The 115,343-nt window shown below is 38.4% G+C and carries 101 protein-coding genes and 5 pseudogenes; 90 read left to right on the top strand and 16 right to left on the bottom strand.

Annotated elements, in window-relative coordinates; all coding sequences use genetic code 11:
* Nucleotides 1-77 precede the first annotated feature (77 nt).
* Entirely contained in the window at nucleotides 78-2,075 is a 1,998-nt protein-coding gene (gene metG / locus RG565_RS06050; RefSeq protein ID WP_247937186.1) for a methionine--tRNA ligase, read from the top strand.
* A gap of 355 nt (nucleotides 2,076-2,430) precedes the next feature.
* Here the strand turns inward: metG and RG565_RS06045 are convergent, their stop codons facing one another.
* Nucleotides 2,431-3,612 carry a DUF2974 domain-containing protein gene (locus RG565_RS06045; RefSeq protein ID WP_247937187.1) on the bottom strand — a complete coding sequence of 394 codons (1,182 nt, stop codon included), beginning with the start codon at nucleotides 3,610-3,612 and terminating at the stop codon, nucleotides 2,431-2,433.
* A gap of 93 nt (nucleotides 3,613-3,705) precedes the next feature.
* On the opposite strand from RG565_RS06045, the gene RG565_RS06040 reads away from it, so the two are divergent.
* The 18 genes and pseudogenes from RG565_RS06040 (at nucleotide 3,706) to RG565_RS05955 (ending at nucleotide 18,894) form a co-directional block, all read left to right on the top strand.
* Complete coding sequence (locus RG565_RS06040) at nucleotides 3,706-4,392, top strand: response regulator transcription factor (protein ID WP_247937188.1); 687 nt, start codon at nucleotides 3,706-3,708, stop codon at nucleotides 4,390-4,392.
* Nucleotides 4,376-5,356: a sensor histidine kinase gene (locus RG565_RS06035; protein WP_247937189.1), complete on the top strand. Its 981-nt coding sequence runs from the start codon at nucleotides 4,376-4,378 to the stop codon at nucleotides 5,354-5,356. The genes RG565_RS06040 and RG565_RS06035 overlap by 17 nt, the downstream gene beginning before the upstream one ends.
* 122 nt (nucleotides 5,357-5,478) lie before the next feature.
* A complete protein-coding gene (locus RG565_RS06030; protein WP_247937190.1) occupies nucleotides 5,479-6,237 on the top strand; it encodes a TraX family protein in 759 nt (252 codons plus the stop codon).
* Nucleotides 6,238-6,366 (top strand): hypothetical protein, encoded by a 129-nt coding sequence (locus tag RG565_RS06025; protein ID WP_268732239.1) that lies wholly within the window; start codon nucleotides 6,238-6,240, stop codon nucleotides 6,364-6,366. It begins immediately after the preceding gene.
* 73 nt (nucleotides 6,367-6,439) lie between these two features.
* A complete protein-coding gene (locus RG565_RS06020) occupies nucleotides 6,440-7,219 on the top strand; it encodes an ABC transporter ATP-binding protein (RefSeq protein ID WP_022525183.1) in 780 nt (259 codons plus the stop codon).
* The gene (locus RG565_RS06015; RefSeq protein WP_247937191.1) at nucleotides 7,200-9,176 is read left to right on the top strand and encodes an FtsX-like permease family protein; all 1,977 of its coding nucleotides are present in this window, start codon (nucleotides 7,200-7,202) and stop codon (nucleotides 9,174-9,176) included. Before RG565_RS06020 ends, RG565_RS06015 begins: the two co-directional genes overlap by 20 nt.
* Before the next feature lie 152 nt (nucleotides 9,177-9,328).
* Nucleotides 9,329-10,195, top strand: coding sequence for an ABC transporter ATP-binding protein (locus tag RG565_RS06010; protein WP_247937192.1), 867 nt, complete (start codon nucleotides 9,329-9,331; stop codon nucleotides 10,193-10,195).
* 1 nt (nucleotide 10,196) lies between these two features.
* Nucleotides 10,197-11,060: an ABC transporter permease gene (locus RG565_RS06005; RefSeq protein ID WP_247937193.1), complete on the top strand. Its 864-nt coding sequence runs from the start codon at nucleotides 10,197-10,199 to the stop codon at nucleotides 11,058-11,060.
* 25 nt (nucleotides 11,061-11,085) lie between these two features.
* Nucleotides 11,086-11,541: a LytTR family DNA-binding domain-containing protein gene (locus RG565_RS06000; RefSeq protein WP_018543621.1), complete on the top strand. Its 456-nt coding sequence runs from the start codon at nucleotides 11,086-11,088 to the stop codon at nucleotides 11,539-11,541.
* Between the two features lie 12 nt (nucleotides 11,542-11,553).
* Nucleotides 11,554-11,958: a DUF3021 domain-containing protein gene (locus tag RG565_RS05995; RefSeq protein WP_247937194.1), complete on the top strand. Its 405-nt coding sequence runs from the start codon at nucleotides 11,554-11,556 to the stop codon at nucleotides 11,956-11,958.
* A 163-nt stretch (nucleotides 11,959-12,121) separates the two neighbouring features.
* Nucleotides 12,122-12,250, top strand: a complete 129-nt coding sequence (locus RG565_RS05990; protein WP_003028293.1) for a hypothetical protein — start codon at nucleotides 12,122-12,124, stop codon at nucleotides 12,248-12,250.
* 139 nt (nucleotides 12,251-12,389) lie between these two features.
* Nucleotides 12,390-13,157, top strand: coding sequence for an ABC transporter ATP-binding protein (locus tag RG565_RS05985; protein WP_247937247.1), 768 nt, complete (start codon nucleotides 12,390-12,392; stop codon nucleotides 13,155-13,157).
* Nucleotides 13,150-15,138, top strand: a complete 1,989-nt coding sequence (locus RG565_RS05980; RefSeq protein ID WP_247937195.1) for an ABC transporter permease — start codon at nucleotides 13,150-13,152, stop codon at nucleotides 15,136-15,138. The genes RG565_RS05985 and RG565_RS05980 overlap by 8 nt, the downstream gene beginning before the upstream one ends.
* Nucleotides 15,139-15,284: 146 nt before the next feature.
* Nucleotides 15,285-16,673, top strand: a complete 1,389-nt coding sequence (locus RG565_RS05975; protein WP_247937196.1) for an APC family permease — start codon at nucleotides 15,285-15,287, stop codon at nucleotides 16,671-16,673.
* A gap of 80 nt (nucleotides 16,674-16,753) precedes the next feature.
* The gene (locus RG565_RS05970; RefSeq protein ID WP_257362733.1) at nucleotides 16,754-17,302 is read left to right on the top strand and encodes a S41 family peptidase; all 549 of its coding nucleotides are present in this window, start codon (nucleotides 16,754-16,756) and stop codon (nucleotides 17,300-17,302) included.
* 59 nt (nucleotides 17,303-17,361) lie between these two features.
* Nucleotides 17,362-17,790: a GNAT family N-acetyltransferase gene (locus tag RG565_RS05965; protein ID WP_247937197.1), complete on the top strand. Its 429-nt coding sequence runs from the start codon at nucleotides 17,362-17,364 to the stop codon at nucleotides 17,788-17,790.
* A gap of 3 nt (nucleotides 17,791-17,793) precedes the next feature.
* Nucleotides 17,794-18,264: a GNAT family N-acetyltransferase gene (locus tag RG565_RS05960; RefSeq protein WP_247937198.1), complete on the top strand. Its 471-nt coding sequence runs from the start codon at nucleotides 17,794-17,796 to the stop codon at nucleotides 18,262-18,264.
* A pseudogene (locus RG565_RS05955) lies at nucleotides 18,261-18,894 on the top strand (RpiB/LacA/LacB family sugar-phosphate isomerase). Before RG565_RS05960 ends, RG565_RS05955 begins: the two are co-directional and overlap by 4 nt.
* 144 nt (nucleotides 18,895-19,038) lie before the next feature.
* Here the strand turns inward: RG565_RS05955 and RG565_RS05950 are convergent.
* Complete coding sequence (locus RG565_RS05950) at nucleotides 19,039-19,242, bottom strand: cold-shock protein (protein ID WP_059220486.1); 204 nt, start codon at nucleotides 19,240-19,242, stop codon at nucleotides 19,039-19,041.
* Between the two features lie 191 nt (nucleotides 19,243-19,433).
* Here RG565_RS05950 and RG565_RS05945 point away from each other — a divergent pair, with 191 nt between their 5' ends.
* The 10 genes and pseudogenes from RG565_RS05945 to RG565_RS05900 all read left to right on the top strand — a co-directional run bounded on the left by RG565_RS05945 (nucleotide 19,434) and on the right by RG565_RS05900 (nucleotide 26,649).
* Entirely contained in the window at nucleotides 19,434-19,670 is a 237-nt protein-coding gene (locus RG565_RS05945) for a DUF2829 domain-containing protein (RefSeq protein WP_059220488.1), read from the top strand.
* Complete coding sequence (locus tag RG565_RS05940) at nucleotides 19,663-20,361, top strand: 3-oxoacyl-ACP reductase (RefSeq protein WP_070671114.1); 699 nt, start codon at nucleotides 19,663-19,665, stop codon at nucleotides 20,359-20,361. The genes RG565_RS05945 and RG565_RS05940 overlap by 8 nt, the downstream gene beginning before the upstream one ends.
* Before the next feature lie 13 nt (nucleotides 20,362-20,374).
* Nucleotides 20,375-21,097: pseudogene (locus RG565_RS05935) on the top strand (GNAT family N-acetyltransferase); the annotation flags it as partial.
* 39 nt (nucleotides 21,098-21,136) lie between these two features.
* Nucleotides 21,137-21,577, top strand: a complete 441-nt coding sequence (locus RG565_RS05930) for an ASCH domain-containing protein (RefSeq protein WP_247937249.1) — start codon at nucleotides 21,137-21,139, stop codon at nucleotides 21,575-21,577.
* Between the two features lie 93 nt (nucleotides 21,578-21,670).
* Nucleotides 21,671-23,050: a bifunctional UDP-N-acetylglucosamine diphosphorylase/glucosamine-1-phosphate N-acetyltransferase GlmU gene (gene glmU / locus RG565_RS05925; protein ID WP_247937199.1), complete on the top strand. Its 1,380-nt coding sequence runs from the start codon at nucleotides 21,671-21,673 to the stop codon at nucleotides 23,048-23,050.
* A gap of 8 nt (nucleotides 23,051-23,058) precedes the next feature.
* Nucleotides 23,059-23,610, top strand: a complete 552-nt coding sequence (locus RG565_RS05920) for an NUDIX hydrolase (RefSeq protein ID WP_247937200.1) — start codon at nucleotides 23,059-23,061, stop codon at nucleotides 23,608-23,610.
* A 10-nt stretch (nucleotides 23,611-23,620) separates the two neighbouring features.
* Nucleotides 23,621-23,929 (top strand): cell wall synthase accessory phosphoprotein MacP, encoded by a 309-nt coding sequence (gene macP / locus RG565_RS05915; RefSeq protein ID WP_049512611.1) that lies wholly within the window; start codon nucleotides 23,621-23,623, stop codon nucleotides 23,927-23,929.
* Nucleotides 23,930-23,980: 51 nt separating this feature from the next.
* Nucleotides 23,981-24,673, top strand: a complete 693-nt coding sequence (locus RG565_RS05910) for a 5'-methylthioadenosine/adenosylhomocysteine nucleosidase (RefSeq protein ID WP_247937201.1) — start codon at nucleotides 23,981-23,983, stop codon at nucleotides 24,671-24,673.
* A gap of 14 nt (nucleotides 24,674-24,687) precedes the next feature.
* Nucleotides 24,688-24,996, top strand: a complete 309-nt coding sequence (locus RG565_RS05905) for a DUF898 family protein (RefSeq protein WP_247937202.1) — start codon at nucleotides 24,688-24,690, stop codon at nucleotides 24,994-24,996.
* A gap of 111 nt (nucleotides 24,997-25,107) precedes the next feature.
* Nucleotides 25,108-26,649, top strand: coding sequence for an ABC-F family ATP-binding cassette domain-containing protein (locus RG565_RS05900; protein WP_247937203.1), 1,542 nt, complete (start codon nucleotides 25,108-25,110; stop codon nucleotides 26,647-26,649).
* 190 nt (nucleotides 26,650-26,839) lie between these two features.
* Here RG565_RS05900 and RG565_RS05895 read toward each other — a convergent pair whose 3' ends face one another.
* Nucleotides 26,840-27,643 carry a peptidylprolyl isomerase gene (locus RG565_RS05895; protein ID WP_247937204.1) on the bottom strand — a complete coding sequence of 268 codons (804 nt, stop codon included), beginning with the start codon at nucleotides 27,641-27,643 and terminating at the stop codon, nucleotides 26,840-26,842.
* 292 nt (nucleotides 27,644-27,935) lie between these two features.
* On the opposite strand from RG565_RS05895, the gene RG565_RS05890 reads away from it, so the two are divergent.
* The 4 genes from RG565_RS05890 to RG565_RS05875 all read left to right on the top strand — a co-directional run bounded on the left by RG565_RS05890 (nucleotide 27,936) and on the right by RG565_RS05875 (nucleotide 33,728).
* Complete coding sequence (locus RG565_RS05890) at nucleotides 27,936-28,328, top strand: DUF2798 domain-containing protein (RefSeq protein ID WP_308937458.1); 393 nt, start codon at nucleotides 27,936-27,938, stop codon at nucleotides 28,326-28,328.
* 107 nt (nucleotides 28,329-28,435) lie between these two features.
* A complete protein-coding gene (locus RG565_RS05885) occupies nucleotides 28,436-28,645 on the top strand; it encodes a PspC domain-containing protein (RefSeq protein WP_247937205.1) in 210 nt (69 codons plus the stop codon).
* A gap of 86 nt (nucleotides 28,646-28,731) precedes the next feature.
* Nucleotides 28,732-31,029, top strand: a complete 2,298-nt coding sequence (locus RG565_RS05880) for a DNA translocase FtsK (RefSeq protein WP_247937206.1) — start codon at nucleotides 28,732-28,734, stop codon at nucleotides 31,027-31,029.
* Between the two features lie 347 nt (nucleotides 31,030-31,376).
* Nucleotides 31,377-33,728 (top strand): HAD-IC family P-type ATPase, encoded by a 2,352-nt coding sequence (locus RG565_RS05875; protein ID WP_247937207.1) that lies wholly within the window; start codon nucleotides 31,377-31,379, stop codon nucleotides 33,726-33,728.
* Between the two features lie 44 nt (nucleotides 33,729-33,772).
* On the opposite strand, the gene RG565_RS05870 is transcribed toward RG565_RS05875, so the two are convergent.
* On the bottom strand, nucleotides 33,773-34,126 hold the full coding sequence (locus RG565_RS05870) for a DUF3397 family protein (protein WP_003028219.1): 354 nt from the start codon (nucleotides 34,124-34,126) through the stop codon (nucleotides 33,773-33,775).
* 161 nt (nucleotides 34,127-34,287) lie between these two features.
* Between RG565_RS05870 and rplK the strand changes: the two genes are divergently transcribed.
* The 15 genes and pseudogenes from rplK (at nucleotide 34,288) to RG565_RS05795 (ending at nucleotide 53,007) form a co-directional block, all read left to right on the top strand.
* Complete coding sequence (gene rplK / locus RG565_RS05865) at nucleotides 34,288-34,713, top strand: 50S ribosomal protein L11 (RefSeq protein WP_003025466.1); 426 nt, start codon at nucleotides 34,288-34,290, stop codon at nucleotides 34,711-34,713.
* 90 nt (nucleotides 34,714-34,803) lie between these two features.
* Nucleotides 34,804-35,493 (top strand): 50S ribosomal protein L1, encoded by a 690-nt coding sequence (rplA, locus tag RG565_RS05860; RefSeq protein WP_003028216.1) that lies wholly within the window; start codon nucleotides 34,804-34,806, stop codon nucleotides 35,491-35,493.
* A 233-nt stretch (nucleotides 35,494-35,726) separates the two neighbouring features.
* Complete coding sequence (acnA, locus tag RG565_RS05855; RefSeq protein ID WP_247937208.1) at nucleotides 35,727-38,396, top strand: aconitate hydratase AcnA; 2,670 nt, start codon at nucleotides 35,727-35,729, stop codon at nucleotides 38,394-38,396.
* Nucleotides 38,393-39,511, top strand: a complete 1,119-nt coding sequence (locus RG565_RS05850) for a citrate synthase (RefSeq protein WP_247937209.1) — start codon at nucleotides 38,393-38,395, stop codon at nucleotides 39,509-39,511. Before acnA ends, RG565_RS05850 begins: the two co-directional genes overlap by 4 nt.
* Nucleotides 39,498-40,700 carry an NADP-dependent isocitrate dehydrogenase gene (gene icd / locus RG565_RS05845; RefSeq protein ID WP_374989848.1) on the top strand — a complete coding sequence of 401 codons (1,203 nt, stop codon included), beginning with the start codon at nucleotides 39,498-39,500 and terminating at the stop codon, nucleotides 40,698-40,700. Before RG565_RS05850 ends, icd begins: the two co-directional genes overlap by 14 nt.
* Nucleotides 40,701-40,923: 223 nt before the next feature.
* Nucleotides 40,924-41,664 (top strand): UMP kinase, encoded by a 741-nt coding sequence (gene pyrH, locus RG565_RS05840; protein WP_003025453.1) that lies wholly within the window; start codon nucleotides 40,924-40,926, stop codon nucleotides 41,662-41,664.
* A 3-nt stretch (nucleotides 41,665-41,667) separates the two neighbouring features.
* Nucleotides 41,668-42,225, top strand: a complete 558-nt coding sequence (gene frr, locus RG565_RS05835; protein WP_003028205.1) for a ribosome recycling factor — start codon at nucleotides 41,668-41,670, stop codon at nucleotides 42,223-42,225.
* Nucleotides 42,226-42,576: 351 nt separating this feature from the next.
* The gene (cvfB, locus tag RG565_RS05830; protein ID WP_247937211.1) at nucleotides 42,577-43,431 is read left to right on the top strand and encodes a S1 RNA-binding domain-containing protein; all 855 of its coding nucleotides are present in this window, start codon (nucleotides 42,577-42,579) and stop codon (nucleotides 43,429-43,431) included.
* Between the two features lie 80 nt (nucleotides 43,432-43,511).
* Nucleotides 43,512-45,089, top strand: coding sequence for a type I restriction-modification system subunit M (locus tag RG565_RS05825; RefSeq protein ID WP_247937212.1), 1,578 nt, complete (start codon nucleotides 43,512-43,514; stop codon nucleotides 45,087-45,089).
* Nucleotides 45,079-45,375: pseudogene (locus RG565_RS05820) on the top strand (cell filamentation protein Fic); the annotation flags it as partial. The gene RG565_RS05825 and the pseudogene RG565_RS05820, both read left to right, overlap by 11 nt.
* Nucleotides 45,376-45,510: 135 nt before the next feature.
* Nucleotides 45,511-46,386, top strand: coding sequence for an Abi family protein (locus RG565_RS05815; RefSeq protein ID WP_247937213.1), 876 nt, complete (start codon nucleotides 45,511-45,513; stop codon nucleotides 46,384-46,386).
* An 11-nt stretch (nucleotides 46,387-46,397) separates the two neighbouring features.
* Complete coding sequence (locus RG565_RS05810) at nucleotides 46,398-48,140, top strand: restriction endonuclease subunit S (RefSeq protein ID WP_308937457.1); 1,743 nt, start codon at nucleotides 46,398-46,400, stop codon at nucleotides 48,138-48,140.
* A gap of 55 nt (nucleotides 48,141-48,195) precedes the next feature.
* Complete coding sequence (locus RG565_RS05805) at nucleotides 48,196-51,240, top strand: type I restriction endonuclease subunit R (RefSeq protein WP_247937216.1); 3,045 nt, start codon at nucleotides 48,196-48,198, stop codon at nucleotides 51,238-51,240.
* A gap of 53 nt (nucleotides 51,241-51,293) precedes the next feature.
* The gene (gene holA, locus RG565_RS05800) at nucleotides 51,294-52,331 is read left to right on the top strand and encodes a DNA polymerase III subunit delta (protein ID WP_247937217.1); all 1,038 of its coding nucleotides are present in this window, start codon (nucleotides 51,294-51,296) and stop codon (nucleotides 52,329-52,331) included.
* Between the two features lie 70 nt (nucleotides 52,332-52,401).
* Nucleotides 52,402-53,007, top strand: a complete 606-nt coding sequence (locus RG565_RS05795; RefSeq protein WP_204982828.1) for a superoxide dismutase — start codon at nucleotides 52,402-52,404, stop codon at nucleotides 53,005-53,007.
* Nucleotides 53,008-53,280: 273 nt separating this feature from the next.
* Here the strand turns inward: RG565_RS05795 and RG565_RS05790 are convergent, their stop codons facing one another.
* Both RG565_RS05790 and RG565_RS05785 read right to left on the bottom strand, forming a co-directional pair.
* A complete protein-coding gene (locus tag RG565_RS05790; protein ID WP_247937218.1) occupies nucleotides 53,281-54,642 on the bottom strand; it encodes a bacteriocin secretion accessory protein in 1,362 nt (453 codons plus the stop codon).
* A gap of 10 nt (nucleotides 54,643-54,652) precedes the next feature.
* Entirely contained in the window at nucleotides 54,653-56,803 is a 2,151-nt protein-coding gene (locus RG565_RS05785; protein WP_374989847.1) for a peptide cleavage/export ABC transporter, read from the bottom strand.
* A gap of 247 nt (nucleotides 56,804-57,050) precedes the next feature.
* On the opposite strand from RG565_RS05785, the gene RG565_RS05780 reads away from it, so the two are divergent.
* The 10 genes from RG565_RS05780 to RG565_RS05735 all read left to right on the top strand — a co-directional run bounded on the left by RG565_RS05780 (nucleotide 57,051) and on the right by RG565_RS05735 (nucleotide 67,159).
* Nucleotides 57,051-57,335, top strand: coding sequence for a bacteriocin immunity protein (locus tag RG565_RS05780; protein WP_247937219.1), 285 nt, complete (start codon nucleotides 57,051-57,053; stop codon nucleotides 57,333-57,335).
* 181 nt (nucleotides 57,336-57,516) lie between these two features.
* The gene (locus tag RG565_RS05775) at nucleotides 57,517-57,768 is read left to right on the top strand and encodes a hypothetical protein (RefSeq protein ID WP_022525199.1); all 252 of its coding nucleotides are present in this window, start codon (nucleotides 57,517-57,519) and stop codon (nucleotides 57,766-57,768) included.
* A 51-nt stretch (nucleotides 57,769-57,819) separates the two neighbouring features.
* The gene (locus RG565_RS05770; protein WP_247937220.1) at nucleotides 57,820-58,149 is read left to right on the top strand and encodes a hypothetical protein; all 330 of its coding nucleotides are present in this window, start codon (nucleotides 57,820-57,822) and stop codon (nucleotides 58,147-58,149) included.
* 214 nt (nucleotides 58,150-58,363) lie between these two features.
* Nucleotides 58,364-59,422 (top strand): serine hydrolase, encoded by a 1,059-nt coding sequence (locus RG565_RS05765; protein ID WP_247937221.1) that lies wholly within the window; start codon nucleotides 58,364-58,366, stop codon nucleotides 59,420-59,422.
* Nucleotides 59,423-59,558: 136 nt separating this feature from the next.
* A complete protein-coding gene (locus RG565_RS05760) occupies nucleotides 59,559-60,245 on the top strand; it encodes a Crp/Fnr family transcriptional regulator (RefSeq protein WP_003040250.1) in 687 nt (228 codons plus the stop codon).
* A gap of 308 nt (nucleotides 60,246-60,553) precedes the next feature.
* Complete coding sequence (gene arcA / locus RG565_RS05755) at nucleotides 60,554-61,783, top strand: arginine deiminase (RefSeq protein ID WP_247937222.1); 1,230 nt, start codon at nucleotides 60,554-60,556, stop codon at nucleotides 61,781-61,783.
* Nucleotides 61,784-61,806: 23 nt separating this feature from the next.
* Nucleotides 61,807-62,823, top strand: coding sequence for an ornithine carbamoyltransferase (argF, locus tag RG565_RS05750; RefSeq protein WP_003025410.1), 1,017 nt, complete (start codon nucleotides 61,807-61,809; stop codon nucleotides 62,821-62,823).
* A 289-nt stretch (nucleotides 62,824-63,112) separates the two neighbouring features.
* The gene (gene arcC / locus RG565_RS05745) at nucleotides 63,113-64,060 is read left to right on the top strand and encodes a carbamate kinase (RefSeq protein ID WP_003025409.1); all 948 of its coding nucleotides are present in this window, start codon (nucleotides 63,113-63,115) and stop codon (nucleotides 64,058-64,060) included.
* Nucleotides 64,061-64,297: 237 nt separating this feature from the next.
* Complete coding sequence (locus RG565_RS05740; RefSeq protein ID WP_247937223.1) at nucleotides 64,298-65,800, top strand: YfcC family protein; 1,503 nt, start codon at nucleotides 64,298-64,300, stop codon at nucleotides 65,798-65,800.
* Nucleotides 65,801-65,824: 24 nt separating this feature from the next.
* Nucleotides 65,825-67,159, top strand: coding sequence for a dipeptidase (locus RG565_RS05735; protein ID WP_247937224.1), 1,335 nt, complete (start codon nucleotides 65,825-65,827; stop codon nucleotides 67,157-67,159).
* A 64-nt stretch (nucleotides 67,160-67,223) separates the two neighbouring features.
* On the opposite strand, the gene RG565_RS05730 is transcribed toward RG565_RS05735, so the two are convergent.
* Nucleotides 67,224-67,697, bottom strand: a complete 474-nt coding sequence (locus tag RG565_RS05730) for an arginine repressor (RefSeq protein WP_003031885.1) — start codon at nucleotides 67,695-67,697, stop codon at nucleotides 67,224-67,226.
* A 10-nt stretch (nucleotides 67,698-67,707) separates the two neighbouring features.
* Nucleotides 67,708-68,736 carry a tRNA preQ1(34) S-adenosylmethionine ribosyltransferase-isomerase QueA gene (gene queA / locus RG565_RS05725; protein WP_247937225.1) on the bottom strand — a complete coding sequence of 343 codons (1,029 nt, stop codon included), beginning with the start codon at nucleotides 68,734-68,736 and terminating at the stop codon, nucleotides 67,708-67,710.
* 306 nt (nucleotides 68,737-69,042) lie between these two features.
* Between queA and RG565_RS05720 the strand changes: the two genes are divergently transcribed.
* From RG565_RS05720 to alaS, 17 genes are all read left to right on the top strand, one after another.
* Nucleotides 69,043-69,750, top strand: a complete 708-nt coding sequence (locus RG565_RS05720; RefSeq protein ID WP_003028166.1) for a glucosamine-6-phosphate deaminase — start codon at nucleotides 69,043-69,045, stop codon at nucleotides 69,748-69,750.
* A gap of 115 nt (nucleotides 69,751-69,865) precedes the next feature.
* On the top strand, nucleotides 69,866-71,239 hold the full coding sequence (locus tag RG565_RS05715) for a DUF1958 domain-containing protein (protein WP_247937226.1): 1,374 nt from the start codon (nucleotides 69,866-69,868) through the stop codon (nucleotides 71,237-71,239).
* Nucleotides 71,240-71,317: 78 nt separating this feature from the next.
* A complete protein-coding gene (locus RG565_RS05710) occupies nucleotides 71,318-72,487 on the top strand; it encodes an MFS transporter (RefSeq protein ID WP_247937227.1) in 1,170 nt (389 codons plus the stop codon).
* 828 nt (nucleotides 72,488-73,315) lie between these two features.
* The gene (locus tag RG565_RS05705; RefSeq protein ID WP_195322737.1) at nucleotides 73,316-74,752 is read left to right on the top strand and encodes a 6-phospho-beta-glucosidase; all 1,437 of its coding nucleotides are present in this window, start codon (nucleotides 73,316-73,318) and stop codon (nucleotides 74,750-74,752) included.
* 13 nt (nucleotides 74,753-74,765) lie between these two features.
* The gene (locus tag RG565_RS05700) at nucleotides 74,766-75,005 is read left to right on the top strand and encodes a hypothetical protein (protein WP_003040324.1); all 240 of its coding nucleotides are present in this window, start codon (nucleotides 74,766-74,768) and stop codon (nucleotides 75,003-75,005) included.
* Nucleotides 75,006-75,072: 67 nt separating this feature from the next.
* Nucleotides 75,073-75,312 carry a SemiSWEET transporter gene (locus RG565_RS05695; protein ID WP_070671149.1) on the top strand — a complete coding sequence of 80 codons (240 nt, stop codon included), beginning with the start codon at nucleotides 75,073-75,075 and terminating at the stop codon, nucleotides 75,310-75,312.
* Between the two features lie 117 nt (nucleotides 75,313-75,429).
* Nucleotides 75,430-75,744, top strand: a complete 315-nt coding sequence (locus tag RG565_RS05690; protein WP_195322738.1) for a PTS cellobiose transporter subunit IIB — start codon at nucleotides 75,430-75,432, stop codon at nucleotides 75,742-75,744.
* Nucleotides 75,745-75,800: 56 nt separating this feature from the next.
* Nucleotides 75,801-77,792: a transcription antiterminator gene (locus RG565_RS05685; RefSeq protein ID WP_247937228.1), complete on the top strand. Its 1,992-nt coding sequence runs from the start codon at nucleotides 75,801-75,803 to the stop codon at nucleotides 77,790-77,792.
* Nucleotides 77,793-77,804: 12 nt separating this feature from the next.
* Nucleotides 77,805-78,122, top strand: a complete 318-nt coding sequence (locus RG565_RS05680; RefSeq protein WP_003040460.1) for a PTS cellobiose transporter subunit IIA — start codon at nucleotides 77,805-77,807, stop codon at nucleotides 78,120-78,122.
* 23 nt (nucleotides 78,123-78,145) lie between these two features.
* Nucleotides 78,146-78,652 carry a hypothetical protein gene (locus RG565_RS05675; protein ID WP_003040282.1) on the top strand — a complete coding sequence of 169 codons (507 nt, stop codon included), beginning with the start codon at nucleotides 78,146-78,148 and terminating at the stop codon, nucleotides 78,650-78,652.
* Nucleotides 78,653-78,691: 39 nt separating this feature from the next.
* The gene (celB, locus tag RG565_RS05670) at nucleotides 78,692-80,035 is read left to right on the top strand and encodes a PTS cellobiose transporter subunit IIC (RefSeq protein ID WP_003039958.1); all 1,344 of its coding nucleotides are present in this window, start codon (nucleotides 78,692-78,694) and stop codon (nucleotides 80,033-80,035) included.
* A gap of 88 nt (nucleotides 80,036-80,123) precedes the next feature.
* A complete protein-coding gene (locus RG565_RS05665) occupies nucleotides 80,124-81,155 on the top strand; it encodes a competence protein CoiA (RefSeq protein ID WP_247937229.1) in 1,032 nt (343 codons plus the stop codon).
* On the top strand, nucleotides 81,107-82,909 hold the full coding sequence (pepF, locus tag RG565_RS05660) for an oligoendopeptidase F (RefSeq protein ID WP_247937230.1): 1,803 nt from the start codon (nucleotides 81,107-81,109) through the stop codon (nucleotides 82,907-82,909). Before RG565_RS05665 ends, pepF begins: the two co-directional genes overlap by 49 nt.
* Nucleotide 82,910: 1 nt before the next feature.
* Nucleotides 82,911-83,594, top strand: a complete 684-nt coding sequence (locus RG565_RS05655) for an O-methyltransferase (RefSeq protein WP_247937231.1) — start codon at nucleotides 82,911-82,913, stop codon at nucleotides 83,592-83,594.
* 106 nt (nucleotides 83,595-83,700) lie between these two features.
* A complete protein-coding gene (gene prsA / locus RG565_RS05650; protein ID WP_247937232.1) occupies nucleotides 83,701-84,639 on the top strand; it encodes a peptidylprolyl isomerase PrsA in 939 nt (312 codons plus the stop codon).
* A gap of 137 nt (nucleotides 84,640-84,776) precedes the next feature.
* Nucleotides 84,777-85,346: an LURP-one-related/scramblase family protein gene (locus tag RG565_RS05645; RefSeq protein WP_180363947.1), complete on the top strand. Its 570-nt coding sequence runs from the start codon at nucleotides 84,777-84,779 to the stop codon at nucleotides 85,344-85,346.
* A 54-nt stretch (nucleotides 85,347-85,400) separates the two neighbouring features.
* A complete protein-coding gene (alaS, locus tag RG565_RS05640) occupies nucleotides 85,401-88,019 on the top strand; it encodes an alanine--tRNA ligase (RefSeq protein WP_247937233.1) in 2,619 nt (872 codons plus the stop codon).
* A 209-nt stretch (nucleotides 88,020-88,228) separates the two neighbouring features.
* On the opposite strand, the pseudogene RG565_RS05635 reads toward alaS, so the two are convergent.
* The 5 genes and pseudogenes from RG565_RS05635 to RG565_RS05615 all read right to left on the bottom strand — a co-directional run bounded on the left by RG565_RS05635 (nucleotide 88,229) and on the right by RG565_RS05615 (nucleotide 94,416).
* Nucleotides 88,229-89,767: pseudogene (locus RG565_RS05635) on the bottom strand (ATP-binding cassette domain-containing protein).
* Nucleotides 89,768-89,832: 65 nt separating this feature from the next.
* On the bottom strand, nucleotides 89,833-91,071 hold the full coding sequence (locus RG565_RS05630) for an aminoacyltransferase (protein WP_247937234.1): 1,239 nt from the start codon (nucleotides 91,069-91,071) through the stop codon (nucleotides 89,833-89,835).
* A gap of 12 nt (nucleotides 91,072-91,083) precedes the next feature.
* Nucleotides 91,084-92,298, bottom strand: a complete 1,215-nt coding sequence (locus RG565_RS05625) for an aminoacyltransferase (protein ID WP_247937235.1) — start codon at nucleotides 92,296-92,298, stop codon at nucleotides 91,084-91,086.
* The gene (yidA, locus tag RG565_RS05620; protein ID WP_126406711.1) at nucleotides 92,298-93,107 is read right to left on the bottom strand and encodes a sugar-phosphatase; all 810 of its coding nucleotides are present in this window, start codon (nucleotides 93,105-93,107) and stop codon (nucleotides 92,298-92,300) included. The genes RG565_RS05625 and yidA overlap by 1 nt, the downstream gene beginning before the upstream one ends.
* Entirely contained in the window at nucleotides 93,097-94,416 is a 1,320-nt protein-coding gene (locus RG565_RS05615; protein ID WP_247937236.1) for an HD domain-containing protein, read from the bottom strand. The genes yidA and RG565_RS05615 overlap by 11 nt, the downstream gene beginning before the upstream one ends.
* Before the next feature lie 208 nt (nucleotides 94,417-94,624).
* Here RG565_RS05615 and RG565_RS05610 point away from each other — a divergent pair, with 208 nt between their 5' ends.
* Nucleotides 94,625-95,011: a DUF1934 domain-containing protein gene (locus tag RG565_RS05610; RefSeq protein ID WP_003040361.1), complete on the top strand. Its 387-nt coding sequence runs from the start codon at nucleotides 94,625-94,627 to the stop codon at nucleotides 95,009-95,011.
* 370 nt (nucleotides 95,012-95,381) lie between these two features.
* Nucleotides 95,382-98,075 carry a cation-transporting P-type ATPase gene (locus RG565_RS05605; RefSeq protein ID WP_247937237.1) on the top strand — a complete coding sequence of 898 codons (2,694 nt, stop codon included), beginning with the start codon at nucleotides 95,382-95,384 and terminating at the stop codon, nucleotides 98,073-98,075.
* A gap of 85 nt (nucleotides 98,076-98,160) precedes the next feature.
* On the opposite strand, the gene RG565_RS05600 is transcribed toward RG565_RS05605, so the two are convergent.
* Nucleotides 98,161-98,451: a hypothetical protein gene (locus tag RG565_RS05600; RefSeq protein WP_247937238.1), complete on the bottom strand. Its 291-nt coding sequence runs from the start codon at nucleotides 98,449-98,451 to the stop codon at nucleotides 98,161-98,163.
* A 110-nt stretch (nucleotides 98,452-98,561) separates the two neighbouring features.
* Here RG565_RS05600 and RG565_RS05595 point away from each other — a divergent pair, with 110 nt between their 5' ends.
* Nucleotides 98,562-98,813, top strand: a complete 252-nt coding sequence (locus RG565_RS05595) for a helix-turn-helix domain-containing protein (protein WP_247937239.1) — start codon at nucleotides 98,562-98,564, stop codon at nucleotides 98,811-98,813.
* Nucleotides 98,814-98,964: 151 nt separating this feature from the next.
* The gene (locus RG565_RS05590; protein ID WP_282187058.1) at nucleotides 98,965-99,765 is read left to right on the top strand and encodes a DUF2785 domain-containing protein; all 801 of its coding nucleotides are present in this window, start codon (nucleotides 98,965-98,967) and stop codon (nucleotides 99,763-99,765) included.
* Here the strand turns inward: RG565_RS05590 and RG565_RS05585 are convergent.
* Nucleotides 99,762-100,619: a metallophosphoesterase gene (locus tag RG565_RS05585; protein WP_268732242.1), complete on the bottom strand. Its 858-nt coding sequence runs from the start codon at nucleotides 100,617-100,619 to the stop codon at nucleotides 99,762-99,764. The two genes, RG565_RS05590 and RG565_RS05585, sit on opposite strands and share 4 nt — an antisense overlap.
* A 111-nt stretch (nucleotides 100,620-100,730) precedes the next feature.
* Between RG565_RS05585 and RG565_RS05580 the strand changes: the two are divergent.
* The 4 genes and pseudogenes from RG565_RS05580 to ftsX all read left to right on the top strand — a co-directional run bounded on the left by RG565_RS05580 (nucleotide 100,731) and on the right by ftsX (nucleotide 104,550).
* Nucleotides 100,731-101,534, top strand: a pseudogene (locus RG565_RS05580) (Cof-type HAD-IIB family hydrolase).
* Between the two features lie 204 nt (nucleotides 101,535-101,738).
* Nucleotides 101,739-102,834 (top strand): peptide chain release factor 2 gene (gene prfB, locus RG565_RS05575; protein WP_100069422.1). Its coding sequence is split into 2 segments (ribosomal slippage): nucleotides 101,739-101,810 and nucleotides 101,812-102,834, totalling 1,095 coding nucleotides; the frame shifts between segments, so codons are not numbered across the junction.
* Nucleotides 102,835-102,938: 104 nt separating this feature from the next.
* Complete coding sequence (ftsE, locus tag RG565_RS05570; protein WP_003025346.1) at nucleotides 102,939-103,631, top strand: cell division ATP-binding protein FtsE; 693 nt, start codon at nucleotides 102,939-102,941, stop codon at nucleotides 103,629-103,631.
* The gene (ftsX, locus tag RG565_RS05565; RefSeq protein WP_247937241.1) at nucleotides 103,624-104,550 is read left to right on the top strand and encodes a permease-like cell division protein FtsX; all 927 of its coding nucleotides are present in this window, start codon (nucleotides 103,624-103,626) and stop codon (nucleotides 104,548-104,550) included. The genes ftsE and ftsX overlap by 8 nt, the downstream gene beginning before the upstream one ends.
* A 93-nt stretch (nucleotides 104,551-104,643) precedes the next feature.
* On the opposite strand, the gene RG565_RS05560 is transcribed toward ftsX, so the two are convergent.
* Nucleotides 104,644-105,279 (bottom strand): MBL fold metallo-hydrolase, encoded by a 636-nt coding sequence (locus tag RG565_RS05560; RefSeq protein ID WP_247937242.1) that lies wholly within the window; start codon nucleotides 105,277-105,279, stop codon nucleotides 104,644-104,646.
* A gap of 137 nt (nucleotides 105,280-105,416) precedes the next feature.
* Here RG565_RS05560 and RG565_RS05555 point away from each other — a divergent pair, with 137 nt between their 5' ends.
* The 7 genes from RG565_RS05555 (at nucleotide 105,417) to ezrA (ending at nucleotide 115,285) form a co-directional block, all read left to right on the top strand.
* Entirely contained in the window at nucleotides 105,417-107,879 is a 2,463-nt protein-coding gene (locus RG565_RS05555; RefSeq protein WP_247937243.1) for a bifunctional DnaQ family exonuclease/ATP-dependent helicase, read from the top strand.
* Between the two features lie 121 nt (nucleotides 107,880-108,000).
* Nucleotides 108,001-108,981, top strand: a complete 981-nt coding sequence (locus tag RG565_RS05550) for a YeiH family protein (protein WP_247937244.1) — start codon at nucleotides 108,001-108,003, stop codon at nucleotides 108,979-108,981.
* A gap of 47 nt (nucleotides 108,982-109,028) precedes the next feature.
* Nucleotides 109,029-110,261: an FtsW/RodA/SpoVE family cell cycle protein gene (locus RG565_RS05545; RefSeq protein WP_037582582.1), complete on the top strand. Its 1,233-nt coding sequence runs from the start codon at nucleotides 109,029-109,031 to the stop codon at nucleotides 110,259-110,261.
* Between the two features lie 12 nt (nucleotides 110,262-110,273).
* Entirely contained in the window at nucleotides 110,274-110,822 is a 549-nt protein-coding gene (locus tag RG565_RS05540; protein WP_247937245.1) for a DJ-1 family glyoxalase III, read from the top strand.
* A gap of 128 nt (nucleotides 110,823-110,950) precedes the next feature.
* Nucleotides 110,951-111,514: an HAD-IA family hydrolase gene (locus tag RG565_RS05535; RefSeq protein ID WP_247937246.1), complete on the top strand. Its 564-nt coding sequence runs from the start codon at nucleotides 110,951-110,953 to the stop codon at nucleotides 111,512-111,514.
* Between the two features lie 12 nt (nucleotides 111,515-111,526).
* Nucleotides 111,527-113,473 (top strand): DNA topoisomerase (ATP-hydrolyzing) subunit B, encoded by a 1,947-nt coding sequence (gene gyrB, locus RG565_RS05530; RefSeq protein ID WP_126466630.1) that lies wholly within the window; start codon nucleotides 111,527-111,529, stop codon nucleotides 113,471-113,473.
* Between the two features lie 87 nt (nucleotides 113,474-113,560).
* Complete coding sequence (ezrA, locus tag RG565_RS05525) at nucleotides 113,561-115,285, top strand: septation ring formation regulator EzrA (protein WP_070671176.1); 1,725 nt, start codon at nucleotides 113,561-113,563, stop codon at nucleotides 115,283-115,285.
* Nucleotides 115,286-115,343: the final 58 nt, after the last annotated feature.

The following is a 115,343-nucleotide window of genomic DNA, read 5'->3' as shown; positions in this document are numbered from 1 at the left end:
TATTTAAAAAACTATGTAATATGTTATAATAAAGTGTTATCAAATATGAGGTTTCATTTGCCTTGAAAGGAAAAGCTATGACTGAAAAGAATTTTTATATTACAACGCCAATTTACTATCCAAGCGGTAAGCTCCATATTGGGAGTGCTTATACGACCATTGCTTGCGATGTCCTTGCTCGTTACAAACGTCTCATGGGTTATGATGTTTTTTATTTGACAGGGCTTGATGAGCACGGTCAAAAGATTCAGCAGAAAGCGGAAGAAGCGGGTGTTACTCCTCAGAAATATGTGGACAGGATGGCAAAAGGAGTTAAGGAACTCTGGCAACTGCTGGACATTTCTTATGATAAATTCATCCGCACAACAGATGATTATCATGAAAAAGTAGTAGCAGCTGTTTTTGAACGTCTTCTGGCGCAAGATGATATTTATCTAGGTGAGTATTCTGGTTGGTATTCTGTTTCGGATGAGGAATTCTTTACAGAAAGTCAGTTAGAAGAGGTCTTCCGTGATGAAGACGGTAAAGTTATCGGTGGGATTGCACCATCAGGTCACGAAGTGGAATGGGTTTCAGAAGAATCCTATTTCCTCCGTCTCAACAAATATGCTGATCGATTGGTAGCCTTCTTTAAAGCCCATCCTAACTTTATCCAACCAGATGGTCGGATGAATGAAATCATCAAAAACTTTATCGAGCCAGGCTTGGAAGATTTGGCAGTATCACGGACTTCTTTCACTTGGGGAGTGCCTGTACCGTCCAATCCAAAACACGTGGTGTATGTCTGGATTGATGCTCTGCTCAATTATGCGACAGCTCTGGGCTATGGTCAAGATGCAGATGCCAACTTTGAAAAATTCTGGAATAATGGAACAGTCTTCCACATGGTTGGAAAGGACATCTTGCGTTTCCACTCTATCTACTGGCCAATCATGCTCATGATGCTGGATATGAAATTGCCAGATCGCTTGATTGCCCATGGTTGGTTTGTCATGAAGGACGGTAAGATGTCTAAATCTAAGGGCAATGTCGTCTACCCAGAAATGCTGGTGGAACGCTTTGGGCTGGATCCGCTTCGTTATTACCTCATGCGTAGCCTTCCAGTTGGTTCTGACGGCACTTTCACGCCAGAAGACTACGTGGGTCGTATCAATTTTGAGCTGGCAAATGACCTTGGAAATCTCCTCAACCGTACGGTTGCTATGATTAACAAGTATTTTGACGGTCAAGTGCCGATTTATAAAGAGAATGTGACAGAATTTGATGCGGACTTTGCAGCAGTAGTAGCAGAAAATATCGCAATCTACCACAAACAGATGGATGCCGTGGACTATCCACGAGCCTTGGAAGCAGTGTGGAATATCATTTCTCGTACCAATAAATACATTGATGAGACAGCTCCGTGGGTATTGGCTAAGGATGAAGCTAAACGTGATGACTTAGCAGCGGTTATGGCGCATTTGGCAGCTAGCCTGCGCGTGGTGGCTCACCTCATTCAGCCATTTATGATGACCACATCAAATGCCATCATGGAACAGCTTGGTTTAGGGGCAGATTTTGACCTAGAAAATCTAAATTTAGCAGGACTTCCGACAGGTGTCAAAGTAGTTGCCAAAGGCACGCCAATCTTCCCACGTCTAGATATGGAAGAAGAAATTGCTTATATCAAGGAGCAAATGGAAGCTAATAAGCCAGCCATTGAAAAGGAATGGGAGCCAGAAGAAGTAGAACTCAAACTCAACCGCAAGGAAATCAAGTTTGACGATTTTGACAAAGTAGAACTCCGTGTCGCAGAGGTTAAAGAAGTTTCTAAAGTTGAAGGTTCTGATAAATTGCTTCAATTCCACTTGGATGCGGGAGACGGCGAAGATCGTCAAATTCTGTCTGGGATTGCTAAATACTATCCAAACGAGCAAGAATTGGTTGGCAAGAAAGTCCAAATCGTAGCGAACCTCAAACCACGCAAGATGATGGGACGTATCAGCCAAGGCATGATCCTCTCAGCAGAATATGGTAATCAACTAACTCTGCTCACAGTAGATCAAAATGTACCAAATGGTAGCTTGATTGGGTGAGCCCACAGGAAGATTAGAATTAAAAATGAGCCTGGGACAATAATGTCTCAGCCTCGCTTTGTTTATCGTTCCGGTCAATGGAATAAAAGAAATTGGTAGTCTATTACCTACATCAACGGCTTATCTAAGAATTGTTTCCCCACGTCTGAGGGTCGGATAATTTTCCTAAAAAGTAGTTCACTTCGTCTGAGGCTCGGATAGCCTGCCTGAAAAGAAGTTTGCTCCGTCTGAGGGTCGGACAACCTTCACGAAAATAGATTTACTTCATCCGAGGGTCGGACGACCTATTTGAGTAGTAGTTAAAAAAAGGGAGTGAGACAGGACTCCCTTTTGTAGTATAAAACATGATGATGCACTATTCATCTTTATTTAAAAATGAAAATCTCTCTGTCAGGCTCGCCCAATTTCCCCGCATATCGGTCATAAAAGTGGCTGGATTGGGTGTTTTGAAATCGTCAATCCAAGCTTGGTAACGGATAGAAATGAGAAGTCGTGTTAAGCGGTTCAGCATTTCTTTTTCTTGCTCGGTAAGGGCGTGGGCATTTTGGACGATAGTTAGCACTTTCTTGATACTGTTGGGTTGGAAAAATTCATCAATGGACGTAATTTGAGCGTCTAAAATGAGACCGAAAAAGATATCAAAGAAATCTTTGAGCTCGTCATCGGGAACAGTTTCCACCCATTCTTTTAGAGTTTTATCTGTCTGAATGCTGTCTGGGTTGAGCGTGTCAAGTAAGACAAAGTGCTCATTTTCAATTTGCCAAGAGAAAGTGTCATGCTGGGCAATTCCACCAATGGCTACGCTTTTAACGATGTGAGCTTGTTTAGGCGTTTCCAACATCATCCCGACGATAGAGCCTTGAGGAATGTAGCGTTTGATTTTTGAAGCAATGCTTTGATAACCCTCTGTTTCAATAATCGTATGGTTTAATCCTGGAGCATCAAAACTGTAGATTTGCTTGATTCTATCTTGTAAAGAAGGCTCTACTTGGCTGCTAGCATAAGTCGCTAGATTACCACCTTTGGAATGTCCTGTCAAGATAAAGGTGGCTGTTGGAAATGCCTGCATGACCTTTTGAACGTAGCGCACAGCAGTTTGCTGCGCAGGGACATGCTCCATATAAGTCATGTGAAAATCTTCTTTCCAACCGATAATGGAATCATCCGTTCCGCGAAAAGCAATAACGAAGGTATCCAAATCAATCTTATAAGTCATAGCAGCAAATTGTTTTTGCACATCTAAGTCAATATCATTCACATAACCTAAGAGTTTGATGTTCTTATAGCGTTTGACACTTGCTGCCTGCTGCAAGAGTGCCAAGCGGTGTTTGGTATTCATCATGGAGTTTTCTTGGGGCATATATTGTGGCACATCAGTTAAACGGCTGGCTTTTTGCAGGTCAAGACCGTCCGTGACGATTGTGTCATAGTTTAGATACGTAATCTCGGTCAAAAGCAGAATATCCAGCTCTGTAAAGGGCTGATTGTAGATACTGTCGTATTGTACATCTTCTAAATAGTTAAAAATATTTCCCATAAAGGCTCTCTTTTCTGAAAATCTATTGTTAGTATAGCATATTTTCCCAAGTCTTTGTTATAATAGAGAAAGAAAGCGGAAATGAGGGATAGAATGCACAAGATATTATTAGTAGAAGACGATGCCGTCATTCGCCAACAAGTCAAAAAAATGCTGGAGCAATGGGGATTTGAAGTGGTTGCAGTAGAGGATTTCATGCAGGTTTTGACGATTTTTGCCAAGGAAGAACCACATCTAGTGCTAATGGATATTGGTCTCCCACTTTTTAATGGTTATCATTGGTGCCAAGAAATTCGCAAGATTTCTAAAGTGCCTATTATGTTTTTGTCATCAAGAGACCAAGCAATGGATATTGTCATGGCTATCAATATGGGGGGAGATGACTTTGTCACCAAGCCTTTTGACAACAATGTTCTTCTTGCTAAAGTGCAAGGGCTGTTGCGGCGGTCTTATGAGTTTGGAACGGATCAAAGCTTACTGGAATATCATGGAGTTATTCTCAATCTCAAGTCCATGGATATGGTTTATGAAGGTGAAGTCATTACCTTGACCAAAAATGAATTTCAGATTTTGCGCGTGCTGTTTGAGCATTCTGGCAGTATTGTCGCGCGTGATGACCTGATGAAAGAGCTCTGGAATAGTGATTTTTTCATTGATGACAATACCTTGTCGGTCAATGTGGCACGGTTGCGGAAAAAATTAGAAGAAGTCGGTCTCAAGAATTTCATTGAAACAAAGAAAGGTATAGGCTACGGATTAACCAATGGATCATCAGAATAAGCGTCTATTTTTCAAATATTACTTCCGCTCGCGCCAGTTTTTATTTTTACTGTTACTTATTTTTTGTACACTATTATTTGCTTTTTGTTACCTTTTTGAAGATGAACGAGCAGTCTTACAGTATGTCCTATTGATTTTATTGCTGATTAGTCTGGCGGGTTTTCTATTGGATATTGTCAAGCAGTACCAAAAATTTCGTCATCTTGTCTTTTATGGGGAAGGTCAGGCACAGACACCGATAGAAGCTCTGCTATTTTCCAAAATTGAAACGTTAAAAAATGATAAAAAAGAGTTGAAATTGCAGGAGCAAATAAAGCGAAATGATTTGCTGGATTACTACACGCTCTGGGTGCACCAGATCAAGACGCCGATTGCTGCGAGCAAACTCTTGGTGGAGGATTTACAAGAGCAGACACTGAAAAATCAGTTAGAGCAAGAACTGTTTAAGATTGATTCTTATACAAACTTAGTCTTGCAATACCTGCGGTTGGAAAGTTTTCATGATGATTTAGTCGTGAAAAGAGAAAATATAGAAGACTTGGTCAAAGATGTTGTCAAAAAGTATGCCATTTTCTTTATTCAGCAAGGTCTTCGTCTAAATTTGCATGATTTGAATCACACCATTATCACAGATAAGAAGTGGTTTGTCGTCATTTTAGAGCAGGTGCTCTCAAACAGTCTCAAATACACTAGCCAAGGTGGTATTGAAATTTTCTTTAAGGAAGATACCTTGTATATGAAAGATACTGGTTTGGGGATTCAAAATTCCGATCTTCTCCGTGTATTCGAGCGTGGCTTTTCCGGCTACAATGGGCGTCTAACGCACCAGTCATCCGGTTTGGGACTCTATTTATCTAAGAAAATTGCGGATGAACTGGGGCATGAGTTGCATTTGCAGTCGGTGGTTGGTGAGGGCACAACCGTTATGATTACTTTTAAAGAAAAGAAATTATTGTTTGAATAAATGCAATCTTACAAAATTGTAAGGTTAGCCTCTAAAAATGAAAGGTTATGTTATGGTAGCAGCCTTTCTTTTTTTGTATCATAAGTTTAGAAAATGAATGATGTTTAACAGAGGAGACAGTCATGAAAACAAAAGGATTGAACGCTTTTCAGCTCAAGCTCTTAATGGCTTTTTTAATGGTCTTTGATCACCTTGAAAAAATACCAGGCTTACTGTCAGGTGAATGGGCGAGCATTTTTCATGCTTTAACACGCTGTGTGGCGGTTTGGTTTGCATTTGCAGCGGTAGAAGGCTTCTTATATACTCGAAGTCGTCTGCTTTATAATATGCGCCTCTTTTTCTGGTCAGCTATCATGTTTGTCGGAAATACGATTCTCAATTTGCTGTTTCAGTCTAAAGGAGTTCAGATATATAATAATATTTTCTTAACCTTGGCTTGCGGTGTACTTGTCCTCAATATCTTTTTTGGCATAAACCAAACGAGCAAGCCAGTTGACATTAAACGCCAGCCCATTCGCTTTATCTTAGGCATTGTTGTTTGCTTGCTTGCTGGTTTTGTGACAGAAGGTGGTATGGTCATTATTCCATTTATGTTGATTACCTATACTTGCAGAGAAAAGAAAAACCTACGCAATCTTCTGTATGGTATTTTAACGGTTGTCCTATTTTGTATGAGCATTCAGATTTATCCGTTATGGAGTGACACGCTGTTAATGATGTTTTATAATTCCGATTGGCTTTTTATCACGGTATTGCCTTTCATTTCACTTTATAATGGTGAGCGCGGTCCTGCGACCAAATGGAGCAAGTATTTCTTTTATATCTTTTATCCAGCACATTTATGGTTGATTACATGTATCGCTTACCTCGTACACAAGTAGATGAAAAATTGGACGATGATGAATTGGCTGCAATGGGAAGATTGGAAAAAGAAAGCTGAGGATAAATATGGTAAAATTTTATTGAAACAAGACAAGCAATTGCTTCAACCAAGTGTTAAAAGATATTGAAAAAGCGCAATTTGGCTATGAAGTGAGTCAATCAGCGCAACAGTTATATTTTGGATTTTAAAAGGAGAAAATGATGACACTATTAGACGTACAACACGTGAAGAAAATTTACAAAACCCGCTTTCAAGGCAACCAAGTAGAAGCACTGAAAGACATTCATTTTACAGTAGATGAAGGCGATTATGTCGCTATCATGGGTGAGTCGGGCTCTGGGAAATCCACTCTGCTCAACATTCTTGCCATGCTGGATAAGCCAACTGAAGGACGCGTCTTTCTCAATGGTACGGACACCGCCACAATCAAAAACAGTCAGGCTTCGAGTTTCCGTCGGGAAAAATTAGGCTTCGTTTTTCAAGATTTCAATCTGTTAGACACGCTCTCGGTCAAGGACAATATTCTATTGCCGCTCGTTCTGTCACGCCGCCCGATCACAGAAATGATGCAAAAGCTAGTCACGACTTGTAATGAACTAGGAATTAACCAATTGCAGGAAAAGTTTCCCTATGAAATTTCAGGCGGTCAAAAGCAACGGGTGGCAGTAGCGCGTGCTATTATCACCAATCCAGAAATTCTGCTAGCAGACGAGCCGACAGGTGCGCTCGACTCTAAGTCTTCGGCGGCGCTTTTAGATGTCTTTGATGACATCAATGATCGTGGACAAACCATTCTCATGGTAACGCACTCTACTTCGGCGGCAAGCCGTGCCAAGCGCGTACTATTTATCAAGGACGGCATTTTGTATAATCAAATCTTTCGAGGAGATAAGACGGAGCGGCAGATGTTCCAAGAAATTTCAGATACCTTAACGGTTATGGCAAGTGAGGTGAGTGGTTATGTTCAAACTAACGAATAAATTAGCAGTCTCAAACCTGATAAAAAATCGCAGTCTGTATTATCCATTTGCTCTAGCAACGATTGTGGCAACAGCGATTTTATATAGTTTTGTATCGCTCGCTTACAGTCCAAATCTGGAAGCCAGCTATGGTGGCTCGGCGGCTCGTATGACCCTGCAATTTGGGATTTGGGTTGTTCAAATTGCAGTTCTTATCCTCATCACCTATGCCAATAGTTTTGTCATGAAGAATCGCTCACGGGAGCTTGGTTTGTACAGTATCTTAGGAATGGAGAAGCGGCACATGCTGCTGATGACTTTCTTTGAAATGTTTTACTTTTTCTTAGTGACTGTCGGACTTGGGATTGGCTTGGGTTTTCTTTTAGACAAATTGCTTTTTGCAGTTTTACTGAAATTTATGGGAATGAAAGTAGTGATTGCCTCAACTTTCCAATGGTCGAATATCTTCACCGTTTTAGCTAGTCTGGGCGTGGCTTTTGCGCTGATTCTCTTTTTAAATTCTACGCGCCTGCTTCGTTACAGCTCGCTTCATTTGATGAGAGAAAAGAAGGCTGGGGAGAAAAAAGGACGATTTCTTGGCTTACAGACACTTGTGGGGTTAGGATTTCTGGCTGCGGCTTATTATATCGCACTCACAGTTGAGAAACCAGTTGCTGCGATTTTGAATTTTTTTATCGCAGTTCTCATGGTCGTTTTAGCAACCTACCTCCTCTTTAACGCTGGAACGATTACGCTTTTGCAATTTTTAAAGAAAAGAAAGCAGTACTATTATAAAACGCAGAATTTTATTTCTGTTTCTAATTTGATTTCTCGTATGCGTAAGAATGCTGCAGGCTTAGCTACGATTTCAATCCTTTCAACTATGCTGCTGGTAACTCTGGTTGGCTCTATTAATATCTATGTGGGTGGGAAAGACTATCTGACAACTTTGTATCCAAAGGATTATAATATCATGGTTACAAGCGCAAAGACGGATAAAAATGCAGCTATTTTACAAGCAGTCAAAGAAGTAGCACGAGGAAAAGGCTTGACAGATGCCAAGTATGAAGATTATAGTTATCAAATCTCTTCTATTTCAAAAATTAATGGCAATCAGCTAACGATTCCTGAAAATACAGCCAGATTAAATGTAGAAGAAGCTCAAAAATCAATGGCTACTTTCCTTGTCATCAGTCGTCAAGAGTACGAAAAAATGACAGGAAAAACCGTTGATTTAGCTGATAATGAAGCACTTCTATATGCAAAAAATCTTCAAATCAATCAAAAGCAAGTTCTTACCATCAATGGAAAATCGTGGAATATCAAAGAGCATTTGAAAACGGATTTTGCACATGGTAAGATTGTCAATACATCTGGTATGGTATCAGAAAAAGGCATGTACATGGTTGTCAATCAACCAAGCCAAGTCGGTCTGAAATCTTTCTATACTTACTACATCGGTATCCAATCTTCCAATAAACAGGTTGATCTCCAAGAAAGTATTTTCAATGCTCTTCAGCAACAAGGTCAGGAAAGTGGCAATATCAGTCTTTCTGAGCGTTACCACATTGAAAAAGAATATCAGGGTGTGATTGGGACTCTTCTATTTATCGGAATTTTCCTTTCTACGATTTTCCTGCTTGGGACAGTTCTTGTGATTTATTACAAACAAATTTCAGAAGGTTATGAAGATCGTGAAGGATTTATCATTTTGCAGAAAGTCGGACTGGATGAGAAGCAAACGAAAGCAACGATTCGCAAACAAATTTTAACAGTTTTCTTCTTACCACTTATCTTTGCCTTTCTTCATATCGCTGTTGCTTTTCATATGTTGCAGCTGATTGTAGCTCTCTTAGGTGCAACAAATGTGCCGTTACTCATTCAAACAACAATAGCCACTTGCGGTGTCTTCCTCTTAGTTTACATCTTAGTGTTTGTGATAACCTCCAGAAGCTACCAAAAGATTGTAGCACGATAAGTATTTTGAACCATTCGTCTTTTGGCGAGTGGTTTTTATCTTGTAAATCTGACTTCTTATCTAGTTAGTAGAACCTCTTATCCAAAAGTGCGAGATTTTTTTAAAAGTGAGGAGTATGATAAGTTCGTAAAATAAATTATTGGAGGAACGTTATGCTACTAGAAACACGCCATCTTAGCAAAGTCTATGATAATAAGCAAGCTGTGAATGATTTGAATCTTCAGATTGAAACAGGAAGTTTTACCGCTATTTTAGGACCAAATGGTGCTGGAAAGTCTACAACGATTCAAATGTTGACAGGGCTTTTGCAACCTACGGCAGGAGAGATACTGTATGATAACCCTATTAAATTAGGTGTTGTTTTCCAAAACAGTGTTTTAGATGATATGCTAACGGTGCAAGAAAATTTAGAAATCAGAGCAGGTCAATATAAGGATATTGATAAAGAAAAAGTTGATAACTTAGTGAATCAATTGGGATTGCAAAATTTCTCAACGCAATTATATGGGACTTTATCAGGTGGACAAAAACGACGAGTGGATATTGCCCGTGCTCTGCTGAATAGCCCAGATATTCTCTTTCTTGATGAACCAACTACGGGTTTAGATATTCAAACTAGGAAAGCCATTTGGGAGCTGATTCACCAGTTGCAAATAAAAGAGAAGATGACGGTTATCTTAACCACTCATTATTTAGATGAAGCAGATGATGCAGATATGATTTATATTGTGGATCACGGTCAAGTGATTGCTAAAGGATCTGCTAATCGGATTAAAGAGCAGTATGCTCAGAATTTTCTCAAGGTATTCGTGACCGATACTGCTGATTTTAAAGAAATTTTGAAGGAAGAGATTCCTTTTGAGGAAGTAAGAGTGAATGAACTGTTGATTCACCCAGAAACGACAGAAAAGGCTTTAGAGATTCTAACGTGTGGTCGCTCTTTTATTCGACAATTTGAATTTCGACCAGGAACAATGGACGATGCTTTTATGGCGTTGACAGGAAGAGAGGTACGTTAAAATGATAATGCTCATTAAAAGAAATTTTTTACTATATTTTCGTAATCGTAGTGGGGTTCTTTTCTCCCTTCTTGGGGCAATGATTTCCTTTATTTTGTACTTGGTCTTTTTGAAAGCAAATATCAAGACCTCTTGGAGTCAAGTCCCTCACACTAATCAGTTATTGGATTCATGGTTGATTGGTGGAACGCTTGCCATTACAGGATTAACCACAACCTTTTCTAGTTTTTCCCAACTAGCGAAAGATAGAGAAAATAACGTAACACGAGACCTAGTTCTGACAGATTTGGGACGCTGGGGCTTGTCTATCAGTTACCTTCTGAGTACTGCCATCATTGGATTTTTGATGCAAATCATTATGTTTGCTGTCATGGAAGGTTACTTTATCTGGGACGATCAGATTATCTTTGATTGGACTTTGCTTCCTCAGGTTCTCCTTATTATGGTGCTCAATGCACTCTTATGCTCGATTTTCAATGGTATTCTTGTGAATCGCTTCAAATCAGTAGATACGCTTGGAAAGCTAGCAACGATTATCGGAGCTGCCTCTGGTTTCTTAGTTGGGACCTATATTCCAATAGGGGTTCTTCCGTCATTTGCTCAAACGATAATGAAATGTACTCCCTCCACATATATTGCTTCTCTCTTTAGACAAGTAATGATGAAAGATAGCTTAGCTACTGCTTTTCATCATAATACAGCAGCGCAAGATTATTTTGAAAAGATGATGGGCATTCAATTAAAGTGGGAATCTATATTGACAATGAAAGAAACATACTATATAGTTGTAGTAGTTTTAGTTGCCTTGCTTGTCATTTGGACAATCCAACAGTTTGCTACCAATCGGTGGACTAAAACTGCTTAAATTGATAGAAAGTTAGAGAAATTTTTTGCAGACTAAATTCAAAATGAATCCAACCATTCCTTCAAATGATCCACTTGTTGTGATTCAAGCGGACGAGTTAGAAGCTGAAGCCAAAGAAATTTTTGAATATTTACATCAGTACAAGTCGTCTTATGTGAATGCTATTCCCATTAAAACAGATGATAAAATTGTTATGGTAAAGACGGATCAGATTATTTTGGCAGACATCAATCAGACAACATTGATGGTGTATTGTGTGGATGGTATCTATGCGACGACCGAAACACTCACACATTTTCAAAGTCGAGTTAATCGTAAAAACTTTATTCAAATTTCAAAACACGCTGTCATCAATATTGACCATTTGTTATCATTATCGGATAGCTTTTCAGGAAATATGACGGCTAGATTGACAAACAAAATTAAGTCAAGTGTCAGTCGAAAATACGTCAGATTGTTGATGGATTATCTCGGTTTGTAGAAAGGAACAAACATGAAAAAAATTGTAGTGTCTATGTTAGAAGGCCTGCGTACGGGTTCTTTAGCGTATTTACTTGTTTTGGCTTTTCGAATTCAAGAATCACCTGTTACGACTTCTAACATTCTCAGTATTTTGATAATGAGTGCTTTGATTGGCTTGTTTTCCTTGCTGTTTGAAATTGAACGTTTTTCTTATTTAGTGCAGTTGACGATTCATTTTTTTCTTACTTTAATGGTGGTTAGTGTCATGATGGTCTATAATGGTTGGGCTTTTAATTTGGCACGGACTGAATTTTGGTTGGATTTTATTGTTATCTACATTTTAATTTGGCTGTTCGTTCGTTTAGACATTTATCTAAAAACAAAGAAAATCAATGAATCACTTGTAAAATTAAGAAGAAACCATACAAAAGAATAGCTTAGGTCTTGTAGTTATATCCAGAGGGCTGGGACACATTTGTCCAAGCCTTTTTTCTTACAAAAATGTAAGATTATATGCATCAAATGAAAGGTTATGTTATGGTAGCTTTGTCAAGAGTTTTGTATTATATAAGTGTAAAGAAAAATAACGGAGAAGCATCATGAAAACAATTTTATTTCACAAAAAATCAATGCCAAAAACTGCAAAAATTTCCAAAGAAGAAATTGAAAAGACAAAAATTGGCTGCGCTTCTAGTCAATACTATTTCTGGTTGCAGTATAGTCATTAAAAGATTGGATAAATTAAAAAATCATGTTCATCAATCTTACAAAAATGTAAGATAAAAGTGAAAAATGAAAGGTTAAAGTATGGAAAGTTGCTTTTCTTTTCAGTATGATAGATGTATAAGAATTTGTTAGGAGAAAATGATGACACTATTAGACGTACAACATGTGAAGAAAATTTACAAAACCCGCTTTCAAGGCAATCAAGTGGAAGCACTGAAAGATATTCATTTTACAGTAGATGAGGGCGATTATGTCGCTATCATGGGGGAATCTGGCTCTGGGAAATCCACTTTGCTCAACATTCTAGCCATGCTGGATAAGCCAACTGAAGGACGTGTTTTTCTCAATGGTACGGACACCGCCACAATCAAAAACAGTCAGGCTTCGAGTTTCCGTCGGGAAAAATTAGGCTTCGTTTTTCAAGATTTCAATCTGTTAGACACGCTCTCGGTCAAGGATAATATTCTATTGCCGCTCGTTCTGTCACGCCGCCCGATCACAGAAATGATGCAAAAGCTGGTTACGACTTGTAATGAACTGGGGATTAACCAATTGCAGGAAAAGTTTCCCTATGAAATTTCAGGTGGTCAAAAACAACGGGTGGCAGTAGCACGTGCAATTATCAGTAATCCAGAAATTCTGTTAGCAGATGAACCAACTGGAGCGTTGGATTCCAAATCGTCTGCGGCGCTTTTAGATGTCTTTGATGACATCAATGATCGGGGTCAAACGATACTTATGGTGACGCACTCGACTTCGGCGGCAAGCCGTGCTAAGCGGGTACTTTTCATTAAGGATGGCATTTTGTATAATCAAATCTTTCGAGGAGATAAGACGGAGCGGCAGATGTTCCAAGAGATTTCTGATACCTTAACGGTCATGGCGAGCGAGGTGAATCAAGGTGCTTAGATTAGCGGGAAAATTAGCGATTTCTAACCTAGTAAAAAATCGCAGATTGTACTATCCATTTGCTTTGGCAACTTGTTTAGTCGTTGCTATTTCATATATTTTTAATTCCTTAACCTTTAATCCTCATTTACAAAAAATGCAGGGGGCAAGTTCTATTTCATTTGTCTTGGCTCTTGGAGTGATTATTGTGACGATTGCTGCAGCGATTATCGTTTTTTATGCTAATAGCTTCGTCATGAAAAACCGTTCGAAAGAGCTAGGCCTTTATGGAATGTTAGGACTTAACAAACGTCATCTTTTTACTATGGTTTTCATTGAACTCTTGATTCTAGGTTTGACGACTGTAGCCATTGGTTTAGGATTCGGTATCATATTTGACAAATTAATTTATGCTTTTTTATTGAAATTGATGGGGTTTAAAGTTGTCTTGGTTTCTACTTTCCAATTGCCTGTTTTGATTTTTGTTGTTGTCATCTATGGCGTTATTTTTGCGGGCTTGGTGCTTGTCAACGGTTTGAGGATTCTACGTTTTAATGCTTTGCAATTGGCCAAGGAAAAGAATAGCGGTGAAAGAAAAGGACGATTTCTTCTGATTCAAACGATTATTGGATCGATTTCTTTAGGCTATGCTTATTACCTAGCTCTGAGTGTCAAAAATCCATTGACAGCAATTGGTATATTTTTTATAGCTGTTCTCTTTGTTATTTTAGGGACTTATCTGCTGTTCAATGCAGGAGTTACGGTATTTTTACGGTTGCTTCAGAAAAATAAACGGTATTATTATCAACCTAATAATATGATTTCTGTGTCCAATTTGATTTTTCGGATGAAGAAAAATGCGGTTGGCTTAGCAACGATTTCGATTTTGTCAACCATGGTCTTAGTCACCTTAGCTGGTGGTATTAACATCTACGCAGGTGCTGATTATCTGAAAACAGTGATGTACCCTCAAGACTATACTATAAAGGGAAGTGAAGTATCAGCTGCCCAATTGGAACAAGCACTGACAGAGTTTGCAAATGAAAATCATCTAAAAGTTACTAAGAAAAGCGCCTATCAATATTATTCGATGGGAATTAAAAAACAAGACGGTAATCAGCTTGATATTTATCCAAAAGGTGAAACACGAGTTTCTCCACAAGCTTACATTCTTCTATTTTCAGTTGCTGATTATCAAAAGATGACTGGCAAAACGTTGGACTTGAAAGACAATGAGACAGCAATCTTTGCAAAAGGAATGTCTATTAAACAAGATCAACCTCTTAAACTGATTGGACAAGAATTGACAGTGAAAGAACTTTTAACAGAGGACTTTGTTCTTGGAAATGTCGTAGATCAGTATAATATCATTGTGCCGCAGTCTCTTTTTATGGTTGTCAATGATCCACAAAAGATAGTAGATGCACAAAAGGAGCACTACACAATTAATACAGAGTTATATGGCAGCTTGAATATCAGGGCTTCTAATAAGAAAAAGGGCGATTTGGATACAGCTTACCAGAAGAAGCTGAAACAGTTCAATACGACGCTCCCCGATAATGCCGGTGTGTATGGTTATACAAGAATCCAAGGTGTGCAGGAAATCATGAGCATGCTCGGCGGAGTTTTCTTTATTGGTATTTTCCTTTCAATTGTCTTTATGCTGGGAACGGTTTTGGTAATCTACTACAAACAGATTTCAGAAGGGTATGAAGACCGAGACCGCTTTGTAATTTTACAAAAGGTAGGACTGGATGAAAAGCAGACCAAGCGAACCATTCGCAAGCAAATTCTGACGGTGTTCTTCTTGCCACTCATCTTTGCCTTTGTTCATCTGGCTTTTGCTTATCATATGCTGAGCCTCATGCTGAAAGTTCTGGGTGTCTTAAATGCTACATTGATGTTGGAAGTTACACTTGGCGTTTGTGCTGTTTTCTTTATCGTTTATGTACTTGTCTTTCTCATCACATCACGCAGTTATCGTAGAATTGTGTCGATGTAAGTTAGTGATAAGTATAGATAATCGCGAAAAGGAGTAGGACTATTCTTGCTCCTTTTTCAATTTATTTAACAAAAAAGAGGGACGTTTGATTCCTTTTTGATTGCTTTTATGGTAGAATAATTCAATCTAATAAATTGGAGTTTAGGATGAATATTTTTCGTAAAAAAGATGTCAGTCGAGATCGGACTGGCATGCGTCGTCATTTACGGTTGTTGGATTTGATTTTGTTAGGAATTGGCGCTATGGTGGGAACGGGGATTTTCACGATTACCGGAACGGCGGCTGCAACTCTAGCTGGTCCAGCTTTGGTGATTTCGATTATTATTTCTGCTCTTTGCGTGAGTATGTCTGCTTTCTTTTATGCAGAATTTGCATCAAGAATTCCTGCAAATGGTGGTGCTTATAGCTATCTCTATGCTGTTCTTGGTGAGTTTCCAGCTTGGATAGCAGGTTGGCTGACCATTATGGAATTTATGACGGCTGTATCTAGTGTTGCCTCTGGTTGGGCTTCCTATTTGAAAGGCTTGCTGAATGGATTTGGTTTGAGTATGCCAAGAGCGCTCAATGGAACCTTCAATCCTCAGGCAGGAACTTATGTAGACTTACTGCCGATTCTTGTTTTGGTATTTGTGACAGGCGTGGTTTTATTAAATTCTAAAGCAGCCCTGCGATTTAATTCCGCTTTGGTTATCTTGAAGTTTTCGGCGCTGGCCCTTTTTATCCTTGTAGGGATTTTCTTTATTAAGCCTGAAAATTGGTCTCATTTTGCTCCGTTTGGCTTTGGTAAACTCTATGGTGGCAATATTGGAATTATGGCTGGCGCCTCTCTGATGTTCTTTGCCTTTTTGGGTTTTGAGTCTATTTCTATGGCAGTGGACGAGATTAAGGAGCCACAAAAAAATGTTCCACGAGGAATTGTGCTATCTTTGTCCATTGTAACGGTACTTTATATATTGGTGACACTGGTTCTGACAGGGATTGTCCACTACAGCAAGCTAGATGTGGCAGATGCTGTCGCGTTTGCGCTTCGCAGTGCGGGGCTTAGCTGGGCAGCTAATTATGTGTCAGTGGTGGCTATTTTGACTTTGATTACTGTCTGCATTTCCATGACTTATGCTCTGTCGCGCATGATTTACAGCATTGCGCGTGACGGTTTGTTGCCAAAGTCTTTTAGAAAATTAACCGCTACCAGTCGTGTACCGAAAAATGCTACGATTTTGGTAGGAATAGCTGCAGCAGTTTGTGCGGGGATTTTTCCGCTAGCCAGTATCGCATCCTTTCTAAATATCTGCACCTTGGCTTATCTGATTTTGTTAGCAGTGGCTATTTTGAAGTTGCGCAAGGATAAAGGACTTCCTCAAGCAGGGGAGTTTAAAACTCCATTTGTACCTCTGACGCCGATCTTATCCATTATTATCTGCCTGTCTTTCATGACCCAATATGGCTCTGACACTTGGTTGGCATTTGGGCTTGCCTTACTAGTCGGAACAATTATCTATTTTATCTATGGCTACCAACATTCGGAAATCAATTGATGAGTTTACCTTACAAAAATGTAAGAAATAATTGTAAATTGTAAGATAGAGCTAAGGCAATTGGCTCTATTTTTCCATTTATGGGAAACGAGAAAGAGGCTAAAGCTTATCGTACAATGCTACATCAGGCATTGACGAAGGAAACTTACAAGAGAGTAATTGTGGATTTTGAGAATAATAGCGGTGGCAATATGTATCCTATGATTGGTGGATTAGCTGCTATTTTGCCTAATGGAACTCTCTTTCAATTTGAATATACAAATGGGCAAAAAATAGGTACTACTTTATCACAAATATTGGCAAGCAAGCAGACAGAAGAAAAGAATAGTTCTAAAACAATTCCTATAGCAATTCTAGTTAATGGTAATACAGCTAGCTCTGGTGAAATGACGACATTAGCTTTCAAAGGCTTACCAAACGTTAAAATTTTTGGCAAGCCAACAGCTGGCTATACAACAGGAAATATGGTTTATTCTCTTTATGACGGGGCAACAATTCAGCTGACAGTCTCTCGGATTATTGACCGAAAGGGTAATCGTTATGAAAATACTCCAATCGAACCAGATATTGCTACAACCACACCATTGAATGATGCTAGAACTTGGTTACTAGAGCAAATATCGAAATAATCTCTAAATAGTGATTACCGCTGTTTTTTGCTATAATAGAAAGAAAAAGAGGTGCGAATATGATACGATCTGCAGAACTTTCAGATGCAGCGGCTATTCAGGAAATCAATGCAATTGCTCTCGGTTATGATTTTGGCTTGATAGAAACTCGTCAGAAACTATCAGAGCTATTGGATAGGTCTGATCATTTTATCTTGGTAGCTGAAAATGCAGCAGGTCAAATTGTCGGCTGTGCCCACGCAGCTAGCTATGATTGCTTATATTTTCCGTCTTTGCTCAATTTGCTGGCTTTGACTGTTGCTCCATATTTTCAAGGGCAGGGATATGGCAAAGCTTTGATGCAGGCTATTCGTGAAGAGGGCGTGGCAGCTGGTTACACAGGTATTCGAATAAACTCTGGTATTTCACGAATGAAGGCTCATGAGTTTTATCGAAAATTGGGTTGTGAGGAAAAAGCTGATCAGAAACGTTTTTATTGGGAATTTTGAGAAATGATATCTACGAAGATTGAACCATTAAGGCAAAGTAATGCAGAAGAAATTGCTAATAATTGGCATTACGAAGGAATCTATGCTTTTTATGATATGCAAGCAGATTCTGAGGATTATGAAGAAATTTTATCTCCTGAAGCGCGTGGTGATCACTATTATCAGGTTCTCAAAAATGATGAATTATATGGCTTTTTTTGCCTTTTTCCAATTGACAAAGACAAGCAGGAACTGGGTTTAGGTATGAAGCCAGAGTATTGTGGCAAAGGTCAAGGCAAAGATTTTTTACAAACGATTTTACGGTTTATCGAGGAAAATCTTTCAGCAAAAATCCTGACTCTCTCAGTTGCAGATTTTAATCAAAGAGCTCAAAGGCTCTATCTCAATTGTGGTTTCAACGTGATTGGACGGCAGCCTCAGGCGAGTAATGGTGATATCTACCTTTTTGTCAAAATGGAAAAGGAGTTGAAATGAGAGTTGCGGTTATCCAAGGAACCACTCGAAGAAATATGAATTCGTTGCTATTTGAATCTGTAAAAAAAGCAGTCCAATCGTCTGACGAAGTGCTGAATTTTGGTATTTTCGAGGAGGAGAACGAGCAGTATTCTTATGTTGAGATAGCGATGATGATTAGTCTCTTAATAGAAAGTGGAGCAGTGTGTTGTAACAGGTTGCTCTTCTGGTCAAGGTATGATGCTTGCCTGTAATAGTTTACCAGGTCTTTTGTGTGGCTATATAGAGACCCCACAAGATGTTTTCCTCTTTGGACGAATCAATGGAGGAAATGTTGCTTCCCTGCCATTAGGGTTGAATTTTGGTTGGCAAGGAGAATTGAACCTGCAATATACATTGGATAAATTATTTGATGGTGAGTTTGGTATGGGCTATCCTGAAAATGAAGCGGAAAGAAAAAGGTTGGAAGCAAGTGCCCTAAAGGATTTGAACCGTTTAACGAAACGCAATTGGGAAGAATTAGTAGAACAACTTCCAACTGATACTTTCACTAAATTGTTGCAAAGAAAGATAGTGATGAATGCTATTATAACGAATGGAACCAATGAAGAGTTCATCCGTTTGCTGAAAGCAAAAATAGGTATAAAGTGAAATGAAAAAGCGGAGGTACTAAGTAGATGTCCCTACACATTTCATTATCTTTGCAATTTTGACTGTTTATGGTAAAAATTGAGCTTGACATTATAACGTCATTTTAAAACAAGACAAGACTGGGATTTCCAGTCTTGTCTTGTTTTATGCTAATGTTGTAATATTGACTGCTTGAAGACCGCGCTGACCTTCTTCAATGTTAAACATTACTTTGTCACCTTCATTCAGTGATTTGAATCCGTCGGATTGAATCGCTGAAAAGTGAGCAAAAACGTCTGGTCCGTTTTCTTGTGAAATAAAGCCGAAACCTTTTTCAGCATTGAACCATTTTACTGTACCTTGTGTCATACATCTTACTTCCTTTCTCTAAAATGTTGCGTAAAAAATAGAAAAAGTAAAGATGAAAAACAAAAATACTCACTCAAAATTCATTTACTCTTGCTAGTCTAACAGAAGAAAGAATAAAAAGCAAGGAAAAGCCAGCGATTGGCAATATATTTTGCTATACTAGTAATATGAAAAGCAGAAAGAGGTATATCATGACATTTGAAGAAATTTTACCGGGTTTGAAAGCCAAAAAGAAATATGTCCGCATAGGCTGGGGCGGTGCTGAGAATTATGTCCAGCTTTTTGACAGTATTGAGCAGAACGGAGTGGCGCTTGAAGTGACTCCGTACTTTCTCATCAACGTGTCAGGCGAGGGAGAAGGCTTTTCCATGTGGAGTCCGACTCCTTGTGATGTCTTAGCAGATGACTGGGTGGAAGTTCATGACTAAGACAGTATTGGTGACGGGAGTCAGTTCAGGGATTGGACGAGCACAGGCACGGCTCTTTTTGGAAAATGGCTGGCACGTCTATGGTGTAGACCAGTCTAAAAAACCAAACCTGACAGGAGATTTTCATTTTCTTCAACAAGATTTAACGCTGGCGCTTCAGTCAGTTTTTGACTGGTGTCCCCAGATAGATGTCCTCTGTAATACAGCTGGAGTGCTGGATGACTACAAGCCCTTACTGGAGCAGACTGCTCAGGAGATCCAAGAAATTTTCGAGATTAACTATGTAACACCAGTAGAGCTAACTCGTTATTATCTGACGCAGATGCTGAAGAAACAATCAGGCATCATCATCAATATGTGCTCAATTGCATCTAGCTTAGCTGGCGGTGGTGGTCATGCTTACACTTCTTCCAAGCATGCTCTGGCAGGATTTACCAAGCAGTTGGCACTGGATTATGCGGAGCAGGGAGTGCAGGTTTTTGGGATTGCACCGGGCGCAGTTAAAACAAGTATGACAGCAACGGACTTTGAGCTGGGAGGCTTAGCCCAATGGGTAGCAGACGAAACTCCCATCAAGCGTTGGATAGAACCAGAAGAAGTTGCCGAGTTGACCCTCTTTCTCGCCTCGGGAAAAGCTCAGTCCATGCAGGGAGAGATTGTCAAGATTGACGGTGGCTGGAGTTTGAAGTGAGGTAGCAAGTAGAATGAAAGCAACGACCATTGAGCCAAGACTGCAGAATTCTTTCCAACATTGGCAAAAGAATATGGTGAGATATGGTTTGAAGGCGAAGCTAGGGCAGTTTTATACAAATGAAGACGAGACCGCCATTTTGTACGAACAGGGAGATTTTCTCTTTTTGGCTGGACGGGCAGATATGGCGTTACTGGCTGATTATAGAGACATCTGTGAGCCAGACTACCGAATTCTCATAACAGAAGAGGTTTCTTGGCAGGCCTGCTTATCCTCTTGTCCAGCCTTATCTACCTTTACCCGCTATGCTTTTAAAGATGAGGCAGATTTTGATGATAAGGTATTGAAAAACATTGTGGAGCAGCTATCGAAGCAGCTCGTTATTGAGGTAATCAATTCAAAAACCTATCAAGAACTAGCTCAGGAAGAATGGTCTCAGGATTTGCAGGGGAATTTTGCAACTTTTAAAGACTTTCAAGAAGCCGGAGTTCTTGGTTTTGTGATCCGAAAGGGTGAGGAAATCGTCGCTGGGGTCTCGACAGCACTTGTTTACCAAAAAGCCATTGAAATCGAGATTGCAACGAAACCGGTTTATCAACAGCAGGGCTTAGCTGCTGTACTTGGGGCGAAGATGATTTTGGAATCCCTGCAGCGTAGCGTTTTTCCGCTCTGGGACGCCCATAATGAAGCCTCAAAGAAAATAGCTGAAAAGCTAGGTTATCAATGCTTAGGAGCTTACCCAGCTTATGAGTTAAAATTACAGATAGGAGAAACCATGACCCCAGAACAATTATGGAATGAATACAAAACAATCAACCCCGCAATCGGCGACAAAATAGACGCCTGGGCATTTGGTGTAGAGCCAGATCAGTTGGCGGATTTAGTTTTGAAAGGAGAGAAGACCGCGACGACTTCTGCCTATGACCTCTATGCAGTGGACGGCGAACCATTGCCTCGGTCAGGGAGTTTTGATGTCGTCCTAGACAGCCAGGATCAAGCTGTTTGTATCATCGAAATCACCAAAGTAACGGTTGTTCCTTTTAAGCAAGTCTCTGCAGAGCACGCTTTTAAAGAAGGAGAGGGTGATAAATCTTTGACTTACTGGCGGCAGGTGCATGAGGAATTCTTCACGGAATGGATGGCTGAAGCCGGCCTCTCCTTCTCAGAGGAGACAGGTGTAGTCTTAGAGGAGTTTCGTAAGGTTTATCCGCTATGAAACAAACATATATATGTGTCATGGAGAGAATCTTAACAAATGACACAAAAAGTGATATAATAAAGTAAATTTACTTTGATAAAAGGAACTATTATGACAAACTATGCAATTATTTTAGCAGCTGGAAAAGGCACTCGCATGAAATCAGATTTACCAAAAGTGCTTCACAAAGTTGCTGGAATTTCAATGTTAGAACATGTATTTAGAAGTGTTGCTGCTATCGCACCTGAAAAGACTGTGACAGTAGTTGGACATAAGGCAGAGCTGGTGGAGCAGGTATTGGCAGGGCAGACAGAGTTTGTTCGTCAAACGGAGCAATTAGGAACCGGTCATGCTGTGATGATGGCAGAGCCTGTGCTGGAAGGTTTGGCAGGGCAAACATTAGTCATTGCAGGAGACACTCCTTTAATCACAGGTGAAAGCTTGAAAAATCTGATTGATTTTCATGTCAACCACAAGAATGTTGCAACGATTTTGACAGCAGAAGCGGAAAATCCATTTGGTTATGGACGGATTGTCCGTAATCAGCATGAAGAAGTGATCAAAATTGTGGAGCAAAAGGATGCTTCGGATTTTGAAAAGCAAATCAAAGAAATCAATACAGGAACGTATGTTTTTGATAACGCTCGTCTTTTTGAAGCCCTGAAAAATATCAATACCAACAATGCGCAAGGAGAATACTACATCACAGATGTAATCGGCATTTTCCGTGAGAATGGCGAAAAAGTCGGCGCTTATACTCTGAAAGACTTTGATGAAAGTCTTGGTGTCAATGACCGCGTGGCATTGGCAACGGCAGAAAGTATTATGCGTCGTCGAATCAATCAAGCTCACATGGTGAATGGCGTTAGTTTTGTAAATCCAGAAACGACTTATATTGATGTAGACGTACAGATTGAACCAGAAGTACAAATTGAAGCCAATGTTACCTTGAAAGGTCAAACGAAAATTGGCGCAGGCAGCATTCTGACAAATGGTACGTATATTGTTGACTCTGTTATTGGTGAACAAACGGTTATTACCAATTCGATGATTGAAGAGTCTACAGTTGCAGACGGTGTAACGGTGGGACCTTACGCTCATGTTCGCCCAGATTCAAGCCTTGCTAAAAATGTACATGTTGGTAATTTCGTTGAAGTGAAAGGTTCTTCTATCGGTGAAAATACCAAAGCTGGGCATCTGACCTATATTGGTAATTCTGAAGTGGGTGCGAATGTTAATTTTGGTGCTGGAACGATTACAGTTAATTATGACGGACAGCACAAATTTAAGACCGTCATTGGGAACAATGTCTTTGTAGGTTCTAATTCAACCATTATTGCGCCGGTAGAACTTGGGGACAATTCTCTTGTAGGTGCAGGCTCAACCATTACCAAGGATGTGCCAGCTGATGCGATTGCTCTTGGTCGTGGTCGTCAGATCAATAAAGAAGAATACGCTAAACGCTTGCCGCATCATCCAGATAATAAGTAGGAATTGCTATGGATTTTGAAGAAAAAACACTAAAACGAACAGAAATTTACCAAGGTCCTATTTTTAAACTTGTAAAAGACGAAGTTCAGTTGCCAGCAGGAAAAGGAACAGCTTACCGTGATTTGATTTTCCATAATGGAGCGGTGGCAGTTATCGCGCTAACACCAGAAGATAAAATGATTTTGGTTAAGCAGTACCGCAAAGCTATTGAAGCAACCTCTTATGAAATTCCAGCTGGAAAGCTAGAGGTTGGTGAAAATGCGGATCCTGAGGCTGCAGCTTTACGCGAATTAGAAGAAGAAACGGGTTATACAGGTGAGTTAGAACTGCTCTATGATTTCTATTCAGCGATTGGCTTTTGCAATGAACGCATCAAACTTTATGGCGCTAGCCATTTGACAAAAGTTGAAAACCCTCGTCCACAAGATGAAGATGAGACATTGGAGCTGTTTGAAGTGACCTTGGAAGAAGCGAAAGCTCTCCTTGCTAGTGGTGATATTTGTGATGCAAAAACCATTATTGCACTCCAATATTGGGAAATGAAAATGAATCGAAGATAGGGGAACGCTCATGGGAAGACCTTTATTAACAGATGAAATGATTGAACGGGCAAATCGCGGTGAAGATATTTCAGGTCCACCTTTGCATGATGAGGAAGAAACCAAAATTTTAAAAACGACTAGAAGTCAGTTTGGTTATTCCTCTCTAAATAGTAGTTTCAATCAAGATACGCTGCAAATTGATGTAGAACCAACGGTGACCAAAAGCCGACGCATTGAAAATGCAAAACGTGGAGTATTCCAAGCGAAATTAAACAAAATTCTATTTTGGATTGTTCTGCTTTTGATTGCTTTGATTGCTGCTATTATTTGGCTATAAAAAGCGATAAGCTCGACTTTCGCTTTTTTTGTGATAGAATGAGAGGAAATAATGAAAATCGGAATTATTGCGGCCATGCCTGAGGAACTAAAAATCTTAGTGGAAAACTTGGAAAATGCTGAAAAGCACTTACGTTTGGGGCATGTGTATCATACGGGAAGTATCGGTTATCATGAAGTTGTGCTGGTGGAAAGCGGGATCGGCAAGGTCATGTCTGCTATGAGCGTAGCTGTTTTGGTCAATGAGTTTAAAGTGACAGCTGTCATCAATACAGGTTCTGCTGGGGCGGTAGCCGAAGGCTTGCAAATCGGCGATGTTGTAGTGGCTGACCGGCTAGTGTACCACGATGTAGATGTAACAGCTTTTGGCTATGAATACGGACAAATGGCGCGCCAGCCACTGTATTTTGAAGCGAGCCGCTATTTGGTTTCTGAGATGAGAAAGATTTTAGAAAAGACACATCAGACAAGTCGCGTTGGCTTGATTGCAACAGGAGACAGTTTTATTGCGGGACAAGACAAGATTCAAGCCATTAAGCAGCATTTTCCAGATGTTTTAGCGGTAGAAATGGAAGGAGCAGCCATTGCGCAAGCAACCCATTCTATCGGTCTGCCTTTTATGGTCATTCGTGCCATGAGTGATACAGCTTCTCATGATGCAAATATCAGCTTTGACGAATTTATCCATGAAGCTGGCAGGCAATCAGCTGAGACCTTGATAGCGTTTTTGAAAGAATTAGTTTAGACAAGGAGAATATAGTGTATAAAGAATCTTATTTCGACGGCGGCCTCTTTTCTTACATTGGTCATGTCATCTTAGCCATTTTGATTACTGTCTTGACGTTGGGTATCTGTGCTCCTTGGGGCATGTGTATCCTGTACAATTGGAAGATTAAGCACACAGTCATTGACGGATACCGTCTCTATTTTGATGGTACTGCGATGCAGCTTTTTGGAAATTGGGTGAAGTGGTGGCTCTTGACGATCATTACTTTTGGCATTTATGGTTTTTGGCTTAATATCAAGCTAACCCAGTGGATTACCAAACACACCCATCATTTGAATTAGATGAAAGCAAGCGAGAATGAAGCAGTCTCGCTTTTCATTTGTTCTACCTTGCCAAAAAATCCCTTTTGATGGTATAATCAAGAAACTGTAATCAATGATAGAGGAGAAAAGATGAGTATCTTAGAAGTAAAAAATCTCAGCCACGGTTTTGGAGACCAGGCTATTTTTGAGGATGTATCGTTCCGCTTGCTTAAGGGCGAGCATATCGGCTTAGTTGGAGCCAACGGCGAAGGGAAATCTACCTTTATGAGCATTGTAACCGGTCAATTGTTGCCAGATGAAGGCAAGGTTGAGTGGTCTAAGTATGTGACAGCTGGCTATTTAGATCAGCATGCTGTATTGAAAGAAGGTCAATCTGTACGTGATGTGTTGCGGACTGCTTTTGATGAACTTTTCAAGACTGAAGCTCGGATCAATGAGATATATCTGGCTATGGCAGAAGATGGAGCGGATGTTGATGTCCTTATGGAAGAAGTGGGTGAATTGCAGGAGCGATTGGAAAGTCGAGACTTTTATACTTTAGATGCTAAGATTGATGAGGTAGCTCGTGCTTTAGGGGTTATGGATTACGGTATGGAAACGGATGTCACCGCTCTTTCTGGAGGTCAACGAACCAAGGTGCTCTTAGCAAAACTTCTCCTTCAAAAACCAGACATCTTGCTCTTAGATGAGCCTACCAACTATTTGGACGCAGAGCATATTGATTGGCTCAAGCGCTATCTGCAAAATTATGAAAATGCTTTCGTGCTCATTTCTCATGATATTCCTTTCTTAAACGATGTAATCAATATCGTCTACCATGTAGAAAATCAAAACTTGACCCGCTATTCTGGTGATTATTATCAATTCCAAGAAGTTTATGAGATGAAGAAATCTCAGCTGGAAGCAGCTTACGAGCGCCAGCAAAAGGAAATTGCTGATTTAAAAGACTTTGTAGCGCGCAACAAAGCTCGGGTGGCTACCCGCAATATGGCTATGTCCCGCCAGAAAAAATTAGACAAAATGGAGCTGATTGAATTGCAGGGTGAGAAGCCTAAGCCTTCCTTTGACTTCAAAATCGCTCGTACACCAGGGCGCTTTATTTTTCAAGCAGAAGAGTTGCAAATTGGTTACGATTGTCCTTTGACAAAGCCCCTTAATCTAACCTTTGAGCGCAATCAGAAAGTTGCCATTATCGGAGCCAACGGAATCGGGAAAACAACTCTTTTGAAGAGTCTCTTGGGGATTATACCACCAATCGCTGGGGAAGTTGAGCGTGGAGACTATCTGGAATTGGGCTATTTTGAGCAAGAGACAGCTGGTGGTAATCGCCAGACTCCTCTGGAAGCTGTTTGGGATGCTTTCCCGTCACTCAATCAAGCGGAAGTTCGCGCTGCTCTGGCTCGCTGCGGTCTGACCTCCAAGCATATTGAAAGCCAGATTCAGGTTCTCTCAGGAGGCGAGCAGGCTAAGGTTCGACTTTGTCTCCTCATGAACCGAGAAAATAATGTCTTAGTACTGGATGAGCCCACGAATCACCTTGATGTGGATGCCAAAGACGAGCTCAAGCGCGCTCTCCAAGCATACAAAGGCAGTATTCTCATGGTCTGCCACGAGCCTGACTTCTACAAAGGATGGGTAGATCAGATTTGGGATTTTAATCAATTAACGTAAGAATAAAGAAAACGAGGTGTAGGACAAAAAATCAGGATTTCGTAAGAAATCGATTTTGTCGTCCCACCACTCCGTAAGGTTGAGTAGGGCTGTAAAAGCTGATAGCATCAGCACATTAGAGACCACTCAATGAGTTTTATTCTAGAAAGTAAACGAGTCTGGAACATTTTTGCCCAGACTCGTTTTGTGATTATTTCTTAAATGTATAGTCCTTGATGACTTCAATTTTCTCAATTTTGATTTCTTTTTTGGGTTTGTCGTTTTCGCCAGTCTCGGTAGCAGCGATTTTATCCACGACCTCCATGCCAGAAATGACTTGCCCAAAGACAGTGTAATTTCCATCTAAACTTGGATTTCCACCTTTTTTATAGGCTTCAATGATTTTTTCAGGATAAGTTGTACTAGAGAGCTGATTAGAACTGTCCTTTGTATTTTGGTTGATGAAAAATTGACTACCGTTGGAATTTGGATTGGAAGAACGAGCCATGGCTAATGCGCCACGGATATTGTAGAGATAAGACGAAATCTCTGTTTTAAAGCCACTTCCAGAGTCGATCTTAGAATTTTTGCCTTTCCAAATGGATTCACCACCAGTACCGTCTCCCTTAGGGTCTCCTGTTTGAATCATAAAGTTCTTAATGACACGGTGGAAAGTCACGCCGTTATAATAACCTTCCTTAGCATGCGTTAAGAAATTTTCAACTGCAAGTGGAGCATGTTTTGGAAAAAGCTTCATAGAAATAGCACCTTCAGTTGTGGTTATTTTCACTTCCGCTTCATCGTCAGCGACCTTGTCAGACAGCTGTGGAAAGTTAGCATTTTTATCGCTCAAAGCAGCTTTTTGCTCCTCTTTTTGTTTTTCCGCTGCTCTTGAGCTGGATTCGGAAGCAAGGCTGGAGTCTACATAGTCATTTCCTCTAATAGCTCTTTGTAAGTTTGTACAGCCTGTCAAAAATAAACCAGCAACCAGTCCTAAGATAAGTAATTTTTTCATAGATTTCCTTTCTGAATGTTGAACTATTCACATTTTACTATAAATAAAAGCCTTTTTCAAACCTTTTGAGAGTTTGTCCATGCTAACTGAAAGGCACTATCGGGCTACTTTTTTGATGTAAAGATAGTTCAATCGTTTAAAGTATGAAAACATTTTCTTATGAAAAGTTTTGTAAATTTGCTTACGAGAAAAAAATTTTTGTGCTAAAATAGCGTTTATCAACAAAGAAATGGAGTTTTTATGCCGAAGAATTTTAAGGAATCATTATTTTTTTACAGCCCTTATGTGCAGCATGATGGTATTTGGAATGAGCATTTGGAACTTGTCCGTTGTAGGATATTTTTCATGGGCTCATCTAGCAATGGGATATGTTCCTGGATTGATTACCACTTTTCTCTTAGACCTTCTTGTGGCAGGACCAGTTGTGAAGGGAGTTGCTTTTAAATTTTTAACAGAACGCCATAAACCTTGGCAGAAGATCCTCGTTGTTTCAGGTGGTATGGTTCTGATTATGGTTTCATTGATGCCTTTTTATGGTATATTTTTTAACAGCGTACCGCTTTCACTAGCCAATTATCTAGAAACTTGGCTAACTAATTTTATTGTAGCTTTTCTTTTGAATTTTCTGATTGTTGGACCAATTTCTCGCTTTATTCTAGGTCAACTGCAACAGCAACTTTTTTAATCTTGCTGCCGAAAATATCTGTCAACCAGATTATGGAACTTCTTTATGATATTTATTTAGTGGTAAAAAATTTATGTTATAATAGATTTATAAAGGAGGGATAGAGAATGGCTAAACGATTGACAAGAGATGTGCGGAATAAGAAAATTGCAGGTGTCTGTGCAGGCGTAGCAAATTATTTTGACATTGATCCTACCATTGTACGACTAATTTGGGGAGTAGCATTTTTTGTGTATGGAATCGGTCTGATCCCTTACTTGATTTTGTGGTTTGTCTTGCCAGAAGATGACGGAGACGATGATGTGATTTGGAAGTAAACAATGTTGTTTCAAAAGTGGAAGTATGGAGCTTCTGCTTTTTTCTTGCATTGGATTAGTGTTCAATTTGTGGTATAATAAAATTTATGGCAAGTAAGAAAAATAGTAAAAAAGGTCGGACAACGAGACGACCTACAAAAGCAGAAATAGAACGGCAAAAGGCTATTCGGAGGATGTTAGTAACTTTCGGAGTTGCTTTTTTGCTTCTTTTTGCAGCATTAAAATGGGGTGCCGTTGGAATCACTCTATATAACCTTATTCGATTGTTAGTAGGAAGTTTAGCCTATATGGCTATTATAGCCAATCTCATTTATCTTTTCTTTTTTAAGTGGGTCAATAAGCATGAAGGCTATAAATCAGGCTTTTTCAGTATTTTTATTGGCTTGCTACTCATATTTCAAGCTTATTTTGTAAATGTTTTAAATTTAAAAGGACAGGTTCTGAGTACAACCTTGTCACGGATTTTAACGGATTTGACAGCTGTCAAAGTCAGTGCTTTTGCTGGTGGTGGTTTATTAGGAGCTGCTCTTTATACTCCTGTAGCCTTTTTATTTTCAAATATTGGCTCCTACTTTATCGGTGTTCTCCTGATATTGCTAGGGGCGCTACTCATCAGTCCATATTCGATTTATGATATTTTTGAAAAATTAAGTGAAACCTATCATGCTTGGAGTGAGAAGCGAGAAGCAAAGCGTCAGCAACGTTTTATCGAAAAAGAAGAAAAAGCTGCGCAAGCAGCGATGAATGCTATTCAGGTAGAGCAAGACGAGCCACAAATTGATTCTGAAACGGGAGAAATTTTAGATGATGAGGTCTTAGCTCATACGCCGATTCAGTTTGAAGAAGCAGAGCCAGAAATTTATGATTATGATGAGAGTTTGTCTGAGAAACAACACAAAGAAGAGCAGCAAGATAACACAGATGAAGATGTTGAAGTTGATTTCACCCCCAAAGAAAGTTTAGATTACAAACTTCCAACAATCAATTTGTTTGCGCCAGACAAGCCTAAAAATCAATCCAAAGAAAAGAAAATTGTTCGCGAAAATATCAAGATTTTAGAAGAAACATTTGCTAGCTTTGGCATTCGTGCTAGCGTTGAACGTGCTGAAATCGGACCATCTGTGACTAAGTACGAGGTCAAGCCAGCTGTCGGAGTGCGGGTCAATCGCATTTCCAATCTGGCTGACGATTTAGCTCTGGCTTTGGCAGCTAAAGATGTGCGGATTGAAGCACCTATTCCGGGAAAATCTCTAGTCGGAATTGAAGTTCCGAATTTCGAGATTGCAACGGTTACTTTCCGTGAGCTTTGGGAGCAGTCTAAGACAGACGACAAGAAATTACTTGAAATTCCTTTAGGAAAAGCTGTCAATGGCTCTGTTCGGACATTTGATTTGGCAAAAATGCCTCATTTGCTAGTGGCAGGTTCGACTGGTTCAGGGAAATCCGTTGCAGTCAACGGTATTATTGCTAGTATTCTCATGAAAGCACGGCCAGATGAAGTCAAGTTCATGATGGTCGATCCTAAAATGGTCGAATTGTCTGTCTATAATGATATTCCCCACTTACTGATCCCTGTTGTGACCAATCCTCGCAAAGCGAGTCGGGCTTTGCAAAAAGTGGTCGATGAAATGGAAAATCGCTATGAGCTCTTTTCTAAGGTTGGTGCGCGCAATATTGCAGGTTACAATGCCAAAGTAGCCGAGTACAATGCTAGTCAACCAGAATATAAACAAGTTCCTCTTCCTTTGATTGTGGTCATTGTGGATGAGTTGGCAGACCTTATGATGGTAGCCAGCAAAGAAGTGGAAGACGCTATTATTCGCTTGGGACAAAAAGCTCGAGCGGCTGGTATTCACATGATTTTAGCCACTCAGCGACCGTCTGTTGATGTTATCTCTGGGCTCATCAAGGCAAATGTTCCTTCGCGGATTGCTTTTGCTGTCTCTAGCGGAACTGATAGCCGAACGATTCTAGATGAAAATGGTGCCGAGAAACTCTTGGGACGTGGGGATATGCTCTTTAAGCCGATTGATGAAAATCATCCTGTCCGTCTGCAAGGATCGTTCATCTCTGATGAAGATGTGGAGCGCATTGTCACTTTTGTTAAGAATCAAGCCGAAGCAGACTATGATGATAATTTTGACCCAGGCGAAGTATCTGAGAATGACATGGATTCAGGTAGTGAGAGTGAACAAGGTGATCCACTCTTTGAAGAAGCCAAGGCTTTGGTCATAGAAACTCAAAAAGCGAGTGCTTCAATGCTCCAACGTCGATTGTCCGTCGGATTTAATCGTGCGACTCGACTGATGGAAGAGCTAGAAGCTGCAGGTGTCATCGGTCCAGCAGAAGGCACCAAGCCAAGAAAAGTTTTATTGAATAACTAAAATAGGTGCTGTTTAAAAAATGTAACATCCTTGGGAGTGGGACAAAAATCGGTAATTTCGAAGAAATTTGATTTTGTCGTCCCACCCCCGCACAGTTGAGTAGGGCTGTAAAGGTTGATTTATCAACCGCATAGAACCCACTCAACCACTGCGACTTGCAAGAAACTCATAAAAATCTGACGAGGTTAAGGACTTTTGTCCCAGCCTCTTTTTCTGTAGCTGTTTTATTTTGAAAGTTTTGTAGAAAAGGTATGGAAAATCTCACATTTTTCAATTCTGTAAGTTTTCTATGACTTAAACCGGACTTTTTTGATAGAATATTAATATGATTTGTGAATGGAGGCTATATGTCAGAACAGATATACACAGGGCTTAGCCAACAAGAGGTTGAAGAACGAATTCAAAAAGGCTTCGTCAATAAAGTAACGGTTAGTACGGAGAAGACAACTTGGCAAATCATTCAATCCAATGTTTTTACTTACTTTAATTTCATCTTTTTTGTTCTTGCTCTATTGTTGATAATTGTACAATCGTGGAACAATCTACTCTTTTTGCCTATTGTTATTATCAATTCTTTGATTGGAATTGTTCAAGAGCTTAGAGCGCGCAAAATATTGAGCAATATGCAGTTGCTTCATCACTATACAGCGATTGTCGTGCGAGACGGTAAAGAAATCCAACTAGAGACAAAAGATTTAGTACAAGATGATATCGTTCTTTTCTCGACAGGAGACCAAATCTATGCAGACGCTAAGATTGTATCAGGTGAATTGAAAGTCAATGAATCACAGTTGACAGGAGAAGCAGATGAAATCGCAAAGCAAATAGATGATACTGTCATGTCAGGCAGTTTTGTCGTATCTGGCAAAGCCTATGCTCGCTTGGAAAAAGTAGGCGATGAATCCTACATCAATCAACTGACATTGAAAGCAAAAGAAGTCTCTGGAAAAGAAGAATCGGAAATGGTACGTTCGGTCAATAATCTGGTTAAAGTGATTGGATTTTTGATTATTCCTTTAGGGCTTCTTCTGTTTTTCCAAAGTTATGTGACCAATCACGAAAGTTTTCAAGTTAGTATTGTCTCCACGGTAGGAGCTATTATTGGGATGATTCCAGAAGGGCTTTATCTTTTGATGACTCTGGCGCTGGCTTTGGGAGCAGCTAGTCTAGCAAGACAGCAGGTTTTATTAAATAGTATGAAAGGGATTGAGTCTCTTTCTCGTGTAGATGTTTTGTGTGTAGATAAGACAGGAACCATTACGGAAAATACGATGAAAGTTGCACAAGTACTCTCTGTTCAGCAAGACAATAATGCCTCACAGGAAGCTCTTAAACAATATTTGGCAGCAAGTCCAGATGAAAATGAAACGATTGTAGCAATTCGAGACTTTTTTGCTTCAGAAGTAGTAGAAAAGGCTTGGACCGTAGTGAAGGCCCTTCCGTTTAGTTCAAAGACCAAGTTTGGTGCTATTTCTTTCAAAGAAGGCAATTTTATTTTAGGTGCTCCAGAGTTTGTATTAAAAGAAAAGTTGAAAGAATATCGCAACTATTTTCAACAATATGCAGAAAGTGGTTCACGAGTTCTTGTTTTTGCTGAATCAAAAAATCATCCATTTACAGGTGATTTGACTCAAACAGTAGACCCCCTACTCTTCATCTTATTAGAAAATCCAATTCGAGAAAATGCAGCTGAAACCTTTTCCTATTTTGCTCTTCAAGGTGTGGAAGTCAAAGTTATCTCAGGAGATAATCCTGTCACAGTTGCTGCAGTGGCTGCCAAAGCAGAGATTCCTCATGCAGAAAATTATGTAGACGCGCAAAACTTGGATACTGATGAAAAAATCACTCAAGCAGTTGAAAAATATACGGTCTTTGGTCGAGTGACCCCTCAACAGAAACAAAAATTAGTCCAAGCACTTCAAGCTAATCAGCACAAAGTCGCCATGACAGGTGACGGTGTAAATGATATTTTAGCAATGAAGACTGCAGATTGCAGCATTGCTATGGAGTCAGGCAACGGTGCTACCAAACAGATTGCACAAGTTGTTTTGCTGGATTCTGACTTTTCGCATATGCCGCATATTGTGACAGAAGGACGTAGGGTTGTCAATAACATTCAGCGTTCCGCTAGTTTATTTCTTGTAAAAAATATCTTTTCCATTTCACTAGCTATTTTGTCCAGTTTGTTTGCTTTTACCTATCCTTTGCAAGCATCACAGGTTTCCTTGATTAGTGCGTTCACTATTGGTATACCTGGATTTATGTTAGCTTTGGAGCCCAACAAGCAGCGCATTCGAGGGCGTTTCATCAGAACGGTTTTACAGAATGCGATACCAGCAGCTTTTGTTGATTTATTGGCCGTTTTGATTGTCATGGCTTGTGGTCGGATTTTTCGATTATCCACGCAAGAAGTTGCGACATCATCTGTTATCTTATTAGCAGTGGTTGGTTTCATTATCATCATCAAGCTTATTCAGCCGCTCAATCGAATGAAAACTATTGTCGTACTCTTTAACATCATCGGCTTAGTGATTTCGGGCTTGTTATTTCACTCTATTTTTTTGTTATCCAAAATCTCACCGATTACCATTATCCTCACAGTCATTCTCTCCTTAATGTTAGAATCACTCATGAGACTGTTCCAATTCATAACAAATAAGTTATTTGCTCTATTTGATAAGTTCTCAACAAAATATTAAATATAAAAATATCGGAAGCAGATGAGTCTGTCCGATATTTTTTATTATTTTGTTAAAAATAAGCCAATCACCATGGCGAGGTAGAGAAAGAAGGTCAAAATAAAACCAGCTCGCCAGAAAAATTTAAAGAACTTAGGATAGTAAAAACTGCGTTTAACTCGAAGAAAGTAGACAGTAATGGCAATTGCTAAGGCAGAAAGGGCTAATGCTAATTCTGGCAAGAAACTGTGGTAGAAAGCTCTATCAGAGATGACATAGAATTCCAACACAAAAAGTGGAAAAGCCAAATCTGCAAAATTCAAGCCAAATCGTTTCAAGCGAAGTAATTTAGTAATAATAATGGTTAAAATAATAGTTAAAAAGATAAATAAAATAGATGCGATTTTTAATAATGTCATACACATATTTTACCACAAAAATCGAGAAAGATAGAGAATTTTTTAGTATTTTTTCTTGCAATTTAGTCGTTTTAGTGTATAATAGAAAGGTATGCAAGAAGCATAATTGTGGGAGGTAAAAATCTTACATTACCGCCAAAACCACAAAGGAGGATTTAAAGATGGCTAAAAAAGTCGAAAAACTTGTAAAATTGCAAATCCCTGCTGGTAAAGCTACTCCAGCTCCACCAGTTGGTCCTGCGCTTGGTCAAGCCGGTATCAACATCATGGGATTCACGAAAGAGTTCAACGCTCGTACAGCTGATCAAGCTGGTATGATTATCCCAGTTGTTATCTCAGTATATGAAGACAAATCATTTACTTTCGTAACAAAGACACCACCAGCTGCTGTTCTTTTGAAAAAAGCTGCAGGTGTTGAAAAAGGATCAGGTACACCAAACAAAACAAAAGTTGCAACAGTTACTCGTGCACAAGTACAAGAAATTGCTGAAACTAAGATGCCAGATTTGAACGCTGCAAACCTTGAGTCTGCAATGCGTATGATCGAAGGTACTGCTCGTTCTATGGGATTCACTGTTGTTGACTAATCAATAACACCCAAACCCGCAAGACTTCATCATTTCGAGAAGGACGTGGGAGATGAAAATCGATTGAACCACTTACAAGGAGAATAGAAAATGGCTAAAAAAAGCAAACAACTTCGTGCTGCTCTTGAAAAAATCGACAGCACAAAAGCATACAGTGTAGAAGAAGCTGTAGCACTTGCAAAAGAAACAAACTTTGCAAAATTTGACGCAACTGTAGAAGTTGCTTATAACTTGAACATTGATGTAAAAAAAGCGGATCAACAAATCCGTGGCGCAATGGTTCTTCCAAACGGAACTGGTAAAACTCAACGTGTGCTTGTTTTTGCACGTGGTGCAAAAGCAGAAGAAGCAAAAGCTGCTGGTGCAGACTTCGTTGGTGAAGATGATCTCGTTGCAAAAATCAACGGTGGCTGGCTTGACTTTGATGTCGTAATTGCTACACCTGATATGATGGCACTTGTCGGACGTCTTGGACGTATCCTTGGGCCACGTAACTTGATGCCAAACCCTAAAACTGGTACTGTAACAATGGATGTTGCAAAAGCAGTTGAAGAGTCTAAAGGTGGTAAAATTACTTACCGTGCAGATCGTGCAGGTAACGTACAAGCTATCATTGGTAAAGTTTCATTTGATGCTGATAAGTTGGTTGAAAACTTCAAAGCATTCCACGATGTGATTGCAAAAGCTAAACCAGCTACAGTAAAAGGAACTTACATGACAAATCTTACTATCACCACTACTCAAGGTGTGGGTATTAAGGTTGATGTTAACTCACTTTAATTTAGAATCTAAAGCTCTATCTTCGGATGGAGTTTTTCTTTTGTACGAAACGAATAGCGATGGAGTGATGAAATTCATCGCTTTTTATATTTGGAATAAAGTTTGCAGGGAAATAATATTTAAAACAAAAATCTTTTATGTTATATTTTATAACATATTTTTCAAAAAACTATTGCATGAATTTTCGTAAAATTGTATAATATAAAATAATTATTCCTAGTGGGAGGTTTCTCATGGTAAGATACAAATCTATATTATATCAAGATAAGCGAGAATATAGCTATATTGATCTCGAAAAAGCGGCATTAGATATGGGTGGAAACTTAGACAATCTTCCTTATTCTATTCGCATATTATTAGAAAGTCTTTTGCGAAAAGAAGATGGTAATGTTGTAAGAAAACATCACATAGAGAATCTGATGCACTATCAAGCTGTTAAACCAAAAGGTGAAGTGCCCTTTAAACCAAGTCGTGTTATTTTACAGGATTTTACGGGAGTACCAGTTGTTGTTGACTTGGCAAGTATGCGCGATGCAGTTGTAACAAATGGGGGAGATCCAGAACTTATCAATCCTGAAATTCCTGTGGATTTAGTCATTGACCATAGTGTGCAAGTTGATTGTTATGGCTGTGAGACTGCTTTGGAAGAAAATATAACAAAAGAATTTTCACGTAATAATGAGCGGTATGAATTTTTGAAATGGGCTGAGCAATCTTTTGATAATTATCGTGCAGTTCCACCAGCAACTGGGATTATTCACCAAGTTAATATTGAATTCCTTAGTGATGTTGTTATTGAAAAAGACGGCATGTTTTATCCAGATTCAATGTTTGGAACAGACAGTCATACAACAATGATCAATGGAATAGGGGTTCTTGGCTGGGGAGTTGGAGGAATTGAAGCAGAGGCTGCTATGTTGGGAGAAGCTTCTTATTTTCCAGTTCCAGAAGTGATTGGTGTACGCTTAGTTGGGGAATTGTCCAAGATTACAACGGCAACTGACTTAGCTTTAAAAGTAACGCAACGATTACGACAAGAAAATGTAGTTGGAAAATTTGTAGAATACTTTGGGGAAGGACTAGCAACACTTAGTTTGGCAGACCGCGCAACAGTTTCAAATATGGCGCCAGAATATGGAGCAACTTGCGGTTACTTTCCTATTGATGAAGAGACCCTTCGTTATATGCGATTAACAAATCGGAAAGAAGAACATATTGCGTTAACGAGGCTCTATGCTCAAAAGAATCATCTATTTTATGATGAAAAAGTGGAGCCAATTTATTCAAAAATTGTTGAGATTGATTTGTCCACCATTGTTCCAAGTATTTCTGGTCCCAAACGGCCACAGGATTTAATTGAATTGACAAATGCTAAGCAAGAATTTCAAGCGAGTCTTATCCGAGAAGCTGGTGTTCGAGGTTTTGGTTTGCCAAGAGAGGAATTGAGGAAGACAGCGACGGTATTGTTTGATGATTATGAAGAAGAGATTAAAACGGGTCATGTCGCTATTGCAGCAATTACTAGTTGTACCAATACCTCCAACCCATATGTCTTAATGGCGGCAGGCTTAGTAGCTAAACATGCTGTGGAAAAAGGATTGCGTGTTTCAAAGACAGTCAAAACATCACTTGCACCAGGCAGTAAGGTTGTTACGGCCTATTTGAAGGAGAGTGGTCTCCAAGTCTATCTGGACAAATTAGGTTTTAATGTTGTTGGATATGGCTGCACCACTTGCATTGGCAATTCTGGAAATTTGTTACCAGAAGTGGCAAAAGCAATTACGGATACGGATTTACTTGCTAGTGCTGTCCTATCAGGTAATCGGAATTTTGAAGGACGAATCAATCCTTTGGTTAAAGCAAATTTTTTAGCTAGTCCGCCACTGGTGGTCGCTTATGCTTTAGCTGGGAATACAAATATTGATTTAACAAGTGAACCGCTTGGATATGATAGGAATGGACTACCTGTTTACTTCATGGATCTTATGCCAAATCATGATTTGGTAGCAGACTATGTACAAAAATACGTTACCAGTAGTTTGTTTAAAAAAGAGTATGAGCATGTTTTTACTGATAGTGAAAAATGGAATCAAATTCCAACAACAAAGTCGAAAATCTATCACTGGAATCAAGCCTCTACTTATATACAAAATCCTCCTTACTTTGATGGCTTGGAAGATGATACAAACATTCAACCGTTGAAAAATCTAGCTGTTTTAGCAAAATTTGGAGATACGATTACGACAGATCATATTTCTCCAGCAGGAAATATTGCTAGAAATAGTCCAGCAGCATCATATCTAGAGGAACATGGTGTAAGCTATCAAGACTTTAATTCTTATGGTAGTCGTCGTGGGAATCATGAAGTAATGATGAGAGGCACCTTTGCCAATATTCGGATAAAAAATGAACTAGCAGCTGGAAAACTTGGTGGTTATACAAAATATAAGGGTGAATTGATACCGATTTATGAAGCTGCTATGTGTTATAAGAAAGAAAAAGTGGATACGATTATTTTGGCAGGTCGCGATTATGGTATGGGTTCTAGTCGTGATTGGGCAGCTAAAGGAGCAAATCTTTTGGGTGTTAAAGTGGTTTTAGCTGAAAGTTTTGAAAGAATTCATCGTTCCAATTTAGTCATGATGGGCATTCTTCCCCTTCAATATTTGGACGGCGAAAATGCTCAAAATCTTGGATTAACTGGAAAAGAAACGTTTGATATTCAATTGCCGAAAGAGCCACAGGTAGGACAAGTCATAACGGTTATTGCAAAAGAAGGCGATCGAATCACACGATTTAAAGCACGTCTTCGTTTTGATGCAGACGCGGATATTCGTTATTATGAAAATGGAGGGATTTTACCAATGGTGGTTAGAAAGAAATTGCAAGAGGTGAAACAATGACACAAAGCAATGGTTTAAAAGATACGATTGCCTGTGAGACTCGTATCAGTCAGATTATAGATGATACTCTTTCTTATGCAGGCTATAATATTTCCGAATTGATGGAGAATAATGCAAGTTTTGAAGAAGTCATTTACCTACTTTGGAATTTGCATTTGCCAACTCAGATTGAATTGAAACATTTTGTGAACGATTTACGTGCCAATTATGCCATTAGTGATGCGGTGGAACAATGTATTCTCATCCAATCGCGCAAGCATCTGCATCCAATGAGTGTATTGCGTTCTACAGTTAGTCTTTTAGGAGTTTATAATATCCATGCCGAAGAGACGTCTCTAGAAGCAACTTATGAACAAAGTATTCAATTGATGGCTAAGATTCCAACGATCATTGCAACATTTACAAGGTTGAGATTGGGACAAACTCCGATTGAACCGAGAAAAGATTTAGGATTTGCGGCGAACTTTTTATATATGCTAAATGGGCAGGAACCAACAGAATTAGAAATTCAAGCTTTCAATCGTGCTCTGGTTCTTCATGCAGATCACGAGCTAAATGCTTCAACTTTTGCAGCGCGGGTATGTGCTTCCACTTTAACCGATATTTATTCTTGTGTGACGGCGGCAATCAGTGCTTTAAAAGGGTCACTTCATGGAGGAGCCAATGAATGCGTCTTTGACATGTTAAAGGAAATTAAAGCAGAGGGCGATACGAATGCATATTTGGATCGAAAATTAGCCTCACATGAAAAAATCATGGGCTTTGGTCATCGTGTTTATAAAACACAGGATCCTCGTGAAAAATATTTGCGAGAAATGGCAGAGGAATTGACAAAGGGGACAGAAAAAGAAATTTGGTACCAGATTTCAGAAGAAATCGAACGTTATATGAAGCACACCAAGCATTTAATACCGAATGTAGATTTTTACTCAGCAACGGTTTATCATGTTTTAGGTATTGACAGTAGTATCTATACATTGATTTTTGCAATGAGTCGGGTATCTGGCTGGATTGCTCACATTCAAGAGCAACGCAAAAATAATAAGTTGATTAGACCTCGCTCTCATTATGTTGGCGCTCAAAATTTACATTATATTCCTATTGGGAGGAGATAAAATGGCAGAAAGAATTCGTCTTGTGAATAAGCAGTTGCTAGTTCCTGATAATCCCGTTGTCCCTTACATCGAAGGTGATGGAATTGGGCATGACATTTGGGAAAATGCACAGCTTGTCTTGGATAAAGCAGTGGAGATAGCTTATAAAAGCAGTAGAAAGATTTTTTGGAAAGAGATATTGGCGGGAGAAAAAGCCTTTCGTTTGACAGGAGAATGGTTGCCAGAAGAGACTTTAACGACAATTCAGCATCATTTAGTTGCGATTAAAGGTCCTCTTACAACTCCTGTTGGTGGTGGCATTCGTTCTTTAAATGTTGCCTTGCGTCAAGAGCTAGATCTCTACGCTTGTGTACGTCCCGTACGGTATTTTGCGGGCGTTCCTAGCCCACTACGACATCCTGAAAAGACGAATATGACAATTTTTCGTGAAAATACCGAAGATATTTATGCAGGAATCGAATGGGAAAGTGAGTCTGATGAGGCTCAAAAAGTGATACAATTTTTGCAAGAGAAAATGGGAATTGATAAAATTCGTTTTCCGAAGACGAGTGCTATTGGCATTAAACCAATTTCACGCCAAGGAAGTGAACGGTTGATTCGTGCAGCGATCCATTATGCTCTATCTGCCAATGTAAAAAACGTAACTCTGGTTCATAAAGGGAATATCCAAAAATTTACAGAAGGTGGTTTCAGAAAATGGGGCTATGAGCTTGCAGAGAAGGAGTTTGCAAAGGAATTAGCAGCTGGGAAATTGATTGTGACAGATGTGATTGCAGATAATTTTTTACAACAAATTCTATTAAATCCTGAAAAATTTCAAGTAGTAGCTTTGACAAATTTGAATGGAGATTATGTTAGTGATGCTCTGGCTGCTCAAGTTGGCGGCATTGGTATTGCTCCTGGAGCTAATATCAATTATGAAACAGGTCATGCTATTTTTGAAGCAACGCATGGAACGGCTCCTGATATCGCAAATCAAAATAAAGCAAATCCTTGTTCACTCTTGTTGTCTGCCTGCATGATGTTTGATTACATTGGGTGGTCCGAAGCTGCGCAAGTTATTATAAAAGCGATTGAAAAAGCGTTAGCACTTCAAAAGATGACAGATGATTTTGCTAATCAGATAGAAGGTGTTCCTGCGCTTTCAACGAGTGATTTCACTCAGGTTTTATTAGATTTTTTAGCTTAGGTTCTGATTTTTACATATTAAACAAAAGACGAAACATCTGAGATAAAAGCCTCTGGTGTCAATATTCGTTGCATAATAAATGAACGACAGTATAGTTGGTTGCTCAAATAGCATGGCAAACTATCTTCTCCTTTTCCTCGAAATTTTTATTTTTTACAGAATTTGACTATATAAAAATCTCAAAATATGGTAAAATAGTACAGATAAAATAAGGAGAATAAAAATGGTAGCCCCGAAATATAAACGTATTTTAATCAAATTATCAGGTGAAGCTCTTGCTGGTGAGAAAGGGATCGGAATTAACATTTCAACCGTTCAAAAAATGGCAGAGGAAATCAAGGAAGTACATGATTTAGGTATTGAAATCGCCCTTGTTATCGGCGGTGGAAATCTCTGGCGTGGAGAGCCTGCGGCAGAAGCAGGAATGGATCGTGTGCAGGCTGACTACACAGGAATGTTAGGGACAGTCATGAATGCCTTGGTCATGGCAGATTCACTTCAACAAGTGGGGGTGGATACGCGCGTACAGACAGCGATTGCTATGCAGCAAGTAGCAGAACCTTATATTCGTGGACGCGCTCTGCGACACTTGGAAAAAGGACGTATCGTTATTTTCGGTGCTGGAGTTGGTTCTCCCTACTTCTCAACAGATACAACAGCTGCCCTTCGCGCGGCTGAGATTGAAGCTGATGCGATTCTTATGGCAAAAAATGGTGTAGACGGCGTTTATAACGCTGATCCTAAGAAAGATAAGACTGCGGTGAAATTTGATGAATTAACCCACCGTGACGTGATTAACAAAGGTCTTCGTATCATGGATTCAACAGCTTCAACTCTTTCAATGGATAATGACATTGACCTTGTTGTCTTTAATATGAACGAACCTGGTAATATCAAACGCGTTGTCTTTGGTGAGCAAATCGGAACAACCGTTTCAAATAATGTAGAAAAAGAAGAGGAATAATTTATGGCAAATGCAATTGTAGAAAAAGCGAAAGAAAGAATGACACAATCACACCAAAGTTTAGCGCGTGAATTTGGCAGCATTCGTGCTGGTCGTGCGAACGCCAGCCTTTTGGATCGGATTTCAGTTGAGTATTATGGAGTGGAAACTCCACTCAATCAAATCGCGTCTATCACGATTCCTGAAGCGCGTGTCCTTTTGGTGACGCCGTTTGACAAATCTTCTATCAAGGATATTGAGCATGCACTCAATGCTTCTGACCTTGGTATTACTCCTGCGAGTGACGGTACAGTTATTCGTTTGGTTATTCCTGCTTTGACAGAAGAAACTCGCCGTAATCTTGCCAAGGAAGTGAAGAAAGTCGGCGAAAATGCTAAAATTGCTATTCGTAATATCCGCCGTGACGCCATGGATGAAGCTAAAAAGCAAGAAAAAGCAAAAGAAATTACTGAAGATGAATTGAAAACACTTGAAAAAGATATTCAAAAGGTGACAGATGAAGCAGTTAAGCATATTGATGAAATGACTGCCAGCAAGGAAAAAGAATTGATTGAAGTGTAAGCTTTTCTCTATATGTAGTAAAAAATAGAAAGCAAAGAGAATGGGACAGAAATCAGTCGTTTCCTAGAAACTTGATTTTGTCGTCCCATCTCCGTAAAGTCGAGTAGGGCTGTAAAAGTTGATTGATCAATGAGTTAGAGATCACTCAGCAGTGATTGATTAGGCACTAAAGTGCCATTAATTGTGTATGGGAAACTCTAATTGACTAAAGTCAACATAGTTTCTCCAAACTACTGCGTCTTAGAATGATAACTATATAAACAAAGGAAGCTGAACACTTTTGTTCCAGCTTCTTCTTTTGAAGTGGGAAGACATGTTTCATATCTACTTCAAACGATAGAAAGATAAAAAATGAATACAAATCTTGCAACATTTATAACAGGTCTTGTAACCGATGAAAATGATCGTTTTTACTTTGTCCAAAAAGACGGGCAAACGTATGCTTTAGCTAAAGAAGAGGGTAAGCATCAGTTGGGCGAATCGGTCAAGGGCTTTGCCTACAGCGACATGAAGCAGAAACTTCGCTTGACGACTCTTGATGTAACAGCGACCCAGACGACTTTTGGCTGGGGAACAGTGACTGATGTTCGCAAGGACTTAGGTGTTTTTGTTGACACAGGACTTCCAGATAAGCAAATTGTAGTGTCTCTTGACATTTTGCCAGAAATAAAAGAACTCTGGCCTAAAAAAGGGGATCGGCTTTATATTCGCCTAGATGTTGATAAAAAAGACCGAATCTGGGGACTTTTGGCCTATCAGGAGGATTTCCAACGCTTAGCTCGTCCTGCCTACAATAATATGCAAAATCAAAATTGGTCGGCTATTGTTTATCGTTTGAAGTTATCTGGAACCTTTGTCTATCTGCCAGAAAATAATATGCTGGGCTTTATCCACCCCAGCGAGCGTTATGCTGAGCCGCGTCTGGGCCAGGTATTGGATGTGCGTGTCATTGGTTTTCGTGAGGTGGATAGGACTTTGAACCTCTCGCTCAAACCACGCTCTTTTGAAATGCTGGAAAATGATGCTCAAATGATTCTGACATACCTAGAAAGTCAAGGAGGCTTTATGACTTTGAATGATAAGTCGTCTCCAGAGGATATACAGACTACCTTTGGCATTTCCAAAGGACAGTTTAAAAAAGCTTTAGGCGGTCTGATGAAAGCTGGCAAAATCAAGCAGAATGGGACAGGAACAGAGTTGATTTAAAAAGAAAATGCTTGTTGTCAATTGAAACAAGCATTTGTTTTTTGTACAATAGAGAGTAGTAAGAAAATGAAGGAATGAATATGTCAATACATAATACAGAAGCTAGTCAGAGAGCAGAATTACACCGTAAAATTTGGGCGATTGCGGACGATGTGCGTGGAGCTGTAGATGGTTGGGATTTTAAGCAGTATATCCTAGGTATCCTTTTCTATCGATTTATTTCAGAGCATATGGCAGACTATTTTGACCGTGCTGAGCATGAAGCTGGCGACTTAGAATTCCGTTATGCTGAATTGAGTGACCAAGAAGCTGAGCAAGATTTTAAACCAGATACAGTTGAGGCTAAGGGATTCTTTATCCTTCCTAGTCAACTATTTGAAAATGTGGTCAAGAACGCCTCACAAAATGAAAATTTAAACGAAGAATTGGCCAATATTTTCCAATCTATTGAGAAGTCAGCGATTGGATTCAAATCGGAAGATGATATCAAGGGCTTGTTTGATAACTTGGATACACGAAGCAACATCCTTGGTGGAACTGTCCCAGAAAAAAATAAACGCCTTTCTGATATTCTTAACGGTATCAATAGTATTAACTTTGGCAACTTTGAGGACAATGACATTGATGCCTTTGGGGATGCCTATGAATTCTTGATTTCAAACTATGCCAGTAATGCTGGTAAAAGTGGTGGTGAATTTTTCACTCCTCAGACAGTTTCTAAATTACTGGCACAGCTAGTCATGGTTGGTAAGGACAAGATTAATAAGGTCTATGACCCAACATGTGGTTCGGGGTCGCTCCTCCTTCAAATGAAAAAACAATATGAAGATCATATCCTAGAGGACGGTTTCTTTGGTCAAGAAATCAATATGACCAACTACAACTTAGCTCGCATGAATATGTTCTTGCATAATATTAACTATAATAGTTTCAATATAAAGAGAGGAGACACGCTTTTAAACCCTCAGCATCTGGAAGAAAAGCCTTTTGATGCTATTGTTTCTAACCCTCCGTATTCTGTCAAATGGGTGGGAGACGGAGATCCGACCCTTATCAATGATGACCGCTTTGCGCCAGCAGGGAAACTAGCTCCTAAGTCAAAAGCTGACTTTGCCTTTATCATGCATAGTCTTAACCACTTGTCTAATAAAGGTCGGGCAGCCATTGTTTGTTTCCCAGGCATTTTCTATCGTGGGGGTGCTGAAAAGACCATTCGTCAGTATCTGGTAGATAATAACTTCGTTGAAGCAGTCATTGCTCTTCCAGATAATCTCTTCTTTGGAACCTCTATCGCAACTACGATTTTAGTTTTGGCGAAGAATAAACTTGAAAATAAAACACTCTTTATTGATGCGAGTAAAGAATTCAAAAAAGAGACCAATAACAATGTTTTGACAGATAGCAATATCGAGCATATTGTTGAATTGTTCACTAATTATCAAAGTGTAGACTATAAAGCAGCTCTTGTTGATAATGATGTGATTGGTTCAGAGCAAGATTACAACTTATCTGTCTCAACCTATGTCGAACAAGAAGATACACGTGAGAAGATTGATATTGATGTGCTCAATAAAGAAATTGCAGAAACTGTCGCCAAGATTGACCACTTTCGTGCAGAGATAGATAAGATTGTAGAGGAACTGAGCCATGGCAAATGATGTGATTCTCTATAGAACAGATAACGGAGAGTCCGCTATTGAGCTTCACTTGGATAATGGAACAGTCTGGCTGACCCAACAAGAACTAGCTGAGCTCTTTCAAACTTCCAAGCAAAATATTAGTAAACATATAAAGGCTATTTTTGATGATGGAGAACTGGATGAAGCAGTGGTTGTCAACTATCAGTTGACAACCACTCGTTATGGTGCAATGGCTGGTAAAACTCAGTCAAAAAAAGTTGCCTACTATAACCTCGATATGATTTTAGTGATTGGCTATCGAGTATACTATATTCAAAATAATTTTAAAAAAAGTAAAAAATCCTTGAATTATCTGCTAAAAACGGTATAATAGAGTTAATAGGACCGCCCACCTCTCTTTGATGTGACAAGGCGGACATTTTTTTATACGGAAGTTATTATGAAAATTAAAGAATTTAAAACTTGGGATGAGCAGGTAGCCAAATTAATTGAACACGGTTGTAAAGATATCAAATCAAATGAGTATGCGATTGATATTTTACAAAAGGTTAATTATTATCGGCTAACTGCTTATTTTTTACCTTTTCGTGATAAAGATAAGCAGAAGTATGACTCTAGTAAGGTTTCTTTGGAGAAAATCTATGGAATTGCTTGTTTTGATGCAGAGTTACGTTTGCTTATTTTTAAGTATTTAGAGGATATTGAGTTGTATTTTAGGACTCAAGTTGCTTATCATCATGGAAACAAATACGGAGCTTTAGCTTATAAAGAAGTGGATGCTTTTAATAAATTTCATAAACATGATGAATTTTTAGAAGATATTGAAAAGGAGTTGGAGCATAGGCAGAAAAGCCCGATTTATAAGCATCATCAGCTTAAATATGATGGAGAATTTCCTATTTGGGTTTTAGTAGAATTTTTTACTTTTGGAATGACTTCGAAATTTTTTGCAGATTCTCCGATAGATATCCAGCAAGATATTGCTAAAAATGTTGGTATAAAGTCTACTCAAGTTAGAACCTATTTAGAAGTTGCAGTGGTTTTAAGAAATTACTGCGCTCATTATAATCGATTATACTACACAAGCTTTACAAAGATCCCTGGTCAACTACCTGCTTTTATGAATGAAAATAGTAAATTGAAAAATAGACTAATGGCACAACTTTATGCAGTTAAAAACCTCTATCCTGATAAGAAAAAATGGAATGAAGGATTTTTATGTGAATTGTCAGCACTCATTAAACGCTATCAAGCAGTGATTCATCTGCATCATATCGGATTTGTGGAGGAGTGGGAAGAAGTACTAAAGAAATGAGGAAGTATGATATGAATATCCTAGAAGAAATCCAAAACTGCTCTGTTGAGTGGAAAGAGTTGGGGGAAGTGGTTTTTACTTTGACAAGTCCTGTAAAGTTAGCTAAGAAGCAGTATCAATTAACAGGAAGAATACCGATTGTTGATCAGGGTGAACAATTCATAGCAGGCTATACAGACAATGAAAAATATCTTGAAAAAGATGAATACATAATTTTTGGAGATCATTCAGAACACATAAAATTTGTAGATTTCGCTTTTGTTCAAGGAGCTGATGGTTTAAAAATTTTGAAACCAAAGAGAGGTATAAACGCAAAATATCTATATTATTGCGTTTGTAATTTTTATAAGAAAGAGGGGAACTATAAAAGACATTGGAGTAATGCGAAAATTACTCTTATACCCATTCCTCCTTTAAAAATTCAAGAAAAAATCGTACAAAAACTTGACAAAATGACTGAGTATGTTACAGAATTGACCTCAGAATTGACCTCAGAATTGACCTCACGTAAGAAGCAATACTCTTATTATCGAGATAAACTTTTATCATTTGAGGATGAGGTTTATCAGGTTGAGTGGAAGACGTTGAGGGAATTATGTGATGTACGTGATGGTACACATGACTCCCCAGTTAAACAAAGTTTTGGAAAATATTTAATTACTTCAAAGAATGTTAAAAACGGGTCAATAACCTTTGAAGATGCTTATTACATTAGTTATGAAGATTTTGAACAAATCAATAAACGCAGTAAAGTTGATGTTGATGATTTACTTTTTACGATGATTGGAACAGTTGGTGAAATTGCTCATATCACTGATGAACCAAATTTTGCCATAAAAAACGTGTCTTTAATTAAACCTGCAGATAGAACTTTAGCTCGCTATTTATTTCACTACTTACAGTCAACAGAGGCTAAAAAATATATTGCTGAAAATAAGAGTAAAGGTAGTCAAGTTTTTTTAGCACTAGGAAAGATAAGGAATTTCCCTATCCCTTATGTTAGTAAAACTATCCAATCTCGTATTGTCCAAGTCCTTGATAACTTTGACAAGGTTTGTAACGACTTAAATATCGGACTTCCCAAGGAGATAGAACTGCGTCAAAAACAGTACGAATATTTTCGAGAAAAACTCTTGACATTCATCGCCGAAGGCGAGTACACTGAGAGTAGAGTAGAGGAGTGGGACAACTCTGCAATTATCAAACTTTTACAGTGGGTGTTTGGCCCAATTCGAGTGGAGTTGGGACAAGTTGTCAATTTACAACGCGGGAAACGTCTTGTGAGACAACAATTAGCTACTACAGGAAGTTTTCCAGTTTATCAAAACAGTTTGACGCCCTTAGGATATTATACTGAATCAAACAGAGTGAAAAATACTAGCTTTGTAATTTGTGCAGGGGCGGCTGGTGAAATTGGGTATAGCGCTATGGACTTTTGGGCAGCAGATGATGTCTACACATTAGAGACGTCAGATAATATTTCTGATAAATTTATGTACTATGTCTTGTTAAGTAAGCAAGATAGACTCAAATCGCAAGTTCGAAAGGCCAGTATTCCGAGATTATCTAAGGATGCTATTGATAAAATTACTTTTTACTTACCATCCCTTACAGAACAAGAAAGAATTGTCTCTATACTTGATAAATTCAACATCTTAACTCACTCTCTTTCTGAGGGTCTTCCTAAAGAGATAGAACAGAGACAGAAACAGTATGAGTATTGGAGAGAACGATTATTAAACTTTACTAGATAAATTCTTTAATCATTTTGAGATAGAATCTCAATTAAAACAAAAAAGGAAGCATACTATGGTTGATTATTCAAAAGTACATGAAGTAATTGCGGAAACAAATGAAGGGATTCTCTTGGCTGAGTATCAACCAGAGTATCGCACAGATAGAGAATATCAGTCAGAGGTTGACCTAGAAAATCAGTTGATTTCTGATTTGGTTAATTATCTTAACTACGAGCGACTAGATATTCATACACCTGCTGAGCTCTTAGCTAATGCTAAGGTTCAGATTGAAGAGCTTAATAAGGTAACCTTTACGGAGACTGAGTGGAATCGCTTTGTAGTGGAGTATTTAGACTGTCCCAATGAAGGGATGGTTGAAAAAACACGAAAAATCCAAGAAAATCATATCTATGACTTTGTCTTTGATGATGGACGGATTAAGAATATTTTCATCCTTGATAAGAAAAATATTCATAACAACAGCATGCAGATCATCAACCAAGTGACGCAAGTGGGGAGTCATACCAACCGTTATGATGTGACCATTCTAGTAAACGGCCTTCCGTTAGTTCAGATTGAATTAAAGAGACGAGGGGTTAGTCTGCAAGAAGCCTTTAATCAGGTTCACCGTTATAGCAAGGAAAGCTTTAATAGCGAAAATTCTTTATACAAATACATTCAGATTTTTGTCATTTCGAATGGCACTTATACACGCTACTTCGCAAATACAACAGCTCAAAATAAAAATCATTATGAGTTTACTTGTGAATGGGCAGACCGTAAAAATAAAACAATTCACGATCTTGAGGATTTTACTGTTACATTCTTGAGCAAGCGAGTCCTCCTGGAGGTATTGACTAAGTATTGTGTTTTTGACGCTGATAATACCTTGCTCATCATGCGCCCTTATCAGATAGCTGCTACGGAGAGTATTTTGCGAAAGATTCATTCATCTAATGAAATGAAGACCTTTGGCACTATCAATGCTTGTGGCTATATTTGGCATACGACGGGGTCAGGAAAAACTTTGACCAGCTTTAAGGCTGCACGCTTGGCGACAGAGTTGGACTACATTGACAAAGTGATTTTTGTGGTTGATAGAAAAGACCTTGACTATCAAACCATGAAGGAATATCAAAAATTCCAACCGAATTCAGTCAATGGTAGCAACAATACCAAAGAACTCCAACGCAGTATCGAAGAAAATGATGATCGAATCGTTGTCACAACAATTCAAAAGCTAAATAAATTTATAACAGCAAATCCAAATCATGAAATCTACAGTAAAAAATGTGTTTTGATTTTTGACGAGTGTCATCGCTCCCAGTTTGGGAAGGCGCAGAAGCGCATTAAAAAGGCCTTTAAACAGTACGCCTTGTTTGGATTTACAGGAACACCGATTTTCCCAGAAAATAGCTTGACGGGTGAAACGACACAAGAAGTTTTTGGAGAACAACTTCATAACTACGTTATCACAGATGCTATTCGAGATAAAAAAGTATTGAAGTTCAAGGTTGACTATAACTATATCAAGCCTGAAATCAATAAATATAGAGATGCAGAAAAGGCAGTCGGTCAAGAGATTGATGAGAAGAAACTCAAAAAGATGGAGAAGGAACTCCTTTTGCATCCAGAGCGGATAGCGACCATCACTGAGTACCTGTTGAGAGTTTATAATGACAAGACGCATCGAAATCAACACTATGCTCATAAGCAAAAGCAACTGTTTGGATTTAATGCCATGCTAGCTGTACAAAGTATTGAAGCAGCAAAATTATACTATGAAGAACTCCAGCGACAACAAGCAACTTTACCAGAAGCTAAACGCTTGAAAATTGCAACCATCTTTAGCTTTGCGCCAAACGAAGAACAGTCTGCTTATGGGGAAATTCAAGACGAAGAGCTAGAACCTCAAGATACAGCTATGCCTTTATCTTCTAAAGAGTTCCTTTCTAGAGCAATTGACAACTATAATCACATGTTCAAGACCAACTTCTCAACCGATGGGAAAGAGTTTCAAAATTATTATCGTGACCTTTCTAAACGAGTTAAGTCTAAGGAAGTTGATTTACTGATTGTAGTAGGGATGTTCTTGACGGGATTTGATGCTCCAACTATGAATACTCTCTTTGTAGATAAAAACCTACGTTATCATGGTTTGATTCAAGCCTTTTCAAGAACTAATCGCATTTTTAATAAAGTGAAACCTTTTGGGAATATTGTTTGTTTCCGTGATTTAGAAAAGGCTACGCAAGAAGCTATTAAGACTTTTGGAGACACCAATAAGCTTGAAATCATCTTAGAAAAAAGTTTTAGCGAATACATGGATGGTTTCGTGGATCAAGTAACGGGTATTGAGGTCAAAGGATATACTGCGGTTTGTCAGGAAATTCTGGAAAGATTCCCGAATCCGCAAGAAATTGAAACAGAGCATGAGAAAAAAGAGTTTGTTAAGTTATTTGGTGAGTTGTTGAAGCTTGATAATGTTCTTCGAAATTATGACGAATTCCAAGAGATTGAAAAACCAATTTCAGAAGGTTATCTTCAAGATTTGAAGAGTGCTTATGTGGAAATTCGAGATGAATTCTTAAACCTTAAAAACTATGAAAAGAGCAAAGATTTAGAGCTTGACCTTTCAGATGTTGAATTTGAAATTGAACTCTTAAAAACAGATGAGATTAATCTAGATTATATTCTGGCATTGATTGTTGAAAAATCTAAGAATTCTGAGTCCAAAGAGGCAATGAAAGCAGAAGTTAGTCGTGTGATTCGTTCTAGTATTGATATTCGTGCCAAAGAAGAGTTGGTTATTGGATTTATCAATGATACTGATTTAGCGAATCTGAAAGATCATGATGAGATTATCAATGCTTTTTATGCTTATGGTAAGGAGTGTAAGGCAAGAGCTATCCATGAGTTGGCTGAGTCTGAAAAGCTAGTAGATGGCTATCAATTATTCATTGATCGGGCGATTCAACGTGGATATGCGGAAAATAGTGGAACAGATTTGGATGAAATCATTCCACCAACCTCTCGTCGTAAGGGAGCTCGAGAGTTGAAAAAACACCAAATTCTTGTTAAAGTTCAGCACTTAGTTGAGATTTATAAAGGTATTTAATAGAATAAACAACATGTGACAAGAGAAAAGTAAATTTATAAAAGGAGGTCATTGTGTTAGCGATTGAAGAGATTAAAACAGTAAATGTGACAAATTTACCTAATCTGACAATTTTGACTGGTGATGATACAGGGCAATTTGAATTGATGAAATCACAATTTTTACGTCAAATTCAATATGATGCTGCAGATTTAAATATGGCTTACTTTGATATGAAAGAAGCCGTTTATCCAGATGTGGAGATTGATCTAGTGAGTTTGCCCTTCTTTTCTGAAGAGAAGATCGTCATTTTGGATCATTTTTTGGATCTGACAACAACTAAAAAACGCTATTTGACGGATGATGAGCTAAAATCTTTTGAGCAATATTTGGAGAATCCTGCAGATACAACGAAATTGGTCATTTTTGCAGAAGGGAAGTTGGACAGCAAACGACGAATTGTAAAGCTGCTCAAACGGGATGGCAAAGTGTTTGAAGCAAGTGAGCCCAAAGAACAAGAATTACGCACCTACTTTAGTAAGCAAGTTCAAGAACAGGGGTTAGAACTTCGTTCGCAAGTTTTAGAAGAATTGCTTATTAAGTCTGGTTTCGATTTTAGTGAAATCAGCAAAAACCTAGCTTTTTTAAAGGACTATAAAAAAGATGGCATCATTACAAGTGATGACATTGCTGAAGCGATTCCAAAGACTTTGCAGGACAATATTTTTGACTTGACTCAGATGATTTTGCAGCAAAATGTTGATGCGGCAAGAAGCCTGGTGCGAGACTTGACATTGCAAGGTGAAGACGAAATCAAGTTGATTGCGATTATGCTGGGACAGTTCCGCATATTTGCACAAGTGAAAATCCTCTTTGAAAATGGACGTAATGAAAGCCAAATTGTAGCAGATTTGTCTAGTTATTTGGGACGAAAGGTGAATCCCTTTCAAATTAAATATGCTTTGCGTGATGCGCGTTCTCTACAGCTTGATTTTCTGAAAAAAGCACTTGCTTGCTTGATTGAAACAGATTACCAAATCAAGTCTGGAGTTTATGAGAAAGGTTACCTCTTTGACTTGGCTTTATTAAAAATTGCTACCCACAACTTATAAGCAAATAAGTTGAAAATTTTGTTGGTCTACGTTATCATTTTCATATAAAATGAAAAAGGGGAACAAACCAATGGCAATTATTTTACCTGATTTACCTTATGCTTACGACGCTTTGGAGCCATATATTGATGAAGAAACAATGCACTTGCATCATGACAAACACCACAATACTTATGTCAATAATGTAAATGCGGCTCTGGCAAAACACCCTGAAATCGGTGAGGATTTGGAGCAACTTTTGTCAGATGTAGAAACCATTCCAGCGGATATTCGTCAAGCTGTTATCAATAACGGTGGTGGTCATCTCAACCATGCTCTTTTCTGGGAATTGATGACACCAGAAAAGACAGAGCCGTCAGCAGCATTAGCAGCAGACCTTGAAGCAACATTTGGTTCATTTGAGGACTTCAAAGCAGCATTTACAACAGCTGCAACAACTCGTTTCGGTTCAGGCTGGGCTTGGCTAGTGGTCAATCCAGACGGCAAATTAGAAGTGACTTCAACTGCTAATCAAGACACACCAATCTCTGAAGGAAAGACACCAATTTTAGGAATTGATGTTTGGGAACATGCCTACTATGTGAAATACCGCAATGTTCGTCCAGATTACATCAAAGCCTTCTTTTCAGTCATCAACTGGAACAAGGTCAATGAATTGTACGTAGCAGCAAAATAAGGTGTGCAATGAGATAGAAAAAACGAATCTGATAAGGTTCGTTTTTTCTGTTATAGTAAAATTACCTATAAATTTCTTCCAAATAAAACCAGATTTGTTGTTTGAGGAAATTCAGAGAATGATCATTTGTTCTGTCAATCACGCCAAAAACGAAATAATGATTTTTAAATAATAGCTCATAATCAATATTTTCTCCGACAATAATAATTTTTCCTCTTTGTAAAATGTCTTATCATATAAGACAATCTTCTGATGAGTAAAATCCTTAAACAGTCATTCGACATTATTGAGCAGTTTATCTTTGTAGTAATGAAAGAATGATTTTTTCGCAATGACACTCCTTACTCGTCCTTGCAAACCGTACTTCAAGATCTGGCTATCTTTTTTAGATACGGAAGCTTTTGCAGTGATTTTAAACAGGTTTCCCTGTTTTGTTTCAGTAGCAGAAGTGTCAATGCTGTTAATTTTACCGATAATAGTGATTGTCTGATTTCCAATTTTTTCTAAGATAAGTCGGGAAGTTTGTCCCTTTTTTAAATTGGTCATATAGGCTGAAGGCACGTAATAGGTGATAAGAACTTCTTTTGTTTTCGTGATATCTGGATAGATCTGAGCAATTTCTGTTCCTTTGGGGAGTAAAGACTTCCCTTTGAGCGCACTGCTGATATGAAGAATCCCTGTTTCGGGAGCAGTCAGTTGATTATTTTGAAGTTGAGCATTTGCTTGGTTCAATTGATTTTGCAAATCGGTAATTTGGGTCGAAAGGCTTGTTAACTGTTGGTCTGCTGTTTGGATAAATTGTGTGCGAAGCACCTCAATTTTAGTCGAAAGGCTATTATCATAGGTTGTTGCAGTTCCAGTACCAGCTTTTTGAATGTTTAGATTGGCTAGGGAAGATTTGAGGTTGGATATATTCGTATTAATCTGAGATAGGTATTGATTTGTAGTTGACGGATCAGGTTTGACTTGATATTCATTTTTATATAGGTTAAAGGTTGCTTGATGAGGATTATTTTGGGGCAAATTTGAAGCGTTGCTAGAAATGGCATGATACAGTTCATGATAATCATTCATTTGTTTTGTTAATTCGTTCATTTGATCATCAATAGCAGCAATCGTATGGTTGGTTAAAGAAGCTTGTTTACTAACTTCGGAATTATTTTTTGAAATGCCGATAGTTAAATCTTCTGATTGTTTGATAAAATTGTTAAATGTGTTGGCATAGCCAAACTCATCTTTGTTTGTAAAAAGATTTGTTCCCTGCTGTAAACTGTTCTTTAATGTTTCTAATTCTGCTTTTTGGCGCTGGTAAGTGGCAAGTTGCGTTTCAATGGCTGTTTGTTGGGAAGCTTCCATATTTTTTGCATATTGAACCAACAACTCTCCTTTGGTGACGGTCTTATTTTCAGCTAAATGATTGGTCAGAACCGTATTGTCACTGGTTGACTGAATCATGGCAATGACTTTCGTTGGTGTGATTTCGCCAATGGATTTGACAGTCACTTCTTTTTGCCCGACAAAGGAAAAGAGGACAAGAAATAGAACGAAGAATGCCAAAGGCAGAATGAGAACGGTCGCAAAGTTATGGTATCTTCGATGATAAAATTCTGCACTTTTAAACAGATTGGGATTCATAATTTACTCCTTATTTATTAAATAGATGATAATAAAAACCTTTTCTTCCTATCAATTCAGTATGAGAACCAGTTTCAATCACTTTTCCTTGGTCGAGGACAATAATCTGATTTGTACGCTTTGAGATGCTGAGACGATGAGCAACAAAAATAATGGTTTTGTCGGGTAATTTCATGAGATTATCAATGACTTTTTTCTCTGTTAAAACATCTAATCCACTCGTTGCTTCATCTAAAATGAGAATAGGAGATTTCGTCAGCAGAGCGCGTGCAAGTGCAATTCGTTGCCTTTGTCCACCAGATAATCCAGCTCCGTCAGACAATTCTGTCTGGTATCCCAGAGGCATTTGTTCAATGTCTGAGCGGATTTCTGCAATTTCACAAGCACGAAGAATGTCTGATTGAGAAACTGCTTGATTGGCTCCTAATGTGAGGTTTTCTAGAATGGAACCGCTAAAGATGTAAGCTTGCTGAGGCAGGTAGTTGATATATTGCCGAAGAACTTTCCTGTCAATCGTCTTGAGGTCATTTCCATTGAGGCGAATTTGCCCTTGATAAGGCTCATAAAAATGAACAATCATCTTAGCAAGTGTTGTTTTTCCCGAACCGCTGACGCCGACAAGACTAATTTTATCTCCCTTCTTGATAGTCAAACTAATATCTGATAAAGTATCTCGTCCAAATCCGTATTTATAGGAGACGTTATGGAAAGTAATATCTCCAGCTAAGAATTTTTTCTCCGTAAGGACTTGCTTGGTTTTGAATTCGGATTCTACCAGATAAACTTCATTCAGTCGATGATTGGCAACTTTAGCTGATTGCAGTTTGGTTTGAAGATTGATGATACTTTCAAGTGGACTGGTAAAGTATGAAAGGAGAGTATTGAAAGTAATCAGTTGACCAATTGAAATCTTTTGAGACATAGCCAAAGAGGCTCCGACCCAGAGAATGACCACATTCAAAATAAATTGTGCTCCTTGTTTGAGTACTGTCTGCATAATAGAATATTTACTTAATGTGAAAGTCTTATCCAGATAATCAACAAACTCGCTATCAATCTTTTGGTAACGGCTTTCTTCGCTGGTTAAAGATTTAATGGTTTCAATTCCGTTGATATCTTCGATAATGGTAGAATTTACCATAGCATTGCTTTGCATAACATCGTTATTCATTTTTTCAAAAGGCTTCATAAAAGCAAAAATAATGAGAGCGTAGATAGGAATTGCAAGCAAGGTGAGTAAAAAGAGATTGGCATTTTGCAGTAAAAGAACACTGCCGACAATCATCACAATGGACAAATCAAGAAAGAGAGACAGGATAGTTGAAGCTAGAGCATCAATAATGGAGTTGGCATCTGTAAAACGAGAAATAATCTCCCCAGTGCGTCTCGTCGCAAAAAAGGACATTGGTAATTCAAAAATATGCCGAATATAAGACAAAATCACATCAATTGTTAATCGTTGACTGAGCACTGTTAGCAGGTAGTCTCTTGAAAAACTCATCATTTGCTGTAAGATGTAGGCAATGATAAGCCCAATTGAAATAATCCCAAGAGTTGATTTCATCTGATTTGGGATGTATTCGTCCAAAACACCTTGCAGATAATAGGAGCCCACAATGTTGATGAGGGTCACGAGCAAACTAGCTAAGACAATATAAAAAATCAAAGAACGCTGTTTAAAGATGAGTGGTAAAAAGCTAGCAAGCCCGTTCTTCTTATCCTTATGAGGTTTATAGCTAGGTTTCGGTGCGAGAAAGATAGCAACACCAGTCCAATCTTTTGCAAATTGTTTTTTGCTAATCTTAGTTATTTTGACAGTTGGATCAGGATCACCGATAAGCAAGTGCTTTTTCTCGTTTTTATAAACGACATAATAGTGTTGAAGCTTGCCGTCTTTGTTGACATGTACGATGAAAGGATAGGGAAGCTTTTCTGTATCAAACAATGTCATATCTGCTTGGATTGGTCGGGTTTCAAAGCCCATTTCTTTTGCTGCTTTGACAATTCCAAGTGCAGTTGTCCCTTCTTTGTCTGTCTTTGCTAGCTCTCTCAAGTGTGCTAAAGAATAATTTGAACCATAGTATCTAGCAATGGAAGCCAGAGCAGCAATACCACAATCTCTAGCATCTATTTGCGGCACAAACGATTTTTTAAAATTCACTATAATGTTTTCCTTTCGTTTTGTAATGTTATTTTCTCAAAAAACGCAAGAAAAAGAGCATTTTAATCTTAAATGGTCGTTCTGATGTCTTAAATGGTTAAAAAATACCATTCAAGATGTCAAAGCTACTGTTTAAGAATTTAATGTTTACAAAACCAAGAAAATGGTTATATTTAAATTATGTTCAAGATAATTTCAATTGAACAATTTTAAAAGTCAATTTTATAAATTGAAAGAGGAAAATCTGATGGTAGAGATAAACTGGTTTTCAGGTGGCAAAGAGAGACGAGATGAAGCAGTCACTATTATTGACGAGCTACTTTCAAATTTGGCAAATCCTGATTTGAAGGAAGTCTTGTTATCTTATCGTGAAGAGTTGAAAAAGCAGGAAATAGCAACTCCATTTATATTAAGTCGTATGAATCTTGCTCTTTCTCAAAAGCTGATTGAGAAGAATATTCATTTATCAGAAGTTCAGTCTAATCAGTTGAAGAGATTAAGAAGTTTATCAAATATACGGTATATATTTTAACCTAGCTAATATAAACCTATATAAAAATGCATTAGAACACGAATAATAACTTTTTCATTGCTTCATATAGACAGTTTGATTTGTAACAGTAAATAGCAATCTCTTAGTGATATGATTAATTACGTCTGTGAAATGATGTACTGGAAACGTAAAAGATGAGATGATTAGAAAGTAGGAATATATGACTTATTTAAAGAAACTACAACTATGGATTTTAGGTGGCTTAATAGGAACCTTGCTTTTAGACTATTGGTCACACGATTTAAAGCAGCTTTATGCTATTGTTGCGACTTATGTGATGAGTTCAGTCTATACATTTATCTGCATAAAAATATTGAAGTTTAATGAGAGGCTCACATTGCTGTCGGCTGTTATGTTGTCGGTTGTAGTGATGATTGTTTGCTTATATTTTTTACCTCAATTTATCCTATAAAAATGGAAGACTTTTATTAAGGTAAGAATAAATCAAAAAGTGGAGAATACCATGAAAGTAATTTATAAAAATCAAGTAGCTAATGTTTGGAAAATTGGTAAGGAAACTGAACAGCCTGATTGGGTGAAAGCAGCTTTTGCTAAAAATTATTTGTATTGGTTGGATGATTATCTTCGGATTTTAATGGCAGGACTAAATCCTTCTACGCTAGAAAATTTAAAAATTGGCGCACTTGGAACAGTAGGCGGTGGATTTGCTGGTTATGGCATGTATGTGCTAGGGTATATTGATGATTATTTGGATGTAACCAATCACCGAGTCGTCTCTCAAAAAACATTTGAAAAAGAGTATCATGTTCAAGAAAATTTTAAAATAAATTGATTTTTTATCACTTTTTAGCAGACTAGCTGAGATAGTTTTACCATTCAAGGGATCAGAGCTATCATTTAGGATTTTTTTAAATGAACTAGAATTATTAGTTTATACTGTATATATACAATAAAGGAAGTTGAAAATAGTTAATGATTCTGTTTATCATATCTTGTTATTTTTTTATTCTTCCTATATAATGAGGTATATAAGTTAGGAGAAGTGCGTGAGTAAAAAGACAATAATTCTTTGTTTGATTGGTTGCTTTATGATGTGTGGTGTGTTGGTGTTAAGTGCTGTGCACTTTGGGCAAGCTAGAAAGCCACATCATACGAAGGTAGCTAAAAGTTACACAGTTAGTCAAGAAAAGAAAAAAAGTCCGTCAAAAGAGTCGAAACCAGCAACTACTCGTGTTCCAACAAAAAGTATGGAAGAAAAGCAGAAAGTCATGGAAGTTGATTTGCCGGTAATGGGAGCTTATGGTTTGTATTATGATTATGCCAATCTAAATTTGGTTCAAGTCGTACAGGCGTATCTAGATGAGATGGGAATTGATCATTCACAAGTTGCATTTTCTTATAAGGATTTAACGAGTGGGCAAACCTATGCTATGAATGAGACACAGCCGATGACAGCAGGATCAACTTACAAATTGCCATTAAATATGTTGGTCGTTGATGAGGTAGAAAAGGGAAATTTATCACTAACCGAGCGGTTTGATATTACACATACTCGCTATGAATATATCGGTGAACACAATAATTACGTAGCGGCATTTAATGGGGAAATGAACATTCCTGAGATGCAGGAATACTCTCTTCTCTATTCTGAAAATACACCTGCTTATGCTTTAGCGGAACGCTTAGGTGGCTTGGATAAAGCCTATACGATGTATCAGCGCTATGGAAAAGGAAGGGGCGAGATTAAGACAATCAACCAACAGAATCAAACAACGACGGATTATTATATTCAGGTATTGGATTATCTTTGGAAACATCAGGAAAAATATAAAGATATTTTGTATTATATCGGTGATTCTTTTCCAAATGAATACTATAAACGATATGTAAGAGACATTCCAATCTACCAAAAGCCAGGTTATGTTGCAGAGGCATTAAATGTAGACGCAGTTGTGTGTGAGGGAAAGCCTTATTTGATTGCCCTTTATACAGCAGGACTGGGAGGAACGACTTCAGAGAGTGATGAAATCAGCGGTGTTGGTATTACGCAAGTTGGGCAATTGGCCTATGTCATCAATGAATGGCATCGAGTGAATATGAATTAAGATACATATATTTATGTGGCAAAGGACACGTTGTAAAAAGAACAAATTTCAGAAAAATGTAAGGGCTCTCTTTAAGATTGAAGCCCTTTTGTGTTATAATAAGAGCAGAATGTAAAAAAAGGATCACAAGGATATCATGATTAACAAAGAGCATTATCGTTACATTAGGGAACATCCTGCTTTTGAAAATTTACCAGTTGAATATTTTGATAAAATAGCGGTTGAGATTCAATTTCGTAAAGTACCAAAAGGACAAATTATTTTCTTTTCTGGAGACAAACGAGAGCGACTTTTTTTGATTTATAAAGGCTATGTTCGGATTGAACAGTACGACCAGACAGATTCATTTAATTACATTGATTATGTGAAAGAAAATACCATGTTTCCTTATGGTGGTATGTTTGAAGATAAAGATTATCATTATTCTGGGATTTCTGTGACGGATTTAGAATACTTTTCGATTCCTGTTGACTTGTATGAATATTATTCTAAGCAAACTATAAAGCAAACGTTATTCATTACACATAAGTTATCGAATATTTTGCGTTTCCATGAATTACGCTTGCGAAATTCTGTTTTAGCGAGTGCGACAGAGCGAGTTATCCAAGCGATTTCTATCTTGTGTATTGATTTTTGCCAAGATAGAGATGATATTCCTTTTGCACTTAGTATGAAAGAACTAGCTAAACTAGGTGCAACTACTCGTGAAACAGTTAATCAAGTGTTGAAAAAATTAACAGAAGAAAACATTATTCAATATCATCGTAAGAAACTTATCTTTTTGAATAAAGAATACTTTTTAAAATATTTTGAAGATATGTAATGCAAAAGAGGGCGAATTGTAGTAGAAAACGCAATTTCTTGCCCTCTTTTTCATTTAGACAAATATGAGCTTAAGAATTTGATTAATTTCTAAAAAATAATTATTCATAAAACCAATAAAATGCATAAAATATTTATAGAAAGCGTTTTATTTTGAAATAATATTAGAATTTCTTTTAAAAAAAGCAAAGGATTTGGCATTTTGAATGTACAATTGATTGTGAAAGCGCAAACAAAAGATATTACAATATAACATGTAAATAGAACTTAAGGAAACTTAAGTCACAAAGAAAAAGAGGAGGACATAAGATGTCTACACATCCTATTCATGTTTTCTCAGAAATAGGAAAACTGAAAAAAGTTATGCTACATCGTCCTGGTAAAGAGTTGGAAAACTTGATGCCGGATCACTTGGAACGTCTGCTTTTTGACGATATTCCATTTTTGGAAGACGCTCAAAAAGAACATGATGCTTTTGCAGACGCTCTTCGTAAAGAAGGTATTGAAGTTCTTTACCTTGAAAAGTTGGCCGCTGAATCATTGACTTCTCCAGAAATTCGTAACGAATTTATTGAAGAATATCTTGATGAAGCAAATATCCGTGGGGCACAAACCAAAGTTGCCATTCGCGACATTCTTCATGGTATAGAAGACAACCTTGAATTGGTTGAAAAGACAATGGCAGGTTTCCAAAAAGCAGAATTGCCAGAAATTCCTGAAGAAGCTAAAGGCTTGACAGACTTGGTAGAATCCGACTATCCATTTGCTATTGACCCAATGCCAAACTTGTACTTCACACGTGACCCATTTGCTACAATTGGTAATGCTGTGTCATTGAACCATATGTACTCAGATACACGTAATCGTGAAACACTTTATGGTAAATATATTTTCAAATACCATCCAGTATATGGTGGCAATGTTGAATTGGTTTATAACCGTGAAGAAACAACTCGTATCGAAGGTGGAGATGAACTCGTTCTTTCTAAAGATGTCCTTGCAGTAGGTATTTCACAACGTACAGACGCAGCATCTATTGAAAAACTTTTGGTTAATATCTTTAAGAAGAATGTTGGCTTCAAGAAAGTGATTGCATTTGAATTCGCTAATAATCGTAAATTCATGCACTTAGATACAGTCTTCACAATGGTTGACTATGACAAGTTCACGATTCACCCAGAAATTGAAGGCGACCTTCGCGTTTACTCTGTTACTTATGAAAATGAAAAACTTCATATTGCAGAAGAAAAAGGCGATTTGGCTGAATTGTTAGCTAAGAATCTTGGTATTGACAAAGTTCATTTGATTCGTTGTGGTGGTGGAAATACTGTTGCTGCTGCTCGTGAACAATGGAACGACGGTTCAAATACCCTTACAATTGCACCAGGCGTGGTAGTGGTATATGACCGTAACGTTGTTACAAATAAGATTCTTGAAGAATACGGACTTCGTTTGATTAAGATTCGCGGAAGTGAATTGGTTCGCGGTCGTGGTGGACCTCGTTGTATGTCAATGCCATTTGAACGTGAAGAACTTTAAGATTAGAAAGAGGAATAATTAGAATGACAAACTCAGTGTTCCAAGGACGTAGCTTCTTGGCAGAAAAAGATTTTACACGTGCAGAATTAGAATATCTTATCGGTTTAGCAGCTCATTTGAAAGATTTGAAAAAGCGCAATATTGAACATCATTACTTAGCAGGTAAAAATATTGCTCTCTTGTTTGAAAAAACTTCAACTCGTACTCGTGCAGCTTTTACAACAGCAGCGATTGACCTTGGTGCTCATCCAGAATACCTAGGAGCTAACGACATCCAACTTGGCAAGAAAGAATCTACTGAAGATACTGCTAAAGTATTGGGACGTATGTTTGATGGAATTGAATTCCGCGGATTCAGCCAACGCATGGTAGAAGAATTAGCAGAATTCTCAGGTGTTCCTGTATGGAATGGTTTGACAGACGAATGGCATCCAACTCAAATGTTAGCTGACTATTTGACAGTTCAAGAAAACTTTGGTCGTTTGGAAGGCTTGACTCTTGTCTACTGTGGTGACGGACGCAATAACGTTGCAAACAGCCTTCTTGTAACAGGTGCTATCCTTGGTGTGAATGTGCACATCTTCTCTCCAAAAGAACTCTTCCCAGCTGAAGATATCGTGAAATTGGCAGAAGGATATGCGAAAGAAAGTGGCGCACATGTCTTAATTACTGACAATGCAGATGAAGCTGTTAAAGGTGCAGATGTCCTTTACACAGACGTTTGGGTATCTATGGGTGAAGAAGACAAATTTGCAGAACGTGTAGCTCTTTTGAAACCTTACCAAGTAAATATGGACTTGGTTAAGAAAGCTGACAATGAAGATTTGATCTTCTTGCACTGCTTACCAGCTTTCCATGATACAAATACTGTCTATGGTAAAGATGTTGCTGAAAAATTCGGCGTTGAAGAAATGGAAGTAACTGACGAAGTATTCCGCAGCAAATACGCTCGCCAATTTGACCAAGCTGAAAACCGTATGCATACTATTAAAGCAGTTATGGCAGCAACTCTTGGTAATCTTTATATTCCAAAAGTATAATTTAAAACCAAAACCGTTTACCAACAGCTATGAGGGCTGCGACTAATAGCTTTAGTCCAGTCCTCATTTTTGATAGTGCTCGTGTTCATTTTAGTATGATGTTAATAGAGGAAAAAGGCGATAGAACAAACAACCGTAATTACTGATGCAGTCACTCTCAGAGAAATGTAGTCTGAGACAATGCTATTCTAACCTCATTCCTACGTTTGTTGCAGCTGGATTCTATCTTGGACTACTAAAATGAAATTGAAACACTATAATGAGAAAACTCTAAGGAGGCTAATTATTTATGGCAAATCGTAAAATCGTTGTGGCTTTGGGAGGGAATGCCATCCTTTCATCTGATCCGTCAGCAAAAGCACAACAAGAAGCATTAGCAGAAACAGCAAGTCATCTTGTAAAATTGATTAAAAATGGTGACGACTTGATTATCACTCATGGAAATGGACCGCAAGTTGGAAATCTTTTATTGCAACATTTAGCGGCAGATTCTGAAAAAAACCCAGCGTTTCCGCTTGATTCGCTTGTTGCGATGACAGAAGGAAGTATCGGCTACTGGTTGCAAAATGCTCTTCAAAATGCTTTACGTGAAGAAGGTATTGAAAAAGAAGTGGCTTCTGTTGTGACACAAGTCGTGGTTGACAAAAACGACCCAGCTTTCACAAATTTGAGCAAACCAATCGGACCATTCTACACAGAAGAAGAAGCAAAAGCAGAAGCTGAGAAGAGCGGTGCTACTTTCAAAGAAGATGCTGGACGTGGTTGGAGAAAAGTCGTTGCTTCACCAAAACCAGTTGGAATCAAAGAAATTGAAACCATTCGTACACTCATCAATGCAGGACATGTCGTTGTGGCTGCTGGTGGTGGCGGAATTCCTGTTATCAAGGAAGACAATGGTCATCTTGCAGGCGTAGAAGCAGTAATTGACAAAGACTTTGCTTCACAATGTCTGGCTGAATTGGTCGAAGCAGATCTTTTCATTGTCTTGACAGGTGTCGACTATGTTTATGTCAACTACAATAAGCCAGATCAAGCTAAGTTGGAGCGTGTCAATGTAGCTCAATTAGAAGAATACATCAAGCAAGAACAGTTTGCACCAGGAAGTATGTTGCCTAAAGTGCAAGCAGCTATTGCCTTTGTAAATGATCGACCAGAAGGCGAAGCTGTCATTACTTCTCTTGAAAACTTAGGTGCTTTAATTGAGTCTGAAAGCGGAACGATTATTGAAAAGGGATAACAGAGTGTTATCATTTATAAGTTTAAGACTGTAATAAAACTTTTTAAAACAATGTTAGTGCTTCCTATTTTTAGATTTGCTTTCTTTTGATCTATTTTACTGTTGTGAAATGATAATTTTTTTGGAAATTACTAGTTTTTTCCAGATGAATATGTTAAAATATAGTCAAAGGAAGCGCTTTCTGAAAATGGGATTCGGTTAAATTTTTACAATTTGTTACATTTAGGAGGAAAACAAATGAGTGAAAAAGCAAAAAAAGGGTTTAAGATGCCGTCATCTTATACCGTTTTGATGATTATCATTGCCATTATGGCAGTATTGACCTGGATTATTCCAGCTGGTCAATATGATGCTGATAAGTCTGGTAATCTAATTACAGGAACTTACAAGACCGTTGCTCAAAATCCACAAGGGATTTGGGATGTCTTGATGGCTCCTATTCGTGCTATGCTTGGGAAAGAACCAACTTCAGCAGCGATTGACGTTTCGTTCTTTATCTTGATGGTTGGTGGTTTCCTTGGAGTAGTCAACGAAACAGGTGCTCTTGATGTAGGGATTGCTTCCATCGTGAAGAAGTACAAGGGTCGCGAAAAGATGTTGATTTTAGTCTTGATGCCTTTGTTTGCTCTTGGCGGATCTACTTATGGTATGGGTGAAGAAACGATGGCTTTCTATCCACTTCTTGTGCCAGTTATGATGGCAGTAGGATTTGATAGTTTGACCGCGGTAGCTATTATCCTTCTTGGTTCTCAAATTGGATGTTTGGCTTCTACTCTAAACCCATTTGCTACAGGTATAGCTTCTGCGACAGCAGGTGTGGGTACTGGTGACGGTATCGTTCTTCGTTTGATCTTCTTTGTTGTAATGACAGCACTTGGTACGTATTTCGTTTATCGTTATGCGGATAAGATTCAAAAAGATCCGACAAAATCTTTGGTTTACAGCCATCGCGAAGAAGATTTGAAACACTTTAATGTAGATGCAGTTGCTAATGTAGAATCTACTCTTAGCAAGAAACAAAAACAAGTGTTGGTACTCTTTGTCTTGACCTTTGTTCTTATGATTATGAGTTTCATTCCATGGACAGACTTGAAGGTAACTATTTTTGAAAGTTTCAATAAATGGTTGATTGGACTTCCGTTCATTGGTAAGATTGTTGGTAGTTCAACATCTGCTTTGGGTACCTGGTACTTCCCAGAAGGGGCAATGCTCTTTATGGTAATGGGTATCATCATTGGTTTTGTTTACCGCATGAAAGAAAGCCGCTTTATCACTGTCTTTATCAATGGTGCGGCTGATCTTCTAAGTGTTGCGCTTATCGTAGCTGTTGCGCGTGGTATTCAAGTTATCATGAACGACGGTATGATTACTGCTACAATCCTTCACTGGGGTGAAGTAGGACTGAAAGGTCTATCATCTCAAGTATTTATCGTATTGACTTACATTTTCTATCTGCCAATGTCATTCCTTATCCCATCAACATCTGGTCTTGCCAGTGCAACAATGGGTATCATGGCACCTCTTGGAAAATTCGTCAACGTTCCAGCAAGCTTGATTATCACTGCTTACCAATCTGCTTCTGGTCTTTTGAACCTTGTTACTCCAACATCTGGTATCGTTATGGGGGCACTTGCTCTTGGACGTATTGATTTGGGTACTTGGTGGAAATTCGTTGCAAAATTGGTTGCAGGAATCTTTGTAGTAAGTATTCTACTTCTTATTTTAGGAACGTTCTTATAATAGGAAAATAACGAGGTGTTCTTTATGAAACAATTTTTAACCGAAAAAATTAAGTCTGATTATTTAGAATCGCTGAAAACAATCGTTTCCTACCCGTCAGTTCTTAATGAAGGGGAAAATGGGACACCTTTCGGACAATCTATTCAAAACGTCTTAGAAAAAATGCTAGAGATCACTAGGAGTTTAGGTTTTAAAACTTACATTGATCCTAAAGGCTATTATGGATATGCAGAAATCGGTCAGGGAGAAGAACTCCTGGCCGTTCTCTGCCATTTAGACGTTGTTCCAGCGGGAGATTTGTCCGATTGGGAAACTCCTCCATTTGAAGCAACTATAAAAGATGGTTGGATACATGGACGTGGGGTGCAAGATGATAAAGGTCCGTCCCTAGCTGCACTTTATGCTGTTAAAGCATTGATGGATGCAGGTGTGACATTTAACAAGCGGATTCGTTTCATCTATGGTACAGACGAAGAAACTCTGTGGCGCTGTATGGCTCGTTACAATGAGCTGGAGGAAACAGCGACGCTTGGTTTTGCACCGGATTCTTCTTTCCCGCTGACTTATGCTGAAAAAGGTTTACTGCAGATTAAGTTACATGGTTCAGGTTCGCAAGAACTTGCTATTGAAGCAGGAGAAGCCTTTAATGTTGTACCTGCAAAAGCAAGCTATACGGGAAATTTAGCAGATTCATTAGAAGCAGAGTTAAAAAAAGCTGCATTTGAATATGAACGGGCAGGCGATACAGTCACTGTCATCGGTGTTCCTAAGCATTCAAAAGATGCAGCTGAGGGAGTGAATGCTATTGTACGTTTGGCAACAGGACTAAATCCGCTTATTCAACACTCTGCCATTCAATTTATCGCTGAAGCAGTTAGGGAAGATGCTACAGGCAGCCGCTTGTTTGGTGAAATTTCAGATGAGCCTTCAGGAACTTTGTCATTCAATGTTTCTGGATTAAGCTTAGATCAGGACAAGTCTGAAATTCGGATTGACATGCGGATTCCAGTTCTTGCAGACAAAGATAAATTAGTACAGGAATTAAGCCAAATTGCTGAAGAATATCAATTGCGTTATGAAGAATTTGACTATCTTGCACCATTATATGTGCCGCTTGATAGTGAATTGGTCAGCACGTTAATGGCTGTCTATAAAGAAAAAACAAATGATAATAGTCATGCTGTGTCCTCTGGTGGTGCTACATTTGCTCGCACCATGCCAAATTGCGTGGCCTTTGGCGCACTTTTCCCTGGTGCTTTGCAAACAGAACATCAAGCGAATGAACGAACTGTGATTGACGATCTGTATAAGGCAATGGATATTTATGCTGAAACGATTTATCGGTTAGCTGGGAAATAGTTAGAAGAAAAAAGCTGAGAGTGGACGAAAATGTCCATTCTCAGCTTTTTCATACTTAAAAAGGTTATTCTTTACTAAAGAAGAACGGGGGTGCAAATTGTTTTAATTTGTTAAAACAATCTTGCGCTTTTTGATTGTCCTCGCAGATAATCAAGCAGACATCATCACCGCAGACTGTCGCAACAATTTCGGAAAATTCTAGAGCATCTAAGATAGAGCCGAATGATTGTGCCAATCCAGGAAGAGTTTTCATGACAACTTGATGTTGAACAGGACGCAACATAATCAAGGCATCTTCCATATAGAGACGCAGCCGTTTTTCCCAGCGTGAAGGTGCCATGCTATTGATAATATAATAAGAAATATCTGCTTCGTGTACTTTTACTAAGTTCAAAGCTTTAATGTCTCGAGAAAGTGTGGATTGCGTCACTGTAACGCCATTTGCTGAAAGCAAATCTTGTAATTCTTGTTGTGTGTGAATTTTTTTCTCTAGGACAAGCGAGCGAATGAGTCGATGACGACTTTCAATTTTATTCATATTTCACCTATTATTTTATAAACATGGCATCGCCAAAACTGAAAAAGCGATATTTTTCATCAATGGCATGCTGATAAGCAGAGAGCACTAATTCTCTGCCCGCAAATGCTGAGACGAGCATGACAAGAGTGGACTTAGGTAAGTGGAAATTGGTAGAAAAGGCATCCACCACTTTCCAATCATAACCTGGTTTGATAAAGATATTGGTCCAACCAGAGTCAGCTTTGATTTCCCCGTTAAACTTTGAACCGATTGTCTCCAAAGTACGGATAGAAGTCGTTCCGACCGCTATAACACGTTTCCCGCTGGCTTTGACCTGTCGAAGCGTGTCAGCTGCTTCTTCAGACAGTGTATAGAATTCTGAATGCATCTCGTGTTCATCTACATTGTCTACAGAGACAGGACGGAAGGTTCCTAGACCAACATGAAGCGTCAGATAGACTAATTTCACACCTTTAGCTTCAATCTGAGCCAGCAGCTCTTTGGTAAAATGAAGCCCGGCAGTAGGAGCAGCCGCTGAGCCATTTTCTTTAGCATAAACAGTCTGATAGCGTTCACGGTCTTTTAATTTTTCATGAATATAAGGCGGCAAGGGCATTTCGCCCAGACTTTCAAGCACTTCCAAGAAAATCCCTTGGTAATGGAAATGTACAATTCGTCCGCCGTGTTCTAATTCTTCTAAGACAGTTGCTGTTAAGCGCCCGTCACCAAAAGATATAGCTGCTCCGACTTTTAAGCGCTTGGCTGGCTTCGCTAGCACTTCCCAATCATCTCCTGCGATGTTTTTCAACAGTAGTAATTCAACATGTCCGCCTGTTTCAGGCTTTTCACCATGAAGGCGTGCTGGCAAGACGCGCGTATCATTCATGACCAAAGCATCTCCAGGATGTAATTGATCAATAATCTCATCGAAGTGAGTATCTTCCAGTTGACCAGTTTCGTGATTTACGACCAAGAGGCGTGAAGCATCTCGTTTTTCTAAAGGGGTTTGTGCAATTAACTCTTCTGGTAAATGAAAGTCAAAATCAGCAGTATTCATACATTCTCCTTAAGCTGTAAATAAAATCCATAATGAATAACAAGAAGCAACAAGTGGCAGGCACATGAGTAAAATGCCTAAAATCAATAGGGTATAATGCCACATTCGCTTGGTGTTGAGAAAGATTGCAGTAATAAGAAAAGCAACTCCCATGAAAAATAAACAGAATAAATAGACTAACATTCTTCTATTATAGCACGATTTTTCGTGCAAACAAGCGTGGATTTTTTAAAAAGAAACAAATTCTCTTGACAAAAATTGGTCTATACCATATAATATGGTTAAGTAAAGAAAAGGAGCTCAACGATGAGAATTATTCAAGTAGAAAATCAAGCAGCCGGTGGCAGAGTAGCCTTTGAATTGTTAAAAGAAAAATTAGCTGAAGGAGCAAAAACGATAGGTTTGGCAACAGGAAGCAGTCCTTTGAGTTTTTATGAGCAAATTGTTGAAAGTGACCTTGATTTGTCAGGTTTAACCAGTGTGAATCTAGACGAGTACATAGGATTAAGTGGGGAAAATCCTCAGTCTTATCGTTATTTTATGCAAGAACATTTATTTAATCAAAAGCCTTTTAAAGAAAGCTTTTTACCAAATGGTGTTGCTGAAGACGCGGAAGCAGAAGTGAAACGTTACAACCAAATCTTGACAGAACATCCTGTTGATTTGCAAATTTTGGGAATTGGTACAAATGGACATATTGGTTTTAATGAGCCGGGAACGAGCTTTGATAGTACTGTTCATGTAGTGGATTTGGAGCAATCAACTATTGAAGCCAATGCTCGTTTCTTTGATAAAATAGAAGATGTACCGACGCAAGCTTACTCAATGGGGATTCGGAATATTCTCGATGCAAAATCTATTATTTTATTTGCTTATGGTGCTTCAAAAGCTAAAGCGATTGCAGGAACAGTAGAAGGACCGATTACAGAAGAATTGCCTGGAAGTGCTCTTCAAAAACATGAAGATGTGGTTGTTATCGCAGATAAAGAAGCCTTAAGCATTTTAAAAAAATAAGAATCTATTTCCTATCTAATTTTTAGGTAGGTTTTTTATTATTTAAAAAAATTTCCTTATCTTACAGGAAAAATATGCTATACTAGAAGATAAGTGAGAACTCAGGAGGATTCTAGTGAAAAAGTTGTTAGCTATTTTTTGTTTTTTTGTGTTGTGTGTGGGAACAACCACTATTCATGCGGACGAGTTAGTTGATATGGCGCAAAAAATGTATCCAAACGAGAAGGTCAATCCAATCAATCGTCCGAAATCATCCTTGATAGTAGATGCTAATACGGGAAATATCCTTTGGCAAGACAATATTGATGAAGTTCGTGATCCTGCCAGTATGAGCAAATTGATGACCTTGTATTTAGTTTTTGAAGCAATTCAGCAAGGAAAGTTGAGCGAAAATACAGTTATCAAAGCAACACCACGTGATGAAGCAATTGCCAAAATTTACGAAATTTCCAATAATAAAATTGTGGCGGGAGTAGATTATACTGTCTCTGAATTGATTACGATGACAGCTGTTCCATCTTCAAATGCGACAACTGTTATGTTAGCCAATTATTTATCTAACAATGATCCAGATACATTTTTGGACATGATGAATGCCAAGGCAAAAGAATTAGGTATGACCAATACAAAATGGTTCAATGCTAGCGGAGCTGCAGCTGTTTCTTTCAAAGGCTTGTATACTCCACAACGGTATGATAACAATGCAGCCAATCAGACAACGGCGCGCGATTTAGCCATTTTAGGGTACCATTTCGTCAAGAATTATCCAAATATTTTAAATTACACCAATAAACCAATCGTAACGGTGAAAAAGGGAACGCCGTATGAAGAAACCTTTGAAACCTATAATTACTCACTTCCCGGTGCCAAATATGGCATCGAAGGCGTCGAAGGTTTAAAGACGGGGTCAAGTCCACGAGGAGCTTTTAATTACATCGCAACGATTAAACGAGGTAATCAGCGTTTGATTAGTGTTGTCATGGGAGTTGGAAATTGGGCTGATCAAGATGGAGAATATTATCGTCACCCATTTGGGAATGCTTTGATCGAAAAAGCCTATGCTGATTATGAATATAAAAAAGTTTTTAATGCTGGTGAGCGAAAAATCAATGGAAAGACCTATAAATTATCAAAAGATTTCTATGCCACAGTGAAAAAAGGAACTGCAGCAAAAACGGTTGTGGAAAATGGAGTATTGAAAAACGAGAATGGTTTGGAACAACTTTCTTCGCTCATTTCGAACGGAGAACATGTTACAGAAAAAGGAAGAACAATTAAAAACAGTACAGCTAAATCAACTGTAAAAACTACAACAGCAAAATCTAGCGGAAAAAGTTTGAAGCAACTCTTTTTAGATTATCACATTCTGGTCGCAGTTCCGTTGCTTATTCTTTTGCTCATTGTCGTTTTTGAAGCAACGAAACGTAAGCAAAGAAGAAAACAGCGTACGACTAACGATACACAATTATCTCGTCGTCAGAAACGTTAATTACTCATTTGTAGAATAGAAAGCTCGATTGGTTGATCCAGTCGAGTTTTGTCACCTTTTTTAAGGGGAAGGAAAATCATGTTTAGGAAATTTCAAAATAGCTATTTTGCTTATTTTTTGATGTATGATTTTTATTTTTTATCGTATTCGCTTTTTTCGACTTTAATTTCAGTTTATATGTTGGATAAAGGCTATTCAGCTAGTCAGGTTTCGCTGGTTGTTTCCGCCTCGTTCTTTTCTTCAATGATTGTGCAGCCTATTATGGGTGTTTTGAATGACGCGATTGGCATTAAAAAAGTAACCATTTATAGTTTCCTTCTGATTATTGTGGGAGCAATTTGTTTCATGCAAGCCAATAATCTCTTGCTGTTGACAATTTGGTATAGTGCTGTTTTAATGTTGGTAAATGGTGTCAATCCTGTTATGGATGTGCTGGCGGCTCAAAGTCCTTATACTTATGGGAAAATCCGTATCTGGGGGACTTTTGGTTATGCAATGGGTTCGCAATTGGCAGGATTGATTTATAAATTCATCTCTCCTCAAGTGATTTTCATCGTGTTTATCGGCATGATGTGTGTGAGCATTCTTGGAGTGCTAGGGATTGATCCGAAACACGATCAACCTCGCAAAAAGACTAAACAAACGAAAAATGATTCCTATATTGGACAGATTTTTAAAAATAAAACATATTTGTTTTACCTCGTTATTGTAGCGCTCTATTCTGGAGTGGGAAATACAGGGCATACTTATATTCCTTCTATGTTAGAGCACAGCGGTTTAAGTGTCAATATGGCAACAACTGTGGTAGCTATTTCTGTGATTTGTGAGTCGCCGTTGATTTTCTTTTCTTATCTTTTTATGGATAAGATTCCAATTAAAAAATTGCTCTACATTCCTTTGGGAATTTTGCTTTTACAGTATGTAATTTATGGGTTGGATTTGGGGCTTACCTCCAAGATTCTCTTGACTTTGATGTCTAAGCACGCCACAGGCATGTTGCTGATTATGGTGACTTTGAAGATTGTTGCTAACGTAGTAGATGAGAAATATCTGGTGACAGCCATTGCCCTTGTTCAAACAGCCCGAAATTTGGGAACCATTCTGATTCAGAATATTGCAGGCGATTTGATAGACCAGTCTGGCTATGAAATGATGAGCTTTTTCTTAGCTGGTGTTATGATTGCTGTTATTATTCTTGTGGCGTTTTTAAAAATTCCAGAGCGAAAGAATCAAAACTTATTTGGCTAAAGCAAGAGACGTGTAAAAAAGCTGGGACGAAAGCCTCCAGCTTCATGGCATATTGTATAATAAAGCAATGACAAATTAGTTGCCGGATAAGACTCATGAAGCGAGTCTTAACGTTGTTTGCTTTTTAAGCTCGAAAAAGCACTTTTGATAAAAACGTCGTTTGCGTCATTCCCCACTTTGACAGTCTGAGAGATTATTAAGTAACTTTACGGGTGAGACAGAATTAAAAATTTTCAAATTTTAGTTCTGTTTTACTCTTTTTATTTTACTCGTTGTTTTTTTCCTAAATAGAAAGAGGCACACACAGGCAATCAGGCTGATACATCCATAAACGACTAAAAACGAAAGTGCAATATTAAAAGGCTTGATACCAAGTAGAAAAAGTCCTGTTTTTAAAACACCGTCTATAAAACCAGCAAAGATAAAAGTAGAAACTTTCTTTTTCTGAAAGAAAAGAGGTAAGCTAAAAGGAAAAGTAAATAGGAAGATAGAAAGCGGGCGTGAATCAATGGGCAAAAAGTATACTAAAAAGGCTATTATCGAACAAGTTATAGCAATAATAGGTATATAACTCAAAGATTTTTTGTAAACATTGAAGAAATTTGTAATCATAGCTGAATGAGACGCCCTTTCTTGGATAGAGAAACATGATGTAGATTTTATATTCTTTTTCTTCATTATAGAAATAAATGAGTAGAAAAGCAGGCGCTTTCACAAACTTTGAATCTATTTCTATCACTTTTCCGCATTGCTGTGGCAAAAATATGAATTTTAAAAGCGTTTTCTTAGGAGTATAATAAAAATATCAAAATCAGGAGGATTTTAGACATGTCAACATTTAAAGACGGATTTCTCTGGGGCGGAGCAGTTGCAGCTCATCAACTGGAAGGTGGTTGGCAAGAAGGTGGCAAGGGCATTAGTGTGGCTGATGTGATGACAGCAGCTCGCCACGGGGTTCCGCGTGAAATTACGGCAGGAGTGTTGCCGGGCAAATATTACCCAAATCATGAAGCAATTGATTTTTATCATCGTTATAAGGGGGACATTGCTCTCTTTGCGGAAATGGGCTTCAAGTGCTTCCGAACTTCTATCGCTTGGACGCGGATTTTTCCTAAGGGAGACGAAGAAGAGCCCAATGAAGCTGGTTTACAGTTCTATGATGATCTTTTTGATGAATGCCTCAAATATGGGATTGAACCGGTCATTACTCTATCTCACTTTGAAATGCCTTATCATTTGGTAACCGAGTATGGTGGTTGGAAGAACCGCAAGGTTATTGATTTCTTCGTCCGCTTTGCAGAAGTCGTCTTCAAGCGCTATAAGGACAAGGTCAAATACTGGATGACCTTCAATGAAATCAACAATCAAGCCAACTATCAAGAAGATTTTGCTCCTTTCACCAATTCTGGTATTGTTTACAAGGAGGGAGATGACCGGGAGGCCATCATGTATCAGGCAGCTCACTACGAATTGGTAGCTTCTGCACGGGCAGTTAAAATCGGTCATGAGATCAATCCCGACTTCCAAATTGGCTGTATGATTGCCATGTGTCCGATTTATCCAGCTACTTGCAATCCTAAGGATGTCCTCATGGCTATGAAAGCCATGCAAAAGCGTTATTATTTTGCAGATGTCCATGTTTTCGGTCTCTATCCAGAACATATTCTTAAATATTGGGAAAGAAAAGGTATAAAGGTTGATTTTACCGAGCAGGATCAGGAAGATTTGCTGGCTGGAACGGTTGATTACATCGGCTTTAGCTACTATATGTCCTTTGCCATTGATTCCCACCGGGAAAACAATCCCTACTTTGACTATGTGGAAACCGAGGACCTGGTCAAGAATACTTATGTTCAGGCTTCAGAATGGGACTGGCAGATTGATCCAGAAGGTCTGCGCTATGCTCTCAACTGGTTCACCGATCATTATCACCTGCCGCTCTTTATCGTAGAAAATGGTTTTGGTGCCATTGACAAAGTGGAAGCAGACGGTATGGTGCATGATGATTACCGGATTGACTATTTGGGCGCCCATATACAGGAAATGAAAAAGGCTGTGGTAGAAGACGGGGTTGACCTCATGGGTTATACACCTTGGGGCTGTATCGACTTGGTGTCTGCAGGTACCGGTGAAATGCGCAAACGTTACGGTTTCATCTATGTAGACAAGGACGATGAGGGAAATGGAACCTATGAGCGTTCGCCTAAGAAATCTTTTGCTTGGTATAAGGAAGTGATAGCTTCAAATGGAGCAGCAGTAGACTAAATCGGAGATTATCATGAGTAAAAGAATAACCTATGTCATCAAATTTTCTAAAGGAGTCGCTGTGCCAGACTTGGCTGCCAATCCAGCTATCACCCAGCATTTAACCATTAAGTTGAAAAATGCAGACGGTTTTGTCGTAGACAGTGACATCAATGATGTGAAGATTCAAGAGTTGATAATGTCTGCTTACGGTTTGGAAAAGAAAGATGTTCTGGTTTTATCCAAATTTCCGGGGCTGACAAATCTTTTTTAGACTGCGTAGATAATAAAAGAGCGAGGTTAGATTTTCCTAGCCTCGTTTTTATGAAAGGGGAACATATATGATTGGAAGTATAGCAGCGATATTAACTACTTTTGCCTTTTTACCGCAGGTCATTAAAGTCATCAAAACCAAAGACACAGAGTCTATTGCGCTTGGCATGTATCTGATGCAAGTTGTTGGTATTGCTTTGTGGCTGTTCCATGGTCTGGTGATTGACGATCTGCCTTTGATTATGGCAAATAGCGTGTCTTTGGTTTTATCAGGAACCATTCTCTATTATAAATTAAAATATAAGTAAAAAAGTAACTAAGGAAATATTTCCGTTTCACTACGGAAAAAAATAAGATGGAAGTTGTAATCGTTTTCATCTATAATGAGTTTATAAAATAAATTTTATTTATAAGGAGAAAATCTTATGGCTAAAGTATTGATTATCTGTGCAGCAGGTATGTCATCTTCTTTGATGGCAAAGAAAACAACGGAATTTTTAAAGGGTAAGGGGCATGATATTGAAGTAGATGCTGTTAGTGCGACAGAAGGCGGCAAAGCGATTGCTGCTGCCGAATATGACCTCTATCTCATCAGCCCGCAAACAAAGATGTATTTTAAACAATTTGAAGAAGCAGGTGCAAAGGTTGGAAAGCCTATTGTACAAATTCCACCACAAGCTTATATTCCAATTCCGATGGGAATTGAAAAAATGGCAAATCTTATCTTGGAAAAGATTTAAAGTTTCAGCGCAAAAAAGGATAAAATAGTTCTTACAGATGTGGAAGGAGAACTGTATTGCTACATCAGAAAGAAAAATTGATTCTGCAATCCTTATTGGAGAACAAAAATCACTATATGACGAGTAAGGAGTTAGCCAAGCAGCTTTCTTGCTCTGATCGTACGATAAGAACTTATCTGAAATCCTTGATGGACTGGAATCCTCATGAAACAGGCTGGAAAATTATTGCCAAGCAAGGTTATGGCTATAAATTAGAACTGCAAGATAAAGCCCTTTGTCAAGATTTTATACAGGCTGAACTATTGACCGAGGTAAATGCTGCTAAGACTGAAAATATAGAAGATCGCTACAATTACATTTTAAACAAATTGCTTTTTGAGCAAGAGAAGCTTTATTTTGACAATTTGGCAGAAGAATTATTTGTCAGTCGGTCAACCTTGTCAGCGGATTTTAAGAAAATCAGAAAAGACTTGGCAAAGTATGACTTACAAATCGAAAGTAAAGCCAATCGAGGTGTTTATGTAAAGGGAAGTGAGCGCAACAAGCGTCGATTTATCATGGATTATTTTTTCCGTGATAATTTCTTTCAAAGTTTGCATAATTACATCACGATTGAAGTTCCTGGTCGGCAAATCAGTTTAGAAGAATTGACGATTATTGTGCTAGATGAATGCCGCGAAAGTTACTTAAAGTTGTCAGATTTTGTCATTCAAAACTTGGTGATTCACATCGCTCTTTCTTTTAAACGAATTGCAGAAGGTTTTCAAATCAATCAAATTGAAAATTGGAATCAAGAAAATTATCTGGCAGAGCGAAAAATTGCGGAGAAAATTTTACATAGAGTGTATCTGGCGACAGGACTGGAATTTCCAAAGGAGGAAGTGGACTATATCACCTTGCACTTGATTTCTAAAGCTTCTTGCCAAGATAATCAATATGCAAAGAAGGATATAAACCAAGAAATCCGCAGGCAGTTACTAGAAGCATTAGAGCAGGTCGAGCATGTCAAGGATTATCAATTTCAACATGACTTCCAGTTAGTTGAGGGAGTTGTCACGCATTTAGTTACCTTACTTGTACGTTTGCAAAATCATGTAGTGCTGGAAAATCCTCTTTTAAAGGACATTCAGCAGCAGTATTCATCTGTTTTAGCGATGACAAGAGAGCTCTTGCAGGCCATGCCGATTTTTTCTAAGGAAAACTTGTCTGATGATGAAATTTCCTACATCGCCCTGCATTTCATGGCCGCCTTGGAGCGGTTAAAGGAAAAGCAAAAGTTTAATATCTTGGTGATTTGTGCAACGGGCTACGGATCAGCGCAAATGCTGAAAAATCGCATTGAGAATGAGCTGGGTAACTTAGTCCACATTGTGGATGTGATTGGCTATTATGAGTTGAGTGATGAACGTCTGAAAAATATTGATTTTATCATTTCATCTATTGATTTATCCAATCTGGTCTTCAGTGTTCCTGTTTTTACAGTCAGCATCTTTTTAAATTCAGAGGAGCTAAAAGAGATAAAACATAAAATGGCTCAGCTGAAACCTGTAGAAAGTTCTTTGATACCAGAAACAGCAGTAATGGTGGATCAAAATGAAGAAAAAATCTTTGATGACTATTTCTCCTCCGCTTGTTTTGTTCTTACTCAAGATGCGACAAAAGAGGTCATCTTACAAGAGTTACTGAGCCAAATGGGACAAGGTGAAGAGCAGGATTTTGTTTCTTGTATGCAGGATTTAATGGAGCAGCGTGAAAAAATGAGCTCGGTTATTTTCTCAGAACAAATCGCAGTGCCGCATCCGATTAAACCGATTGCTAAACATCATAAAATTGGTGTCGCTATTGTAAAAAACGGTCTTCAGTGGAACGAAGAAAATCCTCATATTCGGCTCATCTTTCTTCCATCGCCAGCTATCTATGGGAATGAAGGAATGGCGACGTTGACATCTAAGATTGTGGATTTGTTAGAGCAGCCTGACTTGCAAAAACAGATCTTGGATTGTCAGTCATTTTCAGAGTTTAAACAGTTATTTTTAAAAATAAAGTAAAGGAGATTGTCTATGAATCAGGAAGAATTACAGGTGGCCGCTTTTGAAATTATCTTGCACAGTGGTTCAGCAAGGACAACGGTTCACGAAGCTTTCGCTGATATGCGAGAAGGACACTATGATGAAGCGGCTGAAAAGTTAGAAGCTGCCAATACAGAGCTATTGGAAGCACATCATGCACAAACAAACTTGCTGCAAGAATACGCAAGTGGAACAGAAATCAAAATTGAAATCATTATGGTGCATGCTCAGGATCATTTGATGACAACTATGACACTGCGTGAAGTGGCACTTGAAATGCTTAGCCTTTATCGGAAGGTTGAAAAGTAAAAGAAGAGGTGGGAGGAGTAGATATGACTAAAAAAGAAAAACAAGAATTGGAAGCTAGACGAAAAGAAGCAGCAATTAAAAATATGTACTATACACGCTACTTTTCAGTTCGTTATGCAACAGCCTTTTTCTTCTTTGCCAATCTGTATTGGATGCTCATGTTGTATCTTTCTAATGCTGGCTTAGTTTTGCTGTTGCCTTTGTTGCTAACGATTCTTGCAGCGTTAGCAATGTGGGAACAAACACGAATGTACACCGTTCATCAAAAAGAAGCGACATTAACGCGGTTCTTTTACAATGTTTCTGCCTTAGCAAATGTTTTGCTACTGCTGCTTGTTTTTGCGGGACAGTATCATTTTCTCTTTCCATTTTTTTCGATTAGTACAACCACTGTAACCGTTTTAACGGTTGTACTTTCATTGGGGCTACTTTTAGCCATTCTCATGCTAAGAAAATTAAGTCGAATTCATCACCATACAGACAAGCAATATAAGCGCATTCAAGAATATATTGCAACTGTTCAACGTTAGTTTAGAAACCATATTTCAAACATCATAGGAGGATATATTATGAATAAATTGTTTGAATTTCTAGAAAAGTACCTCATGGGACCAATGGGGAAAGTCTCTACTTGGCGTCCTGTTCGTGCTATTGTTGCTGCCGGAATGGCCAGCATTCCCTTTACAATCGTAGGGTCTGCCTTCTTGGTTCTTAGTGTTATACCGCAGGCCTTTAATCTTCAATTTATTGTTGATTTGTGGGCAAATTCATTTGATAAGATTCAAGCTCTCTACTTGCTAGCTTATAAGTGTACAATGGGGATTTTGTCTCTCTACTTTGCTGTTGTTATTGGATATGAATACACAAAAATTTATGTCGAAGAAGAAGGGCTCAATCTCAATCCACTCAATGGTGGTCTGTTAGCGGTATTTGCTTACTTTTTGACCATTCCTGAATTAACTTATTCAAAAGGAGTGATTTCAGCCGTTACAGGAAAAACAACAATTGGTGGCTGGACTGTTGGCGGAGATAGTTTGACACGTCTGTCTACATCAGGTATGTTTACTGCGATTCTGATGTCCATTCTCGCTGTACAACTATATCGCCTTTGTGTGAAGAAGAATTGGGTCATCAAGATGCCCGAAGCTGTTCCAGAAGGAGTTGCTCGTTCATTTACAGCTCTCATTCCAGGATTTGTCATTGCATTTGCAGTACTTGTCATTAACGGTATCTTTATCCTATTTGGTACAGATATTTATAAAGTTATTGCAATTCCGTTTGCCTTTGTTAGTCATATCACTAACACATGGCTAGGTATCGTTGTGATTTACTTATTGGTTCATGCTCTTTGGATTGTCGGTATTCATGGTGCGAATATCGTTATGGGACTGGTTAATCCAATTTTGCTTGCTAATATGGCACAAAACGTTGACGGCAAATTCATTGCTTATGCAGGTGAATTTACCAACTCTTATGTTACAATCGGTGGTTCTGGTGCGACCTTATTGCTTTGCTTCTATATTGCTTTCCGTGCGAAGTCAGATCAATTACGTATGCTTGGAAAAGCAGCTATGGGGCCAGCTATTTTCAACATCAACGAACCCCTTATCTTTGGTCTACCAATTGTGTATAATCCAATGTTAACCATTCCGTTTATTTTGGCTCCAATCGTCTCTGCTTCCATTGGTTACTGGTCTGTTCAACTTGGACTAGCTGGTAAAGCGATTGCCCAAACACCATGGCCAACACCTATTGGTATTGGAGCTTACGTTGGTTCAGGTGGTAATATTGGTGCCTTTGTAGTTGCACTTATCTGTGCTCTGGCTGCCTTTGTAATTTGGTATCCATTTATTAAGATGTATGATACTAAGTTGTACAAAGAAGAAATGAATAGTGCTGAAGCGATTCAATAAATTTGTTTCCCCTTATAAAAGATTTGAGAAACTTTTTCGGAAGTTTCTCTTTTTTGCGAATAATTTAAGTAAAAGGGGAAAATAATCTATGTTAATGGCTTGTCAGGAAAACGGAAAAATGCTAAATGCTGTGGAAGATAGGGTAAATCCGCTGGATAGATTTTTCTGTCCGGCTTGTCAGGAAGCAGTGCGATTTAAGAATGGCAAGGTGATGCGACCGCATTTTGCTCATATTTCCTTGAAAAACTGCCATTTTTCTACGGAAAATGAAAGTGCAGAACACCTAAATCTGAAAGCTGCTTTGTTTACTTGGGCTAGAAAGTCCAATCATGCGATTCAAGTGGAAGCTTATTTACCAGAATTGCAGCAAATCGCAGATTTGTTAGTTGAAAAACAAATTGCACTTGAAGTTCAATGCAGTTCGCTTAGTCAAAAACGCTTAAAAGAGCGTACGGACAGTTATCGTCAGTATGGCTATCGCGTTCTTTGGCTCTTGGGAAAGAAACTTTGGCTGAAAAATGCCTTGACCAATTTACAAAAGGATTTTCTCTATTTTAGTCAAAATATGGGCTTTCATCTGTGGGAATTGGACGAACAAAAACAGCTTTTGAGGCTTAAATACTTGATTCATGAAGATTTGCATGGCAAGGCGCAGTATAAGGAAAAAATTTTTACTTTTGGCAAAGGAAATCTTTTAGACATCTTTCGTCAGCCATTCTGCAAGCAGGAGATGACGAGTTTTCTGGCAAAAGAAGATAAAAATATTTGCCGTTATGTGCGTCAGCAGCTCTACTATCAGCAGCCCAAATGGATGAAATGGCAAGCAAAATTGTATCAAGCGGGTGATAATTTATTAACCAAAACAGCTAATGACTTTTATCCGCAGGTTCAACCTGTTCGTTCCAGCTCTTTCTGCCAGATTTTTCAAGATCTCACACCTTATTACCAGCAATTTTCAGCTTATTATGAAAAAGAAAAAAATAAAAATCTCCAAATTCTCTATCCCCCAGCTTTTTATGCAAAGATTTTTGGCAATATTTATGATAGAATAGGAAGGACGGAGGAAATTTTATGGCAAAACAAAGAAATGAAATTGAAGAAAAATACACTTGGGACCTAACAACGATTTTCCCAACAGATGAAGCTTTTGAGGCAGAGTTAAGTCAAGTTTCAAAAGAATTAAAAGAAGCCAGCAGCTTAGCAGGTCATCTTTTGGATTCGGCTGATAGCCTTTTAAAAACAACAGAAATCCAATTGGACTTAATGCGTCGCATAGAAAAGCTCTATTCCTATGCTCACATGAAAAATGACCAAGATACGCGCGTGGCAAAATACCAAGAATACCAAGCCAAGGGTATGGCTATTTATAGTGAATTCGGACAGGCATTTGCTTTCTATGAACCAGAATTTATGGCAATCACAGATAAGCAATATCAGACTTTCTTAGCTGAAAAGCCCGAATTGCAAATCTATCAGCATTTCTTTGATAAGCTACTGCAAAAGAAACCTCACATCCTTTCTCAACGTGAGGAAGAATTGTTGGCAGGTGCTGGTGAAATCTTCAGTGCTGCGGGTGATACTTTTGGAATTTTGGACAATGCCGATATTGTCTTTCCAACCGTACACGACGAAGAAGGAAATGAAGTGCAATTGACGCACGGAAATTACATTAGTTTAGTGGAGTCGAAAAATCGTACAGTCCGCAGGGAAGCTTATGAAGCGCTTTATAGCGTCTATGAGCAATACCAACACACTTATGCTAAAACACTCCAAACGAATGTTAAAGTTCATAATTACAATGCCAAAGTTCGTAATTTTTCTTCTGCGCGTGAAGCTGCCTTGTCTGCTAACTTTATTCCAGAAAGTGTTTATGATAGCTTAGTGTCTGCGGTCAACAAACATTTGCCACTCTTACATCGCTATATTGCGCTACGTGCAAAGATTTTAGGTCTTTCTGATTTGAAAATGTACGACCTCTACACACCATTATCAGAAGCAGATTATAAATTTACTTATGAGGAAGCCTTGATGAAAGCAGAAGAAGTCTTAGCTATCCTTGGAGAAGATTATCTAGGTCGAGTAAAAGAAGCCTTTTCAGATCGTTGGATTGATGTTTATGAAAACCAAGGCAAGCGCTCTGGGGCTTATTCTGGTGGTTCTTACGATACCAATGCTTTTATGTTGCTCAACTGGCAAGATACGTTGGACAATCTTTTTACGCTGGTTCATGAAACTGGTCACAGCATGCATTCCAGCTACACTCGTGAAAATCAGCCGTACGTTTACGGAGATTATTCTATTTTCTTAGCTGAGATTGCTTCTACGACCAACGAAAATATCCTTACGGAGAAATTATTGGAAGAAGTAGATGACGATCAAACCCGCTTTGCGATTCTGAATCATTTCTTGGACGGTTTCCGTGGAACTGTTTTCCGCCAAACTCAATTTGCCGAGTTTGAACATGCCATTCACAAAGCTGACCAAGAAGGTCAAGTCTTGACGAGTGAATTTTTGAATGATTTGTACGCAGATTTGAATGAAAAATATTATGGTTTGACGAAAGAGGACAACCCACAAATTCAATACGAATGGGCACGGATTCCGCATTTCTACTATGATTACTATGTTTTCCAATACTCAACCGGTTTCTCAGCTGCTTCTGCCTTAGCTGATAAGATTGTTAACGGAACGCAAGAAGATAAAGAGAAGTATCTCAACTACTTGAAAGCAGGAAATTCTGATTATCCGCTAAATGTCATTAAAAAAGCTGGTGTTGATATGGAAAAAGAAGACTATCTCAATGCTGCCTTTGCAGTCTTTGAGCGTCGTCTTGATGAATTTGAAGTACTTGTAGAAAAGTTAGGATTGGCATAAAATGGTCGAATCCTATAGTAAAAATGCTAATCACAATATGCGTCGTCCCGTTGTCAAAAAAGAAATCGTCGATTTTATGCGGACACGGCAAAAACAAGTTTCGGGCTCTTTAAAAGAGCTCGAAACTTTTGCTCATGCAGAAAATATTCCCATTATTCCTCATGAAACAGTTGCCTATTTTCGTTTTCTATTAGAAACTTTACAGCCAGAAAAGATTTTGGAAATTGGAACAGCCATTGGCTTTTCAGCTCTTTTAATAGCAGAACATGCACCGCAGGCTCAAATTACAACGATTGATCGCAATCCAGAAATGATTGCTTTTGCTAAAGCGAACTTTGCTAAGTTTGATAAGCGCAAGCAAATTACATTGCTGGAAGGTGACGCAATGGATATTCTTCCTAGTTTGAAAGATTGCTATGACTTTGTCTTTATGGACTCTGCTAAGTCCAAATACGTTGTCTTTCTGCCGGAAGTTCTGAAGCGCCTTGCTTCAGGAGGGATTATCATCATAGATGATGTTTTTCAGGGTGGTGATATAGTGAAAGACATTAAGGAAGTGCGTCGAGGTCAACGAACGATTTATCGAGGGTTGCACCAATTATTTGATAAAACACTAGATCAACCTGACTTGACTGCAACTTTGTTGCCTCTTGGTGACGGCATTCTGATGATTAGAAAAGAATGAGATTCTTAATATTTTCCTAAACTTTCACAGTTTTTAGGAAAATTTAAGATATTAAATCTATTTTATGGTACAATAAGAAAGTGAATTAAAAAAAGGAGTTTTCATAATGAAGAAAAAAATTCTAGCAGGAGCTATTACGCTTTTGTCAGTTGTAACATTAGCGGCGTGCTCGCAAGCTGGTGGTAAAGATATTATCACAATGAAAGGAAATACAATCACTGTCAATGATTTCTATGACAAAGTAAAAAATAATGCAGCTGCTCAACAAGTACTTCTCAATATGACCATTCAAGAAGTTTTTGAAAAGAGCTATGGTAAACATGTTACAGAAAAAGAAGTCAATGAAACGTTCAATAAGAGTAAGAGCACTTACGGAACTGCTTTCCAACAAGTATTGGCAAGAGCAGGATTGACGGAAGATACTTATCGTGAACAAATCAGAACCAATAAATTGGTCGAATATGCTGTCAAAAAAGCAGCTGAAAAAGAATTGACAGATGCAAATTATAAAAAAGCATACGAATCTTATACACCAGAAGTGACTGCTCAAATCATCAAAGTTGACAGTCAAGACAAGGCAAAGGAAGTGCTGGAGAAAGCCAAAGCTGAAGGTGCTGATTTCGGACAAATTGCTAAGGAAAATTCTACGGATACCAAGACCAAAGATAAGGGTGGGGAAGTGAAGTTTGACTCAGCTTCGACAGATATTCCAGATGCTGTTAAAAAAGCGGCTTTTGCCCTTGAAGCAAACGGTATTTCGGATGTTATCACCGTTAAATCATCAACTTATTCTTCAAGTTATTATATTGTGAAACTAAATAGTAAGTCTGAAAAATCAGCGAATTGGAAAGACTACAAGAAACAACTGAAAAATGTTATCTTGACACAAAAGCAAAATGATCAAACCTTTATCCAAAAAATTGTTGCCAAAGAATTACAAGCAGCCAATATTAAAGTGAAAGATCAAGCTTTCCAAAGTCTATTCTCACAATATGTTAAGTCAGATAACAAATCAACATCTAACTCGTCATCTTCATCAAAATAAGTTGACGAAATGCTCATAAGCGAGTATAATAAATCTATTGAGAATTGATTTTTGATCTCTTAGCCCAGAGAATTGGCGGTGCTGCAAGCCATGTGAGAGCTAAAATCATGCTACTCAGAGAAAAAATTGCATACATAATGAGAATGACAAGTTCATTGAATGAAGGTGGTACCGCGGTTTTTCGCCCTTCGTCTAGTGGACTTGTCTTTTTGCGAGGAATCGTCATGAAGACCTATCTTGTAAAACAAAAATTTCGCTTTGGTGGTGAGAAGTTTGACATCAAAGACGATCGTGGAAACATTGAGTATCAAGTGGAGGGGAGCTTTTTAAAAATTCCCAAAACCTTTACGATTTATGATGACAAGGGTGAAGTAGTCAGCCAAATTCAAAAGACTGTGCTAACCTTCTTACCTCAATTTGAAATTCAATTGCGCAATGGTTCGAGTTTTTATATCCGTAAAAAGCTTACTTTTTTACGAGATAAATATGAATTTGATAACTTAGGTCTGCGCATCGAAGGGAATATCTGGGATTTGGAATTTCGTCTGCTGGATGCGCAGGGGCAAGTGATTGCAGAGATTTCAAAAGAGCTCTTGCACCTGATGTCCACTTATCAAGTTGTGGTTTATGAAGATGCCTACGCGGATTTAGTGATTTCATTGTGTGTGGCTATTGACTATGTAGAAGCTTTTGAAAGTAGTTCTTAAAACTCACATGGGCAATAGAAAAATCAGTTAGAGAAATGTTTTAAGGAGAAGAAAATGAAACAATTATCAAGTGCTCAAGTACGCCAAATGTGGCTAGATTTTTGGGCTTCAAAAGGTCATGCTGTCGAACCGTCTGTTAGTCTAGTACCAGTCAATGACCCGACCTTGCTGTGGATTAATTCTGGGGTTGCAACGTTAAAGAAGTATTTTGATGGGACTATTATTCCAGAAAATCCACGGATTACCAATGCGCAGAAAGCGATTCGGACGAACGATATTGAAAATGTCGGAAAAACAGCGCGGCACCATACCATGTTTGAAATGTTAGGAAATTTTTCTATTGGTGATTATTTCCGTGATGAAGCAATTGAGTGGGCCTTTGAACTTTTAACTAGCCCTGAATGGTTTGATTTCCCGAAAGATAAGCTCTATATGACTTATTATCCGGACGATCATGATTCTTACAATCGTTGGATTTCAGTTGGTGTCGATCCAAGTCATTTGATTCCAATTGAGGACAATTTCTGGGAAATTGGTGCAGGACCTTCTGGGCCCGATACAGAAATCTTCTTTGACCGCGGGGAAGCATTTGATCCTGAACATCAAGGACTTCGTTTACTTGCAGAAGATATTGAAAATGATCGTTACATTGAAATTTGGAATATTGTTTTGTCTCAATTCAATGCTGATCCAGCTGTTCCACGAAGTGAATACAAGGAGTTGCCTCACAAAAATATTGATACGGGTGCAGGCTTAGAGCGTTTAGTGGCTGTCATCCAAGGGGCAAAAACAAATTTTGAAACAGACCTCTTTATGCCAATTATCCGCGAAGTAGAAAAATTATCCGGTAAGAATTATAATCCAGACGGAGATAATATGAGCTTCAAGGTCATTGCAGACCATATCCGTTCGTTGTCGTTTGCTATTGGGGATGGTGCTCTTCCAGGAAATGAAGGACGGGGCTATGTTCTGCGTCGTTTGCTCCGTCGTGCTTCGATGCATGGTCAAAAATTAGGGATCAATGAGCCTTTCCTTTATAAACTCGTTCCAACTGTTGGAAAGATTATGGAAAGCTATTATCCAGAAGTGCTTGAAAAGCAAGATTTTATCGAAAAAATCATCAAAAGTGAAGAAGAATCCTTTGCTCGCACGCTTCATTCAGGTCAACACTTTGCACAAAGCATTGTAGAAGAGTTAAAGGCAAAAGGACAGTCTGTTATTTCAGGAACGGATGTCTTTAAACTGTACGACACCTATGGTTTCCCAGTAGAATTGACCGAAGAAATTGCTGAAGAAGCTGGTATGACAGTAGACCGCGAAGGCTTTGAAGTTGCTATGAAAGAGCAGCAAGAACGCGCACGGGCTAGTGTTGTTAAAGGTGGCTCTATGGGCATGCAAAATGAAACCTTGCAAAACATTACAGCTGAAAGCCACTTTAACTATGAAAAAGAGGCTTTATCTGCGAAGTTGGTTGCGATTGTGGCAGCTGACGAAGAAGTTGAAGAAGTTTCAACTGGGAAGGCTTACCTTGTTTTTTCAGAGACACCATTTTATGCTGAAATGGGGGGACAAGTGGCAGACCATGGACACATTTTTGACTCTGAAGGTCAACTCATTGCCCAAGTTGTAGATGTTCAAAAAGCCCCAAATGGACAACCGCTCCATACGGTAGAAGTGGTAGCACCACTCACGCTAAACCAAGAATATAAGCTTGAAATTGACCACAATCGTCGTCACCGTGTTATGAAAAATCACACAGCGACACACTTACTTCATGCGGCTCTTCACAATGTTTTAGGTAAACACGCAACGCAAGCAGGCTCTCTTAATGAAGTAGAATTTCTTCGCTTTGACTTCACTCATTTCCAAGCAGTTACAGCAGAAGAACTACGTCGCATTGAGCAAGAAGTCAATGAAAAAATCTGGGAAGCCATTGACATCAAAACGATTGAAACAGACATTGATACGGCTAAAGAAATGGGAGCAATGGCTCTCTTCGGTGAAAAATATGGCAAAGAAGTTCGTGTGGTGACAATTGGAGATTATTCTATTGAGCTGTGTGGTGGTACTCACATGAAGAATACTTCTGAAATTGGTCTTTTCAAGATTGTCAAGGAAGAAGGAATTGGCTCAGGAACTCGTCGTATCCTCGCCGTGACGAGCAAAGAAGCGTTTGAAGCTTACCGTGAAGAAGAAGATGCTTTGAAAGATATCGCAACAACTTTGAAAGTTCCGCAAATGAAAGAAGTTTCGCGTAAAGTTGAGGCTTTGCAAGAACAACTTCGTCAATTGCAAAAAGAAAATGCTGAACTGAAAGAAAAAGCAGCAGCCGCTGCTTCAGGTGAAGTCTTCAAGAATGTTCAGGAAGCTAATGGACACAGCTTTATTGCCAGCCAAGTTTCTGTGTCTGATGCAGGTGCTCTACGCACTTTTGCAGACACTTGGAAACAAAAAGACTATTCAGATGTTCTTGTCCTTGTGGCAGCTATTGGTGAAAAAGTGAATGTCCTTGTGGCTAGCAAGACAAAAGATATTCACGCTGGCAATTTAATCAAGGAACTTGCTCCAATCGTAAATGGTCGTGGTGGTGGTAAACCAGATATGGCTATGGCTGGAGGAAGCAACCAAGCAGCTATTCAAGAATTACTTGCAGCTGTTCCTGAAAAATTGTAATGTCATATTACTTTAAGCGAGATAGATCTGTGCTTGGCTCTACAAGGATTTCAAAAAATGAATTCTAAGAGAGTTGCATAAAAATCATACAAAAAACGAACAGTTTCGATATTCTGTTAGTCAGAACATCGGAATTATTCGTTTTTTTATTATTTGTACTGTTAGGTTGTGGTGTTTTATAAAGATTTTCTTACGATTCGCTCACATTTTTATAACTCAATGATTTTGTCATATCGTTTAAGAGTTTCATCTGAGTAATGATGAATGACTTCAATAACGGTTTGATGAAGAGAGAATAAGACATCTTCAATTTCTTGAGCCGTTTGTTTATCCAAATTGGATTTGACCTCGTCAGCTAAAATGAAATCTTTCTCGTAATAGAGACTTCTAGCAATCTCTAAGCGTTGTTTTTCACCGCCAGACAAGGATTGATTGGTGATTCCATTTTTCTCTTTTAGATAGGGCAGACGAACCTTTGTCAGAACATCTTCTATTTTTTCATGATTGATAGGTTTTCCTAAGCTAATATTTTCATAGAGGCCCAAATTATCAAAGTAGTAACTTTCTTGCAGAATGTATGAACCGATTTGCTGCCTCGCTTCTTGATTTAGCTCTTGGTCATTAAAGGTAATATGACCAGAATCCGGCTGTAAAACTCCAAACAACAAATTTAACAAGGTTGTTTTTCCACTGCCACTCTCTCCAATAATAGCAACCTTTTCACCAGCATTTATGGTAATAGAAAAATCGGATAAAATAATGTTTCCTTGATGACTGAAAAAGACGTGTTCACATTTTATTGGGAAGTAATTTTCAGGAGAGATTGTTTCATCAGCTTTTGTTCTTTCAACCAAAAATTGATATTTATCACATAGATTTTTGCTGGATTTTCGAGTATTGATAAAGTAAGAAAGCTCTTGAAATTGATAGCCGATATTGTAAGAGACAAGATAAATCGCTACAAAGCTAGCAGGCGTCAGTCTGCCATAATAAGTCATAAAGCCACCAACAATAATGGGACAAATAGAGCAAAATACATCAATAGTGTTGATGAGGATATTGTTAATGGTTCGCTGTTTTTCAAAATGAACATTCTGCTCAATATTTTGAGAGAGTTTTTGCTGAAAAAGAGTGTAAAAGAATGTTTGACTATGGTAATTTTTAATGACTCGAACACCTACTATAAAGCTGGACAGCAAAGTTATGTAGCTCTGATTGACTTCTGATTTTTGCTTAGAAAGCTGGTCTAGCTGTTTGGAGCCAATACCACTACACAGAGCTGGAATGGCATAGAAAATGATGAAAATTGCTCCTAGCTAAAAATTTGTCAGTAAAGCATAAATGATAGAAACACAGGTGAAACCTAAAGAACCAATGATAATCAGAGTGGATTCTACATAATTTTCCTCAATTTGCTTTACATCATTTTCCAAGTCAGAAAGAATATCTTCATTTGCCAGTTGATTTTCATACAAAAAAGTAGCAAACATCTTTCCTTTTATATTTGCATTGAAATCTACAATGACTTTTGCATAGAAATAGCGTTTGCCTGCCAAACCTAAGACAATCAGCATATTTCCAAGAATTCCCAACATCAAGATTTGCCAGAGAATTTTTAAATTTTTCGTTTGAAAACTATCAATAATCATCCGAACAAGCGTTGGGTTTAAAACTGACTCAACCCATGTCAGCACGATAAACAGAAAGTAAATCGTCAGTAGTTTTTTTGAAATAAATCGTTTCAGCATATCTGATAAATCCTTACAGAACATGTGAATACTTTAAAAACTCTCAAAAATCTGTTTGAGAGTTTTTAAGCGCGCCGTAGCAATTTTTTAATCAAACTGAGAATTTTAAATTTAAGTGGTTGTGGATAATAGCGGAAGGTGCCCATTTTGCGAACAATGTAGCCATTGAAGTTTTGTTTGAAACGGAGAACGCCGTCAGACCCGTCGAAAATTCCTGTAATACCAAGAAAATTATAAAAAGGAATACCTCGCTTGATAGCTTCTTTCATGACATATTCTTGGAGAAGTGCTGGGGCGTAGAATTTGTTAAATTCAGGATAGGAACCACTAAAGAGGTAAGTCGCTTCCTGTGGTGTATAGATAAAGAGGCTGCCTGCAAGAACTTGGTCTTCTGTTCCATATTTATCTATCAATTCTTGCGCTTCGGCTTTGCGTGTTTCAAAACTTTCAAATTGGCTAGAGAATTCACGCAGTTGATTGTGCTTCTTCTCTGACTGAGGATTTTTTTCTAAATCCGCTTCTAATTTTTGAATTTTTTGTCTGAGTTTTTTTTGATCATTTTGCAGATGTTGCAGATAATCTTGAAAATTAAGCGTTGCAATCATAAAGTCCGCTTGATTACCAAAAGCATCGTAGAAATCTTGGTAGTAATCCAAAGGTTTGTCACTATATTCACGTCGCTCGGAAGTGGCAGAAGTGATTTCTTTGAAAATATTTAATTCGTCTCGTTTCAGCTTTTTTAATTGAATGCCGAAAGTATTGGCCTTTTTTACAGTCGATTTACCATTTTTGCTAAAGGAATTAAGCAATTTATCTGTTGTAATTCCAGTCAAATCTTTGACATAGTGCCAATCAGGTTCGCCACCTGGATAACCTGTCTGCAAGCCATCAAATTCATAACCTAAGTCTGTCAAATCTTTTATCAATTCTGTTTTTTCGAGCGAAGTAGGCTGTCCATTACTGTCAAATATTTGATAAGTTTCATAAGGTTTGACAATTAGCTCTAAAGCACCATTTTCTTTGGCGTAGGTCTTGAGTTCACGGTAAAAGTGTTGCAGGTCGTGAGGATTTGTTGAAACAGGACCGCAATTGATTTCCATGTGAAGTCCGCCTGTCATGGGCATACTGTAGAGCACGGCTGAAATGGTTAATTCACCGTGTTCATTTGTGTGACCGACATATTGGCAAGTAAAACCGCGTTTCGCTAAGAGTTTTTCCATTTCTACTGTTTGCATAAAAGAACGTTGATTGCAAGATGCGCTATGGTTTACAAATTCTTCCTGACTAAGTTGTCTGAATGTCATACGATTCCTTTCTTAGTGTTTGCTGCGGAATTTCTTTCTCAAAGTATAAGCAAGGTTAGAGAGATGATAGAGTGGATTGGTTGGCAAGTTAAACTCTCCGACAAACTCTTCAATAGTTGGATTGAACTTGGACTTAAAGTGATAAAGCCCGCCGTCTAAATCATTTTCAACACCGCCCATGTTTTGCCAGTCCGCTCCACGGTCGAAGGCGTGTTTTGCTGTTTCATACCAAGTGAGGAGAGCTGGCTGGTAGCGGCGGTACTCTTCATCCATTCCAGCATAGATATTTTCAGAGGTAGCTCCATATTCTAGAACTAAAGTTCCAGATAAAGGCACGGTTGTTACACCTTGAGCTATTTTTTCTGATAAGAAATCCATTTCTTCTTGCAGCCGTTTTTGTTCTTGCTTGTTGTTTTCAATTTTACCAGGCTTAGTTTTTTCAGTGAATTTGCTGGCTTCTTTTTCAGCCTTAACTTTTTGAGCTTGGAGACTTTCCAGACGCTCGTTTAAGTCAATGCTTGCAAGTGTGATATAGGAATGCTCAGGGTAAGTATCCAGCAGTTTTTGATAGTAATCCTGCCCGCGTAGATGAATGCTTTTCCGATTCTCTGTTTTTTTCATCAAAGCAGAGAAATCATCCAAAAGCTCTTTGCCACCAAATTGGACTTGAATACCTTTGTTGCGTGCGGTGCGAATGGCTTGACGTGTGCTCTTCGATAAAAGTTCTTCGCTGAAATTGTCCTTATAAATATTTGCTTGAAAACGTGGTTGAATCGTTTCATCAAGTGATTCTGTCCGTCCCACCCAAATCGCTCCAGCTTTCTGGAGATTTTGAATCACGTCAAGTGTTTCTTGCTGTTCTTTTCTGTCTTCTCCAATTTGAGCCTGCACGAGGAAAAGACTGGGATCAAACTTGATAAAAAGAGCTTTTTTAGTTTTGGCAAATTTTTTTAAAGAAGTCAGAACAAAGTGTAGCAATTCCTGATCTTGATAGTCCATAATAGGGCCACGCGGAATATAAAGCATGGTCATACTGAGCGGCAAAGGCTTGATGAGAATGCTAGCAGAAGCCACTAATTGGTCATTCCTGTAAAAACCAATTCGTTCATTGTCCCAATTATCTTTGACCTTTGCCCAAGAAGCGCTTTGAAGCAAATTGGTTTGAGAACTTTTCTTAACAAAATCATCGTGTTCTTGAGCAGATATTCCGATTTTATAAGTGTACATTAGTTTAAAACCCACTCTCTAATAGCGTATGCAACGCCGGATTCATCGTTTGATTTGGTAATATACTTGGCAATTTTCTTCAACTCGTCAGTCCCATTTTCCATTACAACAGGATTTCCCACGACTTCTAGCATTGCACGGTCGTTTTCTTCGTCTCCGATTGCCATGGTCTCCTCTTTTGTCAATCCTAATTTTTCTGCTAGATGCACGACTGCAGCTCCTTTGTTGACATTTTTTTTGACAATTTCTAAGTAAAAAGGTGCAGATTTCACGAGTGTGTACTTGTCGTACAATTCTTTTGGAAGTTTAGCGATTACTTGATCCAAAATTTCTGGTTCGTCAATATACATGATTTTGACAATTTCTTTATCTACCATTTCTTCTGGAGTGCGGTAGTAGACTGGCATATTGACCAGCCCAGCTTCATAAACGGTGTATTTTCCAATGTTACGGTTAGCAGTATAAATACCGTCCTTAGTGATAGCGTGCATGTGAACCCCTAGCTTGCGACTGAGGCATTCGATATCCAGATAATCTTCATAGGACAAAGGTTCTTTGATGTATTCTTCCCCAGTGACTGTATCTTGAACCAGCCCGCCATTGAAGGTAATGACATAATTACCTGGCTCATTTAGATGTAATTCTTCGAGCAAATTTCTCACTCCTGGAATGGGACGTCCGGTTGCAATGACAATCTTTACTCCAGCAGCTTTGGCATCTTGTACAGCAGAAAAAACTTCTGGTGTGACTTCTCTTTTGTTGTTTAATAAAGTTCCGTCAATGTCAACGGCAATTAGTTTAATGTTCATGTTCGTGTGATTCTCCATAAATAAATTGATCGTTTTTGATATACGACAAGAAAGTCTTACTATTTTCACTAAAAAGTCCAGCTTCTTTTAGCATTTCTTTTGGAAAATAGAAACGGTTGTCGCCATGCCTTGTGCCTGCTAATGTTTCGACGATAGGGGATAAAGTGGATAACTCAGCGAGGCTACCATCCTTTTGGATAATTTCAATCTGAGTGCGTGGTTTTTCGACATCTGGACGATAAAAATCATAAGGCAGATCAAAATTGCGGTGAATAGCGGTATAGTAGTCAGGGTCAAAACCGACTTCTGCAACCAAATCCCGCATAACATTCAGATATTTCTCATTTTCTTTTGAAAAAATAATGGATTTAAAGACTTTGCGGTTGATGAAACGCTGTGCCAAGTCAGACAAAATCGTATCAGGGCTTGTCATCCAGACCTGGAAATAAGTATTCATCACACCGTCATCCAATGCTAAATAATCTTTCAAGGTTACCCGCTTTTCAAAGAAGGGAATGAGGTTGGGAGAAGAGAGTACAAAATAGTCTTTCTGCTTTTCATAGAGAAATTTTGCTCGCTTGAGCAAGTTTTGCAAGAGCACTTCCATTGCCCGACTAGCAGGGTGAAAATAAACCTGCATATACATCTGGTAGCGACTGACGACATAGTCTTCCACGGCATGCATACCATTGCGTTTGAAAGCGATACCATTTTCAACAGGACAAATAACGCGCAAAATCCGTGTTAAATCAAATTGCCCATAAGAAGCGCCTGTGTAGTAGGAGTCTCGCAAGAGATAGTCCATGCGATCGACATCAATCTGACTGGAAATGAGCTGCACCACCTGTTTGTTTGGATAGGTGTGATTGATAACGCTGGCTACTTTTTCCGGAAAATCAGGCGAAACTTGAATGAGAACTTGGTTAATCTCTGTTTCAGGGTTTGTGATAATCTGGCGTGTAATTTCCTCGTGGTCAGTATCAAAGAGACGCTCGAAAGTATGTGAATAAGCACCGTGACCTACATCGTGCAAGAGTGCTGTTGCCATGACAAGTAAGCTTTCATGACGATCCCAAACCTCTGGATATTTTTCGTCAAATATCTTTGTGATTCGTCTTGAAATTTCATATGCTCCGAGGCAATGCGAAAAACGGCTGTGCTCGCCTCCGTGAAAAGTATAGCCGGAAGTTCCTAACTGTTTAATGCGGCGCAGTCGTTGAAATTCTTTGGTGTTTATTAAATCATAGATGACTTGGTGATCCACATGAATGTAATTGTGGACGGGATCACGAAATACTTTTTCAATCATGGTTCTATTATACCACATCTCGTCTAGCAGTCCAAATAACAAAGTAGTCTATAAACTCTTAAAATAGCGATTCAAACTTGCTGTTTTAATTCAAAAATTCTCCCATTCAGAGCTATGGTAAAATAAAAGTATAAGAAAAAATGGGAGAAATATTTTTGATTTTCTGCTAAAATGAAAAAAGAAATAGGAAGACGAGGAAATTTGAAGAGTGAAAATTAGAATCCAAAATCGAATTCAAATAGATGAGCAAGTAGAGCAAATTGACCAAAGTTACGATGTAGATTGGACTCAAAAAGGCGCTTATCATTATTTATTGTTTAAAAATGAAGAAGGAGAGAAGGTTGTGCTGAAGTTTCATGATGAAGAACTGGTCATGACACGCTTCTCTACTCCTAAATCTTTGATGCGATTTATCAAAGAGGGAGAAGCTTTGGTTGGGATTCCGACACCAATAGGCATGCAGCAATTTATCACGAAAACAAGTTATTACCAAGTTGATTTGAAAAAGCAGACACTTGATCTTCATTATCAATTGAGAACGCCTGACGGCGAGCGAACTTTTGCGGATTATCAAATGGAAATTTCGTGGAGATAGAAAGATATGAAAAGAAACCTTCCTAGTTGAGTGATGACGGCTATTTTCATTATCAGCAGATTTATTTGGTTTTTTCTAACGAGAGGCGAGGCTCTTTGACCTAGCAGGGACAATCATCATAGCCATTATTTTATTCATCTCGTCTTATTATTTGTTTGGTAAAAAAATAGATAAAAATTGAACTTTTTTTTTGCTTGAAAAAATTGAAGAATTTGGTATAATAAAAACACTCAAGGGAGTAGCTAGCGGGATATCCGTTACAAGGTCGTCAATACGAAAGCAATTTCCGGCCTTGTATGAAACAGCGAGACTTGTTGCAATAAACAGGTCTCTTTTTGTTTGTCAAAAAGGGATCAAAGGAGGAAATATTTTGTCAAAAGAACAAAAACGCCAAGCGTTTTATACGCAAGGTTCGGAGGAAGTTTTAAAAAATTTAGAAACTTCTGAGCAAGGTTTATCAAGCAATGAAGCCGCTAAGCGTTTAAATGAATACGGACGCAATGAACTGGATGAGGGAGAGAAAAAATCTCTTCTGATGAAATTTATCGAGCAATTTAAGGATTTGATGATTCTTATTTTGCTGATTGCGGCTATTCTTTCGGTTGTGACTTCAGGTGGTGAAGATATTGCGGATGCCATTATTATTTTAGCCGTTGTCATCATTAACGCTATTTTTGGAGTTTACCAAGAAGGAAAGGCAGAAGAAGCGATTGAAGCGCTCAAATCCATGTCTAGTCCAGCTGCGCGCGTGCTGCGTGACGGACATGTGACAGAAATAGACTCAAAAGAACTAGTCCCTGGAGACATCGTTATGCTTGAAGCAGGGGATGTGGTTCCTGCCGACATGCGTCTTTTAGAAGCAAATTCTTTAAAAATCGAAGAAGCGGCTCTGACTGGTGAATCCGTTCCAGTTGAAAAACATTTGACTGTTGATGTAGCTGCTGATGCAGGTATTGGCGACCGCATCAATATGGCTTTCCAAAATTCAAACGTCACGTATGGACGTGGAATGGGTGTCGTTGTCAATACAGGTATGTTTACAGAGGTCGGTCATATTGCTGGTATGCTCCAAAATGCTGATGAAACAGATACCCCACTCAAGCAAAATCTAAATGGTCTTTCAAAAGTGCTGACCTATGCGATTTTAATCATTGCAGCAATCACTTTTGTGGTCGGTGTATTCGTTCAAGGAAAAGACCCGCTGGGCGAATTGATGACATCAGTCGCACTTGCTGTGGCAGCAATTCCAGAAGGACTTCCTGCTATTGTGACCATTGTCCTGGCACTCGGCACACAAGTTTTGGCGAAGAGAAATTCCATTGTCAGAAAGCTTCCTGCAGTTGAGACGCTTGGTTCGACTGAAATTATTGCTTCTGATAAGACGGGGACCTTGACCATGAACAAGATGACGGTTGAAAAAGTCTTTTATGACGGCAGTTTGCATGAAGCAAAACAAGATATTGACCTTGGACTCGACTTACCGTTGCTACGTTCCGTTGTACTTGCTAATGATACTAAAATAGACCAAGACGGGAAACTCATTGGTGACCCAACAGAAACAGCCTTTGTTCAGTATGCACTTGATAAAGGGTATGATGTTAAAGCTTTCTTAGAGAAATATCCTCGTGTCGCAGAATTGCCATTTGATTCTGATCGTAAGCTTATGTCAACCATTCATCCTTTGCCAGATGGTAAATTCTTGGTTGCTGTAAAAGGTGCGCCAGATCAACTTTTAAAACGTTGTGTGGCTCGTGACAAGGCAGGCGATATTGCGCCGATTGATGAGGCAACGACTCAGTTAATTAAGGAAAATAACTCAGGTATGGCCCATCAGGCTTTGCGTGTTTTAGCTGGTGCCTATAAAATTATTGATGACATTCCAGAAAACTTAACATCTGAAAATCTTGAAAATGATTTAATATTCACAGGTATGATTGGGATGATTGACCCTGAACGCCCAGAAGCTGCTGAAGCTGTTCGAGTGGCTAAAGAAGCAGGTATTCGTCCAATTATGATTACAGGTGACCACCAAGACACAGCGGAGGCTATTGCTAAACGCCTTGGAATTATCAATGATGATAGTAAAGACCATGTCATGACTGGTGCTGAGCTTAACGAATTGTCAGACGAAGAGTTTGAAAAAGTTGTTGGTCAATATTCTGTCTATGCGCGTGTATCTCCTGAGCATAAGGTGCGAATTGTCAAAGCATGGCAACGTCAAGGTAAGGTGGTTGCTATGACAGGTGACGGTGTAAATGATGCACCAGCCTTGAAGACAGCCGACATCGGTATCGGAATGGGGATTACAGGTACAGAAGTTTCGAAAGGTGCTTCTGACATGATTCTGGCTGATGATAATTTTGCAACGATTATCGTGGCTGTTGAGGAAGGACGTAAAGTCTTCTCTAACATTCAAAAGACCATTCAATACTTGCTTTCAGCCAATACAGCAGAAGTGTTGACGATTTTCCTTGCAACCCTTTTTGGCTGGGATGTGCTGCAGCCGGTTCATCTTCTCTGGATTAACCTTGTGACAGATACTTTCCCAGCTATTGCACTGGGTGTAGAACCAGCTGAGCCGGGTGTGATGACTCATAAACCGCGTGGTCGTAAGTCTAGCTTTTTCTCAGGTGGTGTCATGAGTTCGATTATTTATCAAGGTCTTTTGCAAGGTGCTTTGGTACTCGGTGTTTATGCTTATGCTTTGATGAATCCTGTCCATATTGGTGACATGAGAGCCATTCATGCGGATGCATTGACCATGTCTTTTGCAACGCTTGGACTAATCCAGCTTTTCCATGCCTTTAATGTAAAATCTGTTTATCAATCACTTCTAACAGTTGGGCCGTTCAAATCTAAAACTTTCAACTGGTCTATTCTTGTTTCATTCATTTTATTGGCTTCTACCATTTTGGTTGAGCCACTAGAAGGAATTTTCCATGTAACAAAATTAGACTTTTCACAATGGGGAGCCGTTCTCATTGGAAGTTTCTCCATGATTATCATTGTGGAAATTGTCAAATTTATTCAACGTAAATTAGGCATGGATAAAAATGCCATTTAAGACAGAAAAGTCATCTTCGGGTGGCTTTTTTAATTATCAAAGTATAATAAAAAATTGCCGTGAATGCGACAATTTTGAGTACTTATTATAAGCTATAAATACGGACATCTGGATCTTGTTTCCAAAGTGGTTGAAGTCCAACAAAAACATCATTTTTGGACATATCGCTTTGTAGATAATTTTGAGCGTGCTCAACAGAGTCAAAACCATGTAAAACTTGCACATCTTCTGTGCGAATAAGTAAGTTCTTGCTCACAGCTCCTTCGATAGTATCTAGAAATGGCTTGCGATAGTCATTATAAACTTTCGCTGCGGCAGGACGATTTTCATCCGAAATATCTAGAGTGATTTGTAAATATGCTTTAACCTGAGACATAGTATTAAGTCTCCTTTCCTTTTATTTGAATTTATTATAAAATAGTGCTATTTTAAATGCAATACGTTACCAAATTAGTGAGTAACTAACTATTTTGTGAGGAGGCAGATATGTATCAACGAAAAATCGAAAGAGAACTCCGCTGTCCATTAGAGTATGGGTTAAATATCTTTGGAGGAAAATGGAATTCGCGCATTATTTGTATTCTTTTTATCAAAGGTTCATTGCGCTATAATGAACTAAAAGCAGAAATGCTAGATATTACAGATACTGTTCTCTCTAGAACTTTGAAAGAATTAATGCAAAATAATATGGTGGAAAGACGACAATATAATAAAATCCCTATGCGCGTTACTTATTAGTTGACAGAAAAAGCAGAGCCTGTGATACCAATTTTTGAAATGATATGTCAATGGTCAAAAAAGTATTTAGCGCCTGATGATATTAATAATAGTATTTGTGGACAGTTTCCTAAACAGGATGGTGAGTTCTTCATCTTAGCCGAGGAATAAAATGGTAAGAATAAAAGATAGTTTACAGCAGAAGTTACTTGATAATCAAGTGCGTTATGAAAGGGAAGAAATTCTTTGGATGTTAGATTATATCGGTCATCCTGATTATAAAATACGAGATGAGTTAATTTTTGTTACTCTAGCTAGAGCCATACAAGAGCAACTATTTACAAAGGAACAGTTTGATTTTGTAGCGATTGAGGCTCTAAAACGACAAGGACTCTTGTATAAAAAAGAAGAGATTGGTCAAGCGACTCTGACTCGATCTTTTACGGCTTTATTATTAGCTAATTTGCTAAATGCGGATGCTAAGAAAAATTCACTTTATTTTAAAAGACTTTCTAGTCAGCAAAGAATGGCTCTATTTGAACAAGGAATGTCTTATTTGCTGTATGAAAATGATAGGACTGGCTATTCTGAAGAATATGGTTGGGTTCATGCCTTTGCTCATGGTGCAGATCTTTTAGTTGAGATTATTTGTCACCCAGATTTTCCTATAACACGAGTAAATGAAGTTCTACAAGTATTAGAAAAGATTTTTAAAAGAGTGAATTGGCGTTTTATCAGTGATGAGGACTGGCGTTTGGCACGAGTCATCTATCAGGCTGTTTTAAATGATAGACTCTCACAAACCAGAGTTGCAGCTTGGTTAACTTCACTTGACTTTCCACTAGAAAACTCAACAGACTTTTTGCAATTCTCTAATGCTCGTTCATGCTTGTTAGAAGTTTATCTTCAGTTAGACAAAGAAAAAGCTCTCTCAGACGAGCTAAGAGAAGCTATTCAGTTGTTTTCGTACTAAATATCAAAAATGACAAGTGCATCTTCTAGTTCTTTTTGGAGGTGCTTTTTCTTATATGATTGGAAAAGAGATAAGTCTTTTACTGTATTATAGCGTTTGTGGAGACGGTACATTTGAGATATTTTGTATTGAGGATAATCCTCGAAGAATTGTTGGGTCAACTGCCATTCGCGGATGTAACCAAGAGGTCTTGTATGATAGCAGACACTGTCAATCATTCGAGCGGAGTGGCGGTGGTGAAGATGACCAAAGGCAACATCTTTCACACCATATTTGACAAAGAGATTATGAAAGGCTTGACTGCCCAGAAAAGCATTAAAGCGCTGAAAATAAGGGTGATTGTAAAGAAAATCTTTGTGAGGAACAAAATGCATAGCTAGGATAATAGGATCATTCAGAGAAGTCAAAATTCTCTCAAGTTGTTCTAGGGTCTGTTGAGTGAGTATAGGGTCATCAGTGTTGCGGTTCAATCGTCTATCAAACCAGAAAAATTGCTTGGTTCGTTTGTGTTCTTCAGGTGTTTTTTCGGGAACGAAGCCATAGTCATACCAACCTGCTAGGCTAATAAACTGAGTCTGTCCAAATGATTGTACATTGAAATTGTGCTGTTGAATGTCGTCTTCAGTCATTCCTAGCATGTCATGATTGCCTAAATTGTAAGAAACGGAGAAGGATTTTTTGAGCTTTTGTAAAAAAGGCAAACTAATGTGTTCAAAATCATTAGACAGATCCCCTGCAAAGTGAATGTGGTCAACTTTTTTCTTTTTTAGTAAATCAATCAAAATGGTGATGTCTTCATCGGTAAATTGGTTTGAATCCAAATGAAGATCGCTCATAAATGCTAAATTTGTCATGCTCCTAGTGTAGCATATTTGAGGGACGATGAAAGAAATAAATTTTTCGCCAAAAATCATAGGAAGGTTTAAGTCTTTTGGTGTAAAATAGAAGCAAGAGGAGGCCTACGAATGATAAAATTAGTAGCATTTGACATGGACGGTACATTTCTGCGCTCAGACAATACCTACGGTGTGAAGCGCTTTAAGAAAATTTATCGAGCATTACAAGAAAAAGATATAAAAGTAGTCGTCATTTCAGGCAATCAGTATGCCTAACTGGCTTCATTTTTTCCAAAATATCAGGATGAGTTAATTATTGTTTCAGAAAATGGAGCACTAATTTTTGAGGGAGAGAAGCTATTACGAGAAGAAAAAATCGCTAGAACAGAGATTGAAAAGGTTTTAGACGTGCTTGTGTTAGAAGGATTAGAAAATGCGACAACTCTTTGCGGGCTTCATTCTGCTTATTTGATCAAGTCAGCACCCAAACAGTACAAAGAAGAAATTGCAATTTATTACCATGCATTGAAAGAAATCTCTAATTTTCAGGATTTACCAGAAGATGATTTTGTCAAGTTAGCTTTATTGGTGCCAGAAGAAAAAACAGATCAACTCCTTGAAAAGCTAAATCAAGTTACTGGTCAACTCGTTCAGGCAGTTTCAAGTGGACGTGGTTCGATTGATATCATCCAAAGAGGTGTTCATAAAGGCTCTGCTATTGAATTCCTTAGTCAGCATTTTGGTATTGCACCACAGGAGATGATGGCTTTTGGGGACGGTGGAAATGACCTAGAAATGCTAGCTTATGTAGGTCACAGCTATGCGATGGCAAATGCTCCTGACAAGGTCAAGAAAACAGCAATGTATCAAGCACCAAGCGATCAAGAATCAGGCGTTTTAGAAATTCTAGAGCGAAAGGTTGTAAAGGGGTGACTATCATGAATGTCATTTTGACGTATCTAACCTCTTAATATTTTTAGCCAGATGGCAACCTATCTAACAATCATGTAACAAAGAACGAAATTTCTTGATTCAGAATTAGAAATTTTATACAATAACTATTATTGGACTCTGTCAGAAATTAGAAAAAAATACTGACTTGTGATATAATAAAACGATATGTGAAAAGAGGTAAGTATGGATATTTCAGAAATTCGTCAAAAAATTGACGCAAATCGTGAAAAATTAGCTTCTTTCAGGGGGTCTCTTTGACTTAGAAGGCCTGGAAGAAGAAATTGCAATCTTAGAAAATAAGATGACAGAACCTGATTTTTGGGATGATAATATTGCGGCGCAAAAAACATCTCAAGAATTAAACGAACTCAAGCAAACCTATGATAACTTCCAGCAAATGGCTGATTTATTTGACGAATCAGAGATTTTGCTTGATTTTTTAGCGGAGGATGATTCTGTACAGGAAGAGTTGGAAGAAAAATTAGCAGAGTTGGAAACAAAAATGACCAGCTATGAAATGACACTCCTCTTGTCGGAACCTTATGATAATAACAATGCTATCCTTGAAATTCATCCAGGCTCTGGTGGAACAGAAGCTCAAGACTGGGGGGATATGTTGCTGCGGATGTATACACGCTTTGGCAATGCTCATGGTTTCAAGGTTGAAGTATTGGACTATCAAGCGGGAGATGAAGCGGGGATTAAGTCTGTTACCTTGTCTTTTGAGGGTCCTCATGCCTATGGTTTGTTGAAGTCTGAAATGGGAGTTCATCGATTGGTACGCATTTCGCCATTTGATTCAGCTAAACGTCGTCACACTTCTTTTACTTCAGTGGAAGTCATGCCGGAGTTGGATGACACGATTGAAATTGAGGTGCGAGACGAAGACATCAAGATGGATACTTTCCGTTCCGGTGGTGCCGGCGGACAAAATGTCAACAAAGTTTCAACTGGTGTTCGTTTAACCCACATACCAACGGGAATTGTGACACAATCCACTGTTGACCGCACACAATATGGAAACCGTGATCGGGCAATGAAATTGCTTCAAGCGAAACTCTACCAAATGGAGCAAGAAAAGAAAGCAGCTGAAGTGGATTCCTTAAAGGGAGACAAAAAAGAAATTTCTTGGGGAAGTCAAATTCGCTCTTATGTCTTTACTCCTTACACGATGGTCAAAGATCATCGGACAGGCTTTGAAGTCGCACAGGTCGACAAAGTCATGGATGGAGATATTGATGGCTTCATCGATGCCTACTTGAAATGGCGGTTAAACTAAACATTAAATTTACGAGAGTGGTGCAGACAATTGTAATTGCAATGCAATCATAGTTTCCTCTCCCACTCCCTCAACTATCTTACGAAAGGAACTCTTAACAATAAATGTCAATTATTGAAATGAGAGATGTTGTCAAAAAATATGACAACGGGACAACAGCCTTGCGTGGTGTGTCCATTGAAGTAGAGCCAGGAGAATTCACCTACATTGTAGGACCTTCTGGAGCTGGGAAATCAACTTTTATTCGATTATTGTATCGTGAAGTGAAAGTTGATAAGGGAAGTCTGCAAGTTGCTGGCTTTAATCTTGCTAAAATTAAAAAACGTGATATTCCAATGTTGCGTCGTAATGTTGGCGTCGTTTTCCAAGATTATAAATTGCTACCCAAAAAGACGGTGTATGAAAATATCGCTTACGCCATGGAAGTTATCGGTGAGCGTCGTCGCAATATTAAAAAGCGTGTTATGGAAGTGCTGGATTTGGTTGGTTTGAAACATAAAGTTCGCTCTTTTCCAAATGAGTTATCAGGTGGTGAGCAACAACGGATTGCCATTGCACGTGCGATTGTGAACAATCCTAAAGTTTTGATTGCCGATGAACCGACAGGGAATTTGGATCCAGATAATTCGTGGGAAATCATGAATCTACTGGAACGAATTAACCTGCAAGGGACGACTGTTCTAATGGCGACCCACAATAGCCAAATTGTAAATACTTTGCGTCACCGCGTTATTGCCATCGAAAATGGTCGTGTGGTGCGTGATGAAGCAAAAGGAGAATACGGATACGATGAATAGTAAATTTTTTAGTCACCTGCTTGAATCGCTCAAAAGTTTGAAGCGAAATGGTTGGATGACAGTTGCTGCGGTCAGCTCCGTGATGATTACACTAGGGTTAGTCGCAATCTTTGTGTCAGTCATTTTAAACACGGCGAAGCTAGCAACAGATATTGAAAATAATGTGCGGGTTATGGTCTATATGCGACCAGATACAGCGGACAATGAAGAGACCATTACAAAAGAAGGTCAAACAGTCAAAAATGAGGACTACCATAAGGTATATGATGCCCTCAACAAAATGTCAAATGTGAAATCAGTAACATTTTCTAGCAAGCAAGAACAATTAAAGAAACTAACAGAAGTCATGGGTAAAGATTGGAAACTCTTTGAAGGAGATGCCAATCCCCTGCATGACGCTTATATTGTCGATACAACTGACCCCAAATACGTTACCTCTGTAGCAAACAATGCGAAGAAAGTGGAAGGGGTCTCTGAAGTAGAGTACGGTGGAGCCAATACAAAACGTATTTTTGCGTTAGCTAATTTTATCCGTACGTGGGGAATTGTAGGAGCGCTCCTCTTAGTCTTTATTGCTGTTTTCTTGATTTCAAATACTATTCGGATTACGATTATTTCACGCAGTCGTGAAATTCAAATCATGCGTCTGGTGGGAGCAAAAAACAGTTACATTCGAGGTCCGTTCTTGTTAGAAGGAGCTTGGATTGGCTTGCTTGGGGCAGTTGTTCCAGCTGGCTTGGTCTATTTTATTTACGAAATGGCCTATAAGTCATTTAATCCATCTCTTGCTAGTCAAAATCTTTCAATGATTGTACCCAAAACCTTTATTCCATTGATGATTTCCTTCCTTTTCGTAGTAGGAATTATCATCGGAGCATTTGGCTCGGTTCTCTCAATGAGACGATTCTTGAAAATTTAAAAAAAGAAGTGATAATAAAAACCCTATTGAACTCTGATCCGAAAGTTAGATAGAAAAACCTAACTTTTGAGATGCAGTTCATTTAGGGCTTTTTTAATGCAAAAACGGATTAAACATTTTTTCATGAACAATGGTGGTTTGAGGACCATGCCCAGGATAAACGTCATAATCAGGCAAGGTCAGCAACTCGTTTTTGATGCTAGAAATGAGTTGTTCTATATTTCCAGTATAGAGGTCCGTTCGACCAATTGATTCGCAGAATAAAGCATCGCCAGTTAAAACAAAGTGCTCGTTAGGAAAGATGATTGAAACACCACCGATTGAATGTCCTGGTGTTGGTACGACGTAAAAATAAAAATCATCTAGACTGTAAGGACTATGATAGTCAAAAAAGGCATCGGCAGGCTGGAGAATGATGTTATCAATATCTTGGTGGCGAGCTAGTCCAGATAGATTATACTCCGGAGTGTAAAGCCAAGTTGCTTCACTTTCAGCGACATAGACAGGTGGATGTCCAAAATGTTGACGAACTAAATCAACACTCATAATATGATCGTAATGAGTATGGGTCAGCAAAATAGCTGTAATTGGCTTATTGATTTCTTGGATTTTTGTTGCAATTTTATCCCAGTCACTACCTGGATCAACTACGATAAGGTGATGCTCATTTTCTAAATAATAAGTATTTTCGTATGCTTGAGCGTTTAAAGTTTTATGAATTGTTATCATGAGAACTCCTTTCACTTCATAGTTTAGCAAAAAAATATGAAAAATGACATAAAAGAAATATCAAGCTATTTATCAAGGGAAAATAAGGCATAAAACGTGATACGAAATAGTTGGATTTATGGTATAATTTTTCTAATATGACACAAGAAAAAAGAAAATATGCTGTGGTGGATTTAGAGGCGACGAGTGCCAGCAGCAACGCAAAAATTATTCAAGTCGGGATTGTGCTGATTGAAAATGGTCAGATTGTCAAAACTTATGAAACCGATGTGAATCCTCATGAAAAGTTAGATCCTCATATTCGCCAATTGACAGGATTGACAGATAAGCGATTGAGAAAGGCGCCAGACTTTTCTCAAGTGGCTCGTAAGATTTATGAGTTGATTGAAGATGCCATTTTTGTGGCGCATAATGTGAAATTTGATGCTAATTTATTAGCAGAAGCTCTCTTTTGGGAAGGATTTGAATTGGTGACTCCGAGGGTAGATACGGTAGAGCTTGCACAAGTCTTTTTCCCAACGTTTGAAAAATACAATCTAGGAATATTATGTGAGCAGTTAGATATTCCTTTGAAACATGCGCATACAGCACTTGCGGATGCCTCAGCAACGGCTACATTATTTTTAAAAATACAAGAAAAAATTCAAAAACTTCCAAAAGAATTGGTAGAGTATTTGTTGAAATTTTCGGATAGTTTGATTTACGAATCACGCTTAGCGATAGAAGATGCTTTTAACCAAATATCGGACATAACTTGCCGTGATTTGATGAAGTGGCAGGGAATTTTTCTTCGAAAAAGTAAAAAAATCCAAAAAGCGAGGAAATTGTCTAAAAATTTCACTCACAACATCAATTTGCTGGATTTAGAGGAGCGAAAAGAACAAGATGAGTTTGCACATGATGTGGAACAGGCTTTGAAAAGTCAGCAACCAAGTTTTTTACAAGCTCAGACAGGTTTAGGCAAGACCTATGGTTACTTGCTTCCTGCTTTGGCTCAAACGAGCAAGCAAATTCTGGTAACAGTTCCTACGAAAGTGTTGCAGGACCAGATTGTGGCAAATGAAGGACAAAAGTTAGAAGAAATCTTTCATCTTTCTGTTCATAGCTTGAAAAGTCCTGCCAATTATTTGAAGCTTGACTTCTTTTATGACAGTTTGCAGCGGGTAGATGACAATCGTTTGGTCAATCGTTGCAAGATGTTGCTTTTAGTTTGGCTCACAGAAACAGAATCTGGTGATTTGGATGAAATTGGTCAACGGCATCGCTATCAGACCTATTTTCAACAGGTGCTTCATGATGGAAAGTTGAGCAAAAAATCCCTCTTTTATGGTGCAGATTTTTGGCAAAAAGGTCAAGAAAAGTCCAAACGCAGTCGTGTATTAGTGACCAATCATGCTTATTTTTTGACGCGGTTAGAAGATGATAAATCCATTGTGGAGAATCGGCTTTTGATTGTGGATGAAGCTCAGAAGTTGTTTTTAGCTTTGGAAAATCTCTCTCGAAAATCCCTCAATATGACAAAATGCTTGCAACAAATTCAATCGGAACTTGAAACAACAGGTACCATTTTGCAACGTCGGTTAATAGAGGATATTCAATTTGAATTGACTCATGCGATGGAACAATTCCAACGTTACAAGAAAAATGAGCTAACGAAAGAAACCTGTTCCAAACTTCGACAAGATTTATCAGAGTTAGATCAAAGCTCTCTTGCTGATTTACGCACTATTTTTGCCACAAAATACGACCAGTTCTGGTTAAAAGAAGAGCAGTTCGATGATTATCGAGTGACGATGTTGGAAGCCGCTTGCCTAGAAGTGCTAGATTTTCGAGCTTTGCTGCCTGAAGAGGTTCAAGTCTTATTCGTTTCAGCCACGCTTGAAATCAGTAAAAAAGTGCATTTAGCGCATTTACTTGGTTTTGAAAATGCACCATTTTATCAGTTACCACAAAAGCAGAAACATCAGCAGAAAATATGGTTGGATAAGAATTTTCCAAATGTTGTAGACTTGGATGTGGACACTTATGCAGAATTGATTGTCAAATGGGTTCATAAATTAGCTACTCAGGAAGTTCCACTTCTCGTTTTATTCACATCGAAAGCGTTGTTGTTAGCTGTTTCGGAACGTTTGCGCTTGCCACACTTAGCCCAGTATAAGAATGGTGAAGCGGCTAATATTAAACGACGTTTTGACAGAGGGGAAACGAGTATTTTACTAGGGGCTGGCAGTTTTTGGGAGGGAACAGATTTCTCTAGTCAGAAGCAAATGATTGAAGTCATTACACGGATTCCATTTGATAATCCGAGCGATTTCTTTACGCAAAAACTCAACCGCAAATTGCGGCAAGAAGGCAAGAATCCTTTTTATGATTATAGCTTGCCTGTTGCGATTTTACGCCTAAAACAGGCTTTGGGACGTACAATCCGACACCAAGAGCAGCAGTCAGCAGTCGTTATTTTAGACAATCGCATGTTAACCAAACGTTATGGTCGCCAAATTCAAACAGCCTTGGAAAAAATTGCTCCAATATCTGTCACCAGTATGAAAAAAATTCCAACAGAAATTGAGCAATTTTTGAAGAAGAAGGAAACGGTGTAATTTTACCCCATTAGAAAACTCAGTTCACTTTTTAACTGAGTTTTTTGCTAAAAATGGTAATTTCCTCTGCTGCTAGTTTTAAATTTTGTTATAATAGAAACACAAAGAAAGAAGGTTCAATATGTATCAAAAATATCTTCCAGGGATTGGTTTTGCTTTTGTATTAGCGGCAGTAGCAACCGTCTTGGGAAATTTATTCCCCTTGATTGGCTCTAGTGTTTTTGCCATTCTTTTGGGAATTCTAGCTAATAATCTTTTTCATATAAAGAAGACTTATCATGCTGGTTTAGCTTATTCAGGTAAGAAATTACTGCAATATTCCATTATTTTGCTGGGGTTTAGTATGTCCATTGGTCGGGTTTCTGCTACAGGCATCTCCTCTTTAAAAATTAGCATTTTAACTATACTGATTGCTTTTATTTCAGCTTATGTGGTAGGACGTCTGCTGGGAATGGGCAAAGTTCTAACCACTTTAATTGGATTTGGAACGGCTATTTGTGGTGGTTCTGCTATTGCAGCAGCTTCACCGATTTTAGAAGCAAAAGATGAAGAGATTGCTTTATCTATTTCTACAATTTTCTTTTTTAACATTTTAGCGGTCTTTATTTTCCCTTTTTTGGGACATCTCATGCATATGAATGATGCGACATTTGGAACTTGGGCAGGAACAGCTATCAATGATACATCATCTGTTGTAGCAGCGGGTTATACTTACAGTCAGTCAGCAGGAGATTTAGCAACGATTGTGAAGCTTAGCCGTGCTTTAATGATTGTACCAGCCTGTCTTATCTTTGCAGGAGTCCGATATTTACGCTCAAAAAGCAGTCATCAAAAAGTTAATTTAAAGAAAATTTTTCCTTGGTTTATTTTGTGGTTTGTCATGGCGTCTATTGTTACTAGTGTTGGGATTTTTCCAAGTTCGTTCGTTCCTACAACGAAGTTCTTGTCACAATGGCTCATAGCAATGGCTCTTGCTGGAATTGGTGCGAGAGTATCCTTTGGGCAATTTAGAAAAGCAGGTGCAGCGCCACTATTGACAGGAGCCTTTGCTTGGTTCGCGGTTGCTGTATCTAGCTTAATCATTCAATACTTTTTCTCATAAATGTGCTTTAAAAGTGACTGACATTTATTACGTATGTTGGAGGAGATATGCCTTATCAAAAACGCTCGATTGATTCGCGAGTGGATTATAGTTTAATATTACCAGTATTTTGTTTGCTTTTCATTGGCGTTATGGCCATTTATATTGCTGTTAGTCATGATTATCCAAAAAACGTTTGGCCAATTGTAGGGCAGCAGATTGCTTGGATTGCTCTAGGGACAGTTATCAGTCTGGTTATCATGCTATTCAAAACAAAATTTCTTTGGCAAATAACGCCATACTTATATGTATTTGGCTTAGCGTTGATGCTGCTTCCGCTCATTTTTTATAGTTCAGAATTAGTCGCTTCAACAGGAGCAAAAAACTGGGTGACTATAGGGCGTGTGACCTTGTTTCAACCGTCTGAATTTATGAAAATTTCTTATATTCTGATGTTATCACGAGTTGTTGTTAATTTTTTACAGCGTTATAAAGATAGAGAGCGAACGGTTCAATTGGACTTCTTACTGATTTTTGAGTTAGCCCTTTATACCTTACCCGTTCTGATTTTATTGGCATTGCAGAGTGACCTAGGGACAGCATTAGTCTTTATCGCAATCTTTTCAGGAATTGTCCTCTTATCAGGTGTGTCTTGGAAAATCATTGTACCAGTTGTTTTGACCGTTCTGGTTGTAGGCGGTGGCTTTTTACTTATCTTCATTTCAAAAGACGGGCGAGCTTTTTTGCACCAAATTGGGATGCCAACTTATCAGATCAACCGTATTTTGGCTTGGCTGAATCCGTTTGACTACGCTCAAACCACTACTTATCAACAGGCACAAGGTCAAATAGCAATTGGTAGTGGTGGTCTCTGGGGACAAGGGTTTAATGTATCCAATCTATTGGTGCCTGTACGTGAAAGTGATATGATTTTTACTGTCATTGCAGAAGATTTTGGTTTTGTCGGTGCAACGATTGTGATTGCCTTGTATCTGCTCTTGATTTATCGCATGCTAAAAATTACGCTGAAATCAAATAATCAATTTTATACATATATTTCAACCGGTTTCATCATGATGCTGCTCTTTCATATTTTTGAAAATATCGGAGCAGTAACAGGGATTTTACCTCTAACAGGGATTCCGCTTCCATTCATTTCTCAAGGTGGATCTTCCATTATTAGTAATTTAATCGGGGTCGGGCTCTTACTTTCAATGAGTTATCAAAATAATCTCACAGATGAAAAAAAGATACGCTATCCTCAAAGACGTAAAAAAGTGGTTTTAAAACGATTAAAATAAAGGAGAAGAAAGATGACAAAAGTAGCTGTTATGTTAGCCAATAGCTTTGAAGAAATTGAAGCATTGACGGTTGTGGATGTTCTTCGCCGTGCAGGAATCCTATGTGACATGATTGGATTTGAAAAAGCGGTAACAGGTTCTCATGGTATTTCAGTTCAAGCAGATAAGGTTTGGGCTGGAAAGTTAGAGGATTATGACTTAGTGGTACTGCCGGGAGGAATGCCTGGTGCGACAAATTTGCGAGATGATGATCGTTTGATGTCAGCTCTACAAAAGATGCAGGAAGAAGGCAAGTGGATAGCTGCCATTTGCGCAGCACCGATTGCACTCAATCGTGCAGGTATTTTAAAGGACAAACAGTTTACCTGTTACGATGGTATCGAGTCAGACATTGATTCTGGCATTTATATCAAGCAAACCGTCGTTGTTGACGGGAAAGTAATTACTAGCCGAGGACCTGCAACTGCTCTAGCTTTTGCTTATGAGTTGGTTCATCAGTTAGGCGGAGACAGTGAGCAGCTTGCAACGGCGATGCTTTACAATGACGTTTACGGTGATTGATTGTCTATGATACTAAAACTTATTTGGAATGATCCAAGTAAGTTTTTTTATGAAAATTCATGTCTAAAATAGGCTTTCCTATCTGTTTTAACAGCAATTTTTTACAAAAATATGTTATAATAAAAAGTATGGATTATCAAGATTATATTTGGGATTTAGGAGGGACTCTCCTCAATAATTACGAGACGTCAACAGCTGCGTTTGTAGAAACATTAGCTGGTTTTGGGATTCAAACTAATCATGATGATGTTTACAAGGCGCTAAAGGTTTCAACTCCCTATGCAGTTGCTCAATTTGCGCCCAACATTCCTGCATTTTTACAAACTTATAAAGTGAATGAAGCAAGAGAGTTAGCTCATCCGGTATTATTTGAAGGTGCTGCAGATTTGCTCAAGAATATCGTTGCACAAGGAGGGCGTAATTTTCTGATTTCTCATCGGAATGATCAGGTTTTAGAGATTCTTGATAAAACAGGGATTTCAGGCTACTTTACAGAAGTGGTGACTTCTAATCGTGGTTTTAAGAGAAAGCCAAATCCTGAGTCAATGCTTTATTTAAAAGATAAGTATCAGATTGAGAATGGGTTAGTCATCGGAGATCGTTCAATTGACACAGAAGCGGGTCAATCAGCTGGCTTTGCAACTTATCTCTTTGATGATATGGAAAATCTCAAGAAATTTATAAAAATATAGAAAAGGAATCGTATGTCAGAAGAAAATAAAGAACTGCAAGCACAAGATTATGATGCCAGTCAAATTCAGGTTTTAGAAGGTTTGGAAGCTGTCCGAATGCGTCCAGGGATGTATATTGGCTCAACTTCAAAAGAAGGACTACATCATCTTGTTTGGGAAATTGTAGATAACTCAATTGATGAGGCACTAGCTGGTTTTGCAACACATATTCAAGTATTTATTGAGAAAGACAATTCGATTACCGTTGTTGATGACGGTCGTGGAATCCCTGTAGATATTCAAGAAAAAACAGGTCGTCCTGCGGTAGAAACTGTCTTTACCATTCTTCATGCTGGAGGAAAATTCGGCGGTGGCGGGTACAAGGTATCTGGAGGATTGCATGGTGTCGGATCTTCCGTGGTTAATGCTCTTTCTACTCAACTTGATGTTCGGGTTTACAAGAACGGTCAGATTCATTTTCAAGAATACCGTCGCGGGCACGTCGTAGCGGATCTGGAGATTATCGGCGAGACTGATCGCACAGGAACAACTGTTCATTTTACACCAGACCCAGAAATCTTCACAGAAACGGTTGAATTTGATTTTGAAAAATTAAATAAACGGGTGCAAGAACTAGCATTTTTGAATCGTGGCCTGCGAATTTCTATTACCGATAAACGGGAAGGTTTGGAGCAAACAAAAGATTACCATTATGAGGGTGGGATTGCTAGCTATGTCCAGTATATCAATGAAAATAAAGATGTTATCTTTGAAAATCCGATTTATACAGACGGAGAAATGGATGATATTACTGTTGAAGTAGCTATGCAGTATACAACAGGCTATCACGAAACTGTCATGAGTTTTGCAAATAATATCCACACTCATGAAGGTGGGACGCATGAACAAGGTTTTCGTACAGCGCTCACACGTGTCATCAATGACTATGCCAAGAAAAATAAGCTTCTGAAAGAAAATGAAGACAACCTGACTGGTGAAGATGTCCGTGAAGGATTAACAGCTGTTATCTCTGTAAAACATCCTAACCCACAGTTTGAAGGACAAACAAAGACGAAGCTTGGAAATAGTGAAGTTGTTAAAATTACTAATCGTCTCTTTAGCGAAGCTTTCTCAGATTTCCTTTTGGAAAATCCTGCGGTTGCTAAGAAGATAGTAGAAAAGGGAATTTTAGCGTCCAAGGCTCGGATTGCAGCCAAGCGTGCGCGTGAAGTGACCCGCAAGAAATCAGGTCTTGAAATTTCAAATCTACCTGGTAAATTGGCAGATTGCTCTTCTAATGATCCGCATGAAACAGAATTGTTTATCGTGGAAGGAGATTCAGCAGGTGGTTCAGCCAAGTCTGGTCGAAATCGGGAGTTTCAAGCTATTTTGCCAATTCGCGGTAAGATTTTAAATGTTGAAAAAGCTAGCATGGATAAAATTTTAGCCAATGAAGAAATTCGTAGTCTCTTTACCGCAATGGGAACAGGCTTTGGAGCGGATTTTGATGTGAGCAAAGCTCGTTATCAAAAATTAGTCATTATGACCGATGCCGATGTTGATGGTGCGCATATCCGAACCCTTCTTTTGACGTTGATTTATCGTTATATGAAGCCTGTTTTGGAAGCAGGTTATGTCTATATTGCTCAACCGCCTATTTATGGTGTGAAAGTCGGCAGTGAAGTGAAAGAATACATCCAGCCCGGAGCCAATCAAGAAGAAGAGCTACAGTTGGCATTGGAGCGTTATTCTGAAGGGCGTTCTAAACCAAGTATTCAACGTTACAAAGGCTTGGGAGAAATGGACGACCACCAACTTTGGGAAACAACGATGAACCCAAAACATCGCTTAATGGCGCGTGTCTCAGTCGATGATGCAGCAGAAGCGGACAAGATTTTTGATATGCTAATGGGTGACCGTGTAGAACCTCGTCGTGAATTTATCGAAGAGAACGCCGTATATAGTACATTGGACGTTTAAAAAAATCTGAAAAAATTCACATTTACCAAGAAAATTATGATATAATAATCATGATTATTTTCAAGTAATATTTTGAAGGAGTTTTACATGTCTAACGGACTAATCGTACTAATTATAGTGATAGCAGTTCTCTTGATTGTTGCTTACATAACTGCTGTCTTATTAAGAAAAAGAAATGATGCCTTGCTTGCTAAGTTAGAAGATCGCAAAGAAGAACTTTATAATCTTCCTGTAAACGATGAAGTCGAAGCGGTTAAAAACATGCATTTGATTGGACAAAGTCAAGTGGCTTTTCGTGAATGGAATCAAAAATGGGTTGATCTTTCTTTAAACTCTTTTGCAGACATCGAAAATAACCTCTTTGAAACGGAAGGTTACAATAATTCGTTTCGGTTTCTAAAAGCAAAGCATGGTATTGATAAAATCGAGAGTCAAATTGACTTGATTGAAGAAGATATTACTGCTATTCGCAATGCACTTGCTGAATTAGAAAAGCAAGAGTCTAAAAATAGCGGTCGTGTCTTGCATGCTTTGGATTTATTTGAAAAGTTGCAAGTGTCTGTGGCAAATGATACAGAAAGTTATGGCTCAGCGCTTCCTGAGATCGAAAAGCAATTAGAAAAAATTCAATCTGAATTCTCTCAATTTGTAACTTTAAACTCATCAGGCGATCCTGTTGAAGCAGCGGAAATTTTGGATAAAACAGAAGATCACATCCTTGCTTTAACGCATATTGTTGAAAAAATCCCAGAGCTTGTATCAGAATTAGATCAAAAGTTACCAGAACAGTTGGAAGATTTGGAGTCTGGTCATCGCAAATTACTGGAATCCGGTTATCATTTTATTGAAACTGATATTGAATCTCGCTTCCAACAGCTGCATACTAGTTTGAAACGCAACAGTGAAAACATTGCCAGTTTAGAATTGGACAATGCACAATATGAAAATACGCAAATCCAAGAAGAAATGGATGCTTTATATGACATGTTTAACCGTGAAATCAAGTCACATAAAGTAGTTGTCAAATTAGTTAATAGTTTACCAGGTTACTTAGGTCATACAAAAGAAAACAATCAAAATCTTTTGACAGAGATTGCCCGTCTTTCAAAATTGTATCTCTTGACAGAAAGCGATACGAATCATGTTCGTCGACTTCAAAGTGAACTTTCTAGCTTAGATGATGTTGTTTTAGAAGCGATTGAAGATTCTTCAGAAAGAAAACAGGCTTATTCTGTTCTTCAAGAAAATCTTGAAACTATTCAAAAACGTGTGAAAGAAATTGAAGATGAGCAGTTAGTGTTGAGTGAAAAATTGGCTAAAATTGAAAAAGATGATGCCAATGCTCGACAAAAAGTTAACATTTATATCAACAAATTGCATACGATTAAGCGTTATATGGAAAAACGCAATTTGCCGGGTATTCCACGGAGCTTCCTGACCACTTTCTTTACTGCAAGTGATAACACAGAAGCTTTAGTAGCAGAATTGGAACAGTATCGTGTCAATATTGAATCAGTAAATCGTATGTTAGAGATTTTGACAAATGATATGAATGAACTGGAAAATGAGACTTACCGGATTGTTGAAAATGCTACTTTGACAGAGCAATTGTTACAATATTCAAATCGCTATCGTTCATTTGATGAAGGAGTTCAAACTGCCTTCAACCGTGCACTAGAGATTTTTGAAAATGAGTTTGATTATCAAGCATCGTTTGAGGAGATCTCGCAAGCATTGGATGTAGTAGAACCTGGTGTAACCAATCGTTTTGTTACATCGTATGAAAAAACGCGAGAAAATATCCGATTTTAAATTAAAACAATAAAGAGACAAGGTTTCATTTCCTTGCCTCTTTTTATTATGTTCTTTT

The organism is Streptococcus sp. IsoGale021 (assembly GCF_031142795.1).
GTDB classification, from domain to species: Bacteria; Bacillota; Bacilli; order Lactobacillales; family Streptococcaceae; genus Streptococcus; species Streptococcus hominis.
The sequence above is the reverse complement of the archived record's forward strand: the minus strand, read 5'-3'. Positions and strand labels throughout refer to the sequence as shown.

Excerpts from the sequence above, each read along its gene's own strand:
- metG (WP_247937186.1), top strand. The coding sequence starts at position 78 with ATGACTGAAAAGAATTTTTATATTACAACGCCAATTTACTATCCAAGC.
- RG565_RS06045 (WP_247937187.1), bottom strand. The coding sequence starts at position 3,612 with ATGGGAAATATTTTTAACTATTTAGAAGATGTACAATACGACAGTATC.
- RG565_RS06040 (WP_247937188.1), top strand. The coding sequence starts at position 3,706 with ATGCACAAGATATTATTAGTAGAAGACGATGCCGTCATTCGCCAACAA.
- RG565_RS06035 (WP_247937189.1), top strand. The coding sequence starts at position 4,376 with ATGGATCATCAGAATAAGCGTCTATTTTTCAAATATTACTTCCGCTCG.
- RG565_RS06030 (WP_247937190.1), top strand. The coding sequence starts at position 5,479 with ATGAAAACAAAAGGATTGAACGCTTTTCAGCTCAAGCTCTTAATGGCT.
- RG565_RS06025 (WP_268732239.1), top strand. The coding sequence starts at position 6,238 with ATGAAAAATTGGACGATGATGAATTGGCTGCAATGGGAAGATTGGAAA.
- RG565_RS06020 (WP_022525183.1), top strand. The coding sequence starts at position 6,440 with ATGACACTATTAGACGTACAACACGTGAAGAAAATTTACAAAACCCGC.
- RG565_RS06015 (WP_247937191.1), top strand. The coding sequence starts at position 7,200 with ATGTTCAAACTAACGAATAAATTAGCAGTCTCAAACCTGATAAAAAAT.
- RG565_RS06010 (WP_247937192.1), top strand. The coding sequence starts at position 9,329 with ATGCTACTAGAAACACGCCATCTTAGCAAAGTCTATGATAATAAGCAA.
- RG565_RS06005 (WP_247937193.1), top strand. The coding sequence starts at position 10,197 with ATGATAATGCTCATTAAAAGAAATTTTTTACTATATTTTCGTAATCGT.
- RG565_RS05995 (WP_247937194.1), top strand. The coding sequence starts at position 11,554 with ATGAAAAAAATTGTAGTGTCTATGTTAGAAGGCCTGCGTACGGGTTCT.
- RG565_RS05990 (WP_003028293.1), top strand. The coding sequence starts at position 12,122 with ATGAAAACAATTTTATTTCACAAAAAATCAATGCCAAAAACTGCAAAA.
- RG565_RS05985 (WP_247937247.1), top strand. The coding sequence starts at position 12,390 with ATGACACTATTAGACGTACAACATGTGAAGAAAATTTACAAAACCCGC.
- RG565_RS05975 (WP_247937196.1), top strand. The coding sequence starts at position 15,285 with ATGAATATTTTTCGTAAAAAAGATGTCAGTCGAGATCGGACTGGCATG.
- RG565_RS05970 (WP_257362733.1), top strand. The coding sequence starts at position 16,754 with ATGGGAAACGAGAAAGAGGCTAAAGCTTATCGTACAATGCTACATCAG.
- RG565_RS05965 (WP_247937197.1), top strand. The coding sequence starts at position 17,362 with ATGATACGATCTGCAGAACTTTCAGATGCAGCGGCTATTCAGGAAATC.
- RG565_RS05960 (WP_247937198.1), top strand. The coding sequence starts at position 17,794 with ATGATATCTACGAAGATTGAACCATTAAGGCAAAGTAATGCAGAAGAA.
- RG565_RS05950 (WP_059220486.1), bottom strand. The coding sequence starts at position 19,242 with ATGACACAAGGTACAGTAAAATGGTTCAATGCTGAAAAAGGTTTCGGC.
- RG565_RS05945 (WP_059220488.1), top strand. The coding sequence starts at position 19,434 with ATGACATTTGAAGAAATTTTACCGGGTTTGAAAGCCAAAAAGAAATAT.
- RG565_RS05940 (WP_070671114.1), top strand. The coding sequence starts at position 19,663 with ATGACTAAGACAGTATTGGTGACGGGAGTCAGTTCAGGGATTGGACGA.
- RG565_RS05930 (WP_247937249.1), top strand. The coding sequence starts at position 21,137 with ATGACCCCAGAACAATTATGGAATGAATACAAAACAATCAACCCCGCA.
- glmU (WP_247937199.1), top strand. The coding sequence starts at position 21,671 with ATGACAAACTATGCAATTATTTTAGCAGCTGGAAAAGGCACTCGCATG.
- RG565_RS05920 (WP_247937200.1), top strand. The coding sequence starts at position 23,059 with ATGGATTTTGAAGAAAAAACACTAAAACGAACAGAAATTTACCAAGGT.
- macP (WP_049512611.1), top strand. The coding sequence starts at position 23,621 with ATGGGAAGACCTTTATTAACAGATGAAATGATTGAACGGGCAAATCGC.
- RG565_RS05910 (WP_247937201.1), top strand. The coding sequence starts at position 23,981 with ATGAAAATCGGAATTATTGCGGCCATGCCTGAGGAACTAAAAATCTTA.
- RG565_RS05900 (WP_247937203.1), top strand. The coding sequence starts at position 25,108 with ATGAGTATCTTAGAAGTAAAAAATCTCAGCCACGGTTTTGGAGACCAG.
- RG565_RS05895 (WP_247937204.1), bottom strand. The coding sequence starts at position 27,643 with ATGAAAAAATTACTTATCTTAGGACTGGTTGCTGGTTTATTTTTGACA.
- RG565_RS05890 (WP_308937458.1), top strand. The coding sequence starts at position 27,936 with ATGATGGTATTTGGAATGAGCATTTGGAACTTGTCCGTTGTAGGATAT.
- RG565_RS05885 (WP_247937205.1), top strand. The coding sequence starts at position 28,436 with ATGGCTAAACGATTGACAAGAGATGTGCGGAATAAGAAAATTGCAGGT.
- RG565_RS05880 (WP_247937206.1), top strand. The coding sequence starts at position 28,732 with ATGGCAAGTAAGAAAAATAGTAAAAAAGGTCGGACAACGAGACGACCT.
- RG565_RS05875 (WP_247937207.1), top strand. The coding sequence starts at position 31,377 with ATGTCAGAACAGATATACACAGGGCTTAGCCAACAAGAGGTTGAAGAA.
- RG565_RS05870 (WP_003028219.1), bottom strand. The coding sequence starts at position 34,126 with ATGACATTATTAAAAATCGCATCTATTTTATTTATCTTTTTAACTATT.
- rplK (WP_003025466.1), top strand. The coding sequence starts at position 34,288 with ATGGCTAAAAAAGTCGAAAAACTTGTAAAATTGCAAATCCCTGCTGGT.
- rplA (WP_003028216.1), top strand. The coding sequence starts at position 34,804 with ATGGCTAAAAAAAGCAAACAACTTCGTGCTGCTCTTGAAAAAATCGAC.
- acnA (WP_247937208.1), top strand. The coding sequence starts at position 35,727 with ATGGTAAGATACAAATCTATATTATATCAAGATAAGCGAGAATATAGC.
- RG565_RS05850 (WP_247937209.1), top strand. The coding sequence starts at position 38,393 with ATGACACAAAGCAATGGTTTAAAAGATACGATTGCCTGTGAGACTCGT.
- pyrH (WP_003025453.1), top strand. The coding sequence starts at position 40,924 with ATGGTAGCCCCGAAATATAAACGTATTTTAATCAAATTATCAGGTGAA.
- frr (WP_003028205.1), top strand. The coding sequence starts at position 41,668 with ATGGCAAATGCAATTGTAGAAAAAGCGAAAGAAAGAATGACACAATCA.
- cvfB (WP_247937211.1), top strand. The coding sequence starts at position 42,577 with ATGAATACAAATCTTGCAACATTTATAACAGGTCTTGTAACCGATGAA.
- RG565_RS05825 (WP_247937212.1), top strand. The coding sequence starts at position 43,512 with ATGTCAATACATAATACAGAAGCTAGTCAGAGAGCAGAATTACACCGT.
- RG565_RS05815 (WP_247937213.1), top strand. The coding sequence starts at position 45,511 with ATGAAAATTAAAGAATTTAAAACTTGGGATGAGCAGGTAGCCAAATTA.
- RG565_RS05810 (WP_308937457.1), top strand. The coding sequence starts at position 46,398 with ATGAATATCCTAGAAGAAATCCAAAACTGCTCTGTTGAGTGGAAAGAG.
- RG565_RS05805 (WP_247937216.1), top strand. The coding sequence starts at position 48,196 with ATGGTTGATTATTCAAAAGTACATGAAGTAATTGCGGAAACAAATGAA.
- RG565_RS05795 (WP_204982828.1), top strand. The coding sequence starts at position 52,402 with ATGGCAATTATTTTACCTGATTTACCTTATGCTTACGACGCTTTGGAG.
- RG565_RS05790 (WP_247937218.1), bottom strand. The coding sequence starts at position 54,642 with ATGAATCCCAATCTGTTTAAAAGTGCAGAATTTTATCATCGAAGATAC.
- RG565_RS05780 (WP_247937219.1), top strand. The coding sequence starts at position 57,051 with ATGGTAGAGATAAACTGGTTTTCAGGTGGCAAAGAGAGACGAGATGAA.
- RG565_RS05775 (WP_022525199.1), top strand. The coding sequence starts at position 57,517 with ATGACTTATTTAAAGAAACTACAACTATGGATTTTAGGTGGCTTAATA.
- RG565_RS05770 (WP_247937220.1), top strand. The coding sequence starts at position 57,820 with ATGAAAGTAATTTATAAAAATCAAGTAGCTAATGTTTGGAAAATTGGT.
- RG565_RS05760 (WP_003040250.1), top strand. The coding sequence starts at position 59,559 with ATGATTAACAAAGAGCATTATCGTTACATTAGGGAACATCCTGCTTTT.
- arcA (WP_247937222.1), top strand. The coding sequence starts at position 60,554 with ATGTCTACACATCCTATTCATGTTTTCTCAGAAATAGGAAAACTGAAA.
- argF (WP_003025410.1), top strand. The coding sequence starts at position 61,807 with ATGACAAACTCAGTGTTCCAAGGACGTAGCTTCTTGGCAGAAAAAGAT.
- arcC (WP_003025409.1), top strand. The coding sequence starts at position 63,113 with ATGGCAAATCGTAAAATCGTTGTGGCTTTGGGAGGGAATGCCATCCTT.
- RG565_RS05740 (WP_247937223.1), top strand. The coding sequence starts at position 64,298 with ATGAGTGAAAAAGCAAAAAAAGGGTTTAAGATGCCGTCATCTTATACC.
- RG565_RS05735 (WP_247937224.1), top strand. The coding sequence starts at position 65,825 with ATGAAACAATTTTTAACCGAAAAAATTAAGTCTGATTATTTAGAATCG.
- RG565_RS05730 (WP_003031885.1), bottom strand. The coding sequence starts at position 67,697 with ATGAATAAAATTGAAAGTCGTCATCGACTCATTCGCTCGCTTGTCCTA.
- queA (WP_247937225.1), bottom strand. The coding sequence starts at position 68,736 with ATGAATACTGCTGATTTTGACTTTCATTTACCAGAAGAGTTAATTGCA.
- RG565_RS05720 (WP_003028166.1), top strand. The coding sequence starts at position 69,043 with ATGAGAATTATTCAAGTAGAAAATCAAGCAGCCGGTGGCAGAGTAGCC.
- RG565_RS05710 (WP_247937227.1), top strand. The coding sequence starts at position 71,318 with ATGTTTAGGAAATTTCAAAATAGCTATTTTGCTTATTTTTTGATGTAT.
- RG565_RS05705 (WP_195322737.1), top strand. The coding sequence starts at position 73,316 with ATGTCAACATTTAAAGACGGATTTCTCTGGGGCGGAGCAGTTGCAGCT.
- RG565_RS05700 (WP_003040324.1), top strand. The coding sequence starts at position 74,766 with ATGAGTAAAAGAATAACCTATGTCATCAAATTTTCTAAAGGAGTCGCT.
- RG565_RS05695 (WP_070671149.1), top strand. The coding sequence starts at position 75,073 with ATGATTGGAAGTATAGCAGCGATATTAACTACTTTTGCCTTTTTACCG.
- RG565_RS05690 (WP_195322738.1), top strand. The coding sequence starts at position 75,430 with ATGGCTAAAGTATTGATTATCTGTGCAGCAGGTATGTCATCTTCTTTG.
- RG565_RS05680 (WP_003040460.1), top strand. The coding sequence starts at position 77,805 with ATGAATCAGGAAGAATTACAGGTGGCCGCTTTTGAAATTATCTTGCAC.
- RG565_RS05675 (WP_003040282.1), top strand. The coding sequence starts at position 78,146 with ATGACTAAAAAAGAAAAACAAGAATTGGAAGCTAGACGAAAAGAAGCA.
- celB (WP_003039958.1), top strand. The coding sequence starts at position 78,692 with ATGAATAAATTGTTTGAATTTCTAGAAAAGTACCTCATGGGACCAATG.
- RG565_RS05665 (WP_247937229.1), top strand. The coding sequence starts at position 80,124 with ATGTTAATGGCTTGTCAGGAAAACGGAAAAATGCTAAATGCTGTGGAA.
- pepF (WP_247937230.1), top strand. The coding sequence starts at position 81,107 with ATGGCAAAACAAAGAAATGAAATTGAAGAAAAATACACTTGGGACCTA.
- RG565_RS05655 (WP_247937231.1), top strand. The coding sequence starts at position 82,911 with ATGGTCGAATCCTATAGTAAAAATGCTAATCACAATATGCGTCGTCCC.
- prsA (WP_247937232.1), top strand. The coding sequence starts at position 83,701 with ATGAAGAAAAAAATTCTAGCAGGAGCTATTACGCTTTTGTCAGTTGTA.
- RG565_RS05645 (WP_180363947.1), top strand. The coding sequence starts at position 84,777 with ATGAGAATGACAAGTTCATTGAATGAAGGTGGTACCGCGGTTTTTCGC.
- alaS (WP_247937233.1), top strand. The coding sequence starts at position 85,401 with ATGAAACAATTATCAAGTGCTCAAGTACGCCAAATGTGGCTAGATTTT.
- RG565_RS05630 (WP_247937234.1), bottom strand. The coding sequence starts at position 91,071 with ATGACATTCAGACAACTTAGTCAGGAAGAATTTGTAAACCATAGCGCA.
- RG565_RS05625 (WP_247937235.1), bottom strand. The coding sequence starts at position 92,298 with ATGTACACTTATAAAATCGGAATATCTGCTCAAGAACACGATGATTTT.
- yidA (WP_126406711.1), bottom strand. The coding sequence starts at position 93,107 with ATGAACATTAAACTAATTGCCGTTGACATTGACGGAACTTTATTAAAC.
- RG565_RS05615 (WP_247937236.1), bottom strand. The coding sequence starts at position 94,416 with ATGATTGAAAAAGTATTTCGTGATCCCGTCCACAATTACATTCATGTG.
- RG565_RS05600 (WP_247937238.1), bottom strand. The coding sequence starts at position 98,451 with ATGTCTCAGGTTAAAGCATATTTACAAATCACTCTAGATATTTCGGAT.
- RG565_RS05595 (WP_247937239.1), top strand. The coding sequence starts at position 98,562 with ATGTATCAACGAAAAATCGAAAGAGAACTCCGCTGTCCATTAGAGTAT.
- RG565_RS05590 (WP_282187058.1), top strand. The coding sequence starts at position 98,965 with ATGGTAAGAATAAAAGATAGTTTACAGCAGAAGTTACTTGATAATCAA.
- RG565_RS05585 (WP_268732242.1), bottom strand. The coding sequence starts at position 100,619 with ATGACAAATTTAGCATTTATGAGCGATCTTCATTTGGATTCAAACCAA.
- ftsE (WP_003025346.1), top strand. The coding sequence starts at position 102,939 with ATGTCAATTATTGAAATGAGAGATGTTGTCAAAAAATATGACAACGGG.
- ftsX (WP_247937241.1), top strand. The coding sequence starts at position 103,624 with ATGAATAGTAAATTTTTTAGTCACCTGCTTGAATCGCTCAAAAGTTTG.
- RG565_RS05560 (WP_247937242.1), bottom strand. The coding sequence starts at position 105,279 with ATGATAACAATTCATAAAACTTTAAACGCTCAAGCATACGAAAATACT.
- RG565_RS05555 (WP_247937243.1), top strand. The coding sequence starts at position 105,417 with ATGACACAAGAAAAAAGAAAATATGCTGTGGTGGATTTAGAGGCGACG.
- RG565_RS05550 (WP_247937244.1), top strand. The coding sequence starts at position 108,001 with ATGTATCAAAAATATCTTCCAGGGATTGGTTTTGCTTTTGTATTAGCG.
- RG565_RS05545 (WP_037582582.1), top strand. The coding sequence starts at position 109,029 with ATGCCTTATCAAAAACGCTCGATTGATTCGCGAGTGGATTATAGTTTA.
- RG565_RS05540 (WP_247937245.1), top strand. The coding sequence starts at position 110,274 with ATGACAAAAGTAGCTGTTATGTTAGCCAATAGCTTTGAAGAAATTGAA.
- RG565_RS05535 (WP_247937246.1), top strand. The coding sequence starts at position 110,951 with ATGGATTATCAAGATTATATTTGGGATTTAGGAGGGACTCTCCTCAAT.
- gyrB (WP_126466630.1), top strand. The coding sequence starts at position 111,527 with ATGTCAGAAGAAAATAAAGAACTGCAAGCACAAGATTATGATGCCAGT.
- ezrA (WP_070671176.1), top strand. The coding sequence starts at position 113,561 with ATGTCTAACGGACTAATCGTACTAATTATAGTGATAGCAGTTCTCTTG.